This is a genomic window from Thermoflexibacter ruber (assembly GCF_900113045.1).
Classification (GTDB): domain Bacteria; phylum Bacteroidota; class Bacteroidia; order Cytophagales; family Thermoflexibacteraceae; genus Thermoflexibacter; species Thermoflexibacter ruber.
The window spans coordinates 115,343-220,487 of record NZ_FONY01000004.1 but is presented as its reverse complement, the minus strand read 5'-3'; the positions used below and the strand labels follow the sequence as shown (position 1 = coordinate 220,487).

Sequence of the window (105,145 nt, the reverse complement as noted above, 5' to 3'; positions counted from 1 at the left end):
CTATTATTTAAGGCATAGAGGATTGATAGAAACTGCTTTCGATGTACTTAAAAATCAACTAAATATAGAACATTCAAGGCACAGAAGCCCTAAAAATTTTCTTATTAATTTGCTGGCAGGCTTAATTGCTTATACATTTTTGGAAAAAACACCAAACATAAAAGCATATCCACAAAAATTAGAGGACAAACAAATTGTATTTATTCAAGAAAATGTAAAATAATTCACGTTAAGAATATGATTTTAGATGGTGAACCTAATCAAAAAATTGCAAGGTACACAGGTTTAACCCTTGAGCAGATAGAAGCATTGAGGAAGGAAGTGAGATAGGGGGAATGGCAAACTCTTATTTCTACCTTATCTTTCAGACTCGGCATGAAGGGCTTAGATTATGAGCATGCGGCGGGTAAGGAGGATAAGAAGTGGCGCGACCGTAGTGGTTTAACTGTCAGATTGCCCTCACTAACCATTTAGCCATTTCATAAAGAGCCAGAGAATAGCATCTAAAATCTCAATCCTACTACTAAAACATCATCAGTTTGAGGGTGGTCTTGTTTCCAGTTTTCAAAAGTGCTTACAAAAAGATTTTTCTGCTCTTGCATGGGTAGGAGATGAAATTGTAAAAGCAAGTCTTTGAAATACTTACTTCCCAATTTTTTATTTTCTTGCCCTCCAAATTGGTCAGTATAGCCATCAGTAAACAAGTACATCACATCATCTTTTTGATAGTAGAAACTTTCTTGGTGGAATTCTTTTTCTTTGTATTGAAAACTTCCTATGGGAAAGCGATTGCCTTTGATTTCTCTCAATGTACTATTTTGAAATACAAACAAATTTCTTTTAGCACCAGAAAAAGTAATTTCTTGATTATCAATATCTATTCTACAAAGTAGAATATCCATGCCATCGTTTATCTTTTGTGTATCAGGCTGGCGTTGTAAGGTGGCAGAGAGTCGTTTATCCAATTCCTTTAAAACAAGGGCAGGTTCAGTAATGAGATTTTCTTTGATAATTTGATTGAGCAAGGCATTCCCAATCATCGTCATAAATGCGCCGGGTACTCCATGCCCCGTGCAATCTACCACTGCGATAATAAAAAAGCTCTCTGCCTCAGCAAAATAATAAAAATCTCCACTCACGATGTCTTTGGGCTTGTAAAAAATAAAATTCTCAAACAGGTCATCTATTTTTCTCTCCTCAGGAAGCAGTGCTAACTGGATACGCTTAGCATAGCGAAGGCTATCCGTAATTTGTTTGTTGGTTTTTTCCAATTCTTCCCTTTGCTTTTCTATTTCGTTTTCATAATTGATATGCTCTTGTTTAAACAGATTAGCCACCAAATAGATAGTAACAAAAGCCAACAAAATATTAGGATAGTAAACGTAGCCTACATATTTGGACTGATATATGGGATTGCCTGATTGTAGAAATTTGATAAGAACAAAACATGCAACAGCAAATATAAAAATAGGCAAGATGTATCTATTTCTATCAAAGAAAAATACGGCGTTGATACTTGCTAAGAACATTAAATGCTCTGCGGCTAACCCTTCTCCAAAAATAATAGACAACATCGTTACAATAGAAATGTTGCCTATGAAAAATAAATACATTGCCAAAGTGTATAAGTACTTGGCATTGAAATAGAAAACTAAGAGAGAATTGATAAAACCTACAAAATAAATCCAAGGAGCGAGGCGAGCATTGATGACAGCATCTAAAATCAAATATGAGCCACAAACCAACACGCCTGCCACCGAAGTAGCATTCATCAGGCGAAGTTTTTTCTTTTCAGCAAAAGATTGATTGGGTTGTGAGCCAATATTAATAAGCCTTACCCATAGCTTTCTGAACATATAGAAGCGGTAAAGTGAAAAATACTTTTGTTGATAAATGCAAGTTAGCGGGAGTAAGTATATATGACATCTGTAAAAGTTATGACTATCTTCATTTCATACGAAAAAGACAAAGAAAAGTAACACGAAGATAGCAAAAATTAATAAAATCTTAATGGACAGTCTTTACACCTTTTTCCTTTTCTATAACTGTGGCAGCAGTCTTTGGGGCTTTTTTTGGAGAGTTTTTTATTTAATGAGGACTTATCAAGTGCTTCTATATCAATGGTAAACACTCCTTCTCTCACTTCTAAGAAAATATCCGTAATACTTGGTTTATCTGAAAGCATTTCTTTTAGTTTTTAAAATTTTTTACAAAGGTAACAGATTTTGTATGAGTAGTAAAATGACTTTGCTCATCTTTCATAAAAATTAGCCAAATTTCTGTATCGATTTCTCTGATAAAATTTTTGTATTCATTCAAATTTTTTTCTTGATTTTCTTGTTAATTATAATATAGAACTTCCTACAAATTAACACTAAGAATCTGTGTTTAGTGTTTACAAAAAGCCAGTAAAAGACCGACATTGGTTATTTTTTTGTTACTGAGCCTATTTTTTAACCTTATTAATTAAAACTCATGTCAAACAAAGAATTTTCCCAACTCTCCAAATCTCACAAAGCGATTTTGCTTTGTAAGTCAGGTACTTATCTTTGTAAAAGATGTTCTAAAGGAAGAAAAGTGAATCTATATTTACTCAATAATTCTTTTGTAGAGGTTTTTTATGACCGCTTAGAATGTGTCAGAGATATTCGCTTAATGCCCTCTAAAGATTTTTTTAACAAATACGGAAATATAAAAAAAACACTTATAGCCTAATAGCTTTCTTTTTTGCATAGACCAAGTTTAAATACTACCTTTGTAGGCAGTGTAGAAAACTTAGAAAATTAGTAAATGAAATTATTAGATGGCAAGTGGGTTTCTTCAGTTATTTTAGAAGAAATAGCTCTGGAAGTCAGCGAGTTAAAAAACAAATATAATAAAATTCCTCACTTAGCGGCAATCTTAGTAGGCAATGATGGGGCAAGCGAAACCTATGTAAATAGCAAAATGCGTACTTGCGAAAAAGTAGGCATGAAATCTTCCTTAATCCGCTTAGAAGCAGAGGTAAGTGAAAAGATTTTGCTCCAAGAAGTAGATAAATTGAACCAAAATCCTGATTTAGATGGCTTTATCGTCCAACTGCCCTTACCCAAGCATATAGACGAGCAGAAAGTCATTAGAGCAATTCTTCCTGAGAAAGATGTGGACGGCTTCCACCCAGATAATATTGGAAAAATGGTGCTAAATATGCCTTCTTTTATTCCTGCTACTCCTTTTGGTATTTTACAAATCATAGAAAAGTACAATATTGAAACAAGTGGGAAGCACTGCGTAGTCATAGGAAGAAGCCACATTGTCGGCTTGCCTATGAGTATTCTTATGGCAAGAAACACTTACCCAGGTAATTGCACGGTAACGCTTACGCATAGCAAGACGAAAAATTTGAAAGAAGTTTGTCAAAGTGCTGATATTCTGATAGTAGCAATGGGAAAGCCAGAGTTTGTTACAGCAGATATGGTCAAAGAAGGGGCAGTAGTCATAGACGTAGGGACGACCAGAGTGCCGGACATCAGCAAGAAATCAGGCTATGCTATCAAAGGAGATGTAAAATTTGATGAGGTAGCTCCTAAATGCAGCTATATTTCCCCGGTACCTGGTGGAGTAGGACTAATGACAGTTACTTCTTTGATTAAGAATACTTTACTTGCCGCAAAAAGTAAACTGTAATCTTCAGATGGACAGACTTTCTGCTATAGAGCAAATGAACAGGTATGGTAGCGATGGCATACCTTTTTTGTTTGTCATTGATTTTGAAATGAAAAATTGCATCGTTCAGGCACTCAGTCAAGTGAATCCTGAGCATATTTTATACATGGTCAATGATAAAAATAATATTCCTGAATACCTAAAAAAAGTGCAAAAGCCAGCTCATATTTTGTTCAGAAAAAATCCTATTCCTTTTGAAACCTATTTGCCTAAATTTGAAAAGGTAATGAAACACATCAAAGGAGGCGATACGTACTTACTCAATTTGACCTGTCCTACACCCATAGAAATAAACTTAACCTTAAAAGAAATTTTTTTGCAAAGCCAAGCCAAGTACAAACTTTGGGTAAAGGATAGCTTTGTAGTTTTTTCTCCTGAAATTTTTGTTCAGATTAGTGATAATCAAGTGTTTTCTTTCCCAATGAAAGGAACAATAGATGCTGACTTGCCTACTGCAGAAGCATTGATATTAGCCGATGAGAAGGAAAAAGCCGAACACGCTACCATAGTCGACCTCATTCGCAACGACTTGAGCATGGTGGCAGAAAAAGTACACGTAGAAAAATTTAGATATGTGGAAAAGGTAAAAACACATCAAAAAACGCTCTTGCAAGTAAGTTCTAAAATTGTGGGAACTCTATCTAATGACTATGGTAAAAACATTGGTAGTCTCATATTTACCTTGCTTCCTGCGGGTTCTATTTGCGGCGCGCCTAAGAAGAAAACGGTAGAAATTATTTTAGAAGTCGAGGACTACGAAAGAGGTTACTACACAGGAATTTTTGGTATTTTTGATGGAAAAAACTTAGACAGTGGAGTAATGATTCGCTTTATAGAGCAAAGAGAAAAAAGTTTTATATTTAAAAGTGGAGGAGGCATTACTTACAAAAGCCAAGCACAAGCCGAGTACCAAGAAATGATAGATAAAGTATATGTGCCTATTATTAGAAACCATTAAAGTAACAAACAAACTCCTACAAAATATTGATTTTCACAATGAAAGGCTGAATCGTTCTCGCTTTGAACTACTTAAATGCAAGGACGAAATAGATTTAGCAAAAGAAGTCGAAATTCCAGCTGTGCTTACCTCTGAGGTTTACAAATGCAGGGTTTTATACAGTAAGCAAATTGAGAAAATAGAGTTTCAACCTTATTTGATTAAACCTATACAAGCCTTAAAAATCATAGAAGCAAATGAAATAGAGTATGCTCATAAATTTGCAGACCGTATTCATTTAGAGCAACTTAAATCTGGTTTGTTTCCTTATAATGATATTTTGATAGTAAAAAATCACTGCATTACAGATACTTCCTATGCCAATATCGTTTTTTTTGATGGGAAAAATTGGCTTACTCCAGATACCCCTTTGCTCAGAGGTACAAAGAGAAGTCAACTGCTCCAAAAACAAGCCATTCAAGAGCAACGAATTAGGCTTGAAGACTTGCCGAGATTTCAACACGCCAAAATTATCAATGCTATGATAGACTTAGAAGAAAGCCCAATAATTAGTATAGATAACATCGTTTTAAAAGCCTAACAAGTCATTCATGCCAAATACACCTTGTTTGTCTTTGAGCCACTCTGCCGCCAGTACTGCCCCTAAGGCAAATCCTTGACGCGAGTGAGCGATATGCTTAATCTCGATAGTATCTATCTCCGATTCGTAAAAAACTGTATGTGTGCCTGCTACATTAGGTTCTCGGAGGGCAGTAATAGTGATTTGGTCGACAGTATTCTCAGCTAATTTCCACCCTTTTTTTCTTTCCAAGTTCTCAATGATACCCTCTGCCAAAGTAATCGCCGTACCGCTTGGAGCGTCTTTTTTCTCTGTATGATGTATCTCCTCGATGCTTACTTCATATTGGGCATAAGGATTCATCATCTTAGCAAGTATCTGATTGATTCTGAAAAATATATTTACTCCAATACTGTAGTTAGAAGCATAAAAAAAAGCACTTTTTTTCTCTTGGCAAATTTGCTCTATGGTAGGTCTTTTCTCTAACCAACCCGTAGTGCCGCAAACGATAGGAATTTGATTTTCAACACAATATTTTACATTTTCAAAGGCAGATTCGGGTTGAGTAAACTCAATGACTACATCTGTATCTCCTTTTGTGATAGTTTGCAAATCTTGGGCATTGTTTACATCTATGATATGCGAGATTTGATGCCCTCGTTGCGTGGCTATCTGCTCAATGGTTTTGCCCATTTTGCCATAGCCAATTAAAGTAATTTTCATCTTTTTAAATATTAGTTTATGAAACCCAATGAAGATTTGGCAAGCAAAATTAACAAAATATATGAATTGCAAAGGAAAGACATTTTAGTTTGCTGATGGATATACCTTCTCATAACTACTGAGACCATTCCGTGGGAGTTCTTTCCCAGCGATGACTCTTCAGAGCCTCTTGCAAGGATTTTTCTAATTTTTTTCCATCACTTGTGGCAATGTTGGCTTCTACATTGCGGATTTTACGCATACCGGGTATAATAGTATGCACATCATCATTGCACAAAATAAAACGCAAAGCCATTTCTGCCATAGTCATTCCTTGCGGGATTAAAGGTCTGAGGGCATCAGCGCGTTCCACACTTGCGTTTAGGTTTTCAGGGACAAAATAAGTAGAACGCCAATCATCAGCAGGGAAAACCGTATCTTTGGTCAAAGTTCCCGTCAAAGTCCCCTCATCAAAAGGCACGCGTGCAATAATGCCAATGTCTAACTGACGGCAAAGTGGAAAAAGTTTGTCCTCTGGATTCTGGTCAAAAATATTGTAAATAACTTGGACGGCATCTATTAGTCCTGTTTTTAATGTTTCCAACACATTTTCAGGCTCCCAGCGATTTACGCTAATGCCAAAATGCTTAACCTTACCTTCTTTTTTTAGCTTTTCCACTGCATTTTTCCACTCGTCTTTGTCTGCCCAAGCATCTTCCCACACGTGGAACTGCTGAAGTTCTATGCATTCGACTCCAAGATTTTTCAAACTTTTTTCTGTATAACTAATGATATGCTCAGCGGGAAAGCACTCCTCAATAGTAAACCATGCTTTAGAAGGCCATTTGAAATTTTTAGGGGGAATTTTGGTAGCATGGTACAAGTGTTTGCTGGCGTGTCGTTTCATCAGTTGCCCTAAAATCTGCTCGCTTAGTCCCTTCCCATAGCCCCAAGCGGTATCAAAGAAATTACAGCCAAGCTCAACTGCGCGGTCTAAGGCACGCTCTACTTCTGAGTGTTCCGAACCTGTCCAACCTGCCAAGCCCCACATACCATAGCCAATTTCGCTTACTTTCCAGTCAGTTCTTCCGAATCTTCTATATTGCATTATTTTGTTGATTTTTAGTTGTTTAAAATCAGGATTTTAAAAAGTTAAATACATTTTGAGTTTATTCAGTTGTATTTCGTCTATGCTTTTGGTTTTGAGTAAATCTTCTGCATTGGCAAATTTACCATGCTGTTGTCGATAATTTACTATGATTTGAGCATTTTTATAGCCAATGTAGGGGTGAGATTTTAAGGTATTTACATCAGCTGTATTGATATTAATATGTTTTAGTTCAAAGCCTTTGCTTGTTTTTGCATATTTTGCTAATTCTTGATATACTTCTTCTTTGAGTCCATAAACCTCTTTGACTTGTTCTATAGAGTAAAAACCGCCTAAATTATCCCTAAATTTGACGATTCGTTCAGAAAGTACTGCCCCAATGCCTTTGATTTGCTTTAACTGTGCTGTATCCGCGGTATTAATATCAAAGGGTTGGATAACGGATTTTTCTTTGAAATTAGGCTTATTTTCTATCTTTTCAGAAGAGATATTTATCTCACTTATTTCCTGTTTGTATTCTTTTTCTATCATTATTTTTTCTTGATTTTCAGGAAGTTGTATGTAGCTATATAATCTTTGGTAAAGTTCCTTAGGAAAGCCATAAATTTTCATCAAATCACTTTTTACTTTAAAACTTCCGCCTTTACTCCGATATTTGATAATACGTTCTGCTAAGTAAGGCTTTAGCCCTAAGGATTTCCATTGAACTGTATTGAGTTCATTGGGATTAAACGCAAAAGGTTGTATTTCAGGTTTGCTTTCTATTTCTGCTAAAAAATTACTTGAATTATGCTCTTCCTTATGTGTAGCTGTGTCTTGTTGATGGTTTGCCAACTCAAACTCTTTGATTGCTTCGTTGAGCGTAGCAAGGTCTTTTTGATAATCTTCTTGCGTATATTTTGATTGAGAGAAAAAGGACTTGAGTAAAAGTGGGGTAAGTAATAAAGCTAACATAAAGGTAATCAGCATTATAAAGCCCCTTGTTTCTATTTGAGAAAAACCAAAATGGTCGCGTAATAGGAAAATCAGCTTTTTCATACTACTTCTTAGATATATAATAAGGGATAAAAAATTTTATATGTCCTCAGGATTAATACCCAAAGAACGTAACTTTTCTGCTAATTTATCAGCACGTAGCTTTTCTTGTTCTGCTCTCTGTTTTTCTTGTTCTGCTCTTTCAAAGCCTGTCATCAGCAAATTTCCCTCTGCATCGGTCCATCTCAACCATTCCTCTACACGCTCCTCAAACTGTCCTTCCCAAAGGGTTAGACCAATGCCTACTTTTTCTAAAAAATGAGTGTCTTTGCGGTAAAACTCTCCTACATGAAGCTCATAAATATTCAACTTTTCTTTATTTATGTGTTGTAAAGGATCCAATACTACATAATAAGGCACCCCCATTCGGGCATAAATGTCAAACTTTCTGCCTCCCTCATGCCCTACGGTGTTAGATACTATCTCTATTACTACATCAGGAGGTTTTCCTAATTGCCAGAGCATATAAACCCTATGGGCTTTTTCCCAAATATCAGGGGGATAGTTTACATCGAGGCTGACAAAAACATCAGGCACAACAGCAGGTTTATTGATGGCATAGTAAATCCCCACATTGGCAGAGGCAACAAAAGGTCGGTCGCCAAAAGGCTTCTCGCTATGAAGCGTATCCACTAAAAGACGTTGTTGTTTTTCTGAAAAAATATTGTCCACAGATGTATCGTCTTCGGTTATAAGATGTTCTACGTTTGGCGGTTCTATGACAAAATCAACTGTTGTGGTAGTTTCCATGACAGAATTTATTTTTCTACGAAAATAATGAAATAAATTTGGAATGAAAAATATGCTCTCTGGAATTTTTTAAACTAATTTACGTCTTTGAAATATTATATATCCTAAGCCGCTTTAGCTCTCTTTTTATAGATACCATTTATCTTTGAGGTCATTTATCATTTGTGATGACAGTTTCCGTAGTACAAAATTTTACAGTGAAGTGAGTTACTTTTTTGCCTACATTGGTATTCTGATATTCCAATGCCAAGTGAAAGTGATTATCAAACCACTAACCTCTATGTTCAGTTCATTAAAATAAGCAGATGCATTGAATACCTCACCAAAACCCGTGTTAGCGGGTCGGGCTTTTCCTCTATTTAGTTTTTCTAAATTCGTATCCGTCTGCTTCTACAAAACTATCTACAAATAAGATAAATCCTTTTACCCTGTTGTTTTCAACTTTGAATGGAAACTGTACTTTCCCAAACATAGGATGATTGTATTGACAAGTAAGTTGGTCTTTCTTGTATGGTGTCAGTACTCCTATTAACTGAGGATGGTGTTCTAAGTTAAGAATATAGTTGCCATTTTCATTTTTGATAGTCGCTTTTCCATAGTAATCACAAAGATAAGTTCCTATAATTGCATCTAAATCAACTGCAAATTTTTCAATTTCTTCTTTCTGTTCCTTATTGGAGTTAAGATTTTCTATTTTGCGTTGTTTTTGCCTTTCTATGGCTGTGAGCGTATAATTTGGGGCGTTTTTCCGTAAATAAGCATCAATAACTTGCCATTTTAGTGTTTCTTGTAAGTTGTGATTGTCTTGATTAGTCAAAATTACAATGCCTAATTGAAGGCTTGGCACGAGTGTAAGTGAGGTTAATGCTCCTGAATATGCACCATTATGTTGTATAACTTCTCTATTTTGATATTGCAAAATTTCCCAACCCAAACCGTAGGTTTTGAAATACATTTCTCGGTCAGCGGCTCTTGACTTGCCTATAATAGTATTACTTAACCACATTTTGTTGATAGCATTTTCAGGAATTACGTTTTTACCTTCCCAATTACCTTTATTAAGCAGTGTATTTACCCAAATTCCTAAATCAGTGACACTTGCAAAAATTCCTCCGTGGCTATACGGTTCAACTTTATCAGGTGGTAGCACAGCAATACTGTCATTGATGAGGGTATGCCCAAATGCTATATTTTTTTCGTTTTGGATTTCAATTTCAGAAACGAAAGTTCGGTTCATTCCAAGAGGTATTAAAAAACGATTTTTTAGATAGGTGTTGAAGTTTTGTTTTGTAATGCTTTTTACACATTCTCCAGCGATAATGAATCCAAAATTTGAATAACCAAATCTTGTCCGAATAGGGTAAGCAGGGGGCATTTGTGCAAACTTCTGAATCATAGTGGGATAATTCAAGGCAGACTCAGTATTGATAAAATCACCCTGAAACGTTTTCCAACCTGAGCGATGAGAAAGAATGTCTGTAAGTGTAATTTGCTGTTCATAAAGTTTATCTTTCATTGAAAAGTCGGGTAGCCACTTTTTTACTAAATCATTCAACGAGACCTTCCCTTCTGCTTCTAAGGTGGCAAAAAGTGTTCCTGTGAAGGTTTTTGAAATAGAAGCAATGGGGAAAATAGTTTGCTCATCCACTTTGGAGCGGGTATCCCAATTACGCACTCCGTATCCTTTTTGCAATATTACTTTGCCGTCTTTCACAACATATACTGCGGCACCCGGAATTTTCCATTCATCAAGGGCTTTGCCGATATAACTGTCTAAACTATCGCCTTTGAAAAGGCTAATTTCTTGGGCGTTAATTGTTGAAGCCAAGAAAAAAATTAAAAAACTCAAAACAAGTTTAAATTTCATAAAAATATTTTTTGGTAAATCTATTATAGAAGTATTCTAACATATTCTAAAAATTGCAATTATAGTTTTAGCCTGACCGCTAACGATTTGGACATTTTTCTATTTTCTCGGCTTCGCTTCACTTCCTGCCAAAATTCCACCGTCAATGGTTAGTTCAATGCCTGTTACATATTTGCTTTCGTCACTTGCCAAATACAAAATGCCGTAAGCCACGTCAATAGGTTCGCCAAAATGTCCTAATGGTATGCCTGCTTCTACTTCTTCAATAATTTGTTGTCTTTGCTCACCTTCTCCGAGCATTGCGTCCCACATTGGGGTCATAATGGCTGCGGGGTGAACGCTGTTGCACCTGATTTTATAGCCTTTTTCAGCACAATACAGGGCAACGCTTTTCGTATGGTTTCTGACCGCTGCCTTGCTTGAAGCATAAGCCACCGCTCCGGGAATGCCCACCACGCCACTTCGGGAAGAAATATTGACAATGCTTCCGCCTTTTTCTTTCATCAGTCTGATAGCGTATTTGCACCCAAGCATAACGCCCGTTGCATTTACCCTATGCACTTCTTCCCACGATTTGAGGTCTGCATTTTCAGCGTCCCAAGCTCCTGTGGTTTCTAAAAAACCTGTAATGCCTGCATTATTTACCAAAATGTCAAGTCGTCCGTATTTTTGGGTAATGTACTCCGTTGCATTTTGCCAGTTTTCTTCATTTCCAACGTCTAAATGCAAATATTCGGCATTGATTTTTAAGTCAGATACAAAGGCATTTCCTTCCTCGTCCCTGATGTCAGAAACAATTACGATTGCTCCTTCTTTATGAAAGAGTTCGGCAGTTGCCTTTCCTATTCCGCGTGCCGAACCTGTTATTAGGGCTATTTTGTTTTTTAATCGCATTTTGTATTTAGGAATAAACTTTCTCAGTAAACTATCAATTTTTTTACTGACTTATACTTTCCCATTTCAAAATTCAGGAAATAAATGCCTTGTTGTTGAGGTGCAGTAATCTTACTATTCAGAAAATCTGTTGTTTCAAAAACTTGCTTGCCTGATGCGTCATAGCATTTTATGCGTACTTTTTGATTTTCTGAAAAATTGGAAAAAAACACATTATCTCCGCTATGCACAGGATTGGGAAATATATTGATTTGTTGAAGTTCATGGTTATCGTTAGGCAAAGAAGTAACTACGCTTGTGTCGGTGTAATATACCCTTTCATCAAGGGTTTGTACCATAAAAATTTTTCCGCTGGGAGTTTCGGCAAAATGTTGGATATTCTGAAAGCCGTTTATGTCAATTCCCAGTCCGAAATTTATTTTTTGCCAAGTGGTTTGGTTATTTTTACAGAAAAAAGTACCCCCAAAACCGATTGAACCTGAAACCGAGCTATACTTGTCGCCATTGCGTGCAAAGTGTACAGGATTGAGTAACTTATCCTGCCACCAAGTAGGTGAATTATTGACAGCATAAACTTTCCAGTGCGTATTATTTCGTACTTCGCTGATGTGCTTTACCGTATTTAACCGCACACTTGTATTGACTGCCGTGCCAAAAAAACTGAAATACACGCTGTCTTGGGGTGATACGGATATATTCCACGCATTGGCAACTTTAATCTGGTCGTTGATAGCTCCCCTGCCATCTACGCTGATGTTGATGTGTTCCCAAAGATTTCCACTATTTTCAGAAATAAACAAACCTCCATTGCCCGTTACATATTCGTCAGCCGTTGCAACATAAATTCTGTCGTTTTTATCAATAGCAATTTGCTCTATGCAGGTATATATGCCCAAGCCGTTGTTGCGTTGCGACCATGTCAGACCTTTGTTGTTTGAAAAAAATACGCCATCACCTATGAAGCCATCATCATTGGTGAGTATCCCTGTAATGGCAAAGAGATGTCCCTGCGAGTTTTGAATAATTTTATTGATTGGGTAAGTAGTGCCTACACTCACCGAGTCCCAAGTTTGCCCATTATCAAATGAGCGGAAAATCTTCCCTGTACCACCTACAAAAACTTCTCCCAAATTATTGGAATATATGCTATAAACTGCCGATGAATTTAGCACTGTGGAAAAACGGTTGCCTTCATCACAACTTTTGATAACGCCATTGGTAAGGCTTACCAACATGCAGCCGTTTGGAGTGAGGGTAATTCCGGTTTTTTCTCTGCCGGGAAATTCATAAGTGGTCAGCCAGAATTTTTGGGCAAAACCTGTCAGCGTAGTTAAAATCAGCAATATGCCTGTTAGGTATGCTTTCATTTCACTTGAATTAAAACGTTATATTTTTCTGAAAGATTTTTCCAGTTGTCCTGATTTTGAACAAAGTCAAAAATAGCGTTTTGTATGAGTTCGTTTGATTTTTGGTATATGATGCTTCCAAAACTTTTACGGTTGCATTCTTTGCAGATATTTTTTTTGAATTGTGCAACATCTAAAAAGTCCAAATGATACATTTGCGGAATTTTAATTCTGACACTTTTCTGACTGCGACCTGCATTTTGGATAAATGCGTTATCCCGCCTTTTTTCGCTTCTGTCCTCACTCCATGTTTCTGCTTTGGGGCTGTCTGCTCCCTGTGGCTGAGTAGTAACATACAAAATGGGTTGCAAGGGCTGTATTTGCTCAAAATCTTTTGTTACATCTCCGTCCAAATTGATAACGCCCTTGACTTTATCGTTTTTTTGGGCTACCATCAATGCCGCTGCTCCCGAAACAGAATGCCCTGCAACATATATTTTATCCGTATCCATCATAGATGAGTAATGATTTTCGCTTTCGGGATTTGAACGGGTGAGGTGTTTGATGGCAAAATCAAAATAGTCGCTCATTTTTTGGTAATTTACCTTTACATTTTCAACTGTTTGAGAAGTGCTGTCAGGGTAGTAAATAGCTTTGGAAATGGGTAATCCTGTAAAAGCAACAACCACAAAGCCCCTGCTTGCCATAGAAGCCAAAAACGAAGCGTAATCTGTTGGCAACCAGCCCAAACCAGGACCAAACAGAAGCAAAGGAAACTTCTGAGGAAGGATTTTGCCGTTTTTGGCTAATTTCATTCGGGCAGTTGCCATTTTTACGGCAAGCGTATCGCCAATTTTTTTCCTTATCGTTTGAATATGTTGCTGTTGCCATTCTTTGTTCGGAAGTACGTCAGAAAGTTCTTCACTTTCAGCTATTACAGGAAAATATACAAACGCTGAAAGTTGTGTTTCCTTTTTATCACCCAATACCACCCAGTTTCGCCCAACCTGATACGTAGTTTTGGTATAGGCAATCAATTGAGGCTCAATGTTATTCGGGTCTAATGCTTTTTCAGTGCCACACTGGTTTGAATTAAAAAACAACCAAGCGCCAAGTATTGTCAGTGTAAATGTACTTGCTATTATAGCGGTCATAATGCGTTTTCGGTTTTTCATTGAGAGTAAGTTTGAATTAGAATTTAGAAAGTAGTTTTTCAAGTTCAGATTTATAGGTTGCGGAAATGAACCTGTTGGGTAAGTCCATTCTTAAGAAAATAAAAAGCCATAGCAAAAACATTCACAAACACCATACTGACTAAACAATCCAGAAAATTAAGCGGACTGAAAAGTTCAGAAAAAATTTTATACAGAAACGAAACAGCTATCAAATTCAGTACTAAACCCAACAGGTAAAATTTATATTTTCTTTCATTTGCTCTATTTTTAGCTGAATTTGTGCTGTCGGAATATTCTGTGCCTCTATATTATGTTTTTCAAGAGTAACAACTGCATCAAACCAATCAGGACTGATGAAATTGTGATACACATACATATCCATATATGGGGCGTGAATGAGATACGCAATAAACCTCACACCCGTTGCAATCAATAAACGATTTCCTACAGGTGCAGGCAAATTTTGTCGGATAGCAAGAAGTACAAAGATGACAGGCACAACAATAATGATGATATCTAATACTGCCCAACGTTCAGATATTCTGCGTCAAGGCGGGTAATCCGCATTAGAAGGCGATAAAAAATAAGCAGCAAAGCCTGCAAAACATCATTCTTCAATATAACAGATAAAGTCTTTGTATTCATAATTTTAGGGATAATTTAATTGATGAATACAAAGCTAAAACAGGGTGCAAAATCAATGAAATTATATTGACAACCCTGTTAAAAAATCGTTTGAAAGCAGTTATTTTTTATTTGAAATTTTTTTAGGTGATGGTTTTGAAGTGGAAATCATGTTCTCTTAATCCTTTTTAAATATATAGTATCCGATAAAATATGCGAACATTTGTATAAGGTCTTAGGTCTGCTACTTTTCAAAAAATAATCTTGTATCTTTGTACTCGTCAACTTAAGCATAATTTATGCAACCGCCCTAATCATTTTTAGACCAGATTTCATATTCGTCTTTTGTATCTTAGCACTGAGATATTACTTGCCCATGAAACAAAAGCATCAAAATATTGCCATACATCTTATTGGTATCATTACTTTTATGATACTTCCTATTTTTTTCTCTCCTGGTCCCGAACCTAATTGGCAAAATATTTTTAATCCTTTTGCCTTATCTAAGTGGATAGCAAGGGCAGTCATGTTGGTTATTTTTTACATACATTTTTATTACCTTATTCCCCATTTCTTTTTTCCTAAAAAATATACTACTTATGTTATCTTTATTTTTGTAGGTTTTGCCTTCGTATATGCTATTCCAGAGCTTTGGCTGAGATTTTATGGCTCACCACCCGCTCATGCCTCTCATTTTCCTCCTCCACCTAAGCGCATGGGAGGAGGCATTTTAGGGAAAATTGGGCATGACGTATATTTATACTTGTTGGTTATTTTTGGTGTTTTGGCTCTGAAAATCAGAAACCAATGGGAAAAAGCCAGAGCAGAAAAACTAAATGCAGAAATTTCTTATTTACGCTTGCAAATCAATCCTCATTTTTTGTTTAATGCTTTGAACGACATCTATGCTTTGGCAATGGAAAAGTCAGACTTTACCGCAGAGGCAATTGTCAAGCTATCGGGCATCATGCGCTATATCATGGCAGAAGCAAACAAAGAAAGCATTTCATTGGAAAAAGAAATTACTTATATCAGAGATTACATTGATTTGCAACAACTTAGATTTGGGCAGGAAGTAAAAGTAAAAACAAGTTTTCAAGGCAACTTTACCAACAAAAAAATAGCTCCCTTGCTTCTGATTACTTTCGTAGAAAATGCCTTTAAATATGGAGTAAATGCAGAAGAATTGTCCGAAATTAGTGTAGAAGTCAGCATAGAAGGTAAGTCATTTAAAATGAAAGTAAAAAATATCATTGTGCAAAACAATCTTCCTGAATCACAAAAAAATGGCATTGGCTTGGAAAATACTATCCATCGCTTAGAGTTACTTTACCCTAATCGATACGCACTAAATATAGCTAATGACAAAAAAACATTTGAGGTAAACTTAGAAATTGACCTATGATAAATGCAATTGCCATTGATGATGAGCCACTTGCGCTCAAAGTAATTGAAAATTTTTGTGCAAAAATTGACTTTATTTTTTTGGAAAAAACTTTTCATAAACCCAAAGAAGGCATTATTTTCTTAGAAAAATATCCCGTCGACTTAGTATTTTTAGATATTAATATGCCCGCTATCAGTGGACTTGATTTGGCAAAGACCTCTTTGCAAGAAACAATGGTCATTTTCACTACGGCTTACAGCGAGTATGCAGTCGAAGGTTTTAACCTCAATGCACTTGATTACCTACTCAAACCCTTTACTTTTGACCGCTTTGAGCAGGCACTCCAAAAAGCCAAAGCATATTACGAATACACAAAAAGTCATCATTTAGAAAAAAGATTTTTGCTCATTCGCGCTGACTACAAGCTACATAAGATAAATATTGACGAAATTTTATTTATAGAAGGTTTAGATGATTACCTAAAAATTTACCTTGCCCATCAGAAACCTTTGGTAGCACGTATGACTTTAAAAAAACTATTGGAAAAGCTACCTCCTTCCGAATTTGTTAGGGTACATCGCTCTTTCATTGTGCCTATTCAAAAGGTACAAAAATTCAATAATAAGGTAATTTGCATAGAGAACTATGAAATTCCCATAGGTGTTAGCTATGAAGAAGAAGTACAAAAGTGGCTAACAAGCAATTAGCAACAAAATGCTCTCATTTGCCAAAGCCTCAAACTCTACTCCTTCACAATCCCAAAGACAAACTGCATCTCTTCCTTCTAAAAGGCGGTTTTGGAACTCAAATGCCCCGTGAATAACAAAAGCAAAGAGTTTTTGCTCTTTTTTGAGCGAAAGTATTTCTTCCTTTCGCCCATCAAACTTCCCAATCCATAGCTGGAAAGGCAAAGTACTATTAGGAAGAGCAATTAATTGATTGGCTTGTTTTTCAATATCAAAGATATTTAAAAAACTTTGCCAACTATATCTTGGCGGTATTGAAATCCATATTTCCAAAAAATTAATGGCTTCATCAAGGTAAGGATTTTCTATTTGGATTTTTCCCTCGTTCTCTATTTTCAAAAAAGCTATTTCCCCTATCCCAATGAGTTCACTTTTCCCTTGATGATACACTTCCATAGCCCCTGTCAAAGGAAGCAATACGAGGCAAGCTGCTTGCTTGACAGCAGGAAAATAAGATTGCCCACCTAACAATAGGTTATCTGAAAAACGATGAATGCCATGCAAGTCAGCACTCCTATTTATCTCTGTATTACTTGCAGGCAGGGTTTGCAAACTTTTTAAGGTAGTTGTTTGCAAACCACTTCTTTTCTCTGCCAAGTAAATCAATCCTTTTGTTTGTTGCATCTTTATCATTTGCTTTGTTATTTTTTAGTTCCCTGTTTAGCGTCTTGATTCAACTGCTAACAGAGATACGCTAACTCGTTTTTCTAAGCATTTACTACTATGGTATGCGTAAGAGTAAAACCTTCTTTGATGCTACCAGAAATAGTCCCTAACTCATTGGAATAACCATCGCCAAAAACATTATCTCTTTCGTTGGTGGTATCTGCTTTCCCTTTTTTATAAAAATCGGTGGCAGTAGTATATACCGTATCGCAGATAGCGGCAGGGAAAGCTATCTGTGTAACTAAAAGTGATTTGCCACTTGAATTGTAAACGTGTACGTGTATATGTACCGCTCTTCCACTGTACCAACCAGGGAAGATAGTTTTGAAACTTGCTAATCCATCTTTGTCTGTAGTTTGGCGACCTCTTAGCCAATGCACAGAAGTATAAGAGCCATATTCTGAGTAATTCCCATCGGCATCGCAGTGCCAAATGTCCACAAAGGCGTTTTCTATTGCCCCACAGCCCGTATTTTTATTTCTGATAGAAATATTCACTACCATAGGTATTCCTTTCCTATCGCCTGTAATATCATTGATAACCAAACTGCTTGGATTTTTAATAGGATAAGGTCCCTCGGTTTCAGAGTTAGTCAGGCTACAGTTGCTCGCCGAACTACCATTGGTAGAGCCTGTACTGCTCAGGATCTCAGTGGAAACTGGGTCAATAGTTTCGCTCTTGCAGTAGGTAAAAAAAGAAGCAACTGACAAAGCGCCAAGAGTAGTAAATCCTCTTTTTAAAAACTCTTTTCTGTCCATAGTACTTACAAAATTTAAAATTAATAATTCTATTTTTGTCGTTATGACGTGTATCAATAGGGAGGCGTTTAATACAAATAGAAAAATGAGGTAAAGTGGGCAAATGTGTAGGTATTTGAAAAATTAAGCAAGAGATTCAATCTCCTGCTCCATGCGAATTTGGGCAGAGCGAATGCTCGCTGCCTATCTGCTACTTTTCAAAAAATAATCTTGTATCTTTGTATATACAAGCCAAGCATAACTCATCTGCTTGCCCTAATTAGTTACTAAAATACAACAAACAAAAGTGCAAAATAATTATTATTTCCTCAAAAAAGTAAGTCTGGCTTTACAAAATCATTTACTTGGTTTTCAGTTGATTGAGGCTTTTAGCCAAGCAAAAGACGAACTGATTTTGAGGTTTTATGAGCAAAAAACGCAGCATTTTTTTTATATCAGAGCCAGCCTTAGCCCTGAGTTTACGTGTCTGAGTTTCCCTACGGATTTTAGTAGAGCAAGGCAAAATAGCGTAGATTTGTTTGAGCTATTGATAGGGGCAGAGGTAATAAACATAAGACAATTTTTGAATGAAAGATGCTTTGGTCTTTCTTTCAATCAAGGACTTACCTTGCTTTTCAAAATGCACGGGCAGCGTTCCAATGTTGTTTTATTCCAAAAAAATCAAGCTATTGAATTATTTAATAACAACTTAGAAAAAGACTGGGAGATAAACCTCTCTATCTTAGACCGCCCTATTGACCAAAGTTTGGAAGGTTTCTTAAAAAATGGCTTCACCCAAACTTTCCCTACCTTTGACAAAGAGATGAAAGAAGCGATAAAAACCACTCTTTTAGAAAATCAAACCCCTGAAAATCAATACACTGCTATTCAAAACCTCTTAACTCTTATAGAAAATCCACAGTACTATATTTTCCAAAAAAGCAACAAAATCCATTTTGCGCTATTCCCTCCTTCTCAAAGCACGACTGATTTTGAACTATTCCGAGTCTTTGAAAACCCTTTGGAAGCTGTTAATTATTTTTATTATCTCTATATCAGCAAATTACAACTTCTTAAAGAAAAAACCGAAGTGTTGAGAAAGTTGGAAAAGCAAAAGGAAAAAGCGTCTTTTTATATTCAAAAAGCGGAAGAGAAATTAGCAGTACTGGAGTTGGAAAATCGCTATGAGGAAATAGGACATATTTTGATGGCTAACTTGCAAGTGATTCCTGAAAAAGTACAAAAAATTACTTTATTTGACTTTTACCACAATCAAGACATCACTATCAAACTCAAAGAGCATCTTTCGCCTCAAAAAAATGCAGAATTATATTACAAAAAAGCCAAAAATCAGAAAATAGAAATCCAAACTTTGCAAGAAAACATCAGTAAGAAGAAAAGAGAATTAGAAAAATTAAAAGCATATATTATTGAAATTCAAAGTATTACTAATTTAAAAGAGTTAAGAAAATATTTTAAAGTCAATCAACTTAGCCAAGTAGAGGAAGAAAAAGAGGACATTCCTTTCCGCCGATTCGATTGCGAAGGTTTTGAGATTTTAGTAGGAAAAAATGCCAAAAATAATGACTTACTTACCCAAAAGTATGCTTTCAAAGAAGACATGTGGCTACATGCCAGAGATGTGAGCGGTTCTCACGTAGTAATAAAATACAAATCAGGAAAAATCTTTCCTACTACCGTCATAGAAAGAGCCGCAGAACTTGCTGCTTGGTATTCTAAGCGAAAAAATGACTCTCTCTGCCCTGTTATCTATACCCCAAAAAAATTTGTCCGTAAACCCAAAGGAGCAAACGAAGGTGCTGTTATCGTAGAAAAAGAACAGGTAATCATGGTTGTACCCAGAGGATAGTTCCTTATAACTGCTCTTGTGTAAACTCTTCCTTTGCTTGTTCTATGTTATTCGCTTTCAGGTCTTCTGTAGTAATCTTAGTCGCAACAGTACGTTTAGCCATGTTAGCGGCGGCTTTTTTACGAAGGCGGATATTGAGCATTTCCATAGAGAAAGCAAACGCCATAGCAAAATAAATGTATCCCTTAGGAATGTGGAAATCAACCGATTCGCCTACCAATAGCATACCTATCATAATCAGAAACGACAAAGCAAGCATCTTGATAGTAGGGTGTTGGTTTACAAAATCACTAATTTTGCCTACCGCAAGCATCATTACGCCCATAGAAACTACTACTGCCGAAATCATAATGCCTACCTGCTCAGGGGGTACTAAGCCAATGGCAGTGAGAATAGAATCAAAAGAAAAAACAATATCTACTAATACAATTTGGATAATTACCACAAAAAAACTCGCCTTTTTCTTCTCTATAAGCCCTTCATTCTCGACTTCTTCCATTTTTGCATGGATTTCTGAAGTGCTTTTTCCCATAAGGAACAGCCCTCCAAAAAAGAGAATCAAATCTCTTACGCTAATGCCTGTATATATTTCTAAGGCTTCTATTTTGATTACAAATAAATCTTCTTTTAGCCCAATAATCCAAGTAATGGTAAAAAGCAAAAAAATACGCACTATGAGGGCGCAACATAACCCCACTAAGCGAGCAGATTTGCGAGAACTCTCGGGCAGCTTGTCAGCGATGATAGAAATGAAAATAATATTGTCAATCCCTAAGACAATTTCCAAAGCTGTAAGCGTAAGTAGGCTTATCAGTCCTTGCGTAGTAAACAGTGCGTCAAACATTTATGGTAGTGATATTGTTTTAAACTCTAATTAAAATAATTTTTTTGAAAAGCCAAAAAAGAATAATAAATTCCATGAGGGGATAAAAGTTAAGTAGTGATAAAGATTTAAAATCACAATATTAGTAATTAGTTTTCTTATTCGGAAATTTCATTCCGAGATTGTTTTGAAAAACACTTGCAAAGGTAGATTTTAAATTTATTTTTGTGCAGTTAAAATGCTATTTTAGGAAAAAATATATGGATACAATTACACAGTATAGAGAAATAGTTAGCAAGTGTAGGAAAATTTTTGAACAAAAAACAAAGGATTATGGAACATCTTGGCGAGTTTTGAGACTTCCCTCGCTCACTGACCAAATTTTTATCAAAGCAAGACGCATACGTTCTATTCAAGAAAAAGGTACACAAAAAATAGAAGATGATGTAAGTGTGGAGTTTATAGGAATTATTAATTATTGCATTATCGCACTTATCCAAGCTAAACTAAGCCAAGAGGAACGCTTAGAAATCCCTTTGGAAGAAGCATTAGCCTTATATGATGAGATGGTAGAAAATACGCTTGCTTTGCAAATCAATAAGAATCATGATTATAACGAGGCTTGGAGAAGTATGAGGATAAGTAGCATGACAGATATTATCTTGATGAAGTTATTGAGAATAAAGCAAATAGAAGACAATGAAGGCAGAACGCTGATTTCCGAAGGTGTCAATGCTAACTACCAAGATATTATAAATTATGCTGTTTTTTGCTTAATTTTGATGAGTAAATAAAAAATAAAAAGCAATGTCTGAACCCGAATTTCCTGATTATCAGTATTCACCTTATTTATTTCCTAAGTCAAAGCCTCCAAAACCTAAGAATAGGTATGGCTTATACTTATTTTTGTTTATTATTACGTTGATTTGTACTACTTTGGCAGGAGCAGAGTGGATGACAGGGCGTTCTTTCTTCTACGGTAAAGAGTTGTTGGGGTGGCAACACTTTTGGGAAGGCATGTATTTTTCTTTGCCCTTCTTAGGCATACTCACTGCCCATGAGTTTGGTCATTATTTCACCGCAAAATATCACAAAGTAAAGGTATCGCTACCTTTTTATATTCCTGCATGGTTTGGATTTATAGGGGCTTCCTCCATTGGGACTATGGGGGCTTTCATCCAAATCAGAGAAAAATTGAAGTCCACCAAAGAAATTTTTGATGTAGGAATTGCTGGACCTTTGGCGGGTTTTGTAGTGGCTATTGGATTAATTTGGTATGGATTTACGCATCTGCCACCCTTAGACTATCTCTACCAGATTCACCCAGAGTACAAGCAGTGGGGGGAGGCTTATGCAGATTATGCGTATAAAAATATACCCGAGGGAGGGAATATTAGTTTAGGAACAAATTTGATTTTTGAGTTTTTTAAAGCCTATGTAGTAGAAGACCCTAAACTCATTCCTCATGCCAACGAAATGGCTCATTACCCCTTCCTTTTTGCAGGCTATTTAGCCTTATTTTTCACTGCATTAAATCTGATTCCTATTGGACAGCTGGACGGAGGGCATATCTTGTACGGACTGGTAGGTAATCAAAGGCATAGAGTTATCTCTCTTAGTTTGTTCGTTATCTTCATTTTTTATGCAGGCATAGGCACTTTCCAATTTGCTGACATCTATGCAGAAAATATTTGGTATGTACTTCCTTATATAGGCTTTTTGTATTTTGTTTTTTACAGAACTTTTCCCAACAAACTTACTGTTTTGCTTATTACAATGAGTGTATTTGTAGGACAGTTGTTGTTTAGTTATCTATTTCCTGATATTTCAGGCTACTCGGGCTGGTTGGCTTTTGGCTTTTTATTAGGAAATTTTTTAGGAATTTACCACCCTCCTGCGGAAGTAGAAAAACCTTTGAGTATGGGAAGGAAAATCTTGGGCTGGATTACCTTGCTGATTTTTATTTTGTGTTTTTCACCACAACCATTTGTAGTCAAATAAAAAATTAACAACAAAAACTAATCTTTGTAAGATTTGTATAAGAATAATTAAAAATAATCTTTAAATTGGCATAGTTTAAGTACTGCAAAGCGATGTTATCAAAAGTTTTAATAGGCATAGTAAAAGGTTATCAGATAATCATTAGTCCACTCAAACCTCCTACTTGCCGTTTTACTCCCACTTGTTCTCAATACATGATAGAAGCAATCCATAAATATGGGGCTTTCAAAGGAATATCTTTAGGGCTGAGACGCATTAGGCGATGCCACCCTTGGGGAGGAAGCGGATACGACCCTGTTCCTTAATTTTAACACGGCTTTGTAGTCAATTACTTTATAAACAGCTTGATGTCAAGTTTTCATAGTATTTATGAGTAAGTTTTACTTGAGTTTTTTGATTTACTTATTTTTTGTATCTGTTGCTTACGCCAACAATGATAGCCTGAAAGTTATTTATCAAAATTTAAAGACAAGCAACAACATAAATCGTCTGAACAGGGGACTATTAGCGATATTTGAGAGCAGATATATCCCAACAGAACTCTCTGTCGTCCCAGAGGATTACCTGCTCTATGCTGAGAAGTCTTTAAAAATATCCGAGGAGTTAAACTATCTGGAAGGTCAAGCAGAGGCACTATTGGTCATTGGTTTGTACTATTGGTATAAGGGATTAGATTATAGAGAGAAAGTAATAGAGCCCAAATCTCTTCCTTACTTAGAAAGGGCCGCCGCTATTGCTAAAAATATTGGTAACATAGTCATAGAAATCAAAGCCAATAGGGCGATGCAAAAAATTTATAGAGAAAAAGGGGAAACAAGGGTTTCGGCAGAAACTCTTTTACCTATCTATGAACTATCCAACAAAGTAGAGCAGGAAAAAGCAGGAAAAAGTGAAACCAATGCTAACAAAGCACTCATCAAAGAACTTAAAAAATGTAGGTATTTCCTTGCTACTGACTTCGGCAATATATACATAGATGCTAACGAGTATTTGAAATCATTGAAATACTTTTTAGAAGCACTTGTACTTGCAAGAGAAGAGGATGATACGCACAAAATCGCTTATTCTCTGAATAACGTCGCAAAAGCATACGATAAATTGGCTCGTAGGTCAAAAGCTATTAGCCACTTGGAAGAAGGGATAATCATAGCAGAAAATAATAAGGATTTATTTTGCCTTGCTTTGTTATACAATAGCTACGGAGATGTAAAATTTCACTTGAACGAAGTCGTACAGGCTAATTCCTATTACACACAAGCCTTAGCAATTAGCGATAAAGTAAATAATTTACCTCTCAAAGCAAGCATTTTAAGAAACATTGCTAAAGTACACGCCTACAATAATCACCCCCCCCAAGCCTTAGATGCCTACCTGCAAGCCGTGAGTATTTATGAAATCTATGCACCGCGTATTCAGTTAGTGGATATATATAAGGAACTTTCTAACATTTTTTTTAATAGCAAAGACTATCAAAGAGCGTTGTATTACTTCAAACAATATACCGATTTGAAGGAGCAGTTCATGGTAGAGAAACTACTCAAAGAGATTATAGAGATAGAAAAAGAAAAACAGCTCGAGGAGTATGAACTATTGAAAAAGAACTATGCCTTAGCAGAAAGCGAACTCAAATCACAAAAAGCATGGCAAAGCGTTACCTTTATAGTGGCAGTTATTTTGATGATAGCCTCCGTGCTTTTGCTTACAAGTTTTCTACAAAAACAAAACGCCTACAAGATGCTTGCTAAGCAGAAAGAAGAACTTAATCAAGTAAATAAGCTAAAAGATAAACTATTTGCGGTCATTTCCCAAGACTTACGAAGCCCTCTTCATTCTTTGAGGAATGTAGTAGCCTTGCTCGATGCAGAGAACCTAAACTCCCAAGAAACTAAACTGATTTCAGAGAAACTGAACGAAGATTTGGGTGCAACCTTAGGACTGCTTGATAACCTGCTCTATTGGGCAAGGTCGCAAATGCAAGGTATTAAAAAAGAAAGCCAAATCATCAACCTACATGAATTGATAGATGAAAATATCAATTTGCTCTCTGGTAATGCCAATAAAAAAGGGATAGTTTTGATAAATAATGTTCCCCAAAACCTGACCCCCGCCTATGCAGACCTGAATATGATTAATTTAGTGGTCAGAAATCTACTTAGCAATGCTATTAAGTTCACACCCAAAGGAGGAAGTATTACCTTCAATGCCAAGCTCAATAAAGAAGACCTGGTTGAGGTAAGTATCACAGATACAGGTATAGGCATGAGTGCGGCAGACCAAGAAAGAATTTTCAATACCAAAGAAGTACTAAGCACCTCAGAAGAAGCTATTAGTAAAGGGGAAGGGATAGGACTTGGGCTATTGCTTTGCAAGGAATTTATTGAGGAGAATGGAGGGGAAATCTGGGTAAAAAGCGAAATAGGCAAAGGAAGCACTTTTACCTTTAGTCTAAAAACAGAAAGTAAAGACAAAAATTAAAAACATTCTATTAACTTTGCACTTCAAAACAACAGCATAAAAAACTAAAACTCGTTTTTTGAAAAACTTTTATGGAAATAGAAACAGTAAAATGTTTGATTATAGGCTCAGGTCCCGCTGGTTACACGGCAGCAATCTATGCTGCAAGAGCAGGTCTGAAGCCCATCCTTTATCAAGGAGGACAACCCGGCGGCCAGCTAACTATTACCTCTGACGTTGAAAACTATCCCGGATATCCACAAGGGATTAACGGTCCTCAAATGATGCTGGACTTCCAAGCCCAAGCAGAACGTTTTGGCACAGATATTCGCTATGGCATGGTAACTTCAGTGGATTTTAGTGTCTATCCCCTAAAAGTAACAGTAGATGAAAGTATTGATATACAAGCATATAGTATTATCATAGCTACAGGAGCCTCAGCCAAATGGCTTGGCTTACCTTCCGAACAGCGACTCAACAGTCATGGAGTATCTGCTTGTGCTGTTTGCGATGGTTATTTTTATAGAGGCACAGAAGTTGCCGTAGTAGGTGCGGGCGATACAGCAGCCGAGGAGGCAACTTATCTTTCAAAGTTATGTACCAAAGTACACCTATTAGTACGTAGAGATGAGATGCGTGCTTCTAAGTTTATGCAAGAAAGAGTAAAAAATACTCCTAATATTCAAATCTGGTGGAATACAGAAACCGAAGAAATCTTAGGAGAACACCAAGTTGAGGCAGTAAGAGTGCGCAACAACAAAACCCAAGAGGTTACTACTATTCCTATCAAAGGCTTTTTTGTCGCCATAGGGCATCAACCCAATACAGCTATTTTCAAGGGATTTTTAGACATGGACGAAACAGGCTATATCAAAACGATTGCCGGCTCTACTAAAACTAATATTGAAGGTGTTTTTGCCGCAGGAGATGCCCAAGACCATGTTTACCGCCAAGCAGTTACAGCCGCAGGTACGGGGTGTATGGCAGCTTTAGATGCAGAACGCTTCTTAGCGGCAAAAGGCATACACTAACGAATTTCCAAGCAATAAATTTGGAGTTTAAAATTTTATTGCTTTGCTTTACGTAGTCCAACAAAGGCTGTATATTTTTACTAAGAAATCCAATCAATAATTGACTGTTTGCTTGGGGTTGATAGATGTTCGCGTATGGAATTGTTAAAGTAATCAGTCAAGCTAAAATCTTATAATTAGGATATTTATGAAAACAAATTTACGACTTTTAATTGCCATGTCTTTTTTGTTTGTATTTTTTTCCTCAACAAACACTTTGGCACAGCAAAAAAAGAGAAGTTTTAAACAGCGAGTAGGAGATTTCATAGAACTAAAAATCATCAATAAAATCTGGACACCTTCTGAAGCCGACTCGTTGAAAGGTAATGTCCTAACAAGCAAAGAAGAAGATAGCTTACGAGATTCTCTTTTTCTCAATCCCTCAGGCAGAGAAGAAATGAATACTTCTTTGAAAAATAGCCAAGAAAACGAAAAAACAGGGGGCGCCTCGCTTATTGAAAATAATACCACCGATAAGGCACAAATGCGCCAAATAGAAGAAACTTTTAAAGACCTCGCTAAAACAGTAATTAAAGATACGACCTATATCAGAAATCTTATCAGAAAAGTATATGAAACTCCTTTGGATTTGAGTGAGCCTGTTTCTATGATGCGAGAAGATAATTCTAATTTTTATGATGTAGAAACAAAGAAGATAGTCATGGTAACAGAGGAGTTAGCTATTGATTGTGTCTGGGTTACACTCACAAACTATTATGCCATTTGGGATACCAAATCTATCAATCCTTACCAATACGATATAGACACTTTTAAAGATACTTTGGATATCCAACTTTATGACTCTGCTCAAAATCAAAACTGGGCTTTGCCGTTAGCAAGTATTAAAGTGAACTCAAACTTTGGCTTTCGCAGGTATCGTTGGCACCCAGGTATAGATTTAGACTTGAATATAGGCGACCCAGTTTATGCTACTTTTGATGGGATAGTGAGAATAAGTAATTATGCCAAAGGTGGTTATGGACGGTATGTAGTCCTGAGGCATTACAACGGTTTGGAAACACTTTATGCACACCTAAGCAAATCCTTAGTAGAGGTAGGGCAAGAAGTAAAAGCTGGGCAAGAAATAGGAAAGGGAGGGAACACAGGCAGAAGTACAGGACCGCACCTTCACTATGAAGTTCGCTATCAAGGACATACTTTTAATCCTGCGGAAATCTACGACTTTGAGTTGAACCGCATCAAAACAAACCTTTTTAGACTTTCTCCTGACCACTTTAAGCATCTAACTAATAGACGACAAGTAATTTATCATATTGTGGAAAAAGGAGATACTCTCTCAACTCTTTCTCAATATTACGGTATTTCTATCAGAAATCTTTGCCGCTTTAATCGTATTAGTGCCAATACAAAATTAAAAATAGGTAGAAGGCTAAGGGTTAGATAAGCTTATGCCCCTGTCCCTATTCTTTTTCAAGGTACTTTTTACTTACCCAAAGCAAGCCAAATGCTTCTCCACCACTTTTGGTGATGTGCTTGTGATGGGCATGGTGTGCCCTGCGTAAAGCCCTAAAATATTTGTTATTGCTTTTGCGAAGTAAAGGAGGGTAGCGTTGATGAATAAAAACATCATGAACTAAAAAATAGACAACACCATAGACCAAAATGCCTATACCAATATACAACTTAAAGTCTAAACCATCTGCGATGCCTGTATAAATGCACAAAGCACTTGGGATAGCAAAGAATAACAAAAATAAGTCATTCCTCTCAAAGAAATGTCTTTCATCTTTGACATGGTGCGACTCATGCAAATTCCACAAAAAGCCGTGCATGATATATTTGTGTAAAGCCCATGCTACCCCTTCTGTAGCACAGAAAGTAAGGAGAATAATACCAAAATTGATTAAGTAGTTCATTGCTAATGATGTATTTAAAGAAAAAGCAAATTTACTCAATTAAATAAACACACTTCTTGCAAGAAAGTTTGTTTTACTTTTCTACAACCGCAAATAAATCTAAGCACTCCTCTGGTTTATCGCTAAGTGAAAAATCTTGCAAACCAATGCTGCTTACCAAAGTATTATCTTCTTGCATCAACTTATTGCGATTCAAGCGATTAAGAATGTCATAAGGAATCTGTAAAAGCTGACGTGGGAGACGATACTGAAGGTTAAAAATATCATAACGGGTAATTTTCTGTACTGAGCGGCGATTCTGCTCGTGGTATTCCATGACCTTATCACTTCCTTTTACCCCTTTTAGCTCCACTTTTGTAAAATATTTTCCCAATAAGGTAAACATCTCATCTGCGGTATATTCCCTTACGTGCCAAGGATTGCGTGTCAAAGACATTTTCTTATTCGGTGTAGCAATGACCGCTTTCTCTCCCGTTTTTAAAACCCTAATGATTTCTCTAAGAAAATAATGGTCGTCTTGTATGTGTTCTATGACTTGCAAAGTTACCAGACTGTCCATACTATCGCTTTGTATGTCTTTGAAAGGAGGAATGAAGGCATCGATGAACTTGTATTGAGGATATTTGCTGCTCAAATGAGTAAGTAGGGCAGTATTTTTGTCTATGGCGGTATAGTTTTCACACAAAGGAGCAAAAACTTCTATGCCCTTACCAGTGCCACAACCTACTTCAAGCAAATTGCCTTTGACACATTTTGCCGCCTCCAAGTAAGCAAAGAATAACCTGTTATTCAGCACGTTATCACTTGGGATTTCGTATGAGGTGATTTCAGATGTTTTAAACATTTTTGCTAAAAATCGAGATTAAGAAGAATAGAAATTTTAATATGTCTTGACTTCATTAGTAATTACCGTATTTACAAAGGTAAGTGAATTTTGCTTTCTTTCAAATTTTTGGAAAATGTACCTATCCTTAGGCTGAACTAATCCAGAGTTAGGTAAAAGGTTTATCAAATGCAATAGGAGTAATAGTTTGGATAATTTTAGTAGAAATCAATGATAAACCTTGTAAAATGTTATGTCTTTTGTAAATTTACGAGGCTTCGCTAATATTTATATAACTATAGCCATAAATTTCAAAACCTATTTGAATCATGCCGAGCATTTTTACACGTATTGTCAATAGAGAAATTCCATGTCATTTAGTTGATGAAGATGAAAACTTTATGGCATTTTTGGACATTAACCCCTTGGCTGAGGGACATACCTTAGTAATTACCAAAAAGGAGATAGATTATATTTTTGACCATGACGACCAAACGCTAAGTGGATTGATGCTTTTTTGTAAAAAAGTAGGGCTAAAACTCCAAAAAGCGATTCCCTGCTTACGTATAGGAATAGCGGTTGTAGGATTGGAAGTTCCTCATACTCACGTGCATCTAATTCCTATGAATACAATGAATGATATTAATTTTAATAAGGAAAAGTTAAAATTTTCTCAAGAGGAGTTAGCGCAAATTGCAAAAAAAATTAGAGAGCAGTAATGGAATAAGTTTTGTAAAACATACGTTAGCAAATACTTACACTATCCCAACGCCCAAACTACCAGAATTATCAACAGCCCAAGCAAACCGTATTTCCATTTACTGTAAAAGAGCAAGTGAAATACCATGTCAGGGTTTTTGAGATTTTGAGTTCCTAATTTAAGGTGGTATTCAGTGTGGCAGTTGGGACAGAGTCAATCTATTTCATCGTTTTCACCAAATATTGATTTGGTGAAAATGTGGTGCTTATGTACGTATGTAACTTGCTTGCACTTTGCTTATATTCCATTAGCTAATTGACCTTGTTTTAATTAAAAACTGCTTGTTCTTCTTCTATTTGCTTGCTTAAAGTTGCATTGGGAGAGCTGTGGATTCTAAATGTAAGAATACTCATAGTATTACTCAAAGGCAATACAGGAATCTTTCCCAAAGCAAGCGTATATGGTTTTTCCAATCCGTTTTGTATCAGAGTGAGTGTTTGATAAATAGAGGTAAGTTGCTCTTTAGGGGTACAGTCTATGAACAGAGTGAGGGCATTAGACAAGCTAATGTCTTTTTGATTTCGCACTGGATTTACTTTGGCACTAAAACTAATCCTTACTAACTTAGTTTCCTTATCGTAGCCACTGCCTATTTTCCAATCTACATCGGCATTTTCGTCAGCAGGAATCATTTTTGCCAATTCTATCGCTAAGGCATCTTGCTGCTCTTATGGGATAGAAGCAAATACTTGTATAAATTTTTTGATGATTTCTTCTTTGAGCATAGTTTGGGCTTGTTTTTCTACAAAGATACAATTTTATTTCAAATTAATTACTACCCCAACGCCCAAACTATCAGAATTATCAACAGCCCACGCAAACCGTATTTTTATGCTAAACTTGCATCTAACATGATGACTGTATTAAGAACGCGAGAAATAGGACAGCCTGCTTTGGCTCTATTAGCTATTTCTTGGAATTTGTCCTCTGAAATATTAGCAATTTTGGCTTTGAGGTCTAAGTGGATAAGCGTTACTGACCAGCCGCTACCGTCATTTTCCACAGTTACAGTAGCCGTAGTATGGAGTTCCTCAGCGGTAAATCCTTCTGCATCAAGCATAAAGGAAAGAGCCATATTGAAACAACCCGAATGAGCCGCTGCGATGAGTTCCTCTGGATTTGTACCAGCCCCTTCCCCAAATCGCATACTAAAAGAATAAGGGGTATCACTAAGTATGCCACTTTGAGTCGTCAATTTTCCCTGACCGTCTTTGCCTGAACCGTTCCAAATAGAGGTAGCTTTTCTTTTTTTCATGGTGTTTAAAAAGTTTTTTGATGAGTGATGAAGAAATGTTTGATTGTAATTTTTCACGAAAGATAGTAATTTTCTTATAAGTTCTTTTTTAAATTTAATTTTTTCTATGTGATGACGAATGAAAAATGGTAAGTAATTTGATAATACACCAAATCAGTTGGAAAACTATAACCGCCAATTTAATTGCATGAAATTTTTACCCAAACTTATTCTCATATATCTCTGCTTATCAGCTTTTTGCTTAGCAAAAACTTTTGCACAATCAAGTAGAAACTCTCTAACCCCTAAGTACAGCAATGAGTATTTGGCAATAGGAGTGGGGGCGCGTGCCTTAGCCATGGCAAACACCCATGTTGCCATTGCCAATGATGTAACCGCAGGCTATTGGAATCCTGCGGGTTTGCTTAGAATCAAAGACAAGTATCAGGCTGCACTGATGCACGCCGAGTACTTCGGGGGTATTGCCAGTTATGATTATGCAGGTTTTGCAACCCCAATCAACGACGACTCGCACCTTGGCTTTTCAATTATTCGCATGGGCATTGACAATATCCCAGATACGCGTTTTTTGTTGGACAATACAGGAAGAATCAACTATGAGAATGTAGGCTCCTTTGCAGAGGCTTCTTATGCTTTTATCTTTTCGTATGCCCACTACTCCATCGCCAAAGGGCTGACTTTGGGAGGAAACGCTAAAATCTTGCATCGTACCGCAGGAGTTTTTGCTAATGCTTGGGGGTTTGGCTTTGATGTAGCGGCACAGTATGAATACAAGAAATGGCAAACTGGTTTGGTGATTAGAGATGTAACCAGCACTTTCAATGTGTGGAACTATAACTCAGAAGCAGTCATAGATATTTTTTCTCAAACCAACAATGAAATCCCTACTAACTCCATAGAACTTACCCTTCCTCGGATGATTGTAGAAGTGGGTAGAGAGGTCGACTTCAGCGAAAACTTAGGAGCTTTGCTTACGGCAGGCTTTACTTTTACTTTTGATGGAAAAAGGAATAGTTGGTTACAAACTGATTTACTTTCAGGAGATTTTCAAGCGGGTATGGAACTCAACTATAAAAAAACGGTATTTTTGAGGGGAGGCATAGGCAACTTCCAACGCTTAGACGATTTCAACAGGGTACAGTATATCCAAACGCAACCGAGCTTTGGATTAGGCTTTGTCATTAAAAACTTTACTATCGACTATGCCTTGACTAATGCCATTCGCTCAGCAGATAATCCTACTACTTTTTCTCATGTTTTTTCCGTAAAAGCAGGTTTTGATGATAAAAAGAAGAAAAAGTAAAATTTAGGCGGTTTAAAATGCTCTTTTATTTACCTAAACTAAGTAATAAAACCAATTGAACGTTATGTCGTCATCAATAACGATATACTGCTTCCCTTTCACTGCTTCCCCTTCTTCGTTTGATAGTCCTAAGCGGCGTTGCCAACTTTCTACAACCTTTGCAAAAGACTTCTTAGGCTTTCTAAGTTGTGGATAGGAGCGAAAATGTCTATATAAGGCATAGCGGCAATCATGGCTTGGGTAGCTGGCTTGTAATCAGGATTGCCTGCTAAGGGATTGAGCCAAATGACATTTTTTGACTTTTTTTGTATGCTTGCCATACTCTCCTCGAGGAGTTCCATCTTGCCAGTATCCCAGCCATCGCTCACGATAATTATAGAAGTTTTTTTATCTAACAATCTTCGGTGTGTCTGACAAAGATTGTAGAGTGATTGTCCTATTTGCGTACCTCCAGACCATTGAGGTATTTTTTCTGATAATTCTTGCAGGGTTTGATTAATATTTTTTCGCTTAAGTTCTTCGGTGATGTGTTGCAAGGAGGTACTAAATACAAAGGTTTCTATGCGTTGATAAGCCGTTTGGAAAGCATACATGAATTGAATCAGGAAGCGACTATACAAATCCATAGACTTACTTACATCGCAAATGAGCAATAACTTGAACTTTTTGGGTTTTGGCTCTTGGTAAGCCAATTTTAACACTTCGCCTTGATAATTTTTATTCAGATAAAGAGTTCGCCTCAAATCTAAGGTTTGATGTTTTTTTGACCTTTGTTTCCTTCTACTTAGGTGAGAGGACAGATTTTTAGCTAAAAGCTGGATAATTTTACTTACCTCTTGCATTTCTTGGGGGGTAAATAAGGCAAAATCTTTTTTGCTGAGTACTTCCGTAGGGCTGTAGGTCGCTATTTCTGTAATTTCTTCATTTTTGTTCCCATAAAGCCAATTTTTTAAAGCCAACAAAGAAGGTTGTTGGTTACGAGTAGGTTTAGGTGGTGCTTCCTCAGGTTTACCTCCTGTGATTTTGGAATCTACGGCTTTTTCTAACTCTTTCCAATAGTTTTGGTAAAGTTTCTCAAATTGGGTGAGTTGATGTAAATTTTTGACCAAAGTAGATTGCAAGACCAATTTCATGATTTCCTGATTCTCCAAAGGCAAACAAGCAAGAGCTTGCAGGGCATCTTTTTCCTCTGCTACCCCCAAATTAAAATCGTGATTTCTCAGATACCTACAAAACGCAACGATATTTGCAGAAAGAGCCGTATGTCTTTGAATCAATGAATCCATGAGATTGGCTAATAATTTCCTTGTTTAAGATACTCTCTTACAATTTTCCTTTGGCTCGTTTTCGTCTTGCTATCTCCTTGCTTATCAGGGTAAACTCACGACTGCTTTGCCCAGCTACGGAGGTGTTTTCTGCGGCTCTACGGAAAAGATAAGGCATGACAGACTTCAAAGGTCCGTAAGGTACGTATTTGGCTACATTGTAGCCTGCTTTAGCTAAGTTGAAAGAAATATGGTCGCTCATGCCGTAAAGTTGGGCAAACCAAACCCCTGCATCCTTTTTAGCTATTTGGTGTTGTTCCATGAGTTTGGCTAAGTAGAGGCAACTCTGCTCGTTGTGCGTACCTGCGCAAAAATCAATCATAGCTTTGTTTTCTACACAGAAAAGCAAGGCTTCGTTAAATGCTTTGTCGGTAGCGGACTTGTTGGGTTGGATAGGGTCAGCATATCCTAATGCTTTGGCACGAGCGCGCTCTTTTTCCATATAAGCCCCTCTGACTATCTTTGCCCCGACTTTGAATCCCTTGTCTAAGCCTTTTTCTTTGGCAATTTTTAGCTTGCCCAAACCTGCTAAGGTATAGAGTTGATAAGTGTTATACACAATCACGCTTTGAAGATTATATTTTTCCATCATCTGATAAGCAAGAGAGTCTATTGCATCTTGAATCCAAGTTTCCTCTGCATCTATGAATACTTTTACCCCGTGCTGATGTGCTGTCTTACAGATATTATCTACCCTTTTTATAAGTTTCTGTAACATAGCTTCTTCGCTTTCGCTTAGAGAAAGATTGGGGTTGTTGATAAAAGCAGATACTTTTTCCAATAACTCAAACGGGGCTAAGCCCGTGGTTTTGAACACAGTAAATGGAATGGCAGCAGGATTGCTCGCCGCTTTGTGAATGGTAGCGATGGTTTCTTGTTCGGTTTCATCGAAAGCCTGTTCCGTTTTTTCGCCTTCTACCGAATAATCCAAAATCGTCCCTACATGATACTGGGCAAGCATTTGGATAGTTTTTTCACAGTCCTCTATATTTTCTCCTCCACAAAAATGCTTAAACAAAGTAGATTTGAGCAAAGGGTCAATAGGAATGCCTGATTTGAGAGCAAACCTAATGAGTTTGGTGCCACTACTTACCAGCCAATTGCGATTGATAGAAGCAAACAGAAGGTAGCTTTTCCACAAATCGGTATCTGAACGATAGGAAAAAGCAACTTGCGTATCTTCAAAAGAAAGGTCTTTGAATATTTTTTTCTCAGAAAGAGCAGAAGATTGCATGATATTTTTTAATTTGAATACCTCTAAAAACAAGTAAAAATGTGCTTTGTTTAAGATTTAATATTGTTATAGGCTTGATTTAATGTTTTTGCAACAACGAAATTACACAACAAAAGGTATGTGTGAAAAATTTTAGGTAAATAAAAAATATAAATAGAAAAATATTTTGAAAATCAAAATTTTACAAAACAAAATACTTTCAACAAAGAGTTTGATTTTACGAAAAATTTATCTTAACTTTGATACTACTGCGAAAACAACGCTACACTCTATCTTATTTATCAATCAATCATCTCTCTATTAACGCTAAATAACTATGATGAAACAAAACTATTGCCTGATTTTCAAACTATTAAGTATTATAAGTGTATTTGCTCTTGTGGGTACAGCATGTATGAGTTCGCGAAAATACAGCGTGGAAAGTGATTATAGCTACCAAGGCAAGTTTAAAAAATACAAGACTTATGCCTTTTTGAAAGATACTAATGCCGATACAAGCCTTCAAAACCAAGTCATCGAGGAGGAAATAAAATTTCGCATGGAATTGTTGGGCTATAAGATGGTAGAAAAAAATCCTCATCTCCTTGTTTCTTATAAAATATTTTATGACAATCTCCGCTTTACAGGATATAGCCAGCCCGAAATCGAGGTTTTTGTGAAAAATGAAGAGTACCTTGACGAAAAAGACCAAAAGTATGACCCTATCAAGTACAATTTACGTGAAGGGACTTTGCTGATTGTATTTTTTGACGGCAAACAGGAGAAAGCTATTTGGCAGGGTTATGCCTCAGGAATCTTTGGCAACGCCTTTTTCAATAGTTCTAGATATTTGAAAAAACCTGTCCGCCTCATTTTTGATAAATATAAATTTTTGGCAGATGGCTTTGCTTATGACGATAAAGACAAACCAGTAAAGTAATGCACTATTTATTTGCAAACTTTGCTATCAAAGCCTTTTGGAAACTTTTTCTAAAGGGCTTTTGTATTTTTTGGCATTAAATTTTCTTATTTTAAGAATAAAGTAATAATTTGCTACACTTATTTATTATATTGAATTCCAGACTTTTTATAAACTTTAGCATAAAGGCATCTAATAACCCTCTTAGATATTGAACTCATTGTATTTGGCATTGTGCATTTTTATTCATTTGTTTGTATGAGCATTTTACTTTTTAGTAGAACTTGTTGGATTAAATATGTCTAAAATCAAAAAAATTAAAGTTATTAATGGTGTTTACTGGGTAGAGATAAAAGAGGCAGAACTCTATATCTTGTGTGGCTGTCCTGCGGATACAGTAAAGCATCTAAAAAAGAGAGGGTTAATAGAAGAAGTTGAAAAAGAGGGAGTAGTTTACGAAACAGGACCCAATGTAATTCTACTTTCTGATGTACTGATGCAAAACAGCAGTTTTTCCAATCTCACAGAGTTTCCTGTCTTGCAAATGCTTTACCTCCAAGGCATGATTATTCCCAATCACCCTAACAATACGGGCATGAAGCCCATGCTCATAGGCACAGAAGAGCAGGTAAAAGCACAAATGGAATATATTTATAGGGGGAACTACGGATTGGTAAGTATTGATGAAATGATAGAAGCTGGGGCAACTTGGGCTGAGGCTCAAGAAATGATGAAAATAAAGCTAAAATTTGCTTTTGGGAAAATTACCCCTTCTAATGAGTTGATAGACAGCCGAATTGTAAAAAATACGAATATAGAAATTCGCAATGGTGTTTTTATCAGACGCATTAGTTTTAATAAATACCAAATAAGCTATCAAGATGAAAAAGTACAGGTAGATTTGAATTTGGGTGCGGGAGAACTCTACGACCCTCCGTATCAACTTGGTTATCACTTCATTGATAGAGAATACTTTGCCATCATTCACTCAGGCGAGGGAGATGGTTGGGATTTGCACCGTCCTTGCATGGCAAGCGTCATTATTTTTCAAGGAAGGATTTATATTATAGATGCAGGACCTAATATCTTAGCAAGCCTTAACTATTTGGGTATCAGTGTAAACGAAATTGAAGGGATTTTTCATACCCATGCCCATGACGACCACTTTGCAGGGTTGACTACGCTCATCAGAACAGATAGAAGGTTCAAATATTACGCTACGCCCTTGGTGCGCACAGCCGTAACAAAAAAGCTATGTGCTTTGATGTCCATGCAAGAGGAAAGTTTTAGCAGTTTTTTTGATATTCACGATTTGCCTTTTGACGAGTGGACTGATGTAGATGGCTTGGAGGTAAAGCCAGTTTATTCGCCTCACCCCGTAGAAACAAATATTTTCTTTTTCAGGGCAAATTGGATTGATGGCTACAAGGTATATGCACACTTAGCCGATGTAACCTCCGATGAGGTTTTACGAAAAATGATTACCAACAATCCTAAGGAAAACGGTATTACAGAGGAGCAGTTTGAGCAAATCAAAGCCAAGTATATGTATCCCGCTCACTTGAAAAAGATAGACGTAGGTGGGGGAATGATTCACGGCAACGCAGAGGATTTCAGAGAAGACAAATCGCATAAAATCGTCTTGGCACACACCTCCAAACCCTTAACTCTCTCGCAAAGGGAAATAGGCTCGTCTTCTGCTTTTGGAATGGTAGATGTGTTGATTCCTACTAACCATGATTATTTGATTACTTTTGCGCATAACCATCTGAAAAATTATTTTCCTAATGCTTCTGAGCATGAATTGAACTATTTGCTCAATCATCCTATTGTAAGTTATAATGCAGGTTCGCTCTTGCTCAAGAAAGGACAGGAATCTAAGTATGTGTATTTGCTTATTACAGGCTCAGTGGAGTTCCTACATGCTAAAACAGGTAAGCACGATACGCTTCCCGCAGGTTCATTTATTGGGTTTTATGCGGGCTATTTAGGCTTACATTCGCCTGAAACTTATTGGGCATCTTGCAACATACACGTTTTGCAGATTCCAAGCAGTTCTTACAGGGAGTTTGTATCGCGAAATAATCTTTACAGCGAACTGAAACGAATGGAGGAAAATATCTTATTTTTGCAAAGTACTTGGCTCTTTGGCGATGTGGTTTCTTTTCCAAATTTGGCACAGGTAGCAAAAAAAATGCAGAAAATTCAGCTTTCTCATAACTATCAGATTCCTCTGTTCCAAAGTGAAAAATACCTCAACAATCCTTTTTCGGCTAATGGAAATGCAGATGAGGATATGTTGCATATCATTGCTGACGGTGAAGTCGCTATTAAGCACATAGACAATGAGATAGGAAGGCTGGAAAAGGCAGATTTTTTTGGAGGGGACAGGACTATATTAGGGCATCATCGCAAGTTTGATTTGAAAAATGTCAAAGCCATTTTGCCCAAAGACACTTGCTTATTTGCTATTACTGCTACTGTGATGAAAGATATTCCGATTGTGCATTGGAAACTTTTAGAAACCTACAATAAACGAATCAGGGCTATTTATAACGAAGTTCAATAAACCATAAGTAAGAGAAAAACTTGGTAGAAAAAGTTATACAATTAGAAGAAATCTCCTTAGTAGATTTTTTGGGCGTAGAAAACGCCAACATCAAGGAAATAGCACAGGCTTTCCCTAATAGCAAAATTATTGCACGAGGAAGTGAAATCCGCATCAAAGGCAACGATACAGAAATCGTAAGGATTAATGAGATTATCAACTCATTATTAGAGCATTATAATAAATATAGCAAAGTTACCTTAGACAACGTGCAGGTGTACCTCCATGCTCGCCCCGACCAGATTCCCTTACACGATTTGGCAGACGACATCATTCTCTATGGAGCGAAAGGTACGGCTATCAAACCCCGTGGACATAATCAACTCAAACTCGTACAAGCGATTTACAACAACGATTTGGTATTTGCCTTAGGTCCCGCAGGTACAGGAAAAACCTACATTGCCGTAGCGATGGCGGTCAGGGCTTTGAAAAATAAAATGGTCAAAAAGCTGATAATCACCCGCCCCGCAGTGGAAGCTGGGGAAAACTTAGGCTTTTTGCCGGGGGATTTAAAAGAAAAGATAGACCCTTACTTGCGACCTATTTACGATGCCTTAGAGGATATGATTCCCTCAGAAAAACTGAAGTTTTATCAGGAAAAAAATGTCATAGAGATTGCTCCACTTGCCTATATGAGGGGAAGGACGCTCTCTAACGCCTTTGTACTCTTAGACGAAGCCCAAAATACTACCCAAATGCAAATGAAAATGGTACTGACTCGCTTGGGAGAACATTCAAAAATGGTCATTACAGGGGACGAGTCGCAGATAGACTTGCCAAGAAATCAAAAATCAGGATTAATCCATGCTGCTGATATTCTGAGAGATACTGAGGGCATAGGCTTTGTACGCATGGAAAGCAAAGATGTGATTCGCCACCAGTTAGTCAAGAAGATTGTCATGGCGTATGATAAGTTTGAGGCACAGCACCCGCCCCATCAGCAAGGGAAACAATAAGAAAAATTTTATCCTAATTTTTGGTAAGATTTGATAAGAAGTGTTAGGAAGGTAACATTAGTTCATTTGCTTCCGTTCATATCAGTTATTCAAAGTCCAGCAAGAGTTTAAAAAAATATCTTGTAAGGATTTGTTACTCTATTGCTAAACTAAACATCGATAAGAAAAATGAAGAAAATAAATAATTTAGCTATCATTTTTATACTCGTTCCCTTTTTTGCCTTTGCCCAGCGTTACGAAGATGCCCCTTTCATACAAGCAGGAGTCAAGTTAGGAGCAAACCTAAACAAAATACAAGGCGTAGGTTACGATGAGGAATTTAAGTTCAACTATCATTTGGGCGGTTTTCTCAAATTCAACATAGGGGAGTACTGGGGCATACAGCCCGAACTCATTTTCAATCAATCTACGGGCAGGACAGTACAGCGATTCAGTCAGATTTACTCAGGAGCGAATACAGACATTCAAAATGTGCGGCTGAACTATTTGAGTATTCCTATTTTAGCTAATTTTGGTATCAACAAACTGTCTTTCCAAGTAGGACCTCAGTATAGTATTTTGCTCAATCAAAATCAAAACCTTTTCCAGAACGGGAGAGAAGCATTTAAATCTGGGGATTTTGCCTTAGTCGGTGGAGTATGGGTACAGTTGGGCAAAGTAAATCTAACAGGACGCTACCTTATAGGGCTAAGCAATCTCAATGAGGTCAGCAGTTCGGAAAAATGGAAAAATCAAGCAATTCAAATAGGCATAGGATACACTTTTTAGCATGAAAAATCTGGTTTTTGCAACGCATAATAAAAACAAAATCAAAGAAATACAAGCCAAACTTGCGGATAGATATGCACTCATTAGTTTATCAGACTTAGACATAGCAGAGGAAATTCCCGAGACGGCAGATACTTTCGAGGGCAATGCTCTTTTAAAAGCACAATACATCTGGAACAAGTTTGGTATGAGTTGTTTTGCTGATGACTCAGGCTTAGAAGTAGATGCCTTAGGAGGCGCACCGGGCGTACACTCAGCAAGGTATGCAGGTTTGCAAAAAAGTGATAAAAACAATATAGACTTGCTTTTAGAAAATCTAAAAAATTATACTGATACAAGTGCGCAATTTCATACTTGTATTGCCTTGATTTTAGAAGGGCAAGTCTATTATTTTCATGGAATTATTAGAGGAAGGCTAATTCGTGAAAGAAAAGGGGCCAACGGCTTTGGCTATGACCCTATTTTTATCCCAGAGGGTTATGACCGCACTTTTGCGGAAATGACCTTAGCCGAGAAAAATGCAATTAGCCATAGAGCAAAGGCTGTAGCTAAATTAGTAGATTTTTTGAATCAAATTTCCTAAAAAATGTGCTTAAAGCGTAAAATTTTTATCTTTGTTTTCTAATCTTTGTGATTAATAGGCTTTTTGTCTATCTACTCTCAATTATTTAGATTTACAACGAAAGAAATTTTACAAATATGGAAATTGCAATGATGTCTTTGCGCTGGGTAGTGGTGCTTGCCCTGTGTTTCTATGGATACAAAAAGAAAGACCTAACCACTTGGATATTAGTAAGTATGGCTATAGGTGCTGAGATTGGCTATGACTTCCCTACCTTTGCCAAGGAACTTAAAATCCTCAGTGATATTTTCTTAAAACTTATCAAAACCATTATTGCCCCACTTTTAATAGGCACATTGGTAGTAGGGATTGCGGGACACTCCGACATGAAGCAAGTGGGTAGAATGGGGGTTAAAGCCCTCGTATATTTTGAAGTAGTAACTACGATAGCCTTGGTCGTAGGACTAATCGCCATCAATTTTACCAAAGCAGGCGAAGGCATAGACCTCTCCGCCGCTCAAAAAACAGGAGAAAAGTTGGCAGAAGTCGCTCACCAAGATTGGAAACAGATAGTTTTACACATTTTCCCTGAAAACATTGCCAAAGCTATTGCTAACGGCGAGGTCTTACAAATAGTGGTTTTCAGTATTTTATTTGCTATTGGCTTGACTATGGTTGCTCCTCATCATCGCAAAGTCATGATAGGCTTTTTGGAAACCCTATCGGAGGTCATGTTCAAGTTTACCAACATCATCATGTATTTTGCCCCATTTGCAGTAGGAGGAGCTATCGCCTATACTATCGGAACGATGGGCTTAGATATTTTTAAAAACCTCATTATGTTACTCCTTACGCTTTATGGTGCTTTGTTGGTATTTGTATTTTTGGTGTTGCTGCCCATTGCTTTGGCTGTCAAAGTTCCTTTGAAACAGTTTTTACAAGCAATTGCCGAGCCTGTTTCACTTGCTTTTGCTACGGCAAGTTCGGAGGCAGCACTGCCTAAAGCAATGAAAGCGATGCAATCCATAGGTGTACCTCAAAAAATTGTGGCTTTTGTTATGCCAACAGGCTACAGTTTTAACCTTGACGGCACAACTTTGTATCTTTCTTTAGCTTCTATTTTTGTGGCTCAGGCGGCGGGCATAGACTTACCTCTGGAAACCCAGATAGTGATGTGCCTGACGCTCATGCTGACAAGCAAAGGAGTAGCGGGGGTAGCGCGTGCTTCTTTGGTGATTCTCTCTGGTACAGTAGCTTCCTTTAATCTGCCTGCCGAGCCTATCATGGTGATTTTAGGCATAGATGCCCTGATGGATATGGGGAGAACTTCGGTCAATGTGATTGGAAACTGCTTAGCAACGGTAGTCGTAGCCAAATGGGAAGGCGAATTTGGGAAAGTAGAGGAAGAGATAGATATGATAGAAATGCAAGAAGAGATGGAGCATTAGAGGACAGATATGCTAAGTAAGATTTTCAAAAACCTGATAGTTTAAGAAATATTTACATAAAGAAAGCCTAAGATATGCTCATTTTTGCAAAAACAAAATAATTTTGCAAGTTGGATTGATGAAAAAATTGTATCTCAAAGCATTATATTAAGTCTTTACCTAATGAAAGTTCATTTTATCGCAATAGGTGGTAGCATCATGCACAATCTGGCAATTACTCTTGCCCAAAAAGGATACCAAGTTACAGGTTCAGATGACGAAATTTATGAGCCTTCTGCAAGCAGACTCAAAAGTTTTGGCTTGCTACCTGCGGAGGAAGGTTGGTTTCCAGAAAAAATCCATGCAGCTTTAGATGCGGTGATTTTAGGAATGCACGCAAGAAAAGATAATCCTGAACTGCTCAAGGCACAGGAACTTGGACTGCAAGTATATTCTTTCCCAGAGTACATCTACGAACAGAGTAAAAATAAAGAAAGAATAGTAATTGCAGGCAGTCATGGGAAAACCACCATTACTGCTATGATAATACATGTATTGAACTTTCATCAGAAAAAGTTTGACTACGCAGTAGGAGCAACTTTGGAAGGTTTAGACGGAACAGTCAGACTTACTGAAGAAGCCCCTCTCATCGTCATAGAGGGAGATGAATATTTCTCCTCCCCGATAGACCCTACTCCTAAATTCATGCGTTATCAGCACCATATTGGCTTAGTGAGTGGCATTGCTTGGGACCACTACAACATTTTTCCTAACTTCGAGGATTACGTACACCAGTTTGAACTCTTCGCCGCAAGTACACCCAAAGCAGGAACAATTATTTACTGCGAAGAGGACGACTTAGCCACAGTAGCCTGTACCTCGAACAATATGAGAGATGATGTAAATAAGATTGCTTACAATACTCACCCTTACGAAGTTAAAAATGGCATTACTTATTTAATCATAGACCACACCAAAATTGCCGTTCCTTTTTTCGGGGCGCACAACATGCAGAATGTCAATGCCTCCAAAACTGTATGTAGTAGAATAGGTATTGATGAGGAAAAATTTTACCAAGCCATTCAAAGTTTTAAAGGAGCAGCAAAACGCTTGGAGTTGGTAGGAAAGAATGAGCATACTGCATTTTTTAGAGATTTCGCTCATGCTCCTTCCAAGATAGAAGCTACGACCAAAGCCGTCAAAGAACAGTTCCCTCATAGGAAGCTAATCGCTTGTGCAGAATTGCATACGTATAGTAGCCTCAATAAAGAATTTATCCCTGAATACCAAAATACCTTAGACAAAGCGGACTTGGGCATTGTATATTACAATCCCAAAACTGTGGCACATAAAAGACTTTCCCCAATTTCTGAGCAGGAAATCAAACAAGCATTCAACAATCATGCAATTCATGTCTTTACTGATGCAGAAAAACTCAAAAATTTTTTGCTTGGACAATCTTGGAAAGACACCAACTTACTCATGATGAGTTCAGGAACTTATGATAACATGGACATCAAAGAATTAGCGGCAAAGGTCATAGGATAACAAATTCATATAACAGCTTATTTTTTTTAAAAAAAAGAAAAAAAATATTATCTTTGTAAATGAGTTTGCAATGAGTACATAGATTTTTTAAATAAAGTTAAAATAAGCCTATGTGCTTTCATATACATATAATATTCAGACTTAACATAAATAGATTATGGACGGCACAGCAATAGTCCTTACACATGGCTTGCTTAATACAGAGTTTGCTAAAACTGCTCATGGGCTTATTAGAGGGACTGAACGATACAATATTTTAGCTATCATTGACCATAAGTTTGCAGGAATGGAGTTAGGAGATCTGCTGGGGGGAGAAGTGCCAAGCATTCCTATTTATGATAGCATAGGCACCGCCTTGAATATGATAGATGAAAAGATAGATTATTTTATCATTGGAATTGCCTTTGCAGGAGGAAGAATTCCACTTGATATTTTACCAATTATCAAAGCCGCTATCCAATCAGGTATGTCTATCGTAAACGGCTTGCATCAATTTTTAAATGATATACCAGAATTAGTAAGTTTGGCTAAATCTTGTGATGTTTCGCTAATAGACATTAGAAAGCCCAAACCTAAATCAGCCCTGCACTATTGGACAGGAAAAATCCGCCAAGTCAAAACTCCCAAGATAGCCGTTTTAGGCACAGATAGTGCCATTGGGAAACGAACTACCTGTTCCTTGCTTACTGAAACAGCAAAATACATGGGCTTACATGCAGAAATGATTTATACAGGACAAACAGGCTGGCTACTTGGCAACAAATATGGTTTTATCTTAGATGCAACGGTCAATGACTTCATTACTGGAGAATTAGAACACGCTATAGTAACTTGCTATCGCGAAACTAACCCTCAAATTATCTTTATGGAAGGGCAGTCTGCGCTGCGTAATCCTATCGGACCTTGCGGAGGAGAGTTTCTAATCTCTGGACAAGCCAACGGAGTTATTTTGCAGCACAAACCTTCCAGAGAGTACTACCACGACACCGAAGAGATGCCCGTTATGATTCCTTCTTTGCAAAGCGAAGTAGCTTTAATAAAAATGTTTGGAGTAGAAACCTTAGCAATTACCCTGAACGGCGATGGACTTTCCAAAGCACAAGCATTGCGGTACAAAGAAGAGTACGAAGCTGAGTTGGGTATTCCCGTAGTTTTTCCTCTGTCTGATGGCGTAGAGCGTATTATAGAAATGCTCTCAGAAAAATATAAGCTAAAAGTAGAAAAAGAGTTTGTATAAGGGAGATATTATTTTTAATTTGGAGGGCTAATTTTTTAACGCAAACTTTTTTCTCATGCAAAAAATTACCCGTAAACCTACAAACTATTGGGCATATTTGACTTTCCTATGGTTGTGTTTTTTACTTTTGGCTTGCTCGCCCAAAGAAAAACCAAAGACTGATGAAGAACTAAGAAAGCGGGCTGATGAGCTGGCTCATAAGTTTATCTTGACCGATGGGCATGTGGATTTGCCTTATCGCCTCATTACCAAAGGATTTCGCTTTGAAAAGCAATTTTTAGGCATTCCTATAAGTTCCAAAGAGGGAGATTTTGATTACGAAAGAGCAAAAATAGGAGGTTTAGATGCTCCTTTCATGTCCATCTATATACCTTCTTATTACCAAAAAACAGGAGGCGCAAAAAGCTATGCAGATACCTTAATTAATATGGTCAGGGCAATCGCTGAGGCCAATCCTGATAAATTTGCTTTGGCAGGTACGCCTGCGGAAGTAGAAGCTAATTTTAACAAAGGTCTTATTTCCTTACCTATGGGCATGGAAAATGGCGCACCCATTGAAAATGACCTCGCTAATGTCAAGTATTTTTATGACAGAGGTATTCGTTATATTACCCTTACTCACGCCTTAGACAATCAAATTTGTGATTCCTCTTATGATACTACTCGCACTTGGAATGGATTGAGTCCTTTTGGAAGAGAAGTAGTTGCTGAGATGAACAATGTAGGCATGATGATAGACATTTCTCATGTATCAGATAGTACTTTTTATCAAGTTATGCGGCTCAGCAAAGCTCCTTGCATTGCTTCTCATTCTTCGTGCAGAGCTTTTACTCCTGATTTTATTCGCAATATGTCCGATGACATGATAAAAGTTTTAGCCAAAAATGGAGGAGTGATACAAATCAACTTTGGTTCAGATTTTTTAGATGCAGAAATCAATAAGCAAAACAAAGCATTAGATGCAAAACTCGCTAACTTGCTAAAAGAAAAGGGCTTATCTCCACAAGACTCCGCAGCTAAGCCCATTATAGAGCAGTTTGCCAAAGACAATCCTGCACTTTTTAGCACGGTAGAGAAAGTCGCCGACCACATAGACCATGTAGTCAAAATAGCAGGTATAGACCATGTAGGTCTGGGTTCAGATTTTGACGGCGTAGGGGATACCTTACCCACAGGACTAAAAGATGTAACAGGCTATCCCAATTTGATTTACGTTTTGCTCAAAAGAGGATATTCAGAGGAAGACATCGCTAAGATTTGTTACAAAAACGTATTTAGAGTTTGGAATAAAGTAATGGAGGTAGCACAGCAACAAGCCAGATAGTTGTTAAATTTTTGGTAAGTATTTTGAGGGAAAAAAGTAAAATCAACAAGATATGATTCAATATTTCTCTTTCAAATATATATACATTAGCATAGTTTTTACTTTTCTGCTTGGTTTAGCGGCTGTTTCTGCACAACCCAAAGGAACTTTAGCCCCTAAGGAGAGAGAAATAGAGGACGTACCTAATGATTCTACTGCTCCACGCATTTATGTTGGAATGCAATATGAAGAGCTAATGGCTGTTTTCGAGCAGTTGAAAAGCTATCCTGAGAATGCTTCCTTAGACTTTCTTCGCCAAAGAGAAAAAAAATTACGCAATCTCAGGGATACAGCTTGGTTATTAGTGCGATTCATGGAAGACCCTATCCAAAGAAAAGTGGCAGAAAACAAAGAAAAAGAGGCATATAGGGTAAAGTTGTTGAAAGAAATTAAGGATATGGAAGCCTCTCAAAAAGAATTTAATGCAGAAAGAGAAAAAAGGTTAAAAGCCTTAGATGAACTCCTTAAATCTTCGGAAGAGGAGGCGGATACTTCTGCGTCTGATACAGGAAATGTCAATAAAGAGGAAGAGGAAGAAGATGACGGCTGGGGGGAGTCAGAAGAGGAAGAAGAAGAAACAAACAGTAAAAATAAATCCAAAAAAACAGCCGAGCAGAAAGCCAAAGAGAAACAAGAGCAAGAACAACTGAAAAAAGAACAGGAAAAAAAGAAACTTGAAGAAAAGCTAAAATCTAAGCAACTCAAAGCACAAGAAAAGTTTATTAAGAGAGAGCAAGAATTTTTGGAGCAGAGCCAAGAAGATTCGCTTAAAATGGCGGATAATTTATCTTTCATGCAAGACTCTTTGGCGCAGTTTGAGGCAGAACTCAAAGCCTCTGAGGATTCTGTAGAGATTATGCGAAAGAATCTAAAGCCTGTAAAAAACTTAGCTTATGAAATCAGGAAAGAATGGGTAAAAATTTACTATAAGTTAGAAGATGTCACTAAACCCTTGGGTAGGGAAGCCGCCGCAGATTTTGATGCAATAGTTACAGATTTTTTGCACTTCAAATACGATGAAGTTATTAACGCACTTAATAACCCTGATGTATTGGATAGAATTAAAACCCTGAAAAACAATATTTTTTATAGTGAAAAAAATCCTAACATAGATTGCAAAGGAGGCATTGGTGTTTTTCTGAACGGCTTGCCAGAGGAAGAAATCAAAGCTGTAGCAGGAGGCGATGTAGGAACATTTTTAAGAACAGGTTGTGTAGGCTATACAATAGGTTTAGGAGAAGAATGTAACTTAGTAATTTTAAAACTTCCAGATGAGCAGATTATCGCTATCCTTCGTAAAAAAGCACTCAAACAAGAGTATGACCCCAATATTCGCAAAATGGTAGTCAGAGAAGGATTAAATGCCTTTGATGCTGTTAAAATAATCAAGTAAACTTATATAAAGTCAATGAAAATAGGACTGTTTTCAGGAAGCCTACGCCCAGAGGAGGGAGGTGGATATACCATTGAAAAAGAAATCATTAGCTCTATCAGCCAATACAAAGACCTTACACATCACGAATTTGTCCTTTTTTCTTGGTTTGACATGCCCCAACTTCGTAGAATGGGCTTTGAAATCAAAAACATCGATATAAGTATCTCTGAAAAAATTAACTATAAACTTTCAGAGCAGATAGCTAAACTAAGAGGAAGTAGAAAAAAAGACCTGCTCAATCCCCTTCAAAAAAGAATCCTACGAGAAGAAATAGATGCTATTTTCTACCTTTCACCTTGGGAGAATTTCTTTTTAGATATTCCCTACTTCAGCATGGTTTGGGACTTGCAACATCGCTTACAGCCGTACTTCCCAGAGGTTTCTGCCAAAGGAGAGTGGGCAAAGCGAGAAAAATTTTATAGTGCTAATCTCCCTCAAGCCAGCCGAGTGATTATTGGCAATGAAGCAGGAAGAGAGGAAATTCATCAGTTTTACCACATTCCCAAAGAACGCATATTTCTCATTCCACACCCTACCCCTGCTTTTGCCTTAGAACATACAGACCCAAAGCCGCCTCTGCCACAGGGTTTTATACCTCAGCGTCCATATCTGTTTTACCCTGCTCAGTTCTGGGCGCATAAGAATCACATCGGCTTATTGAACGCACTACATTTGCTCAAGCGAGATTTTCAACAAGAATTTGACTTAGTGCTGGTAGGCTCTGATAAAGGAAATCAGTCATTTGTGATGCAAAAAGCCAAAAGTTTGGGCTTAGCGCATCAAGTACACTGCTTAGGCTTTGTTTCTACCCAGCACCTCATTGCCTTATACCAAAATGCTTTTGCTTTAACTTATGTAACTTATTTCGGTCCTGAGAATCTGCCTCCTTTAGAAGCCTTTGCTTTGGGTTGTGCGGTGATAGCCAGCAAGGTAGCAGGAGCAGAGGAACAGTTAGGCGAAGGAGCTATCTTAGTCAATCCAAGTTCTCCGCAAGAAATCGCCCAAGCAGTGATTACTTTGGCAAATGATGAGAACCTCAAAAATGAACTTATTAGTAAAGGGAAAAAAATAGCTCAAGAGCGTTCAGGAAAAGCATTTGCCCTGAAATTTTTTACGATGTTAGACGAATTTGAACCTTTGAGAAGTTGCTGGAGATAGTAAAATACTTTAACTGCGTAAAGGTATTATAACCAATTACCTACAAGATTTATATTTTTACGAATCATAACAAGGACAAACTTTACCAATTCATAAAGCAAATAGCTAATTTAGAAGTATTATGACCTTTAACCAATTTAAAGAAAGTTTAAGCCAAAAACAAGTTCCTTCTGACATTTCAGAATTGCTCAAAGCACTTTGGTACGATGCCAAAGGAGATTGGCACAAGGCACACGAGATAGCACAAAGCCAAGAAAGTCAGCAGTATTGTCTTGTTCATGCTTACTTACATCGCAAAGAAGGCGATGAGTGGAATGCACAGTATTGGTACAGGCGAGCTAAAAGAAACATGCCGAGCTATTCTTTGGCAGAGGAATGGGAAAAAATAGTAGAAGAATTACTGTAGTTAGCTAAGAGATTTTACCTGATACAAGTAAAATCTCTCAATTGACCGAGAAAGTAAGCTATTTTATGATTTATATTTTCATCATCCAGCCTCTTTGGTCTGGGATTCTGCCGTATTTGAGGTCTTCTAATTCTTTGTAAATAGCGTTAGAAATCTTGCGTGTTTCAACTGGAGGAAGCTCGTAGCGGATTCCTTCATAACCTATTTGAATGATTTGAGCAATAGTTGCGGCTGTGCCTGCTCCAAAGGCTTCCTGTAAAGTACCTTTTTGGATAGCCTCTATGAGTTCACTGATTGCCAGTTTGCGTTCTTCTACTTCTATGCCCATATCTTTAGCTACTTGGATAACGCTTTTACGAGTAATACCGTCTAAAATGCTGTCCCCTGTACTTGCTGTGATAAGTTTTCCATTAATAACAAACATGAGATTCATAGAGCCAGCTTCTTCTACGTACTTATGCTCCTTTCCGTCTGTCCAAATAAGTTGGTCGTAGCCTTCTTCTATGGCTAATTGGGTAGGCAGCATAGAGGCGGCATAGTTTCCTGCGGTTTTGGCATATCCTATTCCTCCTTCTACTGCTCTGGTAAAATGGGTTTCTACCTTCACCTTGACGGGTTTATTGTAGTAAGCCCCTACAGGCGAACACATAATAATAAAGCGATAAGTTTGAGAAGGTTGCAAACCTACATACTCATCAGTAGCAAACATCAAAGGTCTGATATATAGCGAACTGCCCTGAGTAGTAGGTATCCAATTGCGGTCTATCTCTAATAGCTCCTTTAATCCTGCCAAAAATATTTCTTCTGGAATCTCAGGCATATACATTCTGACCGCAGATTTGTTCATGCGTTTTGCGTTTTGGTCTGGACGAAATACTAAAATCTCATGGTTGCCTGTTTTATAGGCTTTTAGACCTTCAAAAATAGTTTGTCCATAGTGAAGAGTAAGATTAGCTGGGCTAATACTCATTTTTGCAAAAGGCTCTATACGCAAATCTGTCCACTCTTTGCCGTTATAATCAGCAACAAAGATGTGGTCAGTCATGATTCTACCAAATGGAAGATGATTGAAGTCTATTTCAGGTAAGCGAGATTGAGCAACTCTGCGAACTGAAATGTCTAAGGCTAAATCTGTGGCTGTCATATTTAAAAATTTTATAGTTTAAGTTTTCAAAGTAAGTCAATTTTTCATACAATTCAAAGTGTAACTTACTAACAAAAATGTATTAGTTTTTTCTCAAAAAAGAAAAAAGACTTCCCAAAAAAATTTTGAGAAGTCTAACATCTTGTAAGTAGAAAGAAAAGATAAGGTTTTTACTTATTCCACCAAACTTTGGTAGTGATAGCATCTGCTCCTTGGCGGGTAACGGCTTCCACTCTGTTTTGTGTATTTAAGGACTGCTCGCTCAAAGGATAGATAAAACGAGTAGGAATAATGCCATTGGTTTGATTAGTTGCCGCAGGTCTGAGGGCAGGAATATTGGTTCTACGCCAGTCAAACCAAGCTTCCAGTCCTTGGAAGAAGAAGGAAATCCATTTTTGCGTCCCAATTTGTACTAAGGCATTAGCTGGATTATAAGCAACACCTGTTTGAGCTAAATACCCTGCGGGCGTAGATAAACCGTAGTAAGCAAAAGAAGCATTAATACCATTTTCGTAGTAGGTTTTGGCTTGAGCATCGCCTCCTGCTATCAAACCTTTCTTTGCCGCTTCCGCTAAAATAAACTGCAACTCCGAATAGTTCATGATGACTCCTTTGGCAATAGAAAGCCCTAACGAGCTATTGGCTGCTTCATAGAACAAAGCACCTATACGAGATTGGTTTTGAGGACCTCCGTTGAACTGCAAAGCCTCTACGTCCCCTAAACCGTTAGGAATACCAACATACTGGTCGTCAGAGGTATCAGGGGTAAGTTCGGTCGCAGGTGTGGGGCGGAAAAAGATGTTTCTACGAGGGTCATTAAAACCTGTTAGTACGTCCATCAAAGTCTTACTTGCACGAAATTCATTGAAAGAACCGATACGCGTAGTAAACAAGGGAAATTGGTCAGGGGCATTTGACAAGTAGGTGTAATTGGCATTGTCGCTGTTGCCTGTCATGATTGGATTGGCATTAGGATTATTTACTATTGATGCCATGTCTGCCGCTACATTTCTTTTGTTAGAAATACGCATAAGGTAGCGTAAACGCAAGGAGTTAGCTAATTTTTTCCATTTGGTAACATCTCCATTGAAAATAGGGTCGCCAGCTACTATTTCTCCTGTAGTTCCTAAAATGCTGTTTGCCTCTGCCAAATCTGCCAAAATCCCTGCATAAATACTTTCTTGGGTGTCGTATTTGGGAAAGTTAATGCCATCACTTTTCCCTCTGATAGCCTCGCTGTAGGGAATATCACCGTAGCAATCAGTTGCCAAAGAAAACATCCAAGATTTTAAGATGAGGGCAATGCCTTTATAATTTCTCTGATTGCTCGCTTCGCTTTGGTCAAGAACGATTTTTAAATCGCGCATATTGCTATACACGTTGTTCCAAATAGAGTTTAGCTCGCCCCAGAGGTAGCGGTCTTCGTTTACGAACTGGTTTTTTGCTGTGTGTTGAATAACAATGTTTCCAATTCCCCATGCCTCGCCCAAGGTAGCATTTACCATATCTCTGATAATTTGAGGAAGCAATAAACTGGAAGTTACGGAAATAGGTGCATTGGGATTAGTATTGATTTCCTCAAAACGGTTGGTACAAGCACTAAAAGCAGTAAGTACAAATACCAAAACTGTCAATTTTTTTATGATTACTTTCATAAGTATATTTTTATAAAAGGTGAATTAATCTGATGTATGAGTTTTTTAGAATTTGAAGCCAAGATTGAAACCATAGCTACGCGTAGAAGGTAGAGCCACTGATTCTATTCCGGGTATAATCGTTCCGCCTGCGGTAGAGGCAGTTTCTGGGTCTATGTGCGGCACATTTGTCCAGAGGAACAGGTTACGACCTACAAAAGAGATATTTACATCTCTGAAAGGTAGCCTTCCCATAAACTTGTTAGGCAAAGTATAGCCCAATTTGACTTCTCTTAGCTTCACAAAAGAGGCATCGTAAACCATACCCTCCAATAGTCTTCTTCCAAGCGTTATAGAGGTATGCCATTCGCGGGCAGAGAGTTTGAAGTCGTTAGGTCTGAAAGAGCCATCAGCATTTTGCACTACTCCTTGTCCAATTACCCCGTTTCCCGGTAGGCTCAAATCGTATCCATTGGCACGACCTTCTAAGGTCTCGATAATCATACCACCTTCGCGACCAACAGTTTGTGTGTGTGAATACACTTTTCCACCTTGGCGAATGTCAAACAAGAAACTAAAATTAATTCCTTTGTAACTCAACGTATTGGTAATACCCAACATCCAGTCAGGGTTGTAGTTGCCTAAGTTAATGACTTGGTCAGTTGGGATAGGTTTACCTGCTGTGTTATAAACTACCTGCCCTACGAACTGCCCTGTAGGGTCGTAGTATTTGCCGTTAGGGTCAGTATTTTGCACGCGGGCAAATCCAATACCGTACATATCGCCCATTCTACCGCCTACTCTTGCTTCTACGCTTAGGTAACGGCTTGCCATCACAAAATTTTGGATTCCCTCGGCTAATTCTTTTACTTCGCTGCGATTGCGAGAAAAGTTAAAATCTATTGACCATCTTATGCTATTGTCTAATTGGATAGGTACTACATTAAGCATCAATTCTATCCCTCTATTTTCTATCAGACCTGCGTTGATGATGCGAGAAGAATACCCCGTAGTATTAGACAAAGGAATACCAATGATTTGGTTTCTGCTGCGAGTGTTGTAATAGGTAAAGTCTATGCCAATGCGACCTTCTAATAATCGTACATCTATCCCCGCTTCAAACGAGGTACTTAGCTCAGGTTTTAAGTTCAAATTAGGAATAACAGAGGATTCTCCGTAAGCAGGAAGCCCTTTTACAGGAGTTTCTGCATTATAAACTGCTTGTAACTGATAGGGTTGTGTATCGTTACCTACCTGAGCAATACCTACGCGTGCTTTGGCAAAAGAAATCAACTTAGGTAGTTCTACCATATCACTGATAACTGCACTTAGATTCGCCGCAGGATAGAAATAACTCCACTCTCCTTTGGGTAAAGTACTTGACCAGTCGTTACGGGCTGAGAGGTCTAAGTACAAGAAATTTTTATACCCTAACTGAGCGGAAGCATACAAACTATTGATGCGTTTTTTAGAGCGGAAAGCGGAGGCTTGGATAGCTACGCGAGAGTTACCTAAGCTATACACGCCCGGTACCGCCAATTCAGGGGCAGAAACATCAGAAGTATTAAATACTTGCGTGAGTGTATTCCCTCCTACGCTTGCTGTAAGTGAGATAGTTTCGCTCAGATTTTTATTGGCACTTAGCAAGAAATCGGTGTTACGCTCTTCGTAAAATATTTTTTCTTCTCTATAACTTCCCAATGGAAATCTTTGTGTGCTGTAAGCACGGCGGCGGTCGCGGAACTCATTGCTGAAGTCTGTGCCACTACGCACCATCAAGTTTAGCCAATCTGTAAACTGGTAAGTCAAGGAAAGATTGCCATATACCCTGTCCAAACTTTGTCCGTTGGTATTTTCAAAAACGTTGAAATAGGGGTTGTCGTGATAGTTGTAGTTAAAACCAAACTGATTTAGCCCTTCGCGACCAAACTGCCAGTAATCTCTCATGGCTTGCACATCTACTTGTCTGCCTAACCAACAGTTGAACAGATACATGATATTTTCCGTACCATAGCTCAAATTAGGTCTGTTGCCACTTGTATTTTTTATGTAATTGATTACAGCACGTGCCTTCAATCGCTTGCTTAGGTTGTAACCGCCTGCAAAGGCAAAAGTATTTCTATTCAAATCTGTATTAGGCACAATTCCTTTTTGGTCTAAGTAAGTATAAGAAACACGAAAATCTCCGTTTTCATTACTTCCTGCTAAAGCTACATTTTGGGTAAAAGTTAGTCCTGTTTGGAAAAAGTTTTTCACGTTGTCAGGTCTGGCTACCCAAGGTGTTGGTTGGATTTCTCCTCTCGCAGCTAACTGCGCTGCTAAGTTTACGGGTCCTATTCTTGTATTCAAGTTTCCTACATCACCACCACGACGACCATTAGAAGTTGGCGAATCAAATTGTCTAATAAGTTGTCCGTTGTAGGCAGGTCCCCAACTTTCATCTACCCCGTCAGCCAGACCGCCACCATTGCCATCCCTAAACTCAAATACGCCCCCTAAACCTTGACCGTAAACATTTTGATATTCAGGCAGCCGCAATACGTTTTCAAAAGTAAGTGTAGAGTTTACTGTTGCCCCGATGCCTTTGGTTCCTCTGCCAGACTTCGTTTTAATGACAATTACACCATTATTAGCACGAGAGCCATACAAAGCGGAGGCAGCACCGCCTTTGAGTACAGTCATGGACTCTATGTCGTCAGGATTGATGAAACCTGCCCCGTTGCCATAGTCTGCCTCTTGGTTGCTCCTGCCAGACGAACCGTAGTTATTGTTACTGATTGGAACACCGTCCACTACAAACAAGGGTTGGTTGTTGTTGATATTCAAAGAGCGTTCTCCCCTGATAATCACCCTTGCTGAGCCACCTATTCCTGTGGGATTGCCCACTACTGTAACCCCAGCTATTTTTCCAGCCAAGGAGTTTACCAAGTTGGTTTCGCGTGCCTGAATCAAATCATTGCTTTGAATCGTTTGCGTAGCATAGCCTAAGGCTTTCTTTTCTTTCTCTACCCCTAAGGCTGTAACCACCACCTCATTAAGACTTTGTACGTCTTCTACTAATTGGGCGTCTATGGTGCTTTGCCCGCCAATAGCTACTTCTACACTTTTGTAACCTACAAAGGAAAAAACAACGATATTTGCATTAGTAGGTAGTTTCAAACTATACGTGCCGTCTGTCCCTGTAACTGTACCTACGGTAGTGCCTTTAATAAAAACACTCACACCAGGAAACTCCTCACCTGTAGAGGCGATAGTAACCTTGCCGCGAAGCATTTTATCCTGTGCTTGCATATTCATAGAAAATAGCAAACCTATTGCTACTCCTAAGAATAGAAAAAATCTGTAAAAATTGTTTTTCATAAAGTTTTGATTTTTGTTTTTCTAAGGAAATTTTGTTTTATTCCAAGATTCAAAGGTAGGTAGCTAAGATGTATTAGGCGTAACCGAATTTTTATCGTATTGTGAAGTTGGGAAAAAACAAATTCAAGTAGCTTTTTATGAGAAAACTTAGAAAAGGAGATGTGGAAGTAATCAAAGAAGCTAATCCATAGCAATTTAACGATTGAGCAGAAGGCTAAAAATTATACTTTTTTTAGTTTTCATAACAAAATTTTGCTAAAAAGATGTTAATCAAATATTATATGATTCTAATTTATTACATAGTTTATCTGCTTTCTATAAAAGAAAGCAGAAATACAAGTTATTGATAAACAAGGTTCAAAATAACTTGCTTCCAAAATATATCGCTTAATTTTTGCTTAAAATTGAGAAATATTACTTTTGATTACAAGATGCAAGCAATCTTGTTTGAGCTAATATCCTACTTTTTTTCTAAGGCACTTCTAATCAACTCATTGGCTTTTTTAGGGTCTATTTTCCCCTTGCCTAATTGCATGACCTCTCCCATAAACATTCCCAAAAGATTTTTACTCCCTTTCTGATAGGCAAGTACTTTGTCAGGATATTTTGCCAAAACCTCTTCGATGATAGGCAAAATCGCATTGTCATCGCTTTCCTGCAAAAGATTGTGTTTCTCTGCCAATGCTAAGGCAGTTTTTTCTGGATTCTCGACCATGATATTGAATAACCTACTCGAGGCAATAGAAAAGCTAATCCTGTTCGCATCTACTAAATCAATGAGTTCTACGATTCTCTCTGGCTTCAAAGGAAAATCTGCTATATCAATCTCTAATTTATTGAGGTGGTATTTGACCGAACCCATAAGCCAATTAGAGGCAGCTTTATAATTCTTTGTTTTTGAGCAAATTGCCTCAAAATAAAGAGCTATATTTTTTTCGTCAGTAAGGACACCTGCATCGTATTCTGGCAAGCCGTACACTTTGGTAAACTTCTCAAAAAGTTCGGCAGGGAGTGGTGGCATTTGGGCTTTGATACTTGCTAAATATTCTTCTGTAACTACAAAAGGGGCAAGGTCTGGCTCAGGGAAATAGCGGTAGTCATTCATTTCTTCTTTTTCTCTCATGCTGTAAGTTTTTCCTGTGTCTGCATCAAAAGTTCTCGTTTCTGAAACGATGTTTTCCCCATTTTCTATCAAAGTAACCTGTCGCACAAACTCATAATCTATCGCTCTTTGCACATTGCGAACTGAGTTCATGTTTTTGACTTCTACTTTTTTGCCTAATTTCTTTTCTCCTTTCAAGCGTACTGACACATTGGCATCGCAACGCATAGAACCCTCCTCCATATTGCCATCGCAAATCTCCAAGTAACGCACCAAGCGGCGAATCTCAGTCATGTAAACATAGGCTTCTTCTGATAGGCGAATGTCAGGTTCAGAAACTATCTCTATCAGAGCAGTCCCTGCGCGATTGAGGTCTATGAGCGATTCATTACCCCCTTCCAAGTGAATAGATTTTCCTGCATCTTCCTCTAAATGAATGCGATTTAAGCGAATCCGTGAAACTGAGCCTTCCTTTGTTTTCACTTCTATGAATCCTCCTTTACAGATAGGCGTTTTATCTTGGGTGATTTGATAGCCTTTGGGCAAGTCAGGATAAAAATAGTTTTTTCTATCAAAAATATTGTAGCGAGAGATTTCACAACCACAAGCCAAACCCATTTTGATTGCGAGTTCTACGGCTTTTTTATTGAGTTTTGGCAAGGTACCAGGATGAGCCAAAGTTACTACACTGATATTGGTATTTGGCGCTTGCCCAAAAATAGTAGCATCAGTAGAAAATATTTTACTTTTGGTAAGTAGCTGGGCATGAACTTCCAAGCCAACGATTAACTCGTATCTATCCAAAATAGTAGGGTCTGTAATCAGTGTTTGCTTCTTCTGCTCTTTTACCATATCTTTGATGGGTTTTAGTTTGTAAGTTTTTGTTAATCTGTTTTTTAGCAGCAAAATTTTTGTAACTATTTAATTACTCGCAAAATTAGGAAAAAAGTTTTAGTTTAACGCTATGAAATTACCTGATGACATAACAAGTTTACAAGACCTGCTTTGAGATGTACTTGCCAAGTTAGCTGCTTTGGGATAGAAGAATAATAAGTTGCAAGTGAAGAATACCGAGCAAATTAATTACTTGTATGCCCTTTATCATGTCCATATTTTACAAAGAGTTGCAGGTATTGACCAATCAGGTAGTCAGTAGGTAGGCTTTGTTATGATGTGGAATCATATCCATCTGTTATGGAAAATCATGCCTCCCTATACTCTCCAAGAGGTGCAGTTGAGTTTTATGAAATTCACTGCTCAAATAATAAAGCTTGCCCCTTTTTACTTTATAACTTGCTGTTTACCAATGAAAAATGCTTGTTGGTGTCGCATACCACCGCGTTCAATACCAACAAAGGCAAAGAAGCACCACCCTCTGTTGAGATGTTTTCAATAAATTTACCATCCTACTTATTATCTTTCCGATTTTTCTTTGGCATTTATGAATTTACATTTAATTTTTTGCTAATTTTAAAGTTAAATTAAACAAACATTCTCATAGAGAACAGTTTGCTTTAGCAAGTATTCAAATTTTTCTTTACATCTAACTTTTACAAATTTTATTCATTATGAGCCTCGAGGAGATATTGCGTATTTTACAAGAAAATAGAATGTTAGCGGGTTATGTGATTGTGGGCTTATTATTTATCATTTTGCTAACTTTTCTTTTCATCAAAAGTCTTTCAGCACGCAAACAAGCAGCGATGAGTGCTTCTCCCTCTATGCCAACTATGGGAACAGCCACTTATGCGCCTGCATTTTCAGTAGATGACCAAGCCACTAAGGAATTTCTCAACCAATTGAAGCAGGTGGCTAACGAGAGCCAAAACATTATTGAAAAATTAGAAGTCCAAATTGAACAAAAAAGACAACAAATTGAGGAGAAAACTGCTTATATGAATGAGTTGGAAAAGCAGTTAGCTAGTATGCCTATGGAGCAGTTAATCGCTCAGCACGCTGAGAAGCTCAAAAAGGACTATGAGAAAAAAATGAATGCTTTAGAGGCAAAATATAGAGCCAAAAGTACTCAAATGTGGATTTGGGGCTTCATTGCGGGTGTAATTTTAGTAGGACTGGCTATTGCTATCTACTATTTTGTGTTTTTGAAAAGTACTTAACCTAATGAATAACGACGTAAGATAAATTTATGAATGTAGCTTTGACATGCTTTTTCCTATGGAAAAGGTTTATGCCTTTTTTGTGCATCATTGTCTTTTTTTCTGCATGTAAGACTATAGAAACTCCTATCAATCCCTATGATAATTCTCTGTATTTTTCTAATGGTCGCAAGTTTTCTACCATTCCCTTCAAAATGGTCAATAATCTGATTATCATTCCTTTGCGACTAAATAAGTCAGATACTATGAATTTTATATTGGATACGGGGGTGAGGACTGCCCTGCTGATTGGCTTGCGGACAGGCGACTCATTGCAATTAAAATATGCCAGAAAAATTAAAATCAAAGGACTGGGTGAGGGAGAAGACGTAGAAGCTATCCACTCTTTTGGAAATCGTATAGACCTTCCCGGCATCTATGGCATCAATCAAGACATACTCATTTTGTTGCAAGATGTATTCTTTTTCTCCTCCAAGCTGGGTATGAGGATTCACGGGATTTTAGGATATGACATGTTTAAAAATTTTGTAGTGGACATCAACTATGAGCGCAAAGAACTACTGCTTAGACATCATAGCCGATTCAAAATCAAAAAAAAGGATAATGTAATCCCTATCTCAGTAGAAGAAGGCAAACCCTATGTCAAAGCAAAAATAATGTCAGATGATAATAATTGGGTGGATGTAAAACTGATTGTAGATACAGGAGCAAGTCATGCACTTTCTTTGGATATATTTTCTAATGCAAACATAAGATTACCCTCCAAAATCAGAGATGCTTATTTAGGGCGTGGGCTAAACGGGGATATTCGCGGCAAAATTGGTAGAATCAAATCCTTTCATTTAGGGGGGTTTGAATTGGACAATATCCTTACTTCTTTTCCTGATTCTGCTTCTTTGCGGCACGTGGTCGATGTAGCAGAGCGCCGCAATGGGAACGTAGGAGCAGAGATTCTCAAACGCTTTCACCTCACTTTTGATTATCTCAATCAGCGCATGATTGTACGCCCTAACGCATACTTCAAAAAACCTTTTGTCTATAATATGAGTGGCATAGAAATCTCTACCCCTGTGCCGGGACTGCCCCTATATGTAATTTCGGACATCGAGGAAGACTCGCCTGCCGAGAGAGCCGGACTAAAGAAAGGCGACCAACTGCTTTATCTGAACAATAAACTTGCTTTCCAATACTCCCTCAATGAAATCATAGCCCTTTTCCAGAGCAAGGCAGGTAGAAAAATCGTTATCAGCGTCCAACGCAATGGGGTAGTGATGCGTTTCGAGTTTGCTTTGGAAAAACCGATATAGAAATATTTTCCGTTTAGAGCCTCTTTAATAGTATAAAATCAAGATTTTGATTTTACAATATCAAGTCTTTTTTACTTTTTTTCTTTTTTATTTCCTCATCAAATAAGTGATTGCTATTTTAGCATCATTTAAAATATACACCTTTGCTTATCCATTCCAAACATATCATTTTCATATTATTTTTCTTTATCTCTGCCTCTCATGCTCAAGCACAGACCGTAGTAGCTGATAGCCTGATTAGTGCTTTGCACCGTACTAACAATGACAGGGCTAAGTTATTAATAGCCAATAGATTAAGCATGGTTTTGATAAAAAATTTTCCCCAACAAGCATTCAAATACGCTAAGCAAGCTACCGAACTTGCCAAAAAAATAGATGATCCCTATCAGTTAGCGATTGCCTATCAAAACTTAGCGTCAATTTACCATATTTTGGGTGATTACTCCAAAGGATTAGAATACGCCTTAGAAGGGCTAAGGATAGCTGAGGCGAAAAAATATGATACATTAACCATTGGGCTTTTAGACAAAGTAGCTTTGTTTAACTTTCATCTAAGCGAGCATGATACTACTTACAGAAAAAAAGTATTAGGATACAGATTGAAAGCCATAACCCTTTCTGAGAAACTCAATGCTAATAAGGAACTGACCCAACTCTATCTACATTTGGGTGAGTTTTATAGAAAAGAAAAAAAATTGGATAGTGCGCTTTTTTACGTGGACAAAGCCTTTTTTCTTGCTCAAAAATTTGAGAATATCAATGATAAAGGACTTGCCCTGATGACCAAAGGTCAAATTTACATAGACCAAGGCAAATATCTGGAGGCTTTACCATTTTTGAGCAGTGCTTACAAGTACCTCATTAGCATAGATAACCGATACGATGCCGCTGCCAGCCTTCTTCTAACAGGCATTGTTTTTAGAGAAAAAAATAGATTTGAAAAATCCTTTGATTGGTTTAAAGATGCTTTAACACTTTCGCAACAGCTTGGTTCTAAGGCTGATATAGCTGAAGCCTATAGACAGCTTTACCTGACGGCAGAGAGAGTAGGCAACTCTAACTTAGCTTTTGACTATTACAAATTGTATCATGCCTACAAGGATTCGGTGCTGAATGAGAGTATGTCGCGTCAAATAGCAGGAATGCAGTCTATTCACGATGCAGAAAGTAAAGACAAAGAAATAGAACTTTTAAAGAAAAACGAACAGATGAGGGAAGAGAACCTTGCGCAGCAACGCTATTTGAATATTTTTTTATTAGTGAGTTTTTTGCTTATCTGTTTGATTGCCTTTATTTTGTATAGAGGGATAAAAAGTAAAAATAAGATAAACCGGCTTTTAGAAAAGAAGAATTTGGAAATCCTGTACCAACAAGAAGAAATCAGCTCTCAAAAAGAAAACATTGCTCTGCAAAACATGGAATTGGAGCAGAAAAATCATGAACTTTCCTACCTCAATGAAGAAAAAAATCATCTGATAGGTATAGTCGCTCACGACCTCCGTAACCCTCTTAGCCAAATCAAAGGCTTAGTCAATGTCCTGCAAATGAGTGAGAATGAAGTAAGCCCAGAAGAAAAAGAGGAATACATCAGGCTTATCAAAGGAGCAATAGAGCGCATGACATTGATGATAAACAAAACCTTAGATGTCAATGCTATAGACGCACAAAAAGTGAACCTGCAAAGGGAAGACCTCAATATTTCCGTGATTATGGAAAGTGTAGCAAAAAACTTTGAGGACAACGCAAAAGCTAAAAACATAGAAATCATCAAAGACCTCCATCCACAGGTTATCGTTCCTAACTTAGATAAAAACTATCTTACTCAGATATTTGAAAACTTAGTTTCCAATGCAATAAAGTACTCTCCCTCAAATAAAAAAGTATTTTTGCGAGTTTATAAGCACGAAAATATTGCCAGAATTGAGGTGCAAGACCAAGGACAAGGTATCAGCGAGGAGGATAAGAAAAAGATGTTTGGGAAATTCCAACAGCTAAGTGCCAGACCCACTCAAGGCGAAAAATCCATTGGCTTAGGCTTATCTATTGTCAAAAAATATGTAGAAGCTATGAACGGGAAAGTGTGGTGTGAGAGCGAAATAGACAACGGTGCGAACTTTATTGTCGAATTTAAGTTAAAAAATGAGTAATACCCCCTTAAAAACGAATGGCGAGAAGAAGAAAAACTAAAGGTTCATTTTTTGGCATACAAATTAAAAAATGGATAGTAGTGCTATTGATAGGTGCATTTTTATATTTTACTTATCAAAAAGACTTTTTAACAGAATTTTTGAACCTGTATCAAGAAATCATTGGAGAAAAAATTGATAATATCAACAAAGGACAAAATATAAAAAAACAAGATGATGTAATTTTTCCTGTTTCTCTTGCTACTTGCCAAATTATTATACAGACCTATTATACTGTTTGCTATGATGAAAAACATGAGCAACCCGCCTGGGTAGCCTATGTACTGCTTGATAGCTATCTTGAGAAAAATACCAGCAGAGAAGGCAACCAGTTCAAACCCGATGAGAAAGTAAGCACAGGCTCTGCCCTTCCCGCTGACTATACAGGTTCAGGATATGATAGAGGGCATTTAGCCCCTGCGGCAGATTTTAAGTTTGCACAAAATGCTTTAGACGAAACCTTTTTTATGAGTAATATAAGCCCACAAGCCCCCCAATTTAATCGAGGTATCTGGAGCGATTTAGAGCAAAGAGTAAGATTCTGGGCAAAAAAAGAAAAACAACTCCATATTGTTACTGGAGCAGTGCTTAAAAATGACTTGCCAAAAATTGGGAAAAAAAATAAAATCAGTGTGCCTGAGCGGTTTTATAAAATCATTTTGGACTTACAAGAGCCTGAAATCAAAGCGATTGCTTTTCTGATGAAAAATGAAGGCTCTAATCAGCCCTTACAAAGTTTTGTAGTAAGTATAGATGAGATAGAGCGAATCACAGGCATAGATTTTTTCCCTGCCCTCCCTGACGAGTTAGAAAATCGCTTAGAAGCAAGTATTGACATCAATAAGTGGTTCAAATCCAGACGATAAACAAGTAAAACAAAAAAGGTATCCCCAAAGAAGATACCTTTTTTCAAACGTCAAATTAAGTTAATCCTACAAATCTTATGAAAACTTACTATTATCTTTATGCTTATTTTGATGCCCTTGAATACTACTTTGCGAATTTTTCAAACTTATGTTTTTACTTGCTTCGCTTAACGAATGAACTACTGCATAATAACGTTTTACGTTTTTTAAACTCTTAGGGAAATTAATCATTTTAGTTTTACTGTGTTCTTTTTTAAGTCCTTATCTCAACATACCTTGCTGAGTTTCCTAAGAGATTTTACGCTACAAAGTTAGTAAACGTTTTAATCAGATTTAAAAAACTCTCCCAATAGACTTCTTACTTAGACGAATAAGGCTAATATTCGTGTAAGTTTGCAAAGTGGTTCACTCTGGAAAAGAAAGTAAAACTATCCCTTGTGCTATGTAGAGACACTTCGCTAAACGATGCAGAAAAGATAAAATCTACGCGTGGGATTACACTCGTGAGAGCCTTGTAGAGTGGCTCTGACAGGGTTATAGATTCACCAATAATTTTGCCTGCGGGAGGGAGGAACGTCTTAGGAGTTACGACCCTAAGACTATGCAATAGAGTTCTTGCGAAAGTACCTATTTCCCCTCTTAGAAGGAGGCATGCCTATACCTATTTTACATTTCTTAACATCTTTGCAAGAGGTATTAACCTACTTTAATCCTTTTTAAGCATAATTTTGAGTGTCAAATCATGATAAAGTAACATACTTAAACTTTTTGTTTCATCTCAAAAAACGACTTCAATGAAAAAGTTATTCTTTTTACAAGCACTTATTTCCTTATTATTTCTTTCACAAATTGCTGTGGCTCAAAAAGTAACAGTCAAAGGTACAGTAGTGGACTCTACTTCTAAACCTTTGGAAGTGGCTACGGTCATGCTCTTACAAGCAAAAGATTCTACGCTGACGACTTTTGCTCGCACCAATGAAAACGGTGAGTTTGAAATGAAAAACGTCAATCCTGACACTTACTTGCTCAAAATTACTTACATAGGATATAAAAATTTTAATAAACTGATTACAGTTGGTAGCGAACAGAGTGAGTTGAATCTTGGAAAAATTCAAATGGAGGTTTTCATCAAAGAATTGGCTGGTGTAACCGTACAAGCAGAAAAATCCCCCGTTACTTTTAAGAAAGATACTTTGGAGTTCAATGCGGAATCTTTTAAAACTAAGCAAAACGCAGTGGTAGAAGACTTGCTAAAAAAACTTCCGGGAGTAGAAGTGCAAAGAGATGGAACTATCAAAGCACAAGGAGAAACAGTGCAGCGGGTTACGGTCAATGGAAAGGATTTTTTTGGCAGAGACCCAAAAATTGCTACGCGCAATCTCCCTGCCGAGTCCATCGAGAAGGTGCAAGTCTATGACAGAAAATCTGACCAAACTGCTTTTACAGGCATAGACGATGGGCAAAGAGAAAAAACTATCAACTTGGAATTAAAGGAAAAGTACAAAAATGGAGGCTTTGGAAACGCCATGCTTGGATTGGGAAAAGATACTGAGGCAAAACCTGCAAGATACGAAAACCGACTGAGTTACAACCGCTTTTCTAAAACAAGTCAGTTTTCTGTTTTAGGCATGGGCAACAATGTAAACCAGCAAGGATTCTCCATAGACGATTACATGAATTTCTCTGGCAACTCTCGCAATATGATGAGCGGAGGGACAGTCCGCCTCGAGTTTAACTCAGACAATGGAGGTGTTCCTTTGAACTTTGGAGGGAGAAACTACGGATTTATGACCAATTGGGCGGCTGGGGTAAATTTTAATAAAACCTTCAATCCTAAAACTGAAATTACAGGAAACTATTTTTACAATTGGCTGAGTCAGAGAACAGAACAAGATGTAGATAGGAAAAACTTTTTGCCAACGGGTACTTTTACGGCTACTCAAAATACCCTGCAAAACAATACCAATAACAACCACAGACTCAATCTTATTGCAGAGCATAAACTCGACTCTGCCAACTCTTTCAAGCTAACTTCTGCTTTTACTTATAACCAAACAGAAGCATTTACAGACAGTTATAATAAAACCTTAGACGATAGAAACTCGTTGCAAAACGAAGGAGAACGTACCAATTTTAGAACAGGAAATACGCTGAGATTCAATAACGACTTGCTTTATCGCCACCGTTTTGCTAAAAAAGGGAGAACACTCTCCGCCAACTTTACCTTCAATGCCAATGAGCAGGATAGCAAAGGCGATTTGAAAGCGGTGAATAAATACTACCTCCCCAATGGAAACTTAGGGCAAATCCAAAATATCAATCAGAAAAGTAATACTGAAAATGATACCTATACTTTGGGGACTACGGTTTCTTATACCGAACCTATCGCCAAAAGAAAATACTTAGAAGTAAACTACAATTTCCGCAATAACATCAATAAGGTCAATCAGGAAGTCTATGATTTGAGGGATAACGAGCAAATCCTCAATGAAAATCTGACAAATAAATTTGATAATAACTTTATTTACAATAGATTAGGCGTAAACTACCGCATGAATGAAAAGAAATACAACTTTTCTACGGGTTTGAGTTTGCAAAACTCCCAAATCAATGGCAAACTTTTATTGAGAAATACAGAAATCAATAGAACATTTACTAACCTATTGCCCAATGCGCACTTTAATTATAATTTTAGCAATGCCAAACGCTTTAACTTGGACTACGAAACCAATATCCAAGAGCCAAGCATTACTCAGCTACAACCTGTGGTGGATAACCGCGACCCACTCAATATCTATGTAGGGAATCCTAACTTACGCCCCGCTTATCAGCACAATGTACGTATGAACTTCTTTACCTTTGACCCTATTAAGTTTATCAATTTCTTTGCCTTTGTCAATGCAGTCTATACGACTAACTTCATTACTACTGCCCAAAACATAGATAGGCAGTTTGTAAGAACAACTACGCCTGTGAACGTCAAAGATAATCTGATGCTAACAAGCAATGTTTCTTTTGGTTTCCCTATCAAAAAACTGAATAGCCGCTTCAATATCAGTTCTAATAATACGTTGATGCAGGGTATCAACGTATTGAACGAAGTAGAAAATAAATTTAACCAACAAACTATTTCAGGGAGAGTGCGTTACGATTTTTCTTGGAAAGAATGGGTAAACTTAGGGCTGAGTGCGGACATCAGCAAGCAAGAAACCAAATATGAATTTAACGAAAGACAAAATCAAGTATTTGTCAATCAGACTTATACTGCCGATGGAAACTTTACTTTCCCCCAAGGATTTAGCTTGAATACAGACTTTGATTATTTGATTTACAAAAGCCAAACTACGGACTTCAAACAAGAAATTCCCATTTTAAATCTTTCCGTAGCCAAAACTTTCCTCAAAGCCAATGCAGGTGAGTTGAAGTTTGCAGTGAATAACGTACTGAACCAAAACGTAGGAGCAAGCCAACAAGCACAGATAAACTACTTAGAGCAAACAGTAATACGCTCTTTAGGACGCTACTTTATGGTGAGCTTTACTTATGCGCTCAACAAAGCCATGAACCCAGCCGCAGGCAGAAGAGGTGGAATGATGAGAATGATTAGAAATTGATTAGCTTTGTTATTAGCTTCTATCCAAACCCTGAAGGTTTTTAGCACCTTTGGGGTTTTAAACTTTTTACTATGCAAGAGTTGCAGATGGATTTTTTGTAAACTAACTTTAATGTTAGTTTTATTGTTCAATTACTTTTAAGTAATTCATCAGCGAAAATCTATCTAATCTACAAAATCGGTGTTCTAAAATTATTATTTTAAAAAGTATTCTGTTTAACTCATTGATTATGAATAAGTAAACACTCTAACATGCAATAGACCATTGCAATTTTTCAGGCACACAAACAAAGGGTTGGACACCCAAGAACAGCAATTATTCAATAATAAGTTTGTAGGTTTTTGTTTCTTGCGGGAATTGTAAAGAAAGCAAATAAACTCCCTTAGATTGAGTAGAAAGGTTTAGCAAGTAACTATTTTCATTCATGCTTCCTTCATAAACAATCATACCCAATGCGTTTGTAACCCAAATATTTACTTTTTCTAAGGCATAACTATTATGAGTAAGTTTGAAAATCCCTGAGCTACTTGGGTTTGGATAGATATTCATTTCAATACAATCTAAGCAATCCATATTCACTGCTACAATTTTAGAGTAAGTGAATTGCCCATTTTTATCTATTTGTTTCAAACGATAATAGTTTATCCCTTTTAGAGGAGAGGTATCCAAAAAACTATATTCTTGCTTTGCCTTAGAGTCGCCTTTCCCTTTTACCTGCCCAATAGGTATAAAATTTACCCCATCTATAGCTCTCTCAACTACAAAAATATCATTTTCTTTTGCCATAGCAGTAGCCCAAGTAACTTTGACCTTATTTTCCTGTTTTTGGGCATCAAAATAAAGCAGCTCCACAGGAAGCAGTAAGTTACAAAAGTTACCAATACTTGGCGTAACCACCCTACAGGAAGGTAAAGCTAAACTGGACAAGGAATTTGCCACAATGACTCTGAAAATAGTACTTTGGTCACTGGGGGTAGGAATAATATAAGAGCTACTATTCGTACCTACATTAGTCCATGTAATACCTCCATCAACGCTACTCTGCCATTGGAATTGGGGAGTGTCATAATCCATACTTACATTAGCCGTAATCGTAGGTGGTACACAGCTTGGAGCGTTACTCACTAACCCTACTACAGGTCCGCAAGGTCTAAAAGAAATATCATCTACAGCAATATCATTCCCGCCACCTCCCGGTGCTTTATTACGTAGCTGAAGATTGATTGTCCCGCTTGTAATAGGCTTGAAAGTTACTCCATATTGTGTCCATTGTGTATTTGCCCCGCCAGCCCCATTTACTCCGTTAGAGTTATTGGGTACGGGACCTGTAATAGCTACTACTGCTCCATTAATCAAAAACTCTATTTCTGGACATACTCTGCTACCCGACCCTCCTTGTCCTGTATAGTTGGGGGAAAAAACTTTCTGAACATCAGCGATGTTTGCAGGCAACCCTGTAATAATAGGTCCGTAATCTGCACTTCCTGTGGGATTAGTAACACTTCTTCTATTTCCTGGGTCTAAGTTACGTAACCAAACGCTGAACTGGTATTTTACTCCTTCGCACAAGCCCGAAATGTTTTGGTTAAAAATAACACTTGGCTGATATGAACAATTCACCAACATCATAAAACCGTTACCGCTCCTGTCAGGCATATTAATCCACAAATCACTGCTGTATGAGTTAACGCAATTAGTAGCAATAGCAAACTCGCCGTCAGCAGGGGTAGTCATTACTGTTCCTGCGGGGGTCCTAAATGTATAGCCCGGAGCAAAGGTATTCCAAGGTGCTACATTGGTTTTGAACCTTGTTCCATTCCAATTATTGCTAAACCCTCCACTTGTAGCAACTACTTCATCTACACCCGTTACTCCTCCAAAGCTACCCGCAGGATAAGCCTCATCACCTACCGTGGCTATAGGCGAGCATAAAGCCGCAATGTCAGTAATAGTTGCTGTACAAGTAGGATTAGTATTAATAGATAAAGTGGTTTGATTTACTCCAGCAGAACCAGCCACTCCATTAGCAGAGGAGCCACTTCCACCTCTATTACCTAATGCTCCAGCAGTAGTAATTCGAGTAATTGCATCACCTCCAATAGCATTAGTACGAATGACTCCGCCGCCACCACCGCCGCCACCACCACCAGTACCGTTGCCGTTTCCGCCATTTCCGCCAGATACATTGATAATCTTTGCACCTGTATTTGTCCCACTATTGACAGTCAAATAAACAGAGCCACCCGCACCGCCACCTGCACCCGCACCATTGCTTGCCCCATTCGTACCATTGGCACCTCTTGCAAAAATATTCCCTAAACCTACTAAATTTTGTGTTTGAATAATGACGATACCGCCACCTCCACCTCCTGTGCCTCCGTTAGTGCCAAATCCGCCACCGCCTCCACCTCCCATATAAATTCTTGTATTGGAAGGAGCAAGCGCGTAGCCTCCTACGCCCGGGTTATTACAGCCACTTCCCTGTCCACCATTTCCCCCTGCACCACCATTTCCACCGCCTCCACCGCCACTTGCTACACTATTATCTCCATTCCCGCCTCCACCTCCATTTGCCCATGCACCTTTCCCACGAGCAAAGTTGGGGTTTTCCACCGCTACCCCATCACCTTTTTCTGCACCTTGGGCTGTAGCAGAGTTAAAGAAAAAATTGGTTCTACAAGTGGTTGTACCACCTCCAACGGGGGCACCTCCTGCAAAACCTACAGCATCAGCATTGATATTTCCTATTAAATTCAAAGTATTAGTACAAATCAGTGCAATGATACCTCCTGAACTTCCGTCCCAATTGCTTGCCGTTAGACCACCAACGGTTACGTTAGTAAGGGAAGTATAAACAGGTACTCTGACTAACTGGACACTACCAAAAACGTCATAAACATTTGAAAGAGGGGTACTTAGTGTAATATTACTTCCAGAAACAGCAGAAATAGTACTAAACTCAAAGTTGCCTGCACTACTTAGCAAAGCATCAACACTCGGAGTAGCAGGCACTTGTCCAAAACTTGCACTATTCGATAAATTGGGACGGCTTCCCTGCATTTGTATAATCAGTACTCTGTCACCTACAGCAAAGGGAGTGGCACTTCCTCTGGTTGCACCAATAGTAAGTCTGACATTCGTACAGTTAGTAACCCCGGTGCCTGTATTAAAACTGATAGCTGTAACAGGAGCATAAGTGTTAATAATACCACTTATATTGATTTGAGCAAGACATAAAAAATTGATAAAAATAAAAGGTAGACTCACAAAAAACTTCACAAGCCTATAAATATGAAAAAACATATATCCTAAACTATTTTACTTACTTATATAGTACGCAAAGATAGTGCAAAAGTTATACATTTTGCGTTGTTATAAAGAATACTCATAGTTGTTATGAAATCTATCTTACTCTATAAATCTTATTTTGAGTAATGTTTTGAAATTAATTACTCAGGTAATAGATTTTTTACTATTTATAGATAATTACCTGGCAAGATTTACATTTTTACGAATATGTTACCAATAATAAGGATAAACTTTGCAAAAGAAAACTTCAACTATGCGTTATAAGTCAGATTTCACTCCTTCGGAGTTAGTCAAGCAATCACTTTTAAATGTAGCATACCCTTGATGTTGGGTATGTATAAACTGCCCCCAGAGGAGTAATATTTTTGTAGTAATCTAAGCCGATTGGTCGCAAGAACCCGAGAGTAGCGATATCTTTACATAGCCAATAACACACTCTTTGCTTGCTCTTTCAAGTTGTAATCGGACATCATCACTTCGCCGTAAGCCCCTGCGGAGCGAATAGCTATCAAATCGCCTCTCTGAGTAATGGGCAAACTTACCTCTTTGCCAAAGAAGTCTGCTGACTCGCAAATGGGACCTACTACATCATAAGTTGCTCTTTCAGAAGATGTTGAAGTAATATTTTCTATTTTATGATAGGCTTGATAAAGCGCGGGGCGAATTAGTACGTTCATGCCTGCATCAAGGATAGCAAACTGCTTGTTTGTTCCTTTTTTTACATATAACACCTTGCTAATCAATGAGCCGCATTGGGCAACAATAGAACGACCAAGCTCAAAGTGTATGCGTTGGGAAGGCTTTACTTTGAGGTATTGATTAAAAATACTAAAATAACTATCAAAGTCTGCGATATTCTCGAGGTCGGGTTGATGGTAGTTGATACCTAAACCTCCACCTACATTGATTTCTGTCAGTCTGATGTTTTGTGCAGTAAACCATTCTTGAATTTCGTTTACCCTGAAACACAAGTTTTTAAAGTTCTCTAAATCTTGAATTTGCGAACCGATGTGAAAGTGAATCCCTACTAATTTGATGAAAGTACTGTTTTTAAGCACTTCCAAAATTTCGTTCAGTTCTGCCATATTCACCCCAAACTTATTCTCCTCCTTACCCGTAGTAATGTATTGGTGCGTATTTGCCTCTACATTGGGGTTGATGCGAATAGCAATAGAAGCAATTTTATTTGATTTCTCAGCTAACTCATTGATTACTTGAATTTCTTGCAAGGATTCGCAGTTGAAACAAAAAATATCTTTTTCTAAAGCAGTGAGAATTTCTTTGTCAGATTTGCCCACCCCAGCAAATACAACGTGGTCTGCTTGAAAGCCTGTAGCTAAGGCTTTTAGCACTTCGTTCCCGCTGACGCAGTCTGCCCCTAATCCATAACTACTAATAATTTTTAAAATCTTGTCGTTGCTATTGGCTTTCAAAGCATAGTGAACATGAAAACGGTATTTCTCTGCCAATTCTTTGACCTTTGCCAAAGTGCGATGAAGCAAAGCCAAATCATAGTAATAAAAAGGGGTTTCAAGGGTTTTAAATTTTTCAATTAATTGATTATCAAACATATTTTTATTGTTAGTTTTAGATTACTTCATGGTCATGAGGGCGGCAACGGTTTCTATGCCATTCCACAAGTTTTGTATTCTGATATTTTCGTTTTCTGCGTGTTGGTTGTTGTCATGGTTAGGGATTCCTACGGTAATCGTAGGAGTATTCAAATGTTTTTCAAAGAGATACAAAGGCAGGCTTCCACCTGAACTCGGCAAAAGGACTATGGGTTCTTTGGAAGTCGACTGCACGGCTTTGACTACTTGCTGAGCAATAGGCAAGTCCATAGGCGTTCTTTGGGCATTGTAGCCTCCTTTGGTGCTTACTTTGGCGATGAGTGGGTATTTCATACGCTCCTCCTCAGTAGGGTCTTCTTCTGTTACAAAAAATCCTTGCTTGCGAATATGATTGACTACTTTTTCCACTTGTCTTACATAATCATTGCCTTTCACCAAACGTAAATCTAAAACCACGGTTGCAGTAGTAGGAATCACATTAGCCGCCATAGGTCCCACATTAGCACTTTGTATTCCGTTGATATTTAGCGAAGGCAGGCTAATTGCCTCTACCAGCGATATTCCCCCTCCCTCAGGCTTAGCAAAGCCCAATTCTGAGCGCATCTGCTCATCTACCGAAGGCACTTGGGCGAGTGCTTGCTTTTCTGTTGCTGAGAGCGGTGTAACATCGTCATAAAATCCGTCTATTAGCACCTTGCCTGTTTCATCTTTCATAGAAGCAAGCAGATGAACCAGCTGCATAGCAGGGTTGGGTGCCCAGTTGCCATAATGCCCACTGTGCAAGGGTCTTTTAGAAGCAAAAACTTTGATACTCATATTAACATCTCCTCTTACGCCAAAAACGACTTGCTTGCGACCTGATTGGTGGACGGGACCATCTAAGATAATCCATAAGTCAGATTTAAGTAGGTTTTTGTATTTTTCTAAGATTTTTCCTAAGTGAGCGGAGCCAGCCTCTTCCTCTCCTTCAAAGAAAAACTTGATGTTTGAAGTAGGCTTGATTCCACTTTTTACAAGAGCATAATAAGCATTCAAAATGCTAAACACCCCTCCTTTATCGTCAGAAGTAGAGCGGGCATAAATACGCCATTCAGGATTGATAGCTTCATTCTCTGTTGGAATGGGAATAATTTTGCCCTCTTTTTCAAGAGATTGGTCGGTAAAAACAGGAGAGAAGGGAGATAATCCTTGCGACCACTGCAAGGGATTGACAGGCTGTCCGTCATAGTGAGCATAAAAAATAATAGTGCGTTTAGCATTAGGCACATTGACCTCGCCGTAGATAGCAGGAGGCGCAAAAGTTTCTGTTTTCCCAGCATCTAATAATTGTACTTTTTCAATGCCTTTCTCTCGCATTAGTCCCATAATGAAATCAGCATTTTTCAAGATATGTGCGCTGTCAGAGGCAATGTTGGGAATGGAGAGTAGTTGCAAATATTCTTTTAATAACTTATGCTCGTTGGCTTTGCGGTAGTTTTGCACTTTCTCGATTACTTCCTGAGCATACACTTGGCAAGTCAATAAAGTAAAAAGTAAAGTAAGTATTTTCATATAGTATCAATTTTATATTGGGCTGTATTCATTTCCACGATGCGAAGTAAGGCAATTTTCTCTTAAAATTACGCTTTATGTAGATTAGAAAATAAAAAAGACTTCCCAAAAATTTATTGAGAAGTCTAAATATCAATAATATGTAAACCTAATTGTTTATCAATGCAGCGGCGGTGAAGAATTACTTATCTTCAAATTTAGCCACTACTTCAAACTTAGCCATAGGTTTCCACTCGGGATTACTTTTTTGCAAATCCTCTAAGGCTTTTCGCTTGGCATCTTCAGAATTTTTGCAGCCTAAGGCTACTCCATGAGCAATCAAAACTTTTCCTGACTCGCTGGTATAGGCACTTTGAATGATTATTCCGTACCCTTTTTGCGAAGTGCTTACATGACTTGACGGTTTAGGTGATGTAATTCCTCTTTCATACAAGCGGTCTTCCATAATAGAAGCAAGCTCGTCTTCAGAAGCTCCATAGGCATAGTAGTAATCTATTTTTTGATTACCATTCAAGTTTTTGTCTTGGGAAACAAAAACCTTAGACTGTGATTGTACTGACAAAGAAAATAACAATAGCATAATAAAAAATGTGTATGCTATGGCTTTTTGGCAAAGAGTAGCAATTTTACTCATTTAAAATTAGAAATGTAGGTAAACAAAAGCAAGTGAGTTAGTAAAATGAAGTGTGGGGTAAAGGGAACATTAGCAAGAACAATAGCCAAGCATCTGTAACAAAACTAAGGACTTCCTAATGCCAAGTATATCTTATATATTTAGAACCTGTCTCTATAACGATTACAAGTTACAAATAGGTTCATTAAAATAAAAATATTTTAACCAAAATTTATTTTTTTATCATAACTACTTATCTATCAAGTGAATTTTAGCTTTCTTGCTTGTTTGTATGAACAAAGTTTATACCTTTGCTCAAATAGAATGTAATTAGCTTTGTTATGCTTGAGATTCAAAAAAAACTAACCAATTCCTTTTATGTATTGCTGAGCCTACCCGCTACTGCCATGGGTTTTGCTTTGTCCGTGCAGATAGCTTCTTTAAGTTGGCTCATGACTACTCAGTACAACTTAGACATAGAAAGTGTAGGGTACGTATGGGCTTCAGGACCTTTAGCAGGTATCATAGGGCAGTTGGTTGTGGGAGTAGTCAGTGACAAGGTTTGGCTTTGGGGAGGTAGAAGGCGACCTTTTATTTTGATAGGGGGAATATTGGCTTCGCTTATGCTTTTAGCCTTACCTAATATAGGCAAGTTGAGCAATATACTAAATTTTATAGACATACTGTGGATTGCGATTGTTATTGCTTTGATATTAGATTTGTCTATCAACATTAGTTTTAATCCTACACGTGCTATCATCGCCGATGTAACTCCCGCAGGAGAACAACGCACCAAAGGCTATACTTGGATGCAAACTATCTCAGGCATGTTTGGCGTTTTGGCGTATCTGATTAGTGTAGCCTGGGGGAACTACTTACTTATCTATTTAAGCGTATTTTTGGTATTTGTTTTTTCTTTTATCCCTCCCTTTTTTATCAAAGAACCAATCGCATTAGAAGATAATAATATACAAGCAGATGAGCATAGAAACAAAGCTAACAGAACACAAATAAAAACGCTTTTTCAGATTTATCTTGCCCATGCTTTTACTTGGTTAGGGGTACAAACCATGTTTGTATTTGTTTTTGCATATTTCAAACAAAAGATGAATCCTTTTGATGCTCCCTTATCTGATGCAGCATTAGGGCAAATGATAGGTATTTCTTTTGCTGTTTTAAATACTGTAGGTTTTCTGCTTCCCTCTGTCGTTTTAGAGCCGCTTTCGCGCAAAATAGGTCGGGTAAACACACACAGTTTAGCCCTTGTTGTTATGGCTTTAGGTTACTTAGCTATTGTTTTCTTTGGAGCATCACCTTCATTATTTTACCTTTTTATGGCTGTGGTAGGCATAGGTTGGGCAGCAACAGTTAGTCTTCCCTTTGCGATTATGAGTGAAAAGATTGATAAAAATAAAATGGGCTTGTTCATGGGCATTTTTAATCTCTCTGTGGTACTACCTCAATTAGCTGTAAGTCTTTTCTTCGGGAAAATTATTGAAAATGCTTCTGACAAGAGCATTATCTTTGTTATCTGTGCTATTACCTTAGCCATTTCTTCTCTAATATGGTTTAGTGTAAAGGAGGATAAAACCAACACTACTTCGTTATCTACGGGGACTGAGAGGCATTAACCTCTGCGCTAACCTTATTTAAAAGCTAATTTCATCTATTTTTTCTTGATACTTAAATCTGGTACTTTTGCGTTTGCCCAGATATTTGAAGTGTGTAAAGTTTTCTTGGTCGTCATATAAGTCCATCAGGATAGTATTGCTATGTTTGATAGTTTTGATTTGGGCAATTCCCTCTACTTTGGCTAATATCCAAACTGCAAAAATATCTTCTTTTGCATTTACAAATTTTCCGTGAAAATCAGGCACATAGCTCTTTCCATCTATTTCTAAGGTAAAATGTTTTTTTAGATAATCTACAATGAACTTGTCTGTATCAGCGTGTTCTTTGTCAGTAGCAAGGTGCAAGCGAGTACGATAAGTACTTTCCAAAATTTTCTCCAAATCATCTATAAATACCTTATGGACTATCTCTAATGATTGGTCTTTGGGATTGTGTTCCACATCAGTAATAGAAAGGTGAATAGGGTGATATTCTCTTGTAAAAGAGGATATTGATAAGCACGGCAAACAAATACAAAACAAATAGAAGAAAAAGATTTTATTAAGCATCATCTTGATTAAGTGGCTATTTTCTGGCAAATTTAGTGATTTTATTCTTCAGAAAGAGAGATTCCCCCTGACAATTCTGTCTTTCCCTTGCAAATCCTTGAAGGTTTTTACTTCTTTGAAGTGCAAAGACAAAAGTTGGTCGGTAACTTGTTTACCAAAGTTTTCATTAATTTCAAAGTAGAGCCTCCCACCTTTCTTCAGTCTTTTTGAGGCAAGCATTGCAATACGTTCATAGAACAATAATGGCTGATTATCAGGTACAAACAAAGCCTGTATAGGTTCGTAGCGAAGTACATTGGCTTGCATATATTTTTTTTCTATCTCCCTAATATAGGGTGGATTACTTACAATAATGTCAAATAAGGGTAGAGCCTCTAAGTCAGAAGATAAAATATCAAACTGATGAAATATGATATGGGCTTCATTGGCTTGGGCGTTTTTCTGAGCGATTGCCAATGCCTCTTGGCTAATGTCTATGGCATGAATCTGGGCATTTTTCAAATATTTACTCAGGGTAATCGGGATACAGCCACTTCCAGTTCCTATGTCCAAGACATTTAGACTCGAGATGTGTCTATTTTCTTGAATAATCAGATGTACCAATTCCTCAGTTTCTGGTCTTGGGATAAGCACCTCAGGAGTTACCAGCAGGTCGAGTCCGTAAAAATGAGCTTCTCCCAGTACATACTGGATAGGCTCATGCTGCTGTAAGCGATAAATAAAAGCATCAAGATTCTTTGCATTATATTGGCTATCACTAATTTCCCTATTCAAAAGAATATCTCGCTTCTTCATTTGATACAAAAAAGCGATAAGCAAAAAAGCGATGTTTTGCGCTTCTCTTTCCTCATAAACCGCTTGGAGGGAATGAATAATGTATGAAAAAACTTCTTTACTTGGCATATTGAAGTAAGTGAAAAAGTCTTGCAAAATACGATAAATATGCGATTTTAAGCTAAAAAACACCCCAATGTGTATTATCTGCAACCCAATAAAGCATCAGTGCGTACTGATGTAGGCTGTATGGAGTATTATCTTAGGTTAAATTTCGTTAAATTCAAAACACTACACAGGACAAGAAGTAGCTAATTTGATTTGATAAATTATTCATAAACAGTACTTTGATGAGTAGCAAACGTTTTTTATTTGTGAATAAATGCACTTTTAACAGTTTAAAATGATGTTTTTAGGCTAAATTTTCCTGTCCTTTGCTGAATATTTTGCTAAATTGCGGCGTTTTTCGTGATGATTTAAAATAAGGTATGGGAAAGCCAATGGAAGAACTGATAGATAAGTCGCATGTCCCTCAGCACATTGCTGTCATCATGGACGGCAATGGCAGGTGGGCTAAAAAGAGGGGAATGAATAGGGTATTTGGGCATAGAAACGCTATTCAAGCGGTGAGAGAAATCTCCGAAGGTTCAGGGGAATTGGGGGTCAAATATTTGACTCTGTATGCTTTTTCCACTGAAAATTGGAGTCGTCCAGTTTCAGAAGTAGAGGCTTTAATGGAACTTTTGGTCAATGCCATTCGCGATGAGTTGCCTACATTGATGAAAAATAATGTCAAACTATTTAGCATTGGGGATATTTCGGGCTTGCCAAGTTCTACACAAAACCAACTCGCCCAAGCCATAGAAACAACTAAGAACAATACAGGGCTGAATCTCATCATAGCCCTTAGTTACAGTGGGAAATGGGACATTGTGGAGGCAACTAAAAAAATAGCCGAACAGGTAAAACAAGGCAAAATCCATACTGAAGATATTGATGAGCAACTTTTTGCTAAATATTTATCTACTAACTATGCTCCTGATGTGGACTTGATGATTCGTACAGGAGGCGACCACAGGATTAGTAATTTCATGCTTTGGCAGTTAGCTTACGCAGAACTGTATATCATGGAAGACGTTTTCTGGCCTGATTTCAGAAAAAAACATTTATTTGAAGCTATTTTAGATTATCAAAGACGAGAACGCAGATTTGGAAAAACAAGTGAACAATTACAAAAGGTAACTACCAATGAAGTTTAAAAAAATTTTATCTTACACTATTCCTCTTATTTTATTATTCATTCATTCTTCCTTATTGGTTCATGCTCAACGCATGGGAATTGGTCTGAATCGTCCTAAAAAAGTAGAAGTAGATTATGCAAGTCCTAAAGAATACACCATTGGCGGTATTAGCATTATCGGTTCTGAGTTCTTGGACAGAAATGCCTTGCTCTCTATGACAGGTTTGAAAGAAGGAGATAAAATCAGAATCCCAAGCGAGGAGACGAGCAATGTAGTGCGCAAACTCTGGAAAAGTGGTATCATTGGCGATGCCAAATTGGAAATCGCTAAAGTGGAAGGGGATAAGGTATTTTTGGAAGTAACCGTCAAAGAAAGACCAAGACTTTCACGCACTATCTTTGAGGGTGTGCCAAAAGGACAACATGAAACCCTTGCTGACAAAATCAAATTGGTCAAAGGTAAAATAGTTACTGATGCAATGATTAAAAGAGCTGAGAACATCATTATTAATTACTACGCAGAAAAAGGCTTTAAGAATACCAAAGTAAGAACTATTCAAAGAAAAGATACACTACTTTCTCGTTCCAACACTGCCTATTTACTCATCAATATAGACAAAGGAAGTAAAGTAAAAATCAATAAGATAGAATTCGAGGGAATAGCAGGAGCTTTCCCTGAAAAAGTCCTCAAACGCAAGCTAAAAAAGACCAAAGAAAAGAGATTTGGAAGGATTTTCGCACCTTCTAAGTTTGTGCAGAAAGAATTTGAAAAAGATAAAGAAAAACTTATTTCTTTCTACAATAAGAACGGCTACAGGAACGCCATGATAGAAGATGATTCTATTTGGGACGAAAACGAAAAGTTAGTTAATATACGTTTGAAAGTACACGAAGGTAAAAAGTTTTACTACCGCAACATAGACTGGGTAGGAAATACAGTTTATCCTGATAGCATTCTTACACAAGTACTTGGGATTAATAAGGGAGATGTTTACAACCCAGAGGAGATGAGCAAACGCCTCAATTACAGCCCCACTTCTACGGATATTACCTCGCTCTACATGGACGATGGCTATTTGTTTTTCAATGTAGAACCTGTTGAAGTCCAAGTAGATGAAGACTCCATAGATATAGAAATGCGTATTTATGAAGGAGAACAAGCCAATATTAATAAGGTAAACCTCAGAGGCAATACACGCACCAGCGACCACGTAGTCCATAGAGAACTCCGTACTATTCCTGGTGCTAAGTTTAGCCGCTCTGATGTCATTCGTACTCAAAGAGAAATTGCCGCACTCAACTATTTTGACCCTGAAAAAATAGCCCCTAACATGAATCCCAACGTGGCAGAGGGTACAGTGGACATTACTTGGGGCTTAGAAGAAAGACCAAGCGACCAAATAGAACTTTCTGGTGGCTGGGGTGGCTTTTTTGGCTTTGTGGGTACGGTAGGCTTGGTATTGAATAACTTTTCCATGAAGAAATTTTCCAAGTTCAAAGATTGGAAAGGCATACCCCAAGGCGACGGGCAGAGATTGGCTTTGAGGGTACAGGCAAACGGTCGCCGTTTCCAAAACTACTCTCTGACCTTTACCGAGCCTTGGTTAGGTGGGAAAAAACCCAATGGCTTTTCTTTTAGCTTGAACCACTCTGTAAGCCGTTTTATAGACTTCACCACGCAAAGGACTACGGGTTCTTTGCAAATCAGTGGCGTTACAGCAAGTTTGATTCGCCGTTTGACCTTCCCTGACGACTGGTTTACTATGAGTAATTCTCTTGGTTTTCAGCATTATAACCTAAACAATTATCAAGGCTTCGGCTTGGCAGACGGAAGGTACAACAGTATTACCTTTAATACGACCATTTCGCGAAATAGTATTGACAATGTGCAGTACCCTCGCACAGGCTCCACAGTTTCTTTAAGTGTAGCACTAACCCCCCCTTATTATTCTCTTTTAGGAAGAAACTTATTTGACAGAACAGAAGGGGTAAAGTGGGTAGAATACCACAAATGGATGTTTGACAACTCTTGGTATCAACAAATTGTGGGAAATCTTGTATTGAGTGCAAGGGCGCACATGGGCTTTATAGGTTCTTATAATCCTAATGTAGGTATTACTCCATTTGAAAGGTTTGTTTTAGGAGGTAGCGGTATGACTTTCAACAACTTCCTCTTAGGTACAGAAATCATTGCCTTGAGGGGCTACCAAGACCAATCGGTGATTCCTCTGCAATCCAACGAGAACGGAGGGTTGATATACAGAACCCCTAATCAAGGAGGACAAGGAGGTATTATCTATAACAAATACGTAGTAGAACTTCGCTATCCACTGTCTTTGGCTCAGTCAGCCACTATCTTTGTGCTTGCTTTTGCCGAGGGGGGGAACAACTGGGCGCGCTTCTCAGACTTTAATCCTTTTAACTTGAAACGCTCCACAGGGGTAGGGGCAAGAATATTCATGCCTGCCTTTGGTATGTTAGGGATTGACTGGGCGTATGGATTTGATAGCATCGCCGGGGCGCAACAAAATGTAGGCGGTGGACAGTTTCACTTCATTATCGGACAACCTATTAGGTAATTAGCAATATAATAAGTATATGAGAAAACTGATTTTATCTTACATACTAATACTTATTTCTATCAACTCCTTTGCTCAACGTTTTGGGTATGTGGACACACAAAAAATTGTGGAGAAAATGCCCGAGTACGCTACTGCTCAAGGGGAGTTGGACAAAATGACCCAACAGTGGCAAAGCGAATTAGAAGACAAGCAGAAAGCCCTCAGCAAGATGCGTCTGGACTTTGAAACTGAAAAACTGCTGCTTACCGATGACATGAGAAGGCAAAGAATGAGCGAACTGGAAGCTAAAGAAAGAGAAATTAGAGATTTCCAAACGAAAACCTTTGGAGTTGAGGGTTTACTTTTCCAAAAAAGAGTAGAACTCATGAAACCTATCCAAGACAAATTAGCGGAAGCTATGGCGAGAGTAGCCCGCAAGCGCAAGTTGAGTTTTCTTTTTGATAGAGCAAGCGATTTGAGCATCGTCTATGCAGACCCTACCCACGATTACTCCGATATAGTCATGGAGGAACTTGGTTTGAAGCCCAAGGGCAATTAACAATTTTTACAATGTCTATCTCCTTTGCATAAAATTAATGGTTCGTTAATTGCAGATTTGATGTTAAATATGCAACTTTGCCGAAAAAAATCTTTGAGGACAAGCAATACAATAAAAGTAAAATAGCAAGCGTTTGATTCCTCATTGTCTTAAAGTTGTAACAATCAAAGAAGTTTAGTAAACATTTAAAAATTAAGCATTTCCAATGAAAAAATTATTCACCTTTGTAGCGTTTGCTGTAGTACTGATGAGTGGACAGGCTTTTGCCCAATTAAAAGTTGGTTATACAAATGCAGATGTTATCTTATCGCAGTTGCCCGAAGCAAAAACCATAGAAGCCGAACTAAAAGCGTACAACGCACAACTTTCCAAAGAGTTAGAAACAAAACAAGCAGAGTTTGAGAAAAAATATAAAGAATACGCTGAGGGAGTACAAAAAGGAACTTTTACGCCTGTGATAAGAGAAGCCAAAGAAAAAGAATTGCAGTCTTTACAGCAAAACTTACAAGAATTTCAGCAAAAAGCACAAGCAGACTCTCAAAAAAAGCAACAAGACTTACTTGCACCTGTATTTGACAAAATTCAAAAAGCCATAGATGATATTGCCAAAGCAGAAAACTTTGACTTTATTTTTAGTACAGATGTAGCAGGTGGCGCTCCTATCTTGCTTTTTGCCAAAGAAGAACATAACATTACAAACAAAGTAATTACTAAATTAGGAGGTACACCTATTCCTACGGACAAAAAGTAAATCCAATTTTTTTTCTTATCTTTGCAGACAATATAATTTGAAATACTTACTTTCAAATTGTATTGTTTTTTATTTTTTATGTATTTGCATGAAAATCAATTTAATAGAAACAAAAGAAATCCAAAAAACAGCAGTTTTAGTAGCTGTCATTACTCAAAAGCAAACAGAGGAACAGGCTGTAGAGTACCTTGATGAATTGGAGTTTTTGGCAGAAACTGCGGGGGTGAGAACTATTTATAAATTTAAGCAAAAATTAGAAAAACCTGATGGAAAATATTTTGTTGGGAAGGGAAAAATGGAAGAGATAGTAGCGTATGTGAAAGAATACAAGCCAGATATGGTGATTTTTGACGATGATTTGAGTAGCTCACAGATTCGCAACTTAGAAAAGCTATTGACTTGCTCTATTCTTGACCGCAGTTTGCTTATTATTCAGATTTTCATGCAACGCGCCCGTACCGCTCAGGCTCGCACCCAAGTAGAATTAGCCCAATACGAATATGTACTTCCAAGATTGACGCGTATGTGGACGCACCTTTCTCGTCAGCAAGGGGGGCGTGGTACTCGCGGAGGCCCAGGCGAAAAAGAGATAGAAACTGACCGCCGTATCGTTAGGGACAGGATTGCTTTCTTGAAAAATAAACTCAAAGAGATTGAGAAACAAAATCTTACACAAAGAAAATCACGCGACAAAATGGTGCGTGTAGCTTTGGTAGGCTATACCAATGTAGGCAAATCTACTTTGATGAATCTACTTTCCAAATCTGAAGTTTTTGCTGAAAACAAGCTTTTTGCTACCGTAGATGCCACAGTCCGCAAAGTAACTCTCGAGGGAATCCCTTTTTTACTTGCTGATACTGTTGGTTTTATTCGTAAACTCCCTACTACTCTTATTGAGGCTTTTAAATCCACTTTGGCAGAAGTGGTTGAGGCAGATATTCTATTGCATGTAGTAGATATTTCGCACCCAGCATTTGAGGAACAGATAGAAGTAGTAAATAAAACTTTAGCAGAGATAGGTGCATCAGATAAAACTGTGATTTTGGTTTTTAACAAAATAGACCAGTACAAAAAACAAGACCATGAGGAGATTGACTTTTCTATGAATGGTACGCCTTCCTTACAAGATTTAAAGCAGATGTACTTAGGGAAGCAACCCAAAGCCATTTTTATTTCTGCAACAAAAAAGGAAAATATACAAGATTTGAGAACCCTAATGCTACAGGAAATAGCTAAAAAATATTACACGATTTACCCCAATTATTTAAAAGAAGATACTAATTTGGTTCATCATTTGTCAAATGATTAAAAGATTTTCATATATCTTTGCCAATGATTCACGATATTTACCGAGCTATATACATTTTACAATAGAAATCAAAGTTGGTTAAACAATTTTTTTTGACTTGATTCAAAGATTTTTTGTTTACTCTCTTATTTGCCAGCAGAATACTTAGTCGTTTACAACAGTTCATGGAAAACGAAAAATTCAATATACTCTACGTTGATGATGAGGAGGACAATTTAAGAATCTTTAGGGCTTCTTTCCGAAGGGAATTTAATGTTTTTATTGCGTCTAATACAAGTATTGCCAAAGAAATACTCTATGGTAATGATATTCACGTCATTATCTCAGACCAACGTATGCCTGACAAGACAGGAGTAGAATTTTTAGAAGAAATTGTTAATGACTTCCCTGATGTTGTACGTATTATCCTTACCGCATTTAGTGATACAACAGATATTATCAGAGCTATCAATAAAGTAGGAATCTACCGCTACCTGACGAAGCCTTGGGACATAGACGACCTAACCATGACCATTAAAAGTGCCATCAACAACTACATGCTCAAGCGTCAAAATCGCGATTTGGTCATTAATTTACAACGTACCAATGAAGAACTCATCAAAGCCAATGAAGATTTGAAACAACGCAATAAAGAATTGGACGAGTACGTCTATCGTATTTCTCATGAGGTACGCGCCCCTATTTCCTCTATCATGGGGTTGTTTTATCTACTCAAAAATCTTGAAAATGAAAACGATATAGCAACTATCAAGCACTACCTGAGGCTTATTGAGCAAAGTATTAACAAATTAGATATTTTTATTCGCTCAGTGTTACAATATGCTGCTACGAAGGATTTTGAACCTCAAATAGAAGAAATCAATTTTGAAAAGCTTATCAATGAGTGCGTAAAAGAATTTTTCCCTCAAGGCATTAGCGAAAAAATCAAAATTCGCACTCATATCCATATTTCTACTCCATTTTTCTCTGATATAGGCTTGCTGAAGACCGTTTTTCGCAACCTGCTTGAGAACGCTATCAAATACGCCAAATCTAATGTAACAGAACATATCATTACTATCTCCGTTGAGGGAAATGCTGCCCAAGCCTCTATCCAATTTGCTGATAATGGCATCGGAATCCCCAAGCAATACCAAGAAAAGATTTTTGATATGTTTTACAGAGCCAATGATTATTCTAATGGTTCAGGATTAGGACTTTATATAGTCAAATTAGCCATAGAGCGTCTCGATGCAACTATTCGCTTGGAAAGCGAAGAGGATAAAGGCACGACTTTCTTCTTAGAAATTCCTAATATGAAACAAAGCTAAAAAAATCACTCCTTACTTTTGTAAATCGCCTTATCTATTTGCATATTTGCAGGATTTTTAAAAAATATTCACCTCTGGAATATGGTTGAGTTTTGATTCCAGATTTTCAGGTTCTAAATTCCAGATTACTATTTATGTTTGAAAATTTAAGCCAAAAGTTAGATAAGGCATTAAAAATGCTCAAAGGGCAAGGCTCTATTACCGAAATTAATGTAGCCGCTACGATAAAAGAAATCAGACGCGCCCTGCTTGATGCCGACGTAAACTTTAAAGTTGCCAAAGAAATTACCGATGAGATTAAAGAGCAAGCAATTGGGAGCAAGATATTGATAGCAGTTTCTCCAAGAGAAATGTTTATTAAGATTGTCTATGATAAGCTGACTGAGTTGATGGGTGGGCAGAAACAAGACATCAATATCAAAGGAGACCCTGCCGTAGTGATGATTGCAGGTTTGAACGGTGCAGGGAAAACTACTTTTTCTGGCAAATTAGCTAACTTTTTAAAAAGTCAAGGCAGGCAAGTGTTATTAGCCGCTTGCGACGTATATAGACCCGCAGCGATGGAGCAGCTAAAGGTGTTAGGTGGGCAAATAGGGGTAGAGGTCTATACAGAAATGGAAAGTAAAGATGCTGTCCAAATTGCTCAAAATGCCATTCAGTACGCTAAAGCTAATAATAAAAAGATTGTGATTGTGGATACTGCTGGACGCTTGGCGATAGATGAAGTATTGATGAAGGAAATTGCCGCACTCAAAAAGGCTCTTAACCCTACGGAAACCCTTTTTGTAGTAGATGCGATGACAGGACAAGACGCTGTTAATACTGCTCTTGCTTTTAATGAAAGAATAGATTATGATGGAGTGGTACTTACTAAGTTGGACGGTGATGCCAGAGGTGGTGCGGCTCTGTCTATTCGAAAAACGGTAAACAAACCTATCAAATTCATCAGCACAGGGGAAAAAATGGAAGCAATAGACCATTTTTACCCTGACCGTATGGCGCAGCGTATCTTAGGCATGGGGGACGTGCTTTCCTTAGTAGAAAGAGCGCAACGCGCTTTTGATGAAGAAGAAGCCAAACGCATAGAAGCAAAGATTCGCAAAAACCAATTAGACTTTAATGACTTTCTTTCTCAAATCCAGCAAATTAAACGCATGGGGAATTTGAAAGATTTGGTTTCTATGATACCAGGCATGGGTAAAGCCTTGAAAGAGATAGACATAGACGACGATTCTTTTAAGCCCATTGAAGCGATGATTTTCTCCATGACCAAACAAGAAAGAGCCAAGCCAGAAATTATCAATAGTAGCCGAAAGCAAAGAATCGCTAAGGGAAGTGGGACTACGGTTCAGCAAGTAAACAACCTTTTGAAGCAGTTTGAGCAGATGCGTCAATTGATGAAAAAAATGAACCAAATTAACCCTGCCCAACTGCAAAAAATGAAAGCTAAAAGAAAATAAGCAAAGATTTTACTTTTCTTTGGCTAATTTCAGTGCTTGAGTAGTAGTATAATATTTAGCTAACATATTAGGAACTTCCCAAGATGGAAGTTTTCCTTCTTTTAGAAAAGAAAGGAACTTTTCTGTTACTCGAGCAAAATGTGCTTCATGGCTTTCTCTCAAAGCATCAGGGATTTGTACTTTCCACCCTTGGGCAGATTTTTCTACTGCTATGCCTTGATATTTTTTAGCTAACTCTTGAATTTTCTCTATTACTACGCTCTCTTCCATGCTATTGGGAGCATGAGGCTCTATGTAAAGTGTAGGAATATAGTTTTCTTCTGCACCTTGTCTGATAACCAAATTAGCTTTCGAACCTCTCATGATTGAATAGTGAGTATCTCCTGTTCCTTCTGGGGCTTTGTAGTTCCAAATTACTTTGACTTTGGCATGCACTCCTTTGAGGGCATAGTTGATTTCTCCATTACAAAAGACTTTTAACAAAGTGTCTTTCTCAACGTACTTGGATAGATAAGTAGGGAAAGTATCTAACTTAGTAATGGTTTTGAAATCACTAATGCCCATATCGGTAGTCCAACGCTTGGCAGTATAAATCTGAATATCAGTGGTATAGTCAATGGGCTGCTCGGGAAAACACGCCCACTGCACCAAGTCGACCAAGTGAGTAGTTACATCTACGATTCCCTCTCCTTGTTGCGATACATCTAAAAACCAAGCGGGTCGGGTTAGTACATTGCCAGACACGTATTTGTAAAAGTGATGCACACTTTCCTTGATTACTGCAGGATTTTCAGGGCTTCCTTTCTCTAACGTTCCAAAAATCTCGGGTAGCATGGAAAGTTCTTTTTGTAAAATGGAAGTGATTTCATACCGCTCAGTCATAATGTCATAGAGCAAGACCTTATTTTTCTCAGCTACTTCAAAGGCTTTTTTTAGTTTTTTAAAACCTTCCTCATTTATTGCCATAGGCTTATCTGCAAATACATGCAAGCCATTTTCCAAAGAAGCCAAAATGTAATCTGTCTTTTTTTGATTGTTGCCTGCCAATACCACTACATTGCCTTTTTTCTCAGTAAGCATTTTTTCCAAGAAATCACTTTGAGTATAAACTTCTTGTTTCCAATGGGTTGGATTTTCTTGGCGTGTATTGTAGCCTTCTATTCTTTTTAGGTGCATGTCGAGGTCGCCGCCTTTTTGCCCATAGATATACACCAAAGAGTCTATTTCAGGGTACATGGTTTTTTGCACCAAGGCGGCGTGAAAATGTCCTGGATTCAACACCAGCAAGCGTACTTTCAAGGTATTGGCTGGCTTTTGAGCAGGTTCACAAGACATAAGTAAGCTAAGAAAAGTTAGTAAGATGATAGGAAACAGTTTTCTCATCGTTAATTTGATTTGATACTTTGAACGTATTTAGCTAAAGCACTGATTTCTTGCTCATTGAATACTTTTTTGTAAGGAGGCATGGCATTTTTGCCGTTAGAAATAATATTGATGATGCCTACCTCGTCCAACTGAGAAATAGTCAAGTTTTTCGCTCCTGCAATGCCTGCCTGACCGTCTTCGCCATGACAAGCCACACAATTTGCCGCATACAGGGCTTTTCCATGTGCTACTACATCGTAATTAGGCGCGGCGGCATTTGCCACAGAGGTATCAGCCACTTCTACTTTTTTAACATAGCGTCGGCTCATCTCTGCCAATCCATAAGAGCCTATCAGTAAAACAAAAGAAAGGATAGCTAATGCTTTGTTATACCTTTTAAAACCAATCACTGCCAAAGGAATAGAAGCAAAAACAGCCACTATTTTGAAAATCATAAATTGGTTAATTTCTGGAAGTTGAAACAGCATTACTGCCCCTGTGAGCAAGAATAAGGTGCTGATTATCATTTCAGGAATACGTGCTTTCTTGGAAAAATTAGCTAAAGTTTCTTTTTTTCCTATCAGTAAGAGAGTAGTCTTTATCAAGTAGAGCAAAATGAATAAGATAACTACTAATTTGTGTGTGTGTAAAAGTCCTGTAAACATAGATATTGGGTTTATAATGAAAATTTTTGAGTTTTAAAGGTATCGTTCTTTTAGAATCTTGATGTGATGAGCTTCATGCCCTGCTAAGATGTATAGTAAGGCTCTTGGAGTTGCTTTCTTGTCCGACATTGTACCTTGAAAATCTAATTTACTTTCATCTAAATCACTTAACATAAGTAAGTTACTTTCTCTGACTATATATAATTCTTGGGATAGAGATGCTAAGGTACGCTTATGAGTATTGGCGTTTTTTACGTAATCATCTTGTTCAAAAGAAGGCAAAGGTGTAGCATCTCCCCTATACATTCTCAGGAAGCGATAAGCAAAAATTCGCTCAGTATCGATGATGTGTCCTATGACCTCTTTGATAGTCCATTTTTCAGGGGCGTATGCAAAATTAGCTTTTTCTTCTGCTAAACTCCCAAGCAAGGCTTTTGTAGCTTGTTGGTTGGTTTTCAAAGTAGAGATAATATCTCCCTCTGGTACTTGGCTAATATAGCCCGCATAAAATGCTGCATAATCCGAAGGCAAAGGTTTGGCTATAAACATTTTAGATAAAAAATATAGTAAGAAATAATGGTTATTATTTCAAAAATAATGAAATTCTGTGTAATTGTAGTTGCTTAGCTATGATTTTACTCTTTATTTTTTACTTATGTATGTATTATACTAAATCAAAAAGTGGTCTTGAGATTTTCTTATTTTATCAAAATCTTTATGTTTGTATTTCTGCCTTTGTCATCACTGCAAGAAATGCCTACTTCGCCGCGATTAGGCTTGAAAAATACCCTTTCTGTTGGCTTAGCGGCTTGGTAAAATTTCCCATTCACATACCAAAATACTTTCTTCACATCATTATCTACGTTGGCGTGAAGCAACAGCTCGAGAGGTTCATCATCAATCGTAAGGTATTCCCTGCCCTCCACAGGTGAAACTATCTTAGGCGGTTTTCCTTCTAAAAGTTTGGTACACTGAGGATTATGAGGAGGGATTTTGTCAAAAACAATCTGATTGCTCTCATAAAAAGCCAGCATTTCTGGAGAGAGATTAGGAAACAGTTTGCGTTTGATGCCGTTAGAAGGGAGGCACTCCGAGCAGTAGCTGATTTTCTCATCAGGAGAAACAAATACATATCGTAAATGTTCACAACGTCTTGTATGAGAAATAGTGGGGATAAAAAAATCCGAAGTCGTGCTTTCACAAAAGTCCGAAGGTAAGTCCCCTGTAACCGTACAAACCAAGCGAGTTTTTAACTCCTCTGGAATAAAAAACCAATCCAAAGATGAGTTGTAATCTATAATATTAAACAACTTGAAAAGCAAGGGAGTAGCTACTGCCGCACCCACTAACTCAGGAGAACCTACCCCATTGGCATTCCCGAGCCAAACTGCTATGGTATATTTGGCATTGTAGCCTATGCTCCATGCGTCCCTCCTGCCATAGGAAGTCCCTGTTTTCCAAGCAATTTTAGGAATATGAGGGTTGTGTTCGTAATCACTTGGCATCTCTGGACGTGTAACTTTGGTCAAGATTTCTGTCAGCATGTAAGTTGCCGAAGGAGAGATAAGCTGTTCGCCTCGCATTTTCACTAATGAAATATCTTTACTTCTATACAAATCGGTAGAATCTTTGGCTATCATATTCAAAGGTTCAAAAATTCCTTGATTAGCAAAGGCACAGTACAATCCCGCCATTTCAAGTAAACTCACTCCGCAGCCTCCTAAGGCAAGTGAAAGCCCCAAGTTTTTATCTTTTTTGCGAATTTCTTGAAACTGCGCTTTTTTTAGTAGGTCTATCACATTTTTTACCCCAACTTGGTCTAAAATCTTGACGGCTGGCACATTAAGCGAGTGAGATAAGGCAGTTTCTACGCTGACTGTTCCGTTAAAAGTACGATTATAATTTTCTGGAGCGTAGCCAGAAAAATCTACAGGGACATCGTATATGACAGACTTAGGCGTAATGATGCCCTCATCAAAAGCGATTCCATAGATGAGTGGTTTCAAGGCACTTCCTGGTGAGCGAAAAGCTCTGGCATTATCTACTTGTCCAGCGTTTTCGCTATCTTTAAAGTCAGGAGAGCCTAAATAAGCAAGAATATTACGAGTTTTATTTTCTACGACTATTACCGCCGCATTGTGAATATTAAAACCTTTAAGTTTTCTGGTAAAATTATAGGTAATATCCTCTACCTTGCTTTGAATATCTGCTTGGATAGTTGTCTTTACGATGTCTATAGTAAGCATTTGTCTATGAAGGTAGTTAGCAAAGTGAGGAGCGAGGGCTGGGGCATCTAAGCGTTTGGCTTCTAAGGGTTCGTTGATGGCATCTTCTATTTGTTGCAAATCAAAAATTTTATCTTCTTTGAAGCGATTGAGCCACTTATTGCGTTCTTTTTCAATGATTTCGTTGTGTTTACCTAAAGCCAAAGAGGTAGGACGATTAGGGATAATTGCCAAAGCAGTAATCTGAGCCAAACTTAGCTTGTTAGGTAAGCGATTAAAATAGAGCAAAGAAGCAGATTTAATGCCTTCTACATTGCCTCCATAAGGAACAAGATTGAGGTATAAAGCCAAAATTTCTTTCTTAGAAAACATAACTTCCAACTGCAAGGCTCTAAACATCTCTACTATTTTGTTCCAATAAGTGCGTTCCTTAGGTTCTAAGAGGCGAGCCACCTGCATAGTAATCGTAGAAGCCCCTGATGTTTTTTTCCCTTTGATGACATTATAAAATCCTGCTCTCATAATTGCCAAAGGATTTATCCCTAAGTGATAATAAAAGTAGCGGTCTTCCTTTTCAATAAATGCTTTTTCTAACTCTGGGGTAATTTCATGTATTTCAGTTTTCATGCGCCACTTATCATCTTTGGAAAGAAATGCGTTTAGTACCTTGCCTTCTTGGGAAATAATGATTTGAGAATAAGGAATGTATGTATTGATAGGGAAAGAGAAGTGTAGAATAAAGAATAAGATGATAAGAGCAATGACTCCTGTCCAATACTTGCGGTATTGTGGTTTAAAAAAGTATTTTTTTAATCTATCCAAAATATAATTTTTGTAAACAATGCTATTTAATCTTCTCATAATCCAATTTAGCGGCGGTGTTAAAATATGAAATAATGAGTAGTTTAGAAGCCCTATCTAATTTTTTTTCATGTTTAAAAACTAAAATTAACTTTGCAAATTACTCAATACTTTTCTAATTTTGTATGCTTTCAGATAGAATCCAGCAAGACAAATTTTGATTTCTTGCCCAAATGGTGGAATTGGTAGACACGCTATCTTCAGGTGGTAGTGCCTTCAGTGGCATGGGGGTTCGAGTCCCTCTTTGGGTACTTTTTTAATCTTTAACACGCTGGTAATATGAAAAAATTTAGCCTACTTTTTCTCTTTTCTTTTTCTTGCTTCTCTTTCTCTTTTGCGCAAACTGCTGATTTTGTAAAAGATAGCATAGATAAATATGTTAATGAAGCCATGCAACTTTGGCAAATTCCTGCTATGGCGGTGGCAGTGGTCAAAGACGGTAAGGTCATTTTTAGCAAGGGATATGGAGTAAGAGAAATAGGTAAAACCGACAAGGTGGACGAGAACACCTTATTTATGATAGCTTCTAATTCTAAGGCATTTACGGCAACTGCCTTGTGTATGTTGGAGTATAGCAAGCAACTTTCCATAGATGATAAAGTCATTAAGTATTTTCCTGATTTTAAGCTATTTAACAACTTTATTACCCAAGAGGTAACCATTCGGGATATGCTTTGCCATAGAGTAGGCTTAAAAACTTTTCAAGGAGATTTTACCTATTGGCGAAGCAATTTGAGTAGAAAACAGGTGATAGAACGCTTTGGTAAAAATAAACCTATACATGATTTCAGGACTCGTTATGGTTATTGCAATGCAGGCTTTGTGGTTGCGGGAGAGGTAATTCCTGCCGTTACAGGCAAAAAGTGGGAGGACTTTGTTAGAGATAGCCTTGTGAAGCCCTTGCAGATGAATAGAACGCTCATGCTCTCTGCGGAGATGCCCAGAATGGAGAACGCAGCCGTGCCTCATTCGCTCATTGATGGAAAAATCACTAAAATTTCCTTCCCTATGATAGATGCTCTTGCCCCTGCGGGAAGCATGGTTTCCTCAGTCAAAGATGTAGCCAACTGGCTAATCATGCAGTTAGATACTGGCAAGTTTCAAGGTAAACAAGTAGTAGCAAAACAAGCTATTTTGAAAACTTGGGCAGGGAATACGATTATCTCTACCAACAAAAGTTGGCTATACCCAAGACAGTTCTCTATGTACGGATTAGGTTGGGTAATCCAAGACTATGCAGGGAGAAAAATGTTTGACCATACAGGAGGGGCAGATGGCTTTGTTACCTCTACTTGCTTCCTTCCAGAAGAAAAATTAGGTGTAGTGGTTTTAACTAATACCGACCAAAACACGGCTTACTTAGCTCTTCGTTATCAGATAGTTGATGCTTTTTTGAAACAGCCTTATAAAAACTACAATCGCATTTTCTATGCAGGAGATAAGCAAGAACAAGAACAAGAAACCAAAAGAATCCAAATAGAAAGAGCCAAAGTAGCACAAAAAAACAAGCCTACTCTACCCCTCGCTGCCTATGCAGGGAAATATGAAAACGAGGTCTATGGCACTATGGAAATAAAGTTAGAAAAAGACCAACTGAATGCTTACTTTTCTAACCACCCAGATTTGGTAGCTAAATTAGAAGCCCAAGGTGGAAATAACTTTTTATGTACTTTCAATATTTCTACTTACGGGATTCATGTGATGCCTTTCGAGGTGGAAAGTGGGAAAGTTAAGTCTGCTATCGTCAAAGTCAATGATTTTATAGAATATGACCCGTATGTGTTTGTGAGAAAGTAAAATCTCCCTTTGAAAACTATTTTCTTAAAGGGAGATTCTATATTTGCCTACTTGTTTTTCAAAAACCTATCAAAAAAGTCTGCCGTTGCTTTGTAGGCTTCTAACCAATTTTTATGCAGTAAAAAACTGTGTACCTCATCAGGGAATATCAAATATTCAAAGTAGATATTCCTATGACTTAGCTGTTCTGCCAAAGTTACCGTTTCGCTAAAAGGTACATTGCGGTCGTCATCTCCATGAATCAGCAATACAGGCGATTTCCAACCGTCTAAAAAGTGCATAGGCGAAGATTCAAAGGCTCTTTTTGCCCAATCGGTACGCTTACCAGCATCATAGCTTGGGATAAAATTCCTCACGACCACATTCCAATCGTGAACGCCGTGAATATCCACCCCGCAAGCAAACAAATCAGAAGCCCTCGCCAAGCCCAAAGCTGTCAAATAGCCTCCATAAGAACCACCCCAAAGCCCTATTTTTGAACCATTTACATCATCTCTACTTTTCAAATACAAACCCGCTCCTACTACGTCTGCGTACTCGCTTGCTCCTGTAGCTCCATAGTTAAGGGCTTCTCGGAACTCCATGCCATAGCCTATCCCACTGCGGTAATTGACCGATAGCACTACATAGCCTTGACTTGCCAAATACTGATTGAGTGCATAAGCCTTGTGGTAATAATCGCCGTAATTAAAGCCCAAAAGCATCTGCCTGCGCGAACCCCCATGGAAAAAGATAGCTCCAGGGTGCTTTTCTCCTGCTTTGTGGTTCTTAGGTAAAAAAAGTTGGCAGGGAATCATCATGCCGTCAGTAGCCGTAATCATCACTGCTTGCGGTTCAACTAATTGATTTGCAGGGAAATCTTTGGGCATGAGTTCTGTAGCTAAGTCTTCCAATTTCCCATTTTTTAGTACCGCAGGTCTTGCGGGCATCTTGGCATCGGAGCGAATACAGAAAATCGTACCGTCTTCGGCTTGCGCCATTCCCCATTCTATGCCATTACCTGAGGTGAGTTGTTTGGGGGCAGAGGTTGCCGCAACTTGCCACAAGTGCCTTCTATCTATATCGCCAATATTGCTATTGTAAATAACTGATTTTCCGTCTTTAGCGAGAGTAACAAACTCTACTTCTCCTTCGCCTGCGGTAAGTAGTTTCGCTTCGCCTCCATTGGCGGGAACGGCGTACAGGTGTTGCCACCCGTCACCCTCATAAGGGAAAATCAAATAATTGTCGCTTGTCCAAAACAAGGGATTTTCAGGAGAGGAGGAGTTAAGAGCATTGGAAAAAAAATTGCTACCACGTCCTTTTTTAGCCTCCCATACTTTTTTGGCTTTTCCTGTCGCAACTTCTGCTACCCAAATAGACCAAGGCAAACCTTCTCGTTTAGGTCCAAAAATCAAGGCATCTCTATTGGAGCGAACCCTGATAAAGGCAATTTGCTTGCCGTCAGGCGACCAGACAGGGTGCCCATCCAAATCTGTACTTGGACTTAAAAAGCTGATAGACTTTGTATTAAAATCATATATGCCTACAAAGCTATGGTCATTTCTGCTACTGACAAAAGCTAATTTGCTTCCATCGGGCGACCAACGAATCGCACTTTGCGAGCCTCTGGTTTGGAAAAGTTTGCTGGCTTTGAGGCTGTCCAAACGCATCGTCCAAACCTGCCCTCCCGTGAGGTACGCCAAAATATCGCCTTTGGGCGAGAGTTTGGGGTAGAAGCCTACAGCCAATTTTTTTAAGTTTTTCCCATCAGTATCTATTTTCCAAATTGCCCTTTCCACACTTTCTTGTAACTCGGCAGGATTAGGAATTTCGCCCGAAGCATTTGGTGCGCCTCCACGCACAAAAATCAAAGCATTGCTTTCTGGTGTAAAAGCCAAGCTACTGATTTCCTGCCCATTATCTCCTTGGTAGCTCGTAATTTGCTTAAAATTACTTCCTGAGTTTTCACTCAGCCAAATATTTCTTTCCCCTTGCCTGTTCATAACCAAAGCAATTTTATTCCCTTTGGGAGAGGCTTTGAGTTCTGTGGTAAAAGGGGAACTAAGCACTTGGTCTATAGAAAAAGATTGTGCTGACAAACAAAGACTTATCAGTAGAAAATAAGTAAGTAAGGTAAGTTGTTTCATAGTTTCAATCAAATAGGTTAGTGTGAAAAAGAAGCAATATTTATAAAACACAGCGTTTGCAAGATGCTTATGTTAAAGATAGAGCAAAGTACTTGAAATTACTAAGTTTCCGAATAAAAAATTATCTTTACCTGCAAGCGAATAGACATATCTTGCTAACAAAAACTCTGTTTTTGCGTTTTATTATATCAAAACAATTCGTCAAAAAAACTTAAACTCCAATGCTGAACAAAATTAACTGTATCCTTTCCTTTTCTTTACTTTTTTCATTCTTACATCTTGGTTTCCAATCTTTTGCCCAAACAGGTGGGATTCGCGGCTATGTACGTAACGACAAGGGAGAACCACTGCCTTTGGCTTCCATTTATGTAAAAAATACACAAGTCGGTACAGCCAGCAACAACGATGCTTATTACGAACTCAAATTAGCAGAAGGTAAGTACCAAATTGTTTTCCAATATCTTTCCTATCAAACCGTTGAAAAAGAGGTAGTCATAGGTAAGGAATTTATCAATTTGGATATACGAATGGAACTACAAACTTACTTGCTAAGAGAGGTAGAGGTAAAAGCAGGAGCAGAAGACCCTGCCTATACCATTATGCGGAAGGCGATAGCGATGAGCAAGGTGCATAAATTGCAGGTAGATGCCTATGATGCAAGGATTTACATGAAAGGAACAGGAAGGATTTTGAATATTCCTTTTTTGCTGGAAAAAAAACTGAAAGAAGAAGGTATAGTAGAGGGGAAAACCTACTTGACCGAAAATATTACTGATTTGCACTTTGAGCAGCCCAATAAGTATGTAAAAAAAGTAATCTCTCTGAGAAGTAGCGATATAGAACCCAAAAGTGCCTCGCCCATGGACTATGTAGAGGCAAGTTTTTACGACCCAAGCATTGCCGACATCGTTTCTCCTCTTTCGCCAAGTGCCTTTGCTTACTACAAATTTTCGCTTGAGTCTGTTTTTCGCGACCAAGGTTTTGAGGTAAACAAAATCAAGGTTACGCCTCGCTCTCGCGGAGATGGAGTTTGGGAGGGCTACATCTACATTGTAGAGAATAAGTGGTGTATCCACAGTTTGCAGTTGGAAACTGAAAAATTGGGCATCAAGATTGGTGTGCAGCAAAACTACTCCCCAGTGCAAGATGGCGTTTTCATGCCAATAACGCACCAAATTAGGATATATGGAAAATATTTAGGCTTTGAGGCAGAGGGGTTTTATGTGGCTTCGGTCAGCAACTACAAACTCAAAGTCAATCCCAATTTTATCCCTGAGGTAAAGCTAATAGATGAAAAAATAGAGAAAGAAAAAGCGGCAGTTGTCAATAAGCAAAACAAGGAGAAACTCAAAAAAGGGGAGCAGGACTTAGAGGAAGCCTTGAAAAATGGACAAGAACTCACCCGTAAAAACTTGAAAAAACTGCTCAAAGAAGCAGAGAAACAACAGCTTGAGAATGAACGCAAACAAACAAAAAAAGGGGAAACCCCTCCAAGCGAGTTGGTTCGCAATGACTCTACGACCATAGATTCTTTGGCATACAAGCGAGGGGCAGATGAGAAGTTTTGGGAAGAGAACCGCACTATTCCCTTGACTGATTTTGAGGAAAAAAGTTATGTGGAACGAGATAGTTTGGTAAAAGTAGATTCTATCAAAAAAACCACCGAAATCAAGGATTCCACAGGCACAGAGGTAAAAGTAAAACAAGCCAAAAAATTTCAAATTGGAGATTTACTTTTTGGAGGAACATATAAAACAGGGAAACAGTCTAATCTTACTCTATCTTCTTGGATTACAGACATTAACTACAATACCGTAGAAGGTTTTGCTTCCGATTTGAAACTGACTTATTTGAGGAGCATGATACTTTCCAAAGAAAAAAAGCGAGCCGGCTACTTAAAAATCTCAGGCTTAACTCGTTACTCCATAGCCCGAGAAATGTTTACAGGTAAAGGAGAAATAGACCTGATGTATAATTTTAGGCGAAAAGGAAGGATTCAGTTAGATGGGGGCAGGTATATCCAACAAATGAGTACAGAATATCCTATACCAATGATTTTGAATACTTTAACCACTTTGGTTTTTGAAAGAAATTGGATGAAGATTTATGAAAGGGATTATGTACGCTTGCGTTGGAACGATGAGGTAAAAAAAGGCTTGGTGCTGAATGCTTCCTTTGAATACGCCAACAGAAATCCCTTGCAGAACTTAGCAGATTACAGGGTCTTTGATTGGAAGGAAAGAGATTTTACTTCTAATAATCCTGAGAATGTAGAAGTTACGGAAACTGCTTTCCCCGCTCATACGGCAGCAACCTTCCAAGCCAATATAGAATACAAACCTTTTTTACAATACGGAATAAAAAATGGAAGGAAATACTTAATAGATGAAAACTCTCCTATTTTAAAGTTTCAATATCGCAAAGGAATGATAGGTGTGGACTATGATTTTCTCTCTTTGGGGATTCAGCATCAGACCAATGTAGGCATCAGAGGTAAGATAGGCTACATGATTGCAGGAGGAGCGTTTTTAAATAAAAATACTATTTATTTTCCTGATTTCAAGCATTTTAACGGAAATCAAATTTTTGTACAATTTGCTGACCCCGTCTCGAGTTTTCGCCTATTAGATTACTACCGATTTAGCACTGCTGACAAATATTTGGAAGGACACGCCTACATTCAGTTTCGCAAGTTCCTGCTAACTCAGTTTATTTACTTACGTTCCTTTGGCTGGAAAGAAAATCTATTTGTCAATCATTTACTTACACCTAAAAATAACTATACAGAAGTAGGCTATGCCTTAGATGGCATCTTACGACTGTTCCGAGTAGAAGCTATCGCCAACTTTGAGAATGGGATTTATAAAAATTGGGGCGTAAGAGTAGGCATTACCACTACTTTTGGGCTAAGAGTAGGCATGGATTAGTTTTTTTAAACTTATTCATGCCTAAAAGGTTTATTCTCTATCAATATGTAACGCTTGCGGTTTATTTTTAAAAAATTATTACTTATACTTTTAAAACCTTGACTGTAAAGAAATGAACAAGATATTTTTTCCTGCTAATCAACGAGGGACAAAGAATAGTGGTTGGCTACGAAGTAACTTTAACTTTAGTTTTAGCAATTACTACAACCCAACTTTGGCTGCTTTTGGTACTCTCATGGCTTTTAATGACGATTTTTTACAAGTAGGCAAAGGATTTGGTGTGCATCCTCATCAAAATATGGAAATTATTTCTATTCTCTTACACGGAGAAATGAATCACAAAGACAGCATGGGTTATAATACAACTATACAGGCAGGAGGAGTACAAATAATGAGTGCCGGGCAAGGTCTTTTCCATGAGGAATACAATGTTGGAGAGGTTGAGGTCAATTTCTTACAAATCTGGATACAGCCTAAGTTGCAAAATATAAAACCTCGCTACCAGCAACGCCTATTCCCAAAGCAAGAAAGAGTAAACCAACTTACTACAGTTGTATCGTCAGAAGAAGGCTTTGAGCATTGCTGGATAAATCAAAATGCCAAAATTTCCTTAGGTTATTTTGAAAAAGCGACGCACTTTGAGTACAATTTTAATAAAACAAATAAATGCGTATTTATTTTTTGCATAGAAGGCTCTTTCCATATTGCTAATCAAACGCTTGTGTCGAGAGATGCTATTGGCATTTGGGATACAGCGCAGATAGAAATTCAGGCTTCAGCAAATTCAGAACTTATCATTATCGAAACCGTTATTAATCAAAAATAATACAAGAACAGTGTAAAAAGGCTTTGGCTTTGCTAAACACAAAGCCAAAGCTCAAAAGCCCCTTATGAAGGTTCGCTTGTTATCAGTAATCCTACAAGGCATGCATAATTTATACAAAAAATTAAACTGAAATGAAACTTACAGCATTTTCTAAAACCAAACTTAATCTATACCGTTTTTCATCATGCGAGTTCAAAAGCCCTCTGCCGTGATAAAACACTCCTATTAGTAGCCTATCATAGGCAAGACATAAACAGTTTTGACTGCTTACTAATTCCTTCGCTTTTTAGGCTTAACTTTTGGTGTATTGCGTTTGTAAAGTGGTTTCCTATAAGTCGGACCTGGTAATGAGGGGTGTTCTACTTTTCGTTTAAGGTTAGTATTAGCACGTCCTTTGGGGGCACCATATACTTTTGTTTTCAAGAAGCCAAACTTATATCCAAGCATGAGTTCGTTTGTTCCCCCTGCTACTCCCTGCAAGTTACCTGTGGCAAAATCTCGGGCATAGCCAAATCGCAAGTTGTTGAAACTTACGCCAAAACCTACCACGGCTCCATAGTCAAAACGATAAGCGGCATTTCCCCAAATGATGTTGTTGTAAGTATATTGTACGCCAAAATCTAACTGTAAAGGTGTATTTTGCACGTACCTTGCCATGACCATTGGTTCTATGCGGTGCATTTCGTCATAAGTTTTCAATGTACATTTGGCTGTGAGTAAGTAGTGCGGTTGCAACTTCAAATTATTGTCGGCTTCGTCTATAGCTCTTACCCCACCGTTTAAAAATTGGGGAATAGAAAAACCTATTTGGAATTTGTCTTTGAAAATATAGTTCATGCCAAAAGCAAACTCCATAGACATATAGTTCCCTGTATTATTGACTATTTTAGGGTCGCTGGGGTGCAAAATGTAGGCTCTGCTAAAATCTATACTAGTCTGGTTGAACCCTCCAGACAAGCCAAAGGAAAAGTAAGAGGAGTTTTCGTACAGATTAAATATGTGGTAAGCATAGCTAAACATCACTTTGTTTTGCCTAAAAATCCCGATATTATCTTGGTAAGCATTGATACCAATACCACTGCGAGATTCATAGAAAGGTAAATCAATGGTGATAAGGTTAGTAACTGGCGCACCTTCAATGCCGTCCCATTGATTGCGATGCGTAATATTTACAGAACCGAATCTGTCTAAACCTGCCCAAGCAGGATTATAAATAAAGGGATTCGCAAAATATTGACTGTAAAGAGGTATTTGCTGAGCAAATACTTTCCCGCTCATCAAGAGGAGTATTCCTACAAAAAAAATCTTCTTCATTCACTTAAAATATGTTTCGTGTTCCTTATTCTTTGGCTATGCGTATGTATGCTTTTGAGGGTTATATGTGTTTCTTATTGTTAAGTTTCTTGTTCCTATTTTTTAATTTTATCTGTTTTTCATTAGGAACAAGAAACGTATATCACAAATAAAGTCGTCAATTAATGATAGAGAATGACCCTTTTTTCGGTCGGCTGGTCAGTCCAAAATTAATGACATAGAAATACACCCCTGTTGGGAGAAGTTCTCCATTAATAGTCCCATCCCAATCATTTTGATAATTTTTCTTTTGGTAAATTTCTTTGCCCCAGCGATTAAAAATGATAATCGTATTTTCAGGATATAACTCTATGTTTTTGACATATAAGACGTCATTCAGCCCATCTCCATTGGGCGTAATCACATCTACCACATCTATATCAGCTTCGTTAATTACTCTCACCAAGACTGTATCTACATTTCTACAGCCTGCCGCATCTATGCCTGTAACTATATACCTTGTAGTTACCCTTGGGCTGGCTATAGGACTGGCGGTAGAATCTCTGTCCAAACCTTCCTTAGGTGTCCATATATAAGCACTTGCACCTGTGGCTAATAGACGCACTCCAAAGCCTATAGTTACAGAGGTATCTTTGCCTGCATCAACTTTGGGCAGTTCTAATAAGCGAATAGGTACGGATAAGCTGGTATCACTAAAACATTTATTACTTGCAATGCGGCGATAGTAGCTTGTCGAGTCTGGAATAGGCGGAGCAAGGTCTTTGCCAACAGCTCTTGGAATATTGACCCAAGTCCTACGGTCTTTGGAAACCTGCCATTGGTATTGGAAAACACCAACATTGTCCACCGGAGTAGTTCCTTTGAGTGTATCGGGCTGTACTCCTCGGCAAACTATCAGCCCTGTACCAAGTATTCTATTATTGGTAGGTCGCTCATTTACCGCTATCAGTACTACATTACTTGTGTCAGAGAAACAAGCCGACTGTACTATGCGCCTAAATTTAGTACTTCTTAGCAAGTCAGGGGTATAATTTCTGGTATTAGCTACTGTTTTCCAAGTACTATCGGTTAGACTTTGTTGCCAAATATAGGTATAAGTACTGTCCCCGCCAGTAGGCAACGACCCCGACAAGCTATCTGCTCTGGCTCCTAAGCAAATCTCTTGGTTATCTCTGATGATGTTATTTCTTACTTTACTTACAAAACGTACCGTTACTACGTTGCTTGTGTCTATCCCACACTGTCTTGCAGTAACTATTCTTCTGTAATAAGAAGTTCTGACAATTCCCTGAGGTTTAAAATTTTGCGAAGTATCAGCTAAAGCCCAATTAATAGAGTCTGTAGATACTTGCCAGCGATATCGATAGCCACCTCCACCGCCCAAAGGAATCGTACCTGTTATTTCTCTAATCTCTTGTCCTTCGCATACGGATTGGTTTCCTCTAATGAGGTTGTTATCAATAGCTTCTACGGTTGTGATACTAATGACATTACTTACGCTTAGCTTACAACCATTGTCTATGACTCTACGAATATAAATTTTTCCTAAAGGCATTTGAGCAGGAGGTCTGTAGCCTATGCCATTGCCTAAGGTATCTACCCTTGCCCAGTTGATAGAGTCAGGAGAAGTTTGCCAAATATATTCAAAGAAACCTTTACCCTGTGGGCGGGTTGCTGTTAGAGAATCTGGTGCCAGATTATTACAGTTCAACTGGCTTGGACTGGTGATTCTATTTTCCCCAAAGTCAAAGGCTCTGGCTACTACTACTACATTGCTCGTATCTGCATAGCATAAACTTCTGACTATTCTACGGAAATAAGTAGTATCTGTAATGCTTTCTAAAGTAAGCCGCAGAGAATCACCGCGATTGTTCCAATTTCTCCTGTCCAAAGAACTCTGCCAAGTATATCTGTACTGACCTCCTCCTCCAATAGGCACATTTCCTGTGAGTTCCACCTTGGTTGTATCCCCATCACAATACACAGGCGTGTTCACTTGGATTCTATTGTTAGCAATGGGTCTGAAAATGTCTATCAATACTGTATTACTTGTATCTCTTTGGCACTGGTTGTAAACAATTCTACGGAAGTAAGTAGGTCTGGTAATAATTCGTTCAGGATAGAACCTCAGCATCGTATCTGCTTTATTAATAGTGTCTGCTCTGACCCATGCTCTTCGGTCTAAAGATGCCTGCCACTGAAACTTGAAGTTAATAGTATCTTTTTGAGTAATGCCTACTGTATCGCCAAGGAAATTAATCCTACCGTTAGGACAAATTGTTTGGTCGCGACCGATGATATTATCTCCAAAAGGTTGTAACACTTTGACGGTAACAATCTTACTTGTATCGACAAAACAAGTTTGGTCGCTGACTATTCTTCTGAAATAAGTAGTAACAAAAACGTCAAAAGGTTTAAAATTTTCCGAACCGTCAGCATCAGTCCACTCCCGTCTGTTAGTAGAGTACTGCCACTGATAATTGTACTGCCCATCGCCACCTGTTACTTGTCTTAGACTTCTCAGTTCTCTGGCTGTATCTCCCAAACATATTACTTGGTCAGAGCCAATCACATTATTGGCTAATTTTCTAAAGTATTTAATGATAACTATGTTACTTGTATCTGGAATACACCTGCCGTCCCGAGCAATCCTTCTAAAATAAGTTACTGTATCAGGTAGAGAACCAATAGTAAGGTTTTGTCCAATGCCGATATTTGTCCAATTTCTTTGGTCTATGCTTCTTTGCCACTGATAGGTAAGTGTTCGCCCTTTCTGCCCTGTGGGAACTGTTCCTTGCAAAACAGGGAAAGGTTCGCCCTCACAAATGCTTTGGTCGCGGTCTATCCTACTCCCCACAATCCGACAAGGGTTGATAATAATGGTAAGTTTCCGATAAAAGGTAAGTCCGGGAACTCTTGTATTCGTAATTTGTAATAAATATCGCCCTTCTTGAGTATTCTTAGTAGCATCAGGAAGTTCCAGCCTACTTTCTGGCGAAGGAGAACTCAGTGCTGTGCCATTTCTAAACCATTGATATAAGTTGTTAGAGCCACTTACGACTATTGTATAAGAAAAAGCATCTCCCTCATCTATAGTAATTACGCTATCCTTAGTGGTGCTATTCCCTATCCGCACCGATGTTCCTAAGGTATCTCTTTCCATGCCATCAGGCAGATATGTAAAAGTAGAAAACTTCCCTATATTAGGCTCTAAACTTCCAAAACCTAATTGATTGTTATTGACGATGAGAGAGCCTAAGGAAGTCAAACCTGACAAGTCTGGAAGAGAGGTAAACTGATTTTTACTAATATTTAGCGTAACTAACTTGGTTAGTCTGGTTATCCCATTGGGGACTGCACCTCGCAGAGAATTATTGGATAGATTTAAAACAGTGAGTTCTGTTAAGTTGCCAATAGAATCTGACAAAGTGCCATTCAACCGGAGTCCTGATAAATTGAGGCTGGTAACTCTACCTGCTGTAAGCGTTACACCACCCCACTGTGTCATAGGTTGAGAAAGATTCCAAGGAACATTGGCTAAGCCCATCCAAGTAGCACCTCTGGTTCTATTATATAAATTCACTAATGCCAAAGAATCTTGACAGCGTGGCGTAGTACAGGCTTGTGCGGTAGCTTCTTGCACAAATGCACATATAGATAGTAGGATAAATAAAATAATGCTATACTTTTTCACTGTATTCCAATAATTTTATTGAACAATTTATGGTATTTATTATTTACGCATCTTTGAGATGAAAAAAGAATTTATATAAGTATCTTTTTCTCAATAGGATATGGATAATTTATTAGTAAGTATGCTTAATGATTAGATAAAATTATTAAATCTTTTCTGATTATGCCAACTTTTTAACATGTAGTATATAGTCTTGTTTTATATCTGATAAAAATTGTACCATGATTGATTTTTCTAAACAAAAAAAGCAAAAAAAGTTTAATTTATTACTTCGTTTCGCAATTTATAATTGTTTTTTCATATAAACTTTTAAGGATATGGTATTTTTACTAATTTAGCTATGTAGTTCCAATTTTTTCAAATCGGACGGTTTCTGATTTGGGAAATCAAACCTACAAGGAATAAAACTTAATCAATAAAGAAAAGAGGTAAGAAAACTTAACCTACACTCCATCAAATGCAGCTAAAAGTCATTAATACAGGCTATTTTAAATTAGACGGTGGGGCTATGTTTGGCGTAGTCCCCAAATCTATGTGGTACAAACTCAATCCTGCTGACCAAAACAATATGTGTACTTGGGCAATGCGTTGTCTTTTGATACAAGACGAAAATCGCCTCATACTCATAGATAATGGCATAGGAAACAAACAAAGTGAAAAATTTTTTAGCTATTACTACTTGCATGGCGAGGATTCCTTAGAAAAATCTTTAAAAGCCATAGGAGTAGATTATCAAGATATTACAGATGCTTTTTTGACGCATTTGCATTTTGACCATTGTGGCGGCGGGGTACGGTATGAAGGGGAAAAGTTAGTTACTACATTTCCCAAAGCCAATTATTGGACAAACGAAGCACATTGGCAGTGGGCTGTCTATCCTAATGCCAGAGAAAAAGCAAGTTTTTTGAAAGAAAACCTACTTCCTATGAAAGAACACCACCAGCTTTCTTGGGTCAAAGAAGCTAAATTTACTGAAAACATAGAGATTATTTTTGTAAACGGGCATACAGAGCAAATGATGCTACCCCTCATTTCCTACAGAGGGCGTAAAATCCTTTACTGTGCCGACTTGTTTCCTTCGCTTGGACATATTCCTTTGCCTTATGTCATGGCTTATGATATAAGACCGCTTCAAACCCTGCAAGAAAAAGAAGATATTTTGAAAAAAGCATTGGCAGAAGATTGGATACTTTTTTTTGAGCATGACCCTATCTATGAGTGTTGTACGCTTCAGCAAACTGCTTCCGGCATAAGGCATAAAGATACTTTTATGCTAAGCGAACTATGAAAACATACCTCAATAAAACAAAAAATTCTGCAAGTTTGGTGCTAAGCCTTATTTTTGGTTTTATTTTTGTAAGATGAAAAAATAATTCAAATGTTACATCATTGAAACTTTTATAG

The 105,145-nt window shown here is 37.8% G+C and carries 83 protein-coding genes and 1 tRNA gene; 46 read left to right on the top strand and 38 right to left on the bottom strand.

What is annotated here, in order from left to right; genetic code table 11:
- Positions 1-223 (top strand): transposase (locus BM141_RS03750; RefSeq protein WP_143090788.1); only part of this gene is annotated, 223 nt, incomplete at its 5' end.
- Between the two features lie 280 nt (positions 224-503).
- On the opposite strand, the gene BM141_RS03745 is transcribed toward BM141_RS03750, so the two are convergent.
- Together BM141_RS03745 and BM141_RS22525 are read right to left on the bottom strand one after the other, a co-directional pair.
- Complete coding sequence (locus tag BM141_RS03745) at positions 504-1,856, bottom strand: PP2C family protein-serine/threonine phosphatase (RefSeq protein ID WP_091540232.1); 1,353 nt, start codon at positions 1,854-1,856, stop codon at positions 504-506.
- Between the two features lie 140 nt (positions 1,857-1,996).
- Positions 1,997-2,185, bottom strand: a complete 189-nt coding sequence (locus tag BM141_RS22525; protein WP_143090787.1) for a hypothetical protein — start codon at positions 2,183-2,185, stop codon at positions 1,997-1,999.
- A gap of 290 nt (positions 2,186-2,475) precedes the next feature.
- Between BM141_RS22525 and BM141_RS03740 the strand changes: the two genes are divergently transcribed.
- The 4 genes from BM141_RS03740 to BM141_RS03725 all read left to right on the top strand — a co-directional run bounded on the left by BM141_RS03740 (position 2,476) and on the right by BM141_RS03725 (position 5,243).
- Positions 2,476-2,715 (top strand): hypothetical protein, encoded by a 240-nt coding sequence (locus BM141_RS03740; protein ID WP_091540228.1) that lies wholly within the window; start codon positions 2,476-2,478, stop codon positions 2,713-2,715.
- A gap of 75 nt (positions 2,716-2,790) precedes the next feature.
- Complete coding sequence (locus BM141_RS03735; RefSeq protein WP_091540226.1) at positions 2,791-3,666, top strand: bifunctional 5,10-methylenetetrahydrofolate dehydrogenase/5,10-methenyltetrahydrofolate cyclohydrolase; 876 nt, start codon at positions 2,791-2,793, stop codon at positions 3,664-3,666.
- 7 nt (positions 3,667-3,673) lie between these two features.
- Positions 3,674-4,663 (top strand): aminodeoxychorismate synthase component I, encoded by a 990-nt coding sequence (locus tag BM141_RS03730; protein WP_221407624.1) that lies wholly within the window; start codon positions 3,674-3,676, stop codon positions 4,661-4,663.
- Positions 4,638-5,243: an aminotransferase class IV gene (locus BM141_RS03725; RefSeq protein ID WP_091540222.1), complete on the top strand. Its 606-nt coding sequence runs from the start codon at positions 4,638-4,640 to the stop codon at positions 5,241-5,243. The genes BM141_RS03730 and BM141_RS03725 overlap by 26 nt, the downstream gene beginning before the upstream one ends.
- Here BM141_RS03725 and dapB read toward each other — a convergent pair.
- The 10 genes from dapB to BM141_RS23625 all read right to left on the bottom strand — a co-directional run bounded on the left by dapB (position 5,232) and on the right by BM141_RS23625 (position 14,744).
- Complete coding sequence (gene dapB / locus BM141_RS03720; protein WP_091540219.1) at positions 5,232-5,945, bottom strand: 4-hydroxy-tetrahydrodipicolinate reductase; 714 nt, start codon at positions 5,943-5,945, stop codon at positions 5,232-5,234. The genes BM141_RS03725 and dapB overlap by 12 nt on opposite strands.
- Positions 5,946-6,060: 115 nt before the next feature.
- On the bottom strand, positions 6,061-7,032 hold the full coding sequence (locus BM141_RS03715; RefSeq protein WP_091540216.1) for an aldo/keto reductase: 972 nt from the start codon (positions 7,030-7,032) through the stop codon (positions 6,061-6,063).
- A gap of 36 nt (positions 7,033-7,068) precedes the next feature.
- The gene (locus BM141_RS03710) at positions 7,069-8,070 is read right to left on the bottom strand and encodes a ComEA family DNA-binding protein (RefSeq protein ID WP_091540213.1); all 1,002 of its coding nucleotides are present in this window, start codon (positions 8,068-8,070) and stop codon (positions 7,069-7,071) included.
- 36 nt (positions 8,071-8,106) lie between these two features.
- Positions 8,107-8,817, bottom strand: a complete 711-nt coding sequence (locus BM141_RS03705) for a Uma2 family endonuclease (protein WP_091540210.1) — start codon at positions 8,815-8,817, stop codon at positions 8,107-8,109.
- Between the two features lie 355 nt (positions 8,818-9,172).
- Positions 9,173-10,684 carry a serine hydrolase gene (locus BM141_RS03700; protein WP_091540207.1) on the bottom strand — a complete coding sequence of 504 codons (1,512 nt, stop codon included), beginning with the start codon at positions 10,682-10,684 and terminating at the stop codon, positions 9,173-9,175.
- A gap of 99 nt (positions 10,685-10,783) precedes the next feature.
- The gene (locus tag BM141_RS03695; protein ID WP_091540204.1) at positions 10,784-11,578 is read right to left on the bottom strand and encodes an SDR family oxidoreductase; all 795 of its coding nucleotides are present in this window, start codon (positions 11,576-11,578) and stop codon (positions 10,784-10,786) included.
- Between the two features lie 23 nt (positions 11,579-11,601).
- Complete coding sequence (locus BM141_RS03690; protein ID WP_091540200.1) at positions 11,602-12,945, bottom strand: T9SS type A sorting domain-containing protein; 1,344 nt, start codon at positions 12,943-12,945, stop codon at positions 11,602-11,604.
- On the bottom strand, positions 12,942-14,099 hold the full coding sequence (locus BM141_RS03685; protein WP_091540197.1) for an alpha/beta hydrolase: 1,158 nt from the start codon (positions 14,097-14,099) through the stop codon (positions 12,942-12,944). Before BM141_RS03685 ends, BM141_RS03690 begins: the two co-directional genes overlap by 4 nt.
- Positions 14,100-14,319: 220 nt before the next feature.
- Positions 14,320-14,598: a hypothetical protein gene (locus tag BM141_RS03680; RefSeq protein ID WP_143090786.1), complete on the bottom strand. Its 279-nt coding sequence runs from the start codon at positions 14,596-14,598 to the stop codon at positions 14,320-14,322.
- A 17-nt stretch (positions 14,599-14,615) separates the two neighbouring features.
- Positions 14,616-14,744 carry a hypothetical protein gene (locus BM141_RS23625; RefSeq protein ID WP_262509446.1) on the bottom strand — a complete coding sequence of 43 codons (129 nt, stop codon included), beginning with the start codon at positions 14,742-14,744 and terminating at the stop codon, positions 14,616-14,618.
- Between the two features lie 355 nt (positions 14,745-15,099).
- On the opposite strand from BM141_RS23625, the gene BM141_RS03675 reads away from it, so the two are divergent.
- Both BM141_RS03675 and BM141_RS03670 read left to right on the top strand, forming a co-directional pair.
- Positions 15,100-16,128, top strand: a complete 1,029-nt coding sequence (locus tag BM141_RS03675) for a sensor histidine kinase (protein ID WP_091540191.1) — start codon at positions 15,100-15,102, stop codon at positions 16,126-16,128.
- Complete coding sequence (locus BM141_RS03670) at positions 16,125-16,817, top strand: LytR/AlgR family response regulator transcription factor (RefSeq protein WP_091540188.1); 693 nt, start codon at positions 16,125-16,127, stop codon at positions 16,815-16,817. Before BM141_RS03675 ends, BM141_RS03670 begins: the two co-directional genes overlap by 4 nt.
- Here the strand turns inward: BM141_RS03670 and BM141_RS03665 are convergent.
- Both BM141_RS03665 and BM141_RS03660 read right to left on the bottom strand, forming a co-directional pair.
- A complete protein-coding gene (locus BM141_RS03665; RefSeq protein WP_091540186.1) occupies positions 16,803-17,480 on the bottom strand; it encodes a pirin family protein in 678 nt (225 codons plus the stop codon). The genes BM141_RS03670 and BM141_RS03665 overlap by 15 nt on opposite strands.
- A gap of 83 nt (positions 17,481-17,563) precedes the next feature.
- Positions 17,564-18,280 (bottom strand): dioxygenase family protein, encoded by a 717-nt coding sequence (locus BM141_RS03660; RefSeq protein WP_091540183.1) that lies wholly within the window; start codon positions 18,278-18,280, stop codon positions 17,564-17,566.
- Positions 18,281-18,566: 286 nt separating this feature from the next.
- On the opposite strand from BM141_RS03660, the gene BM141_RS03655 reads away from it, so the two are divergent.
- Positions 18,567-20,129 (top strand): NFACT RNA binding domain-containing protein, encoded by a 1,563-nt coding sequence (locus tag BM141_RS03655; protein ID WP_091540181.1) that lies wholly within the window; start codon positions 18,567-18,569, stop codon positions 20,127-20,129.
- A 4-nt stretch (positions 20,130-20,133) separates the two neighbouring features.
- Here BM141_RS03655 and BM141_RS03650 read toward each other — a convergent pair whose 3' ends face one another.
- A complete protein-coding gene (locus BM141_RS03650) occupies positions 20,134-20,973 on the bottom strand; it encodes a TerC family protein (RefSeq protein ID WP_091540177.1) in 840 nt (279 codons plus the stop codon).
- Between the two features lie 239 nt (positions 20,974-21,212).
- Here BM141_RS03650 and BM141_RS03645 point away from each other — a divergent pair, with 239 nt between their 5' ends.
- The 6 genes from BM141_RS03645 (at position 21,213) to BM141_RS03620 (ending at position 27,882) form a co-directional block, all read left to right on the top strand.
- Complete coding sequence (locus tag BM141_RS03645) at positions 21,213-21,746, top strand: DUF1599 domain-containing protein (RefSeq protein WP_091540174.1); 534 nt, start codon at positions 21,213-21,215, stop codon at positions 21,744-21,746.
- A gap of 13 nt (positions 21,747-21,759) precedes the next feature.
- Positions 21,760-22,953, top strand: a complete 1,194-nt coding sequence (locus BM141_RS03640; protein ID WP_091540171.1) for a site-2 protease family protein — start codon at positions 21,760-21,762, stop codon at positions 22,951-22,953.
- Between the two features lie 92 nt (positions 22,954-23,045).
- Positions 23,046-23,258, top strand: a complete 213-nt coding sequence (gene yidD, locus BM141_RS03635; RefSeq protein ID WP_091540168.1) for a membrane protein insertion efficiency factor YidD — start codon at positions 23,046-23,048, stop codon at positions 23,256-23,258.
- Positions 23,259-23,322: 64 nt separating this feature from the next.
- Positions 23,323-25,428, top strand: a complete 2,106-nt coding sequence (locus BM141_RS03630; protein ID WP_091540164.1) for a tetratricopeptide repeat-containing sensor histidine kinase — start codon at positions 23,323-23,325, stop codon at positions 25,426-25,428.
- A gap of 71 nt (positions 25,429-25,499) precedes the next feature.
- Positions 25,500-26,438, top strand: coding sequence for a thioredoxin-disulfide reductase (gene trxB / locus BM141_RS03625; protein ID WP_091540159.1), 939 nt, complete (start codon positions 25,500-25,502; stop codon positions 26,436-26,438).
- 187 nt (positions 26,439-26,625) lie between these two features.
- The gene (locus tag BM141_RS03620; protein ID WP_091540157.1) at positions 26,626-27,882 is read left to right on the top strand and encodes a M23 family metallopeptidase; all 1,257 of its coding nucleotides are present in this window, start codon (positions 26,626-26,628) and stop codon (positions 27,880-27,882) included.
- Between the two features lie 16 nt (positions 27,883-27,898).
- Here BM141_RS03620 and BM141_RS03615 read toward each other — a convergent pair whose 3' ends face one another.
- Together BM141_RS03615 and BM141_RS03610 are read right to left on the bottom strand one after the other, a co-directional pair.
- Positions 27,899-28,354 carry a sterol desaturase family protein gene (locus tag BM141_RS03615; RefSeq protein ID WP_091540153.1) on the bottom strand — a complete coding sequence of 152 codons (456 nt, stop codon included), beginning with the start codon at positions 28,352-28,354 and terminating at the stop codon, positions 27,899-27,901.
- Between the two features lie 73 nt (positions 28,355-28,427).
- The gene (locus BM141_RS03610; RefSeq protein WP_091540150.1) at positions 28,428-29,198 is read right to left on the bottom strand and encodes a class I SAM-dependent methyltransferase; all 771 of its coding nucleotides are present in this window, start codon (positions 29,196-29,198) and stop codon (positions 28,428-28,430) included.
- A 308-nt stretch (positions 29,199-29,506) separates the two neighbouring features.
- Here BM141_RS03610 and BM141_RS03605 point away from each other — a divergent pair, with 308 nt between their 5' ends.
- Positions 29,507-29,896, top strand: a complete 390-nt coding sequence (locus tag BM141_RS03605) for an HIT family protein (protein WP_091540146.1) — start codon at positions 29,507-29,509, stop codon at positions 29,894-29,896.
- A 307-nt stretch (positions 29,897-30,203) separates the two neighbouring features.
- Here the strand turns inward: BM141_RS03605 and BM141_RS03600 are convergent, their stop codons facing one another.
- Complete coding sequence (locus BM141_RS03600) at positions 30,204-30,569, bottom strand: hypothetical protein (protein WP_091540143.1); 366 nt, start codon at positions 30,567-30,569, stop codon at positions 30,204-30,206.
- Between the two features lie 197 nt (positions 30,570-30,766).
- Entirely contained in the window at positions 30,767-31,192 is a 426-nt protein-coding gene (locus BM141_RS03595; protein WP_091540139.1) for an OsmC family protein, read from the bottom strand.
- Between the two features lie 187 nt (positions 31,193-31,379).
- Between BM141_RS03595 and BM141_RS03590 the strand changes: the two genes are divergently transcribed.
- Complete coding sequence (locus BM141_RS03590) at positions 31,380-32,495, top strand: putative type IX sorting system protein PorV2 (RefSeq protein WP_143090785.1); 1,116 nt, start codon at positions 31,380-31,382, stop codon at positions 32,493-32,495.
- 149 nt (positions 32,496-32,644) lie between these two features.
- On the opposite strand, the gene BM141_RS03585 is transcribed toward BM141_RS03590, so the two are convergent.
- Together BM141_RS03585 and BM141_RS03580 are read right to left on the bottom strand one after the other, a co-directional pair.
- On the bottom strand, positions 32,645-33,781 hold the full coding sequence (locus BM141_RS03585; protein WP_091540135.1) for a vWA domain-containing protein: 1,137 nt from the start codon (positions 33,779-33,781) through the stop codon (positions 32,645-32,647).
- A gap of 37 nt (positions 33,782-33,818) precedes the next feature.
- A complete protein-coding gene (locus BM141_RS03580; RefSeq protein ID WP_091540271.1) occupies positions 33,819-35,054 on the bottom strand; it encodes a proline dehydrogenase family protein in 1,236 nt (411 codons plus the stop codon).
- Between the two features lie 316 nt (positions 35,055-35,370).
- Here BM141_RS03580 and BM141_RS03575 point away from each other — a divergent pair, with 316 nt between their 5' ends.
- From BM141_RS03575 to BM141_RS03520, 12 genes are all read left to right on the top strand, one after another.
- Positions 35,371-35,973, top strand: a complete 603-nt coding sequence (locus tag BM141_RS03575; protein ID WP_091540132.1) for a DUF4136 domain-containing protein — start codon at positions 35,371-35,373, stop codon at positions 35,971-35,973.
- A 277-nt stretch (positions 35,974-36,250) separates the two neighbouring features.
- Positions 36,251-38,521 carry an MBL fold metallo-hydrolase gene (locus BM141_RS03570; RefSeq protein ID WP_091540130.1) on the top strand — a complete coding sequence of 757 codons (2,271 nt, stop codon included), beginning with the start codon at positions 36,251-36,253 and terminating at the stop codon, positions 38,519-38,521.
- A gap of 20 nt (positions 38,522-38,541) precedes the next feature.
- Positions 38,542-39,516: a PhoH family protein gene (locus BM141_RS03565; protein ID WP_091540126.1), complete on the top strand. Its 975-nt coding sequence runs from the start codon at positions 38,542-38,544 to the stop codon at positions 39,514-39,516.
- A gap of 168 nt (positions 39,517-39,684) precedes the next feature.
- On the top strand, positions 39,685-40,284 hold the full coding sequence (locus BM141_RS03560) for a porin family protein (RefSeq protein ID WP_091540123.1): 600 nt from the start codon (positions 39,685-39,687) through the stop codon (positions 40,282-40,284).
- Position 40,285: 1 nt separating this feature from the next.
- Positions 40,286-40,867 carry a non-canonical purine NTP diphosphatase gene (locus BM141_RS03555; protein ID WP_091540120.1) on the top strand — a complete coding sequence of 194 codons (582 nt, stop codon included), beginning with the start codon at positions 40,286-40,288 and terminating at the stop codon, positions 40,865-40,867.
- A 116-nt stretch (positions 40,868-40,983) separates the two neighbouring features.
- The gene (locus BM141_RS03550; RefSeq protein ID WP_091540116.1) at positions 40,984-42,294 is read left to right on the top strand and encodes a dicarboxylate/amino acid:cation symporter; all 1,311 of its coding nucleotides are present in this window, start codon (positions 40,984-40,986) and stop codon (positions 42,292-42,294) included.
- A 162-nt stretch (positions 42,295-42,456) separates the two neighbouring features.
- On the top strand, positions 42,457-43,821 hold the full coding sequence (locus BM141_RS03545) for a UDP-N-acetylmuramate--L-alanine ligase (protein WP_091540268.1): 1,365 nt from the start codon (positions 42,457-42,459) through the stop codon (positions 43,819-43,821).
- Positions 43,822-43,978: 157 nt separating this feature from the next.
- Positions 43,979-45,058 carry an N-acetyltransferase DgcN family protein gene (locus tag BM141_RS03540; protein ID WP_091540113.1) on the top strand — a complete coding sequence of 360 codons (1,080 nt, stop codon included), beginning with the start codon at positions 43,979-43,981 and terminating at the stop codon, positions 45,056-45,058.
- 55 nt (positions 45,059-45,113) lie between these two features.
- Complete coding sequence (locus tag BM141_RS03535; protein ID WP_091540109.1) at positions 45,114-46,382, top strand: dipeptidase; 1,269 nt, start codon at positions 45,114-45,116, stop codon at positions 46,380-46,382.
- A gap of 52 nt (positions 46,383-46,434) precedes the next feature.
- Entirely contained in the window at positions 46,435-47,814 is a 1,380-nt protein-coding gene (locus tag BM141_RS03530) for a hypothetical protein (RefSeq protein ID WP_091540102.1), read from the top strand.
- Positions 47,815-47,829: 15 nt separating this feature from the next.
- Positions 47,830-49,014: a glycosyltransferase family 4 protein gene (locus tag BM141_RS03525; protein WP_091540099.1), complete on the top strand. Its 1,185-nt coding sequence runs from the start codon at positions 47,830-47,832 to the stop codon at positions 49,012-49,014.
- A 121-nt stretch (positions 49,015-49,135) separates the two neighbouring features.
- Positions 49,136-49,420: a hypothetical protein gene (locus tag BM141_RS03520; RefSeq protein WP_091540095.1), complete on the top strand. Its 285-nt coding sequence runs from the start codon at positions 49,136-49,138 to the stop codon at positions 49,418-49,420.
- Between the two features lie 70 nt (positions 49,421-49,490).
- Here the strand turns inward: BM141_RS03520 and BM141_RS03515 are convergent, their stop codons facing one another.
- From BM141_RS03515 to gatB, 4 genes are all read right to left on the bottom strand, one after another.
- Complete coding sequence (locus tag BM141_RS03515; protein ID WP_091540092.1) at positions 49,491-50,564, bottom strand: branched-chain amino acid aminotransferase; 1,074 nt, start codon at positions 50,562-50,564, stop codon at positions 49,491-49,493.
- Positions 50,565-50,734: 170 nt separating this feature from the next.
- Complete coding sequence (locus BM141_RS03510; RefSeq protein WP_091540089.1) at positions 50,735-52,219, bottom strand: SusD/RagB family nutrient-binding outer membrane lipoprotein; 1,485 nt, start codon at positions 52,217-52,219, stop codon at positions 50,735-50,737.
- Positions 52,220-52,264: 45 nt separating this feature from the next.
- The gene (locus tag BM141_RS03505; RefSeq protein WP_091540086.1) at positions 52,265-55,558 is read right to left on the bottom strand and encodes a SusC/RagA family TonB-linked outer membrane protein; all 3,294 of its coding nucleotides are present in this window, start codon (positions 55,556-55,558) and stop codon (positions 52,265-52,267) included.
- A 460-nt stretch (positions 55,559-56,018) separates the two neighbouring features.
- Positions 56,019-57,512: an Asp-tRNA(Asn)/Glu-tRNA(Gln) amidotransferase subunit GatB gene (gene gatB, locus BM141_RS03500; protein ID WP_091540264.1), complete on the bottom strand. Its 1,494-nt coding sequence runs from the start codon at positions 57,510-57,512 to the stop codon at positions 56,019-56,021.
- 716 nt (positions 57,513-58,228) lie between these two features.
- Here gatB and BM141_RS03490 point away from each other — a divergent pair.
- The 5 genes from BM141_RS03490 (at position 58,229) to BM141_RS03470 (ending at position 66,750) form a co-directional block, all read left to right on the top strand.
- Positions 58,229-58,777 (top strand): hypothetical protein, encoded by a 549-nt coding sequence (locus BM141_RS03490; RefSeq protein ID WP_091540079.1) that lies wholly within the window; start codon positions 58,229-58,231, stop codon positions 58,775-58,777.
- Positions 58,778-58,806: 29 nt separating this feature from the next.
- Positions 58,807-60,084 (top strand): aspartyl protease family protein, encoded by a 1,278-nt coding sequence (locus tag BM141_RS03485; RefSeq protein WP_143090784.1) that lies wholly within the window; start codon positions 58,807-58,809, stop codon positions 60,082-60,084.
- Between the two features lie 143 nt (positions 60,085-60,227).
- Positions 60,228-62,231 carry a tetratricopeptide repeat-containing sensor histidine kinase gene (locus tag BM141_RS03480; protein ID WP_091540073.1) on the top strand — a complete coding sequence of 668 codons (2,004 nt, stop codon included), beginning with the start codon at positions 60,228-60,230 and terminating at the stop codon, positions 62,229-62,231.
- A 17-nt stretch (positions 62,232-62,248) separates the two neighbouring features.
- Positions 62,249-63,136, top strand: coding sequence for a DNA/RNA non-specific endonuclease (locus tag BM141_RS03475; protein ID WP_091540070.1), 888 nt, complete (start codon positions 62,249-62,251; stop codon positions 63,134-63,136).
- A gap of 794 nt (positions 63,137-63,930) precedes the next feature.
- Positions 63,931-66,750 carry an outer membrane beta-barrel family protein gene (locus BM141_RS03470; protein WP_091540068.1) on the top strand — a complete coding sequence of 940 codons (2,820 nt, stop codon included), beginning with the start codon at positions 63,931-63,933 and terminating at the stop codon, positions 66,748-66,750.
- Positions 66,751-67,065: 315 nt separating this feature from the next.
- Here the strand turns inward: BM141_RS03470 and BM141_RS23620 are convergent, their stop codons facing one another.
- The 4 genes from BM141_RS23620 to BM141_RS03445 all read right to left on the bottom strand — a co-directional run bounded on the left by BM141_RS23620 (position 67,066) and on the right by BM141_RS03445 (position 73,761).
- Positions 67,066-70,053, bottom strand: a complete 2,988-nt coding sequence (locus BM141_RS23620) for a T9SS type A sorting domain-containing protein (protein WP_262509445.1) — start codon at positions 70,051-70,053, stop codon at positions 67,066-67,068.
- Positions 70,054-70,475: 422 nt separating this feature from the next.
- Positions 70,476-71,630, bottom strand: a complete 1,155-nt coding sequence (gene lysA, locus BM141_RS03455; RefSeq protein ID WP_091540062.1) for a diaminopimelate decarboxylase — start codon at positions 71,628-71,630, stop codon at positions 70,476-70,478.
- Between the two features lie 21 nt (positions 71,631-71,651).
- Positions 71,652-73,181, bottom strand: a complete 1,530-nt coding sequence (locus tag BM141_RS03450) for a M20/M25/M40 family metallo-hydrolase (RefSeq protein ID WP_091540060.1) — start codon at positions 73,179-73,181, stop codon at positions 71,652-71,654.
- 181 nt (positions 73,182-73,362) lie between these two features.
- Entirely contained in the window at positions 73,363-73,761 is a 399-nt protein-coding gene (locus tag BM141_RS03445) for a hypothetical protein (RefSeq protein ID WP_143090783.1), read from the bottom strand.
- A gap of 374 nt (positions 73,762-74,135) precedes the next feature.
- Here BM141_RS03445 and BM141_RS03440 point away from each other — a divergent pair, with 374 nt between their 5' ends.
- Positions 74,136-75,425: an MFS transporter gene (locus tag BM141_RS03440; RefSeq protein ID WP_091540055.1), complete on the top strand. Its 1,290-nt coding sequence runs from the start codon at positions 74,136-74,138 to the stop codon at positions 75,423-75,425.
- An 18-nt stretch (positions 75,426-75,443) separates the two neighbouring features.
- Here the strand turns inward: BM141_RS03440 and BM141_RS03435 are convergent, their stop codons facing one another.
- Complete coding sequence (locus BM141_RS03435) at positions 75,444-75,932, bottom strand: DUF6702 family protein (RefSeq protein ID WP_143090782.1); 489 nt, start codon at positions 75,930-75,932, stop codon at positions 75,444-75,446.
- A 90-nt stretch (positions 75,933-76,022) separates the two neighbouring features.
- Positions 76,023-76,904, bottom strand: a complete 882-nt coding sequence (gene prmC, locus BM141_RS03430) for a peptide chain release factor N(5)-glutamine methyltransferase (protein WP_245763970.1) — start codon at positions 76,902-76,904, stop codon at positions 76,023-76,025.
- A gap of 344 nt (positions 76,905-77,248) precedes the next feature.
- Here prmC and BM141_RS03425 point away from each other — a divergent pair, with 344 nt between their 5' ends.
- The 7 genes from BM141_RS03425 to ffh all read left to right on the top strand — a co-directional run bounded on the left by BM141_RS03425 (position 77,249) and on the right by ffh (position 85,938).
- Positions 77,249-78,007, top strand: coding sequence for an isoprenyl transferase (locus BM141_RS03425; RefSeq protein ID WP_091540259.1), 759 nt, complete (start codon positions 77,249-77,251; stop codon positions 78,005-78,007).
- A complete protein-coding gene (bamA, locus tag BM141_RS03420) occupies positions 77,997-80,567 on the top strand; it encodes an outer membrane protein assembly factor BamA (protein ID WP_091540047.1) in 2,571 nt (856 codons plus the stop codon). The genes BM141_RS03425 and bamA overlap by 11 nt, the downstream gene beginning before the upstream one ends.
- A gap of 19 nt (positions 80,568-80,586) precedes the next feature.
- Positions 80,587-81,108 carry an OmpH/Skp family outer membrane protein gene (locus BM141_RS03415; RefSeq protein WP_091540043.1) on the top strand — a complete coding sequence of 174 codons (522 nt, stop codon included), beginning with the start codon at positions 80,587-80,589 and terminating at the stop codon, positions 81,106-81,108.
- Between the two features lie 205 nt (positions 81,109-81,313).
- On the top strand, positions 81,314-81,859 hold the full coding sequence (locus BM141_RS03410; RefSeq protein ID WP_091540040.1) for an OmpH/Skp family outer membrane protein: 546 nt from the start codon (positions 81,314-81,316) through the stop codon (positions 81,857-81,859).
- Between the two features lie 88 nt (positions 81,860-81,947).
- The gene (gene hflX, locus BM141_RS03405) at positions 81,948-83,168 is read left to right on the top strand and encodes a GTPase HflX (protein WP_091540036.1); all 1,221 of its coding nucleotides are present in this window, start codon (positions 81,948-81,950) and stop codon (positions 83,166-83,168) included.
- A 164-nt stretch (positions 83,169-83,332) separates the two neighbouring features.
- Positions 83,333-84,478: a hybrid sensor histidine kinase/response regulator gene (locus BM141_RS03400; protein ID WP_091540033.1), complete on the top strand. Its 1,146-nt coding sequence runs from the start codon at positions 83,333-83,335 to the stop codon at positions 84,476-84,478.
- 134 nt (positions 84,479-84,612) lie between these two features.
- Positions 84,613-85,938, top strand: a complete 1,326-nt coding sequence (ffh, locus tag BM141_RS03395) for a signal recognition particle protein (RefSeq protein WP_091540031.1) — start codon at positions 84,613-84,615, stop codon at positions 85,936-85,938.
- Between the two features lie 9 nt (positions 85,939-85,947).
- Here the strand turns inward: ffh and BM141_RS03390 are convergent, their stop codons facing one another.
- From BM141_RS03390 to pbpC, 4 genes are all read right to left on the bottom strand, one after another.
- Positions 85,948-87,321 (bottom strand): putative oxidoreductase C-terminal domain-containing protein, encoded by a 1,374-nt coding sequence (locus BM141_RS03390; RefSeq protein WP_091540030.1) that lies wholly within the window; start codon positions 87,319-87,321, stop codon positions 85,948-85,950.
- A 2-nt stretch (positions 87,322-87,323) separates the two neighbouring features.
- The gene (locus BM141_RS03385) at positions 87,324-87,968 is read right to left on the bottom strand and encodes a c-type cytochrome (protein WP_091540029.1); all 645 of its coding nucleotides are present in this window, start codon (positions 87,966-87,968) and stop codon (positions 87,324-87,326) included.
- 33 nt (positions 87,969-88,001) lie between these two features.
- On the bottom strand, positions 88,002-88,517 hold the full coding sequence (locus BM141_RS03380; RefSeq protein WP_221407622.1) for a DinB family protein: 516 nt from the start codon (positions 88,515-88,517) through the stop codon (positions 88,002-88,004).
- A gap of 149 nt (positions 88,518-88,666) precedes the next feature.
- Complete coding sequence (pbpC, locus tag BM141_RS03375) at positions 88,667-91,054, bottom strand: penicillin-binding protein 1C (protein WP_091540025.1); 2,388 nt, start codon at positions 91,052-91,054, stop codon at positions 88,667-88,669.
- A gap of 167 nt (positions 91,055-91,221) precedes the next feature.
- Between pbpC and BM141_RS03370 the strand changes: the two genes are divergently transcribed.
- Both BM141_RS03370 and BM141_RS03365 read left to right on the top strand, forming a co-directional pair.
- Positions 91,222-91,305: transfer RNA gene (locus BM141_RS03370), tRNA-Leu, on the top strand.
- Positions 91,306-91,333: 28 nt separating this feature from the next.
- Complete coding sequence (locus tag BM141_RS03365; RefSeq protein WP_091540022.1) at positions 91,334-92,851, top strand: serine hydrolase; 1,518 nt, start codon at positions 91,334-91,336, stop codon at positions 92,849-92,851.
- A gap of 47 nt (positions 92,852-92,898) precedes the next feature.
- On the opposite strand, the gene BM141_RS03360 is transcribed toward BM141_RS03365, so the two are convergent.
- The gene (locus BM141_RS03360; RefSeq protein WP_091540019.1) at positions 92,899-94,980 is read right to left on the bottom strand and encodes a S9 family peptidase; all 2,082 of its coding nucleotides are present in this window, start codon (positions 94,978-94,980) and stop codon (positions 92,899-92,901) included.
- A 221-nt stretch (positions 94,981-95,201) separates the two neighbouring features.
- On the opposite strand from BM141_RS03360, the gene BM141_RS03355 reads away from it, so the two are divergent.
- Both BM141_RS03355 and BM141_RS03350 read left to right on the top strand, forming a co-directional pair.
- Positions 95,202-97,907 carry a DUF5686 and carboxypeptidase regulatory-like domain-containing protein gene (locus tag BM141_RS03355; RefSeq protein ID WP_091540013.1) on the top strand — a complete coding sequence of 902 codons (2,706 nt, stop codon included), beginning with the start codon at positions 95,202-95,204 and terminating at the stop codon, positions 97,905-97,907.
- A gap of 112 nt (positions 97,908-98,019) precedes the next feature.
- Positions 98,020-98,733 carry a pirin family protein gene (locus tag BM141_RS03350; RefSeq protein ID WP_091540010.1) on the top strand — a complete coding sequence of 238 codons (714 nt, stop codon included), beginning with the start codon at positions 98,020-98,022 and terminating at the stop codon, positions 98,731-98,733.
- A gap of 270 nt (positions 98,734-99,003) precedes the next feature.
- Here the strand turns inward: BM141_RS03350 and BM141_RS03345 are convergent, their stop codons facing one another.
- A complete protein-coding gene (locus BM141_RS03345; RefSeq protein WP_091540008.1) occupies positions 99,004-100,047 on the bottom strand; it encodes a PorP/SprF family type IX secretion system membrane protein in 1,044 nt (347 codons plus the stop codon).
- Between the two features lie 157 nt (positions 100,048-100,204).
- Positions 100,205-103,741 (bottom strand): T9SS type B sorting domain-containing protein, encoded by a 3,537-nt coding sequence (locus BM141_RS03340; protein WP_143090781.1) that lies wholly within the window; start codon positions 103,739-103,741, stop codon positions 100,205-100,207.
- Between the two features lie 457 nt (positions 103,742-104,198).
- Here BM141_RS03340 and BM141_RS03335 point away from each other — a divergent pair, with 457 nt between their 5' ends.
- Entirely contained in the window at positions 104,199-105,029 is an 831-nt protein-coding gene (locus BM141_RS03335; RefSeq protein ID WP_091540003.1) for an MBL fold metallo-hydrolase, read from the top strand.
- The last annotated feature ends 116 nt before the right edge of the window (positions 105,030-105,145 follow it).

Bases quoted from the DNA above. Each gene is read 5' to 3' on its own strand.
- pbpC (WP_091540025.1), bottom strand. From the start codon at position 91,054: ATGAGAAGATTAAATAGCATTGTTTACAAAAATTATATTTTGGATAGA.
- trxB (WP_091540159.1), top strand. From the start codon at position 25,500: ATGGAAATAGAAACAGTAAAATGTTTGATTATAGGCTCAGGTCCCGCT.
- BM141_RS03360 (WP_091540019.1), bottom strand. From the start codon at position 94,980: ATGAAACAACTTACCTTACTTACTTATTTTCTACTGATAAGTCTTTGT.
- BM141_RS03580 (WP_091540271.1), bottom strand. From the start codon at position 35,054: ATGCAATCTTCTGCTCTTTCTGAGAAAAAAATATTCAAAGACCTTTCT.
- BM141_RS03700 (WP_091540207.1), bottom strand. From the start codon at position 10,684: ATGAAATTTAAACTTGTTTTGAGTTTTTTAATTTTTTTCTTGGCTTCA.
- gatB (WP_091540264.1), bottom strand. From the start codon at position 57,512: ATGGTAAAAGAGCAGAAGAAGCAAACACTGATTACAGACCCTACTATT.
- BM141_RS03620 (WP_091540157.1), top strand. From the start codon at position 26,626: ATGAAAACAAATTTACGACTTTTAATTGCCATGTCTTTTTTGTTTGTA.
- BM141_RS03525 (WP_091540099.1), top strand. From the start codon at position 47,830: ATGAAAATAGGACTGTTTTCAGGAAGCCTACGCCCAGAGGAGGGAGGT.
- BM141_RS03545 (WP_091540268.1), top strand. From the start codon at position 42,457: ATGAAAGTTCATTTTATCGCAATAGGTGGTAGCATCATGCACAATCTG.
- BM141_RS03595 (WP_091540139.1), bottom strand. From the start codon at position 31,192: ATGAAAAAAAGAAAAGCTACCTCTATTTGGAACGGTTCAGGCAAAGAC.
- BM141_RS03615 (WP_091540153.1), bottom strand. From the start codon at position 28,354: ATGAACTACTTAATCAATTTTGGTATTATTCTCCTTACTTTCTGTGCT.
- BM141_RS03645 (WP_091540174.1), top strand. From the start codon at position 21,213: ATGGATACAATTACACAGTATAGAGAAATAGTTAGCAAGTGTAGGAAA.
- BM141_RS03550 (WP_091540116.1), top strand. From the start codon at position 40,984: ATGGAAATTGCAATGATGTCTTTGCGCTGGGTAGTGGTGCTTGCCCTG.
- BM141_RS03345 (WP_091540008.1), bottom strand. From the start codon at position 100,047: ATGAAGAAGATTTTTTTTGTAGGAATACTCCTCTTGATGAGCGGGAAA.
- BM141_RS03445 (WP_143090783.1), bottom strand. From the start codon at position 73,761: ATGCTATTGTTATTTTCTTTGTCAGTACAATCACAGTCTAAGGTTTTT.
- BM141_RS03730 (WP_221407624.1), top strand. From the start codon at position 3,674: ATGGACAGACTTTCTGCTATAGAGCAAATGAACAGGTATGGTAGCGAT.
- BM141_RS03440 (WP_091540055.1), top strand. From the start codon at position 74,136: ATGCTTGAGATTCAAAAAAAACTAACCAATTCCTTTTATGTATTGCTG.
- BM141_RS03695 (WP_091540204.1), bottom strand. From the start codon at position 11,578: ATGCGATTAAAAAACAAAATAGCCCTAATAACAGGTTCGGCACGCGGA.
- BM141_RS03675 (WP_091540191.1), top strand. From the start codon at position 15,100: ATGAAACAAAAGCATCAAAATATTGCCATACATCTTATTGGTATCATT.
- BM141_RS03400 (WP_091540033.1), top strand. From the start codon at position 83,333: ATGGAAAACGAAAAATTCAATATACTCTACGTTGATGATGAGGAGGAC.
- BM141_RS03505 (WP_091540086.1), bottom strand. From the start codon at position 55,558: ATGAAAAACAATTTTTACAGATTTTTTCTATTCTTAGGAGTAGCAATA.
- BM141_RS03450 (WP_091540060.1), bottom strand. From the start codon at position 73,181: ATGAAAATACTTACTTTACTTTTTACTTTATTGACTTGCCAAGTGTAT.
- BM141_RS03690 (WP_091540200.1), bottom strand. From the start codon at position 12,945: ATGAAAGCATACCTAACAGGCATATTGCTGATTTTAACTACGCTGACA.
- BM141_RS03485 (WP_143090784.1), top strand. From the start codon at position 58,807: ATGAATGTAGCTTTGACATGCTTTTTCCTATGGAAAAGGTTTATGCCT.
- BM141_RS03515 (WP_091540092.1), bottom strand. From the start codon at position 50,564: ATGACAGCCACAGATTTAGCCTTAGACATTTCAGTTCGCAGAGTTGCT.
- BM141_RS03630 (WP_091540164.1), top strand. From the start codon at position 23,323: ATGAGTAAGTTTTACTTGAGTTTTTTGATTTACTTATTTTTTGTATCT.
- BM141_RS03355 (WP_091540013.1), top strand. From the start codon at position 95,202: ATGCTGAACAAAATTAACTGTATCCTTTCCTTTTCTTTACTTTTTTCA.
- BM141_RS03470 (WP_091540068.1), top strand. From the start codon at position 63,931: ATGAAAAAGTTATTCTTTTTACAAGCACTTATTTCCTTATTATTTCTT.
- BM141_RS03715 (WP_091540216.1), bottom strand. From the start codon at position 7,032: ATGCAATATAGAAGATTCGGAAGAACTGACTGGAAAGTAAGCGAAATT.
- BM141_RS03365 (WP_091540022.1), top strand. From the start codon at position 91,334: ATGAAAAAATTTAGCCTACTTTTTCTCTTTTCTTTTTCTTGCTTCTCT.
- BM141_RS03490 (WP_091540079.1), top strand. From the start codon at position 58,229: ATGAGCCTCGAGGAGATATTGCGTATTTTACAAGAAAATAGAATGTTA.
- BM141_RS03575 (WP_091540132.1), top strand. From the start codon at position 35,371: ATGATGAAACAAAACTATTGCCTGATTTTCAAACTATTAAGTATTATA.
- BM141_RS03425 (WP_091540259.1), top strand. From the start codon at position 77,249: ATGGAAGAACTGATAGATAAGTCGCATGTCCCTCAGCACATTGCTGTC.
- yidD (WP_091540168.1), top strand. From the start codon at position 23,046: ATGTTATCAAAAGTTTTAATAGGCATAGTAAAAGGTTATCAGATAATC.
- BM141_RS03410 (WP_091540040.1), top strand. From the start codon at position 81,314: ATGAAAAAATTATTCACCTTTGTAGCGTTTGCTGTAGTACTGATGAGT.
- BM141_RS03670 (WP_091540188.1), top strand. From the start codon at position 16,125: ATGATAAATGCAATTGCCATTGATGATGAGCCACTTGCGCTCAAAGTA.
- BM141_RS03335 (WP_091540003.1), top strand. From the start codon at position 104,199: ATGCAGCTAAAAGTCATTAATACAGGCTATTTTAAATTAGACGGTGGG.
- BM141_RS03745 (WP_091540232.1), bottom strand. From the start codon at position 1,856: ATGTTCAGAAAGCTATGGGTAAGGCTTATTAATATTGGCTCACAACCC.
- BM141_RS03660 (WP_091540183.1), bottom strand. From the start codon at position 18,280: ATGGACAGAAAAGAGTTTTTAAAAAGAGGATTTACTACTCTTGGCGCT.
- BM141_RS03665 (WP_091540186.1), bottom strand. From the start codon at position 17,480: ATGCAACAAACAAAAGGATTGATTTACTTGGCAGAGAAAAGAAGTGGT.
- BM141_RS03605 (WP_091540146.1), top strand. From the start codon at position 29,507: ATGCCGAGCATTTTTACACGTATTGTCAATAGAGAAATTCCATGTCAT.
- dapB (WP_091540219.1), bottom strand. From the start codon at position 5,945: ATGAAAATTACTTTAATTGGCTATGGCAAAATGGGCAAAACCATTGAG.
- BM141_RS03560 (WP_091540123.1), top strand. From the start codon at position 39,685: ATGAAGAAAATAAATAATTTAGCTATCATTTTTATACTCGTTCCCTTT.
- BM141_RS03590 (WP_143090785.1), top strand. From the start codon at position 31,380: ATGAAATTTTTACCCAAACTTATTCTCATATATCTCTGCTTATCAGCT.
- BM141_RS03740 (WP_091540228.1), top strand. From the start codon at position 2,476: ATGTCAAACAAAGAATTTTCCCAACTCTCCAAATCTCACAAAGCGATT.
- BM141_RS23620 (WP_262509445.1), bottom strand. From the start codon at position 70,053: ATGTTTTTTCATATTTATAGGCTTGTGAAGTTTTTTGTGAGTCTACCT.
- BM141_RS03710 (WP_091540213.1), bottom strand. From the start codon at position 8,070: ATGAAAAAGCTGATTTTCCTATTACGCGACCATTTTGGTTTTTCTCAA.
- lysA (WP_091540062.1), bottom strand. From the start codon at position 71,630: ATGTTTGATAATCAATTAATTGAAAAATTTAAAACCCTTGAAACCCCT.
- BM141_RS03415 (WP_091540043.1), top strand. From the start codon at position 80,587: ATGAGAAAACTGATTTTATCTTACATACTAATACTTATTTCTATCAAC.
- BM141_RS03570 (WP_091540130.1), top strand. From the start codon at position 36,251: ATGTCTAAAATCAAAAAAATTAAAGTTATTAATGGTGTTTACTGGGTA.
- BM141_RS23625 (WP_262509446.1), bottom strand. From the start codon at position 14,744: ATGAATACAAAGACTTTATCTGTTATATTGAAGAATGATGTTTTGCAG.
- BM141_RS03530 (WP_091540102.1), top strand. From the start codon at position 46,435: ATGATTCAATATTTCTCTTTCAAATATATATACATTAGCATAGTTTTT.
- BM141_RS03540 (WP_091540113.1), top strand. From the start codon at position 43,979: ATGGACGGCACAGCAATAGTCCTTACACATGGCTTGCTTAATACAGAG.
- BM141_RS03640 (WP_091540171.1), top strand. From the start codon at position 21,760: ATGTCTGAACCCGAATTTCCTGATTATCAGTATTCACCTTATTTATTT.
- BM141_RS03725 (WP_091540222.1), top strand. From the start codon at position 4,638: ATGTGCCTATTATTAGAAACCATTAAAGTAACAAACAAACTCCTACAA.
- BM141_RS03600 (WP_091540143.1), bottom strand. From the start codon at position 30,569: ATGATTCCTGCTGACGAAAATGCCGATGTAGATTGGAAAATAGGCAGT.
- BM141_RS03520 (WP_091540095.1), top strand. From the start codon at position 49,136: ATGACCTTTAACCAATTTAAAGAAAGTTTAAGCCAAAAACAAGTTCCT.
- BM141_RS03510 (WP_091540089.1), bottom strand. From the start codon at position 52,219: ATGAAAGTAATCATAAAAAAATTGACAGTTTTGGTATTTGTACTTACT.
- BM141_RS22525 (WP_143090787.1), bottom strand. From the start codon at position 2,185: ATGCTTTCAGATAAACCAAGTATTACGGATATTTTCTTAGAAGTGAGA.
- BM141_RS03685 (WP_091540197.1), bottom strand. From the start codon at position 14,099: ATGAAAAACCGAAAACGCATTATGACCGCTATAATAGCAAGTACATTT.
- BM141_RS03535 (WP_091540109.1), top strand. From the start codon at position 45,114: ATGCAAAAAATTACCCGTAAACCTACAAACTATTGGGCATATTTGACT.
- BM141_RS03705 (WP_091540210.1), bottom strand. From the start codon at position 8,817: ATGGAAACTACCACAACAGTTGATTTTGTCATAGAACCGCCAAACGTA.
- BM141_RS03380 (WP_221407622.1), bottom strand. From the start codon at position 88,517: ATGTTTATAGCCAAACCTTTGCCTTCGGATTATGCAGCATTTTATGCG.
- ffh (WP_091540031.1), top strand. From the start codon at position 84,613: ATGTTTGAAAATTTAAGCCAAAAGTTAGATAAGGCATTAAAAATGCTC.
- BM141_RS03735 (WP_091540226.1), top strand. From the start codon at position 2,791: ATGAAATTATTAGATGGCAAGTGGGTTTCTTCAGTTATTTTAGAAGAA.
- BM141_RS03350 (WP_091540010.1), top strand. From the start codon at position 98,020: ATGAACAAGATATTTTTTCCTGCTAATCAACGAGGGACAAAGAATAGT.
- hflX (WP_091540036.1), top strand. From the start codon at position 81,948: ATGAAAATCAATTTAATAGAAACAAAAGAAATCCAAAAAACAGCAGTT.
- BM141_RS03650 (WP_091540177.1), bottom strand. From the start codon at position 20,973: ATGTTTGACGCACTGTTTACTACGCAAGGACTGATAAGCCTACTTACG.
- BM141_RS03555 (WP_091540120.1), top strand. From the start codon at position 40,286: ATGAAAAATCTGGTTTTTGCAACGCATAATAAAAACAAAATCAAAGAA.
- BM141_RS03390 (WP_091540030.1), bottom strand. From the start codon at position 87,321: ATGAGAAAACTGTTTCCTATCATCTTACTAACTTTTCTTAGCTTACTT.
- BM141_RS03585 (WP_091540135.1), bottom strand. From the start codon at position 33,781: ATGGATTCATTGATTCAAAGACATACGGCTCTTTCTGCAAATATCGTT.
- BM141_RS03475 (WP_091540070.1), top strand. From the start codon at position 62,249: ATGGCGAGAAGAAGAAAAACTAAAGGTTCATTTTTTGGCATACAAATT.
- BM141_RS03610 (WP_091540150.1), bottom strand. From the start codon at position 29,198: ATGTTTAAAACATCTGAAATCACCTCATACGAAATCCCAAGTGATAAC.
- BM141_RS03385 (WP_091540029.1), bottom strand. From the start codon at position 87,968: ATGTTTACAGGACTTTTACACACACACAAATTAGTAGTTATCTTATTC.
- bamA (WP_091540047.1), top strand. From the start codon at position 77,997: ATGAAGTTTAAAAAAATTTTATCTTACACTATTCCTCTTATTTTATTA.